Below are 115,343 nucleotides of genomic sequence, written 5' to 3'. Positions count from 1 at the left end.
GCCATGGCGATCATGCTGCGCACGCTCGATGTGCCGACGCGCAACGTGACGGGGTTCGTCGGAGGCACGTACAACCGCTTCGGAAAGTTTTACGCCGTGCGACAAGGTGATGCGCACTCGTGGGTCGAGGCGTACGTCGATGGCTACGGATGGCTCACGTTCGATCCGACGCCGCCTGCCGATGCTGCACCGAAGAGCGAAATCGTGGGCATGTGGGCGTATCTGCGCGACCTCATCGAAGCCACGAGCCAACGCTGGGATCGCCACGTCGTCAGTTACGACCTGAGTCAGCAGCTCAGCTTGTTCAACACGTTCAGAAAGTACCGACGTGGCGAACGCGGCACGGGCAACACGGGCGGCTCGCGCAATCGCCGAGCGTTCATCTTCCTGGCCGTCGCCGCTGTGGCCATCGGCGGCGCCATCTTCTATTTCCGCCGCAAGAAGCTGCACGCGATGGCCGCGATCAAACCGGGTGACGTTCGTTCACCCAGCGCCATCCTCGCGACCGCCCTCTACGAGTCGCTCGATGTCGCCATGGGTGTGCGCGGCATCGGCCGATCCCCAGGCACTCCACCGCTCAAACACGCCGAGACGCTCGCGTCGATGTCGCATCCGCTCGCGACCGAGATACGCGACCTGACGAACATCTACATCGAGTCGCGATTCGGCGGGCGCACACTTGGCGACGACGACAAGAAGAGCTTCGAACGACGCGTGCGAGCGCTGCGTTATCCGAGCTCGCAGAACGCGAGCTGAGCGCTACCAGTTTGCATCCAGGCCAGGATTTGCACGCTCGCTTCGCGCGCGTGGGACGCGCGCTGCGCGAGGCTGGTTCACGATGGGGGGGCCGAGGCTCGCCTCCCGGTGCTTTTGCTGCGCAAAAGCACGGCGAGGCTCGGCCCCCCCATACCCCCCGATTTGACCTCGTTCCAAACATCAACGCGCCGCGCTCGTCCCAGGCCTTCGTGGCGACCGCACGTTCGCGGAGATCTGCATCGCTTTCGCCAAGAACACGTGCTTGATCGAGGGCGACAACATGCCGAGCTCGGCCGTGGGCAAATGGCCGACTTCATCGAGGTACGCCTGCGCCGCATCGTGCTCGCCGAGCAGTGACAACACGCTGCTTTGATCGCGCAGCGCTCCCGATACGATGCCCGCCGTGGCCGCATCCGGAACGAGCGGCGCGGAGATGGCATCCATCACGCGCTTGATCGGCTTGAGTGACGCCGCTGTCGACATTTTCCGGTCCGACTGACCAAGCGGCTGCGGTGCGTACTCGAGCCAGCAACCATCGACGGTCATGTGCGACACGAGTCGTTTGGACCAACGCCTGTCGAATTCGACATGCAAAGGCCGCACGTCTGCAAGCCGTGACAACGCGTATTCGGTTGGTTCGCCCGAGATCGCGTAGTCGCGCAAGAGCGGTTCCACCTCGGGCTCTTCCGCAAGCAGGCTGAACGCCACGCGACCGCGATGAAGCAGCCGTTCCGGGACGATCAGCACGTCCGGCCGTTCACCGCGAAGCACGCGCGCAGCCCACAAGCGAAACGCAATCGCTGGCGAGCGGACGAGCACTGCGCTGCTCGGTTCGAGGTTCCCGATGGCACTGTCGGTCCATTCTTCAGCGGCAGTCTGCTTGCTGCGATCCGCGACGTAGCCGGCTTCTTCCGAGGACAGCGCAACCAGCGTGACGTGGAACGCGACGATGAGTACCGCGCCGCTTTTCGCCATGGGCAGACGCAAATCGATGAGCTTGCGCGTCACCATGGCCACGCCGAGCGCCGAGCTTGCAGCAATCGCGGCGATGGCCAGCGCGCGCAAGGACGTCAGCGCATCCACGTAAAGCGCACCGAACGCGCGGGCCGGCATCAGCGTATCGAGCAGGACGAACGCGACGAGCGGCGCGACGAGTTTCCGTGCGCTCGGCGAAAGGATGGCCGTTGCTGCTCCAACGATCGCGATGCCGAGCGAGACGATGCCCACTTCGCGAATCCAAGCGGCAAGGCTCGTCAGGCGCGGACCGGCAACGTCGAAGCCCGTGAGGTCCGACGCGGAGAGCGCTCGACCTACGTCGGCAAACGCACGCGGAGCAAGGGGACGCACGGCAAGCGGCACGAGCAAGAGGCCGGCGACGAGTACAGCAGAGACAAACCCGACCGCGACGAACCCGCGAGACGGCGTCCATGCGCGGGTCTCCGTGCCGCGGAAGATCGGCAGGCGCTGCGCGAGGAATCCGGCAGCGATGGCAACGAGCGATGCAGCGGCTGCGGGAGGGTTTTCGGCAGCGGTTGCGCCGAGGAGCGCGCCGAGTGCCGCGGCGTCGGCAAGACGTGGGGCGGGGCCATGCGGAGGCACGTCACGAAGCGCGAAGGTCAGCGTCGCAAGCGCGAGAGCGATGGCGATCATGGCGCCGCCGCCGACCGTTGCTTCGCGTTGCCACGTGGGAGAAAGGGTCGCCATGAGCGTGGCGAGCGTGGCGAGCAGGGACGCGAGTGACGGTGATGCGCCTTGGTTGCGCAGGAGCCGCCGCACCATGCTGAACAGCAAGAGCGCCGCGACCGCGAGCATGATGACCGATCCGAGCGCTGCCCGAAAGGTGCGCGGCCCGAGCGGGAGCAAGCTCAGTGCTTGCGTGAGCAGTGTGGACGCACCACCCGAAGCGCCGACGGCGAGCAAGCCCAAATCGCGCAGTGCGGGCAGATCATCGCGCCACTGGCCTCCCCCAGCGGCTCTCGAGAGCGCGAGCCCGAAAGGCAGCGTCACGGCAAGCAGTCGGAGCGCGCGTTCGTGCCATGCGAGCTGCGATGAGGCGGGCGACCGGGATTCAGCCACCGCCTCCCTCTGCCAGGACCTACCGAAATGGGCCAACTTTCCCGAACCGTGTCTTCGTCCGGCCCGCTGTTTTCCCCTGAGGTACGATTTACAGTTTTTCGCTACGCGATCCGTTGGCTCTCCGAGTTAGGCTTGCTCCGCCCATGACGAGCCCGGCGCGTGTCCTGGTCATTGATGACAGTCCGACAATCCTCAAGGTCGTAAGTTCGATCCTGGCACGGCACGGCTATGATCCCGTGACGGCACGTGATGGCGTCGCCGGCCTCGAACTGATCAAGAGGGGGCCTCAGTACGACCTCGTGCTGCTCGACTTCGTCATGCCGCGCATGAACGGCTACCAGTTCTGCCGCGAGCTCCGGTCGAACCCGGCGCACCGCACGCTCCCCGTCGTGCTGATGAGTGCCAAGGGCGACAAGATTCGCGGCACCTTCGTCCAGCAAACCGGCGCGGTCGATGCGATCACCAAACCCTTCGACGCTCGCGCGCTCGTCACCGTCGTCGAAGGAGCGCTGTCGAAGACCGCCGATGGGCGATCACGCCCGACGCCCGAGGGCGAAAAGATGCCCGAGGACCTGCCGCCTGCCGACAGCTTGGTTCGTCCAAGCGTCATGATGCGCCACGCGCGTCAACGCGCGGGGGCCGAGTTCGCGCAACAGGTTTCCAACGCCATCGTTCCTGCAATCCTCGCGCTTTCACCCGAAGATCGCGCCAACGAAGCCGCCGTCATGAGCGCCATCGCTCGTACCATGACGAACGACGTCCTCGCGAGTTTGTCCCTGGTGCTCAAGGACTTCGATCTCTCCGACGGCGTGCGCGAAGCGATGAGTGGTGACTTGGCCGCGGTGCCTTTGGCCGAGATGCTTCAAGTGCTTGCGATGCAGCGACAAACGGGCGTTCTGCACGTCACGAACAACCGCTCCTCCGTCATCATCTCCGTGCGCCAAGGCCAGGTCGATTTCGTGCAAGCGCGCGGTTCGTCCGACGAGTATCGCCTGGGGCGTTACTTCATCGAAAAAGGATCGCTCACGCGCGAACAGCTCGATGACCTGCTCGCCCAGCTTCGTGGCGCCAGCAAGCTTCTCGGCGAGACGCTGGTCGACCGCAACATCATCACGCGTGACGAGCTCGTCGAGTGTCTATCGAAGCAGTGCAGCGAGCTCATCTACGACATGCTCAGGTGGCCTTACGGTCGGTTTTCTTTCACGAAAGAACCGTTTCGGCCCGAAGCCGACATGGCGCGTTTGGCGCTCAACGTCAGCGGTCTGGTGCTCGAAGGCTTCCGTCGTGTCGACGAGTGGCGCTTGATGGAGAACACGATCAACTTCGACCAAGTTCCGGTCATCGATCCGTTGGCGCTCCAAAATCTCGCGCCCGATCAACTGAAGCGCACCGAAAAACTCGTGCTCGACGCCGTCGATGGTAGGCGCACCGTGCGCGACATCATCAAGCTCACGGCGGTCAGTTCGTTCGACTGCGTAAAGATCATCTACTTGTTCCTGCAGTCGATGGTCTTGCGCATTCAGAACTGACGACAGCGGGAGCAGGTAGAGGCTGTCTCAAAACTCGGAACGCGTATCCTCGCCCAGCCCCGCGCGGGGTTGAAACCCCGCGCTACACGACAAGAAGTCCTCGCGCTACCGCGCTCGGACTAACGTCATGGCTGCATGGCGAGGCCTGCAATCTATGCGAAATCGTTGAGGATTCTCGATGACGATCCGAAATTCCACAACGCCAGTCCCGAACGGTAGTGAGGGACTTTTGAATGTGTAGCGCGGGATTTCAATCCCGCGCGGGCGTTCGGTGACACACTACGGCTCGAGTTTTGAGACAGCCTCTTCAACCCGCCGCGTGGGTGCGACGAGCGACCACGGCTCGAATTTCGAGCCAGCCTCCAAAACCCACCCCGAGGCTCCAAAACCCGTTGCGATGTCTTTGCGGAGAGGGAGGGATTCGAACCCTCGGATCAGTTTCCCGATCGCACGCTTAGCAAGCGTGTGCCTTGAGCCACTCGGCCACCTCTCCAGCTCATGTCAGAGCGCCACCCGAGTAGCACGGGATCGCTGCCCAAGCCAACCTCAAACGCGCGTGACACCATGTTTTTCCCAAGACACGCTAAAATCCTTGGTGCGCTGGACTTCCACGCCTCCGCCGAAGACTTCGATTGTACCGTGGGATCGGCTCTACTGGGCTCGGTGATGGGAGGCTACGCGTGAGTGATCGGAAGCACGTGGTGATTGTCGGTGGCGGGTTCGGGGGACTCAACGCGGCCATGTCGCTCCGAAGCACACCCGTACGCGTGACGCTCGTGGACCGCACGAACCACCATCTGTTTCAGCCGCTGCTTTACCAAGTCGCCACGGCGGGATTGTCCCCCGCAGACATCGCAGTCCCGATTCGATCCGTCCTCTCGGCCCAGAAAAACGCTCGCGTGCTCCTGGCCGAAGCGAAAGGCGTCGATTTGCAAGAAAAACGGCTTTTGCTCGACAAAGGCGAGGTCGCTTATGATTATCTCGTCTTGGCCGTCGGAGCCACGCACAACTATTTTGGACACGACGATTGGGCTTCGCATGCGCTCGGCCTGAAAACACTCGACGAAGCATTGTCGATACGCGAGCGAATGCTTTTGGCATTCGAAGCGGCCGAGCGTTCGACGGACCCCGAAGCGCGAAAAAGACTCCTTACGTTCGCAGTGATTGGTGGAGGTCCCACGGGCGTGGAAATGGCGGGGGCTTTTTCGGAGCTCGCCAGGCATGTATTGGCGCGCGATTTCCGCGCCATCGATCCATCGGCCACGCGCGTGGTGCTCGTCGAAGCAGGACCGCGCATCTTATCGGCATTTCCAGAAGCCCTGAGCGATCGAGCCGAAGCGCAGCTCGCTACCTTGGGCGTCGAAGTGCACAAAGGTGACCCCGTCGCGCATATCGATGAATCGGGCATTGCATTCAAGGACGGAACGCGGCTACCCGCAGCAACGGTCGTTTGGGCGGCAGGTATTCGCGGGACGTCATTCGCGAAAAACCTGGGCGTGGATCTCGACCGAGGCGGCCGCGTCGTCGTCGGGACCGATTGCTCGATTCCAGGTCATCCCGAAGTCTTTGCCATTGGAGACATGGCCGCCATGCGTGACGTCCATGGCGTCGACGTGCCAGGCTTATGTCCCGCCGCCATTCAACAAGGCAATTACGTTGCGGCAACGATTCGCGCCGATCTTTCGGGCAAACCTCGCAAGCCTTTCGAATACCTCGACAAAGGCACGATGGCCACCGTAGGACGCCGAAGGGCCATTGCCAAAGTCAAGAGCCTCGAGCTGTCCGGCATGCTCGCTTGGCTTGCATGGATGGCGATTCACGTGTTTTTCTTGATAGGATTCCGCAATCGTTTCGTCGTCATGTTCAATTGGGGCTGGCAATACTTCACGTGGAAACGAGGCGCGCGGCTCATTACGCACACGAATCGCGCTGAACAGACGCTCTTGCTCGCCGCAGCGCCCGACGGCCCCATCCCGTCTGCTCGCAGAATATCGATGCCAACGGGCGATTGAGCATTATTTTCCGGCCGCAAGCGCCACGATACCGAGTTGCGCGACATTGGGTGGACCGCCAATGTCGTCGAAATGGTCGACCCATTTCCACTTTTCGAATTCGTCGTTCGGTCGCACGTCGTCGGTATCGACGTCCACGACGAATACGAAGTTCATGTGCATCCCTTTGCTTCCGGCGATATGTTCTTCATAACCGATGAGCCCGGGTGGAGTGCCATCGATTTCGCTCGTTGTGGGGAAGCGACCTTCGAGGCCCGTTTCTTCGCGCAGTTCGCGCGCCGCAGCTTCGAGAGGCGTTTCGCCTTCGTGAATTTCGCCTCCCGGGGGAAGCCAAATGCCAAGGCGCCGGTGATGAATGAGCAGCACGCGACCCTTGAAGCGAGGATAAACAGCAACGGAGAACGCTCGACGCATGGGCCGCTTCTTAGAACAGCAACCGGCCGATAGCAAGGGCCAACGATGCGCGCCATCGACGTATTGCATTGTGAGACAAACGTGCCATCATACGTGCGCCATCAGCATCTTGCCCATGGTCTCGATAGGCGCTTCCGCCGCCGACAAACCCGCTTCGTACACGCAACGCGGCATTCCATACACGATACACGACGATTCCGCTTCGCTCAGGATGATCCCGCCGGCTTCCCGAATGGCGCGCGCTCCGGCGAGGCCATCGTCGCCCATGCCCGTCAGGACCACTCCGATCACGCCCGAGCCGAATTGCGCCGCCGCGCTCTCGAAAAGAAGGTTTACCGACGGGCAATGGGGGCTATCGAATGTGCCGCGTTGCAATCGTGCAAATGCCCGTGTCCCGCGCCGCTCCACCACGAGGTGCATGCCGCCGGGCGCAATCACCGCATGCCCCGGCGGAATCTCCAAGTCATCCGACGCCTCCACGACGGATATCGCGCTGGCCTGATCGATACGCTTCGCGAGGGATGCGGTATACCCGGCCGGGATGTGCAATGCAGTCGCAATGGGCACCGGAAAATTGGCCGGCAACGAAGTCAATAGACGCGTGAGCGCCTGAGGCCCGCCCGTCGATGTGCCAATGACGACGAGGCTCGTGCGCCCCGAAGGGTTTGCGATTGCATCGCGCAATGATGTTGCCTGCGATGGAGACGGCTCCGAGGGTATACGTTCGGCTCCCCCGGAAAGGACGCGTTGGACGAGCTCGTTCGACAATTCGTAAAGTCGGTCCGTTGCAAGCGCCGTGGGCTTGTGGACCAGCGCGGCGGCTCCGTTTGCCAATGCTTCGCGCCAAAGCTCGCTCTGCTCGTCCAGCGTGCTCACCACGACCACCACGGGCGCGCCAACCGCCGGAAGCGCTCGGAGCACGCCTATACCATCGAGGTTTGGCATCAAAAGGTCGAGCACGACCACGTCGGGCGCGTACTCGGCAATTTTCTCCAATGCATCCAAACCATCCCGCGCGGTGTCGACAACTTCGATGTTCGGATGCTTCTGGAGCACCTCCCGCAGCACTTTCCGCGCGAAAGCCGAATCGTCGACCACGAGCACGCGAATCTTTCGAGTCGCCACCGTCAAGCCACCTGCCGGTATACGAACACGCCCCCGCGCTCCTCGCACGTGAGCGAAGTGCCGAGGCGGTAGAGTGATTCCGCGATACCCACGAGAAGCGTGCCCCCGCGTCGAAGCGCGCGGCCAAGGTTATCGACGACGCGGCGAGCCGTCGCATCCTGAAAATAGATGAGCACATTTCGGCAGAGAATGAGATCGAACGTCCCGAGCGAGCGAATGGCGTCGTCGTCGACGAGATTGATTCGCCGGAAATCAACTGCACTTCGTATTCGATCGCTCACGATGACTCGATCGCCGTCGCGCGTGATCCACGGACGGGCGAAATCGGGAATGGGCGCGTGCTCCCGCAATGCCCGAGAGCCGAATTCGCCCGCCTTCGCTCGTTGGATGGCGCGCGCGCTGATGTCACTGGCGACGATGTCCACCTTGTCGAGCATATCGTGTTCGGCAAGCAATATCGCAACGGTGTAAGGTTCCTCGCCCGTGGAACACGCAGCCGACCAGATCCGAGGCCGATGCTCGGTTTGTCCGTTTCGTATGCGGGTGACGAGATCGCGGATGATCACGACGAGCGGTTCGAGCTCGCGAAAAAAATAGGTTTCGCCGACGACCAGGGCGTCGACCAAGGCGTCGAATTCTTCTGCGCCGGCGGGGTCGTATCGAAGGAAGTAGTAATAATCGAGAAGTGAATCGAATCCGGCGTCTGCGGCGCGTACGGTCACTTTCGAGCCGAATAGGTCCATGTCCCGCGGACCATAATGGATTCCGAGTCGCTCTTCGATGAGCGCGTTGAAGATGGCATACAGTTGAGGGGTCAGGGGCATGGTGCTCATGCGGCCCATTGCGCGACGACGAGCGAGCACACTCGTCGGACCTCCGGATCGGGATCCAGGGCGGACGCTTGCTCGAGCATCGGGAAAGCTTCGCGCATACCGACGGCAGCAAGCGCGGTGGCCACCGCCTTTCTCGCTGCGGCGTTTCGCGAGCCGAGGGCCGCGACCAGCGCAGCGCTCGCGTATTCCTTGCGCATCCGCGCGAGCGCCGTGGCGAGGTGTGCCGAACGCTCGTCATCCGCCGTTTCGAGCGCTTCGACGAGCCCTTCCACGCGCCCCGGCACCGGCGTCGCAAGTGCCAAAAACACGCGCTCGTGCCTTGGTCCACCGAGCCATCCGACGAGCGCCCGTGTTGCTTCGACGCCGGGAATGGCCGCAAGGATACCGAGTGCCGCCGCGGCCACGTTCTCATCTTCGTCACCCACCGCACACGATAGCGCCTGCAATACGCGAGGCCCAGAAAACCCTGCCAGCGCCGAGGTGGCGACGAGCCGGGTCGCTGCGTCGGGTGACGCCATCGCCGCGGTCAGGTACGGGATCGATTCGGCCTGCCCCGCGAGACCGAGGCCAATCAGCGCTGCTCGCTGGACGTCCGGATCCGCTTCTTGCGTGGCTGTCTGCAAGGTTTGCAGCGCAATGTCGCTCTTCAGCAAGCTGAGCGCCTCGACCGCGCCGACCCGGACCTGGCCTGCTTCGTCGCCAAGCCGTTCGGCGATGCGCGCCGCAGCCTCGACGTGCCCCATGCGACCAAGGGACTTGCACGCGTAATAACGCACCCACGCGTCGGTATCGTCGAGCGCTTCGACGAGGCGGTCGAGGACGCGTGGCTCGGGCGTCGCCTGGCCAAGAGCGCGCACCGCCGCAGCTCGGGAGCGCGCATCCTGCGCACGAGTCACCTCGAGGAGCGCTTCGAGCGCTCGGGGATTGTCCACGAACGGCAGCCCGGCGACGGCGAGCTCACGGACGCGGGCATCCGGATCGCGCAATCGTTCGAGAAAGACCGGGAGCGCTGCCTCGAATCCGAAGTAGCCGAGGATGCGGAGAGCTGCGCGACGCACCTCCGGCACCTGGCTCTCTGCCGCGGCGAGCGCGAGCTGCTCGGCGCGGGGGCCGCCGAGCGCCTGGATGGCGGAGATCGCGGCGTGGACGACGCGGCCGTTGGTATCGGCGAGCAGCGGGAAGAGCGCGTCGAGCGCGCGGAAATCGCTGGTCCGCCCGAGGGCGTCGCATGCGGCGGCGCGCACCTCGGGATCGGCGTCCCGCGTGCATTGAATGACCTCGGGGGCCGCTGACTTGCTGGTCACGAGCGGCAGCAAGAGGAGCCGGCGAGGGCTGTCACCGTCACGGAGCGCGTCGAAAATGCGCGCCTGCGTGCCCTGCGTCGTGCGCAAAAGCGCGTCGGCAGCGGCATTTGCCACGGGCGGCGCGTGATCCAGCAGGCCGGTCAACGCCCCGACGGAGATGTCGCAGCCCATCGCGCCGAGGACGGCGGAGAGCGCAACCTGATCCGCCTCGCTCGCGTCCCTCAAACTCTGCACGAGCCGCCGCACGGTGACCGGCATGGGCGCTGCCCGGCGAATCGCATCGTCGATGGGCAGCGTGACCCCGTAAAGCTCCTCGTGCCGCTCTCGCAGCGTAGCGAGCGCTCGCGCCGCGACTCGAACGATGGCGTCACCCGGCTGAGAGATCAAACGGACGAGGGGCGCTACGGCGCTGCGGCTTCCCGTACAGCCGAGCGCTTGTGCGGCTTCCAGCATGTATCGTGGGTCCTCGAGCAGGTTCGCGAGCGGGCCGACTGCGCGCGGGTCGCGACTTCGCCCAAGAACGTCGATGGCTGGAAAGGTGCGGAAGAATTTGTCGGTGGTAACGGCGCGCACGAGCGCGTCCACCACGCCACGGCCGCCAATTCGCCCGAGCGCTTCGATGGCCGCGACCGCGACGTTGTCGTCGTTATGCGCGGCAAGCTCCGCAAGACGCGCAGCAGCGGCGGACGTTCGGCGGCGACCCAAGATTTGGGCGGCATCGGCGACGACCGCGGGGTCGGGCCAGCTCGATAGGGCGAGCACTTCGGAATCGACGTCCCCAACGGATGCGACGAGGGCATCCACGGCCGCGGCGATGCGCGATTCGTTGTCGCGCCGATGGCGGAGTACGTCGCAAAGCGGTCCCACGGCCGCATCTCCAAGGGACGCAAGCGACGCAATCACGCCACGTCGCACCGTCCAGCTCGGATCCGCCAGCATTTCGAGCAGCTCCGGCACTCCCGCATGCCCCATGGCACTGAGTCGATCCACCTCTTCGGCGCGCCGTCGCTCCCCGTCTGAAAGCGGGAACGCTGGCCGTATCATCACGGTAACTCCGTCGGTGTAGTTGATTCGTTGGTCGTTCTGCGGGCCGCCTGGATTTCGGAGAGCGTCGACGACAAACTCGCCAATGTCTCCGCGTGCTCGGCGTTCGCCTGCCGAACCAGCCCAATCTGCTCGACGACGCTTCCCACGTTGCTATCGAAAACCGCTGCCTCGCGGAGCTGCGCCGTCATGAGCGCCCCAAGCTCGCGCGTCCGCGATCGCGCATCGACCAGCGCCGTCACGAAGCTCGCCGCCGCATCGGCTTGCTCCGCCACCGTACGGGCAATCGTGCTCATGCTCGCCGTCTGCCGGGACACCGTTGCAGCGAGCGTCCCCACGGCCTCCGCTTGCTCGGCGACCGCGCGGGCCGTTTGCTTCGCGACGCGCCGAACGGCATCGCTCTCGCGCACCAGTGATCCCGTCGCGTCCGCTTGTTCGCTCGTTGCAGCCGTGAGGTTCGCCGCCAGCGTGGCAACTTGGCGGGCAGCGACGTCCAATTGCTCCCCCGCGCGCGCCCGTTCCGCGATGAGCCGTGCCATCTGCGCCACCTGCTGACGCGTGTCGTCCATGGCTCGCGCAACCTCGGCCGCCCCCGTCGCTTGCTCCGCTGCCACCGAGATCATGCGTTGCGTCGCGCGCACCACCTCTTGCGCCGATGCGCTCACCCCTTCCAGCGCGCGCGTCTGCTCCGCCATCGCAACGCTCGTCTGGTGCGTCAGCGACCGCATTTGCATCGCCGCTTTGGCCAGTTGCGATGCCCCCGTCGCCTGCTCCTCCGTCGCACGTGATACCTTCTCTGCGCTCGCCGTGAGCTGCGTGTTCGCTCGCACCACATCGCGCAACGCCCGCGCCTGATCGCTCGTAGCCTCCCGCGTTTGCCGAGCCATGCGTCGCATCTCGTTGCTGCCCTGCGCCAACGCCTGAATCGCCGTCGTCTGTTCGGCCGCCGCACGCGCAATCGCCTTGCTCTCCTGGTTCACGCTCGCCGCCGTTTGCACCATCGACGCCACCGCTTGCACCTGATCCGCGTTGGCCCGGTCGACATCGCGCACCGCACTGCCCAGCCCTTCGACCCCCTCGAGAATCTCCGACAGCGCTCGTTCCGCGTCGGCAGCCAGTCGAGTCCCCTCTTCGGCAACCTTCACCCCTTCCGTCGATGCCGCAACAGCTTCGCGCGCCGTCGTTTGAAGACCTCGAACAATCTTGCCAATGTCCGAGCTCGCCGCAGCCGCTCGGTCGGAAAGCGCGCGAATTTCCTCTGCGACCACCGCAAACCCCCGCCCGTGTTCACCAGCACGCGCAGCCTCGATGCTCGCATTCAATGACAAAAGGTTCGTCCGATCCGCGATCATGTTGATCGTTTGAACGATGTCCCCAATCTCCTCCGCACGGCGCCCCATTTCCTTCATCACCCCCGCCGAATCCGCCATTGCCTGCCGAATGCTCCCGAGCCCCGCAATCGACTTGCCCACGGTCACCGCTCCTTCACGCGCGACCGTCGTGCTCCGCTCGGCGCTCCTCCGCGCGGCATCCAAAATCGTCACGATCCGTCGCGTGGACGCTTCGACCTGCCCCGCAGCCGTCGCGCTCGTCCCCGCAAGCCCGTTGATTTGCGAAGCGCTTTGCGCCACCGCTTGCGCCGATCGCGCAAGCTCCTCCGCCGCCGCCGCGTTTGCTTCGATGGCCGCAGCGTTCTTCTCCGACGTCGCCGCGACTTGCTCCACCGACGCCGCGATCTCCGTCACCGTGCTCGCCACCTGCCCCGCCGCCGACTCCAGCGACTTCGCATCCTGCGCAACACCCGCCACGTTCCGCGCCATTTGCTCCGCCGTCGCTGCCGTCTCCTCCACCGCGCTCGCCGTATCCGCCGTGTCACGCGCCACCCGATCGAGCGCCGTGCTGCACGTCGTCACGCTTGCAGCCATCGAATCGATCCGCTCGCCAACCCCCTTCGCATCGGTCGACAACCTCCCAATGCCTCGCGCCATCTGCTCGATCGTCGACGCAACCTCCTCCGTCGTCGAAGCCGTCGATTGTCCCCGCTCGGCGAGCTGCCCGATATCCGCAATGGTCGCGCTCGCCGTCGCAAGCAATTCTTCGCTCGTCGCCGCCAAATCCTCGGCCGAAGCCGCCACCACCTTGACCGAACGTGCAAGCTGTTCCAGCCCCGCCGCCGTCGCATCCACCGAATTCGCCAGCGTTTCGCTATCGCCACGCGCGTTCGCGAGCGACGGCGCAAGCTGCTGAAGTGCACCCGCTGCCGACTCGAGCCCCTGCAGCACCTCCGACGTCCCATCCTGGATCCGCTGGAGCGCACGTTCCAGCACGTGCGCCGTCCCCAGCGTTTGCTCCATACCGCTCGTCACGTTGTCGACCAATCCCCGAGCTTGCTCGCTTGCTGCAGCTTGCTCGTCCCTGCTCATTGCAAGACGCGATGCAGCCTGCTCGATCGCTCGCGCCTGCGTCGCAGCGTGTCGCAACGCCCGCTCGGCGGCCGTCGCCCGCGCGAGAGCCTTATCGACTTCAACCTCGCCATCAACTGACATGAGCATTGCCCTCACCAATGATTTTCTTGAAGCTCACGAGCATGACGAAGCGTTTTTCCCCGCCACCCCGCTCCACGTGCGCAACGCTTTTGATGAACCCGGCGCCCTGATCCTGGAAAAAGTCGGGCGGCGCGCGCAATGCCTCGGGTGGAATGTCGATCACCTCACGCGCGCTGTCGACCAGCAACCCCACCGTCCGTTCGCCACTCTCGACCACCACCACCCGCGAATCCATCGTCGGCTCTGCACGCGGCAATCCAAAACGAATGCGCATATCCACGACCGGAACGACGCGACCGCGAATCTGAATGATTCCCGCCACGTAAGCCGGTGACCCCGGCACCTTCGTCGCGCCCAAAAACGACTCCATCTGCAGCACGTCCGCCGCAGGAAGCACGTATTCGCCATCTTCGATTCGAAAAACCACGTAAAGCTCGCTCATGGTGACACCTCGCTCGGGTTCCTGGACAGCGCACCGCTCAATCCGACGAGATCGAGCACCAGCGTCGGACGCCCGTCGCCGAGATCGGTCGCCCCCGATATGCCCACCACCTTCACGAGCGGGTCGTCGAGCGGACGGACGACGACTTCCTCCTGGCCCAGAATCCGGTTCACCGAAAAAGCGAACGGCGCCCCATTACGACGCACCACCAGCGCCTTCGTCCCAGCTCCCACCGACAGCGAAAACACGCTCGCAAGGCTCATCAGCGGAATCACCTCGTCCCGCCGATCCAGAAACGTCACCTCGCCAAACCGCGTCGTGCGTAGTGGCCCCCGCACCATCCGATGCGCCTCCACGTCCACGATTTCATCGATCGCAGCCACCGGCGCCACGAACGCCTGCTCGCCGCACAAAAACGCGAACGCATCGACAATCGTCAGCGTCAGCGGCACGCGCATCGCAAACGACGTTCCTTGCCCGCGCGTCGTGCGCACCGAAAGCTCCCCTCCAAGCTCGGTCACCGCAATGCGCTTCACGATGTCCATGCCAAACCCGCGGCCACTCGTCTTCGTCACCTCATCCAGCGTCGACAGCCCAGGCAGCGTAATCAGCTCGAGCAGCCCCGCGTCGGTCTCCGGCACCGGCCGCCCTGCCCTCTGTGCAACCGCTTCGCGATCGATTCCGCGGCCATCATCCTCAATGCACAATTCGAGCTGCGTGTTCGAGCGCTCGTGGCAAATCACCTTCACGACGCCCTCCTCGGGTTTTCCAGCGCGCCGCCGCTCCTCCGGCGGCTCGATCGCGTGATCCACCGCATTGCGAATCAAATGCACGATCGCCGGGAAAATCCGCTCGGCGACCGCTTTGTCGAGCTCCGCTTTGCCCGCGTCGATCTGCACCCGAACCGGTTTTCCCGTGGACCGCGACAACCCTCGCACGATCAGCGGCACCCGCTCGAGCAGCTCCGCCACCGAAACCATTCGCGCGCGCATGATCGCGCTACGCATGTCCCGCACCTGACGCCCGTAGTCCTCGACGATCGCCGCCAGCCCAGAAACGTTCACCCCACGCTCGGAAAGCTCCGCCGTCGCCCTTTCCAGCCGAAAGCGACTGATCACCAATGCCGAAAGCCGCTCCAGCGCGTCGTCCAATCGACCCACGTCGACCCGCACGATGCTTCGTTTGTGCGCCGTGCTCTCGACCGCCTCTTCGATGAATGGCTCCGCCTTGGGCGCACCTGCCTTCTCGGACCGCCCCACGGAAAGCTCCTGCACGTCTTCCAAAGCGGCATACGCGGCTGCTGCAATCTCTTCGAGCGGCGCATCCGCCAGCACGAGCAGCGCGAACGACAATCCCCCCGGCGATGCCTCGCTCGGTGGAACGGTCACCGGAACCACTTTGACGATTTCCGCGACGGCACCCACCCGTTCGCGTACCGTCGTAATCGTCACCCCTTCCGAAGCGCGGCTCGGCGACGGCCGGAAGTCCACGCGAAGCGCGCGCCGCCCAGTTTCCGTGCCTTGAAGAAGTTGCGCTCTCTCTGCGGCCGATAACTTCGCAATGATTTCTGGCGGCAGATCCACATCGGCCTGGACGGGTCGCGATTCCAGCGCCGGTTCCAGCGACGAAAGCGCATCGAGCAGCTCTTCCGGCGCTGGCGGCACGGGGGCCCGCTGAGCGACGGCACGCACACGCTCGCTGATGGCGCGAAGCCCCGACAGCAGAACTTCGATGGCCGGCAGCGTAAGCGCACCGGCCGCTTGGTCAGCGGCGCGAAGAACCGTCTCCATTGCGTGCGCCACGTCCACGATGGGCTCGATGCCCACCATCGCGCTCAGCCCCTTGATCGTATGAAGCGCCCGAAAAAGCTCCCGCACCGCTTTCGGATTCGTTTCCCCTTTTCGCAGCGACGCTTCCGCGGCGAGCAAGCTCGTCGTCGACGTCGACAAATGCTCTTCGACCTCGCCGAGATACCCTGTCAAAAACTCGCTGGCGTCGAACGAGTTACGCATTGCTGCTGGCGCTGCTCTCTTGCAATAGGTTGCGAACGCTCGTGCGGATATCGTCGGGGGCGAACGGTTTCGTCATGAATTGCGACGCGCCGGCTCCAAGCGCTCGGGCTCGAGAACCCTCATCGCCTCGCGTCGTCACCACGAGGATTGGCAAATGCTGCAGTTTGTCCTGACTCCGGATGAACTCGATCACTTCGAACCCGCCAATATCTGGCATGTTCAGGTCCAGCACGACGAGGTGAAAATTGCGTAATGCCATTTTCTCGATGGCCTCGAGCCCGCTCGCCGCGTGCGTGAAAGCAAAGTTGTCCCCTCGCAGGCATGCCACGATCATCTCGCGCATCACCTTGCTATCGTCCACGACCAGGATTTCGTTCATCCCTGCACCTTGGAACAATCGTCAGCGACTGATCCCTTGATTCCTGGCTTCATGAAGCTGAGTGTCAAGCAGCCGAACACGCCTCGATACCAACCCACCAACCCCATGTACATTATTACCGTCCTAGTTTGACAAGCTGCATTACATCGTTAAGGATGCTCGGATGATTTCCGCCCACGCCACCGACGCGAGCAAAATGATTTGGATTGTCGACGACTCGCCCCTCGATGCCGAACGAGCTCGACGTGCTCTTGCCGATCGTTATGCCGTCAAGGTGTTTTGTGATGGAAGTGCGGCGCTCGAAGCGCTTGCCAACGAGGCCCCGCCCGATGTGCTCGTGCTCGACTGGGTCATGCCTGGTATGTCGGGAATCGACGTTTGTCACTTTCTCCGCAATAGCTCACCGGCGCTCTCCAATATCGGCATCCTGCTCCTCACGGCACGGCAACAAACCACCCAATTGGTCGAAGGCCTTGCCGCCGGCGCGAATGATTACGTAGCCAAGCCGTACGCCGACGAAGAGCTCCTCGCCCGCGTCGGCGCGCTCATCCGTTCCAGCGAATTGCTCAAGCGAACGGAGTCGGCCGAGGCGGCGGTGCGCCACCTTTTGTTGAATCTCCCCGATGCTCTGCTCGTGCTGAATCGCAATGGGCGTCTTCTGTGCGCCAACCCGGAAGCAACACGCGCCCTCGATCAGCCCCTCGATGAGCTGGTTGGGCTGCCCATTGATCAAATCTTGCCAGAAATCCCGCTCGAGCTCCTCACCGCTGCCAGCACTGGCGATCACGCGCTCCCCTTGCCGGACGTCACCATCGGACAGGAGATCTATGCGCCAACAGCGCGCTCCTTCCATTTGCATCACCTCAATGACCGTCACCATGGCGATGAAATCGTCGTCGTGCTTCGATGCGTGACGCACCGGCGGCGAGCCGAGGCTCGAAGGCTCGATTTTTATTCCATCATTGCGCACGACCTGCGCTCGCCGCTCCATGCGATGCTCATGCGGTCCGAGGTCATTCTGCGGGGTAAACGTGGCGAAATTCCTCCCAATGTCGCCCAGGATCTCCTCAAAATGCAATGCTCGATCCGCTCGCTCGTGGCCATGATCAATGACTTTTTGGACCTCGCGAGCCTCGAAGGCGGAGCCTACAAGCTCAAAACGGAGGAAATCGATCTCGTATCGCTCACGCTTGCCGCTGCCGATGACATTCGTCCATTGGCGCATGCCGGCGAGCTCACGCTCGAGGTCGCAAGTGACACGCGTCCCGTCATGGTCGCGGATCGCCGGCGTCTCATGCAGGTTTTGGGAAACCTCTTGTCGAACGCCATCAAGTTCACGCCGCGGCGCGGAGCGGTCACGGTGTCCTTTACCGAGACGGACGAGTTTGTCGAAGTGGGCGTGCAAGACACGGGGATTGGGATTGCCCCGGAGCATTTGACCGAGCTTTTTCAGCGTTATTGGCGTCCGAGCACCATGGGCGGCGTGCTCGGCACGGGCCTCGGGCTGATGATCGTCCGCGAGGTGGTCGAGGCGCATGGCGGCACGGTCGGGGTGGAGAGCACAATCGGCGAAGGGAGTCGGTTTTGGTTTCGATTGCCAAGACCGCGCAGGCGCGTCGAGGGTCGGCCGCTGCTACGAAAAGCGAGCTGAGGGTCGTGCGGGAAAAACCCGTGGATGTGCGCGTCATTGCCGCAACGAACCGGGACCTCGAAGTCGCGCTCCAAGTCACCCAAAAGCGGCGGCGCTGGGCCTCACCGCACGAGACGGCTGGGACAAACGACAAATTCCAAGCCATAGCCTGCGACAAACTTGACAAGCGTTTGTCGGAGTCGGTAAGAGTTTGCCCATGCCGAGCTTGGAACACGATGGCATCGTCGAGTTATTTCGGGACAATCCCGAGCTTGGGCCGCATATTCTCGCGCGGCTCTTCAATCTTCCATTGCCCGCGCACTCGCAAGTTCGCGTAGCAGACTCGTCCCTCGGGCAACTTCTTCCCATCGAATTTCGAGCGGACCTGGTGCTGGAGCTTCTGGACGAAAGCGGCAAGTGCGTCCTGGCCATCGTGCTCGAGTCGCAGCGCGACATTGCGCCGCGCAAACGTTTTTCCTGGCCCGTATACGTAATGGTCGCACGCGCCGAACGGGAGTGCGACGCAGTTTTGTTGGTGGTTGCGGTGGATGCCGAGGTTGCCGCGTGGGCAGCGCAGCCCATTGACTCGGGTTTGGAGAAGGGCTCGGTGAGTCCAATCGTGGTTGGGCCCGAGGTTTTACCGGAAATCACGGACGAACGGGCTGCCCGACAGGACATGGAGCTGGCCGTACTTTCAGCGATGGCGCACGGCAACGGGCCGCATGGGATCGCGGTCGTGTTGGCGGCGCTTCGAGCGCTGGGAGACCTCGACGCCGAGCATTCGGCAGTGTACTTTCACATCATCTGGAACATGTTACGGGAGCCGATGCAACGGGCTCTGGAGGCGTTGGTCGTGCAGAAACGAACGCGAGAAGAAATCAAGTTTCCCCCGTTCATCCAGGTACTCATCGACAAAGCCCTTCACGACGGCGAGCTCAAGGGCTTCCACGACGGCGAGCTCAAGGGCTTCCACGACGGCGAGCTCGAGGGTGAAGTCAAGGGTCAAGTCAAGGCCGTTCGTGAGAAAATCTTGCGTGGCGCGCAGCGTCGGGGTTTGGCCCTGTCCGCCGAACAAGAAGCGTTGATTCGCGGATGCGACGATCGTGCGTTGCTCGATCGCTGGTTCGACAACGTCTTCGATGCCCAGACGGCTGCCGACCTATTTCGGTAAAACGGTCGCCCCACCATCAGCCCATTCTCCACTTCTGCGCCTCTAGCTCGCTCGGCCGCCCTTCGAGCGGCCAGGCGCGCGGCGGCTGCACGCAGCGCCTCCCGACGCGATTGGTACGTCGATTGATGTTGGCCGCTCGTGAGCCCCATACGACCGCCCGCCAAACTCGGCCGAACGACCCCCGCCGCCGTGATCCTCGCCGCCGGACCCAACGGACTCGGCGCCGCGCGGAGCCTTGCACGCGCACGGATTCCCACGATCGCCGTCGCAATCGACCCAGCCGAGCCCATTCTTTGGTCGCGTCTCCCAGCCGAAACGCTGCTCATCGAGACCGATCTCGCCACCGACGACGCCCTCATGCGCTCGCTCGAGTCTCTCGGCGACGCGCGCCACGTGCTCCTTCCAACGTCCGACAAGTTCGTGTCGTTCGTCATGCGTAATGAGGCGACCCTGTCCCAATGGTTCGAGGTCTGCGTCCCGCCCCCACGCCTCGGCGAAGCGCTCATCGACAAAGCCGCCGAAACGAAGCTCATCGCCGACATCGGCCTCCCTCTGCCGAAGACGCTCGCGCCATTGCCCGACGACCCGCGCGATCTCGTGGACGCGCTCGGCCTGCCCATCCTCGTCAAGCCCACCTCGTTCCGAGCCAACCACGTCATCGGCAAAAACCGCCTGCTCCAAAGCGACGCGCACGTCGCCTCGCTCTACGAAGACACGCACGGCCAGCGCGCGCATTTTTTGGCGCAAGAGGTCATTCCCGGCCCCGACGACCATTTGTGGGTTTGCAATTGCACGTTCGACGCGCAGAGCGAGCTCGTCGCCGCATTCACCTTTCGACGGCTCAGGCTCTCGCCATCGCATTTCGGCGTTACGAGCTACGCGATCAGCGAACGCAACCTCGAGGTCGTGCAGCTCGTTCGGCGCCTTGGACGCGAGCTTCGCTATGTGGGCCCCGCCATGGTCGAGTTCAAGCGCGACCCTCGAGACGGCGTTTACAAATACATCGAGCTGAACCCGCGCCTCGGGATGTGCAATGCATTCGACTCGGCCTGCGGCGTGAACAACGCGCTCGCTGCATTTCACGTCGCCCGCGGCGAGGCGCCCCCAGCGCGCGCCATGGGCAGCCAGCGCGAAGGCGTTATCTATGCGTCGCTCTTCGACGACGTTTACCACAGGCTCAAGGATGGCGAGCGCGCCGCCGACGTATTGCGCGACTACGTCGCTGGCGCACGCAGGCCCCACGTTTTTGCGTACTTTGCGTGGCGCGATCCCGCCCCCGGCTTGGTCATGGGTTATCGAAACGCCCGGTCGCTCTCGCGGTCGGTCGCCCTGAGGGCCGGCGGATCGCCATCAAATCCGCCTTGATGCTGTTATCTTGACCCGCAAGTTTTCCACGCCGTAGCCTGCCTGCTGCGTCGATGCGCACGCCGTATCGGGGGAGGCAACTTGTGATGACGGGGTGGCTTCAGTTTCTCTGGGTCGCTTGGTCGCTGGTGGTGCGGCGGGCGGGTGGCGTGCGAAATACTCGAAGGAGCGTTTCGTCGACGACTTCGCCGATCTCTCTTCGGGATGAAGCGCTGCCTAAATCGGACCAGCCCAACGATCAGCGAGTCGGGCGTCCTCCCAGCACACTTCCGCACCCATCCCCAAGTTCCTCACCCTCACAAAAATACTTGCTTTTCATCCACAGCCGCATGACCATGGCCCCCGCCATCGCGCGGAAAGGAAGTTGCCATGGAATTGCCTGACGTCGATGCGGGCACCAGCGTTTACCTCAAACACACCGACCACTTCGCCGGCGCCGTCGAAGGTTGGTCCGATGCCGAAATCATCAGCCAAGAACAACGTCAAGCCATCGGGGAAGCCGGCAGCATCGTCGCCACCTCCGCCGCCTCATTGCAAGGCAGCCTCACGGCTCGCGAGGCTGCCGAACGCCAAGCGACCAAGCTGCGGGCGCGTTTCACCATTCGTGACATCATCCTCGACAAACGCATCATGGGCGCGAGCGATGCATTGCTGAATGGTCCCGCCATGCGCGATCGCGCGCATCCTGTCTATCGCACTGTATTCCAAGGTGGCACGGCAGGCGATATCACGGATATGCGAACGCGCGAAGAGCCCGAAGAAGCCGCGGACATGCGCGACCGGTTCGCCTCCGTGCCCGATTTCGACGGCAAAACGCGCGCCAAAATGGACCTCGACGAAGCCTTGAGCAAAAGTTTCAATGCGCGCGATGACCTCGACAATGCAGAATCCACCGAACGCAAAGCTGGTGATGCCGAATTGCAAGCGCGCCTTGCCGTTCGCGCGGCGATCGAAAAAGCCTACGGCATCCTCCGCGCCGCATTCCCTGGACAACGCAAGCTCGTCGAATCGTTCTTCTACCGCGCAGCAAGGCGCTCCAAGTCGCCAAAAGGCGGCGGCGCAGGACCCCAAACCCCGTAATCACCGCAAGAAATTGCATCCGGATGCGCCGGAACATGCCCGCCGGCAGCGGAGCATGCGTTCTGACATGCGCGGATCGCTAAACCGGCGTCCGCGGAGCGATCCGCGCATTTCCGGATCGGCGCCCTGCCCGCCCTGACGCGATTCCCGTGCGCCGGAACGGCTCCGCCGAATCCCGATCGGCCATCCGCGCACGTCCGGATCGCTGCTCGCCGAAGGGTCGGCGATATCCTGCAATGCGCGGATTCGCGCACCGCTCGAAGCGCGACCGTTCCGGAATGCGCGGATCGCGAAAGGGAAAGCCGCGGAGCCATTGCGGCATGCCCGAATGCGTTTTCCGAAAGGGGTGGTGGCGTTCCGTCGTCGTCGGGGTAGCCGTCGTCGATGAGCCACCTCGCCCGGCTCGCCTCTAGCCCGCTCGTCCGCCCTTCGAGCGGCCAGGCGCGCGGCGGCTGCACGCAGCGCTCCCATCCATCCTGCACGACGCATCCCCTGTGGCGATTCCGCGCCAGGATCCTCGCGCTGCGACGGACGACCCCGAACGAGCGAGCCTCGAACACGCGAAAACCGCGATTGGTACGTCGATTGATGCTAGCCGCTCGTGAGCCCCATACGACCGCCCGCCAAACTCGGCCGAACGCACTTCGCCTGGCGTGATCCCGCCCCTGGTATGGGCCCATCGCATCGAGACACCGTCGAGCGTCCTGCGTGAGCGGCGCGAGCTCCGACCAGGTGCACCCCGCATCGGGCGCGACGTCCGGCGCCAAGCCGACGACCGAGGGCCGACGAATTGCCATCAATTCCGCCCTGATGTTGACCAAGCAAGTCGTCATGGCCGTGCTTGGCATCGTCTTCGTCGGGTACCTCGCACGCACCGTCGGAGTTGCGCATTGGGGCGAGTTTCAGGCTTCCCTTGCCATCGTCAATGTCGTCACGATCGCCGCCGGGATCGGCGTGCGTGGCTACCTCGCGCGCGAAATCGTCCTCAACCCCGAGCTCGGACCGCGCCACCTCGGTTCGGCGCTCGCCATTCGCGGTATCACGGGCACCACGCTGCTTGCCGCCACCGTAATCGTCGGGCTCACGCGGTCTTCGGGCACGGCGTCGACGCTCTTGGTATTGGCAGCCATTGGCCAGCTCGCGACGCTGCTTTATGGCACCCTTTGGTTGAGCTTCGAGGCGCACGAGCGTTTTCAATACATCGTATATGCCGAGCTCGCCGCGCGGCTCTTCGTCATTGTTTTTGCAAGTGCGCTTTTATGGGCGGGGTATGGAGTCGTAGCAGCGGCGTTTGCATTCGCGCTGGGCAACATCATCGAGCTTGCCATGACCGTCGTATGGCTACGCGCGCGCCTCTATCTTCCGCGGTTCGAAGTGGGCATGGGCGGGCTGCTTCGCATTGCGTGGCTCAGCCTTCCGCTCGGCCTTTGCGGCGCCATGAGCGTGGCGCTCAGACAGGCGGACCACGTGGTCCTCCGCTGGTTGTGCAGCGAATCTGCCGTGGGCATTTACGCTGCGGCCCGTGTACTCACGGAAAACTTCGCAATGCTCCAGGACGTGCTCCTCACGTCCGCATTCGCGGCCGGGGTGCGCCAATTCAACCGCGACCCTGCGAAGTTCAAATTGCTATTCGAGCGCTGCATGTTGATATCGGTCTTGCTCGGGCTCCCGATTGCAGCGGGAGGGCTGCTCCTTGCGCCCGACATCATTCAGCTCGTGTATGGCGAACGATTTGCAGCATCGGCGGGTGTTCTGCGAGTGCTCATCTGCCAAGTGCCCATTGCATTTGCTTATCAGGTCGGCATTTTGCCGCTATTGGCGGCCAAGCGCGAGCTTGCCATGGCGAAGCTGCTCGGGTGCATGTTGGTCTCCAATTTGGTCCTCAATGCGCTCCTTGCGCCTCGTTTTGGTCCCTGGGGTTCGGCGTGGACGAGTCTCATCGTCTCCGCGTGTGCATTATTCGGGACGCTGTTCATGAACGCGCGTTGGCTCCGAGGGCTCGATTTTCGCGCATTCGGGGCCGTCGTTCTTTCCACGCTGGTCATGGCCCTTGCGGCCTCTATCGCGCGCGCCGCGAGCGGCATGTTCGTCGCGATCGTCGTGGGCGCGGTGGTGTATTCGATTTTGGTATTGGTGACGGGCGCCGTTCGATGGGGTGATGTGGTGGGGTTGGTTCGCGGAGAGAGGTTTCAGAAGCGCTAACTCGAAACGTTGACTCGGCCGGATTTGTCGCCGAGGCGCAAGTTTCAAATTCCAAGTGGCGCTTCTGGTAGCTATTGCAGAGACCATGCCCTTGCGCCCTTGCACCTTTGCGTTGAATTCTTTCCAAGCCGAGTGCGCTGGTTCGTCGTAGCGAAACTTCTTCCACTTGCCCCATCTTCGTGGTAGGAACGACCGCAGATGAAGCCGAAACACCTGCAAATCCGCATCGAACAGTGTCTTGCGCTCGCCAAGGCGTCCAATTGCCCGCGCCGCAAGTTCGGTGCACTCTTGCTCGATCCCGAACGCAACGTCATTCTCATGGACGGCTACAACGGCGGCCCTCGAGGCGGCGGCGAGCTTTGCGGCGGCCAGGTTTGCCTGCGCGATACGCTCGGCATCCAAAGCGGCACGCGCATGGAAATCGGTTGCCATCACGCGGAAATGAACGTCATTTGCAATGCCGCGGCGAGCGGCGTGGCCACCCGCGGCGCTTGGATCATCGTCACCGGCGAACCTTGCGTCCTTTGCGCCAAACTCATTCATCACGCGGGTATCACCAAAGTCATTGTGGTTACGGAAGGTTATGCCGGTGAAAATGGCATCGAATACCTGATGAAGCACGGAGTTCAGGTCGAAGCGACCGACGGCCCCAAAGATCCGCGCCTCGTCCCGTCAGGGTCCTCGCACATGCGCTGAAGTTCACTTATTGCAAAATTTGTTGTTCCGCCGAGCTCGACTTTTGGTATCCTCGCGGGCGCCATGGCGCTGACCGTCAACGAGCAATCGATCGCGGAGCTGTCACCCAACGATAAAGCAATGCTCGACGCGCGGGCTCTCGTGCGCAGCGGCGCGCTTCGAGACCTCGCCAAAAACGACGACGCAACGCTCGTCTTCGGCCTTTGCCAAGGCTCGGGCAGCACGCCGTACAGCGTTTCGATGGACCTCGCATCGGGCACGGACAAACCCACGCTGCGCTGCTCGTGCCCTTCGCGCCAGCGTCCGTGCAAACATGCGCTCGGACTGATGCTCGCGTTCGTGCAAAAAGGCGCGACGTTTGCCGTGGCCGCGCCGCCGCAAGACTTGCTCGAAAAGCGGGCGAAGCAGGCCGAAAAAGCCGAACCGAAAGCGCGCGCGGCGGCCGATGCTCCGCGGAACGTGAACAAGAGCGCGCTGGCGAAGAAGGCAAAAGAACAAGTCGACACGCTGGAGACGTTGGGCCATTTTCTCGTCGACCTCGTGGGCGCTGGCGTGGGTGGGATCACGCCCAAAATCATTGAAGAAATCGAACAGCAATCGAAGCGAATGGCCGATGCGAACATCACGGCCGCCGCGGGGATTTTGCGACGTTTGGCCGCATCGGTCGCCGAAAGCGCGGATGACGACGACGATGACGAGGACACGAAAAAGGCTGCGCGTGGGTTTTCGGCGGACAAAGAAGCGCGCGTCGCGTGGATGCTCACGCAGCTTCACGCGATCGTTCGTCGCGGAACGAAATTGCTCGATGGGCGGCTCGAATCGGAAGGCGTGAGCGTCGCGGAACGGGACGCTACGTACGAAGCGATTTTGGGGAGACGGTGGCAATTGCCCGATTTGAAGCAAGCCGGGTATTGGGTGACGAATCGACGGCTTCTGGAATTGTCGCATGAACGCGTGGACGACGATGTGACGGAATTCGCGACCGCCACGGGGTTTTTGATTGACCTCGAAGATGGCGCGATCGTTCGAGAATGGACGGCGCTGCCGTACAACACGTTGAAATTCCAGAAGCTACGCGTTTCGCGTCGAGGCACGCTGGTCATTTCGGAGGCGGCTCTTTATCCGGGCGAAATGGTGAATCGGCGGATTCGTTGGGACGAGAAGACCCCCGGCATCATCGAAGAACGATCGCGGGAACCTGCGGACTACGAAAAGCTGCACGGTCACGCGAAGAGCATCGATGCGGCGATCAAGGCGCTGCGCAATCAAATGAAAAACCCGGTCTACCCGCTGGATGCGGTGGTATTGATAGCTGCGGCGCGTTTCGGTACGATAGGTTCGGAATTGGTCGTGCAGGATGCAGCGGGCGATCGAATCGTGATGCGAGATGCGCCGGATGCGCGGCTTCCGGCGACCATTGCATTGCGCCAAGCCGCTGCGGCCCATGGTCCTGGATCGCTCGCGACGCGTCTCTATTTCGATTTGCCGTCGCGTTCCATTTATGGCGAACCCTTGGCGCTCGTCGTGGGCGACGAGCATTTGCGGCTTCGGGCCTGAAAGGACACGGTCATGGCCAAAGATACCCTGAAGCAGCTCGATCTCGACGTCGAAAAAATGTACTTCGCGGGCGCTCAAATAGCCCGGACGAACCCGGAGATCCTTGCCGCCAAAACGAAGCTCGCGCCCATTGCTGCAAAAATTCCGGCCATTCGCCGCGTGACGGAACAAATGGGGAAGCTGGAGCAAGCTGCGGGAAAAGCTGCTGCTGCAGAGCTTCTCGATCAGGGGTTGCTTTTGGCGCAAGTGCGTAGTGCGCAGGCTGCGCCCGCATTGCCGACGGAATCCGGCGAGCTCACAGCGCTTCCTCCGGCCGGTAAGATAGGCTCGCCGCTGCTTCCAAACGAATTGCAATCGCTCGTCGGGGCGCTCATGAATGCTCCCGAGAGCAGGTATCGGGCCGAAACGATTCACGAAGCATGCTTACGAGGTTCGGCGCGCGATTTGCGCATATTGCCTCTGTGCGTGCCCGCGCTGTCGGATTCGCACATTGCGGATGTCGTCGAAAAGAACCTCCTTCCGGCCATGGGCGAGGCCATCGTTCCCGAGCTGCGGCGCTGTCTCGACATCGAAAAAGGTCGCAGCCTCGACCAGCGCATGCTGCGCGCCATTGCGCAAATCGAAGGGCCCAAAGCCATTGACATTTTGCGCGAAGCCATCGAAAAGGGTAGCGCGGACATTCGAGCGGCGGCGATCGCTGAATTGGGTCGCATCGATCCGGTGCAAGCCGAGCCGGTGGCGACGGTGCTCGTCGAGAAAGATCGTTCGAAGGAAGTAAAGCTCGCTGCGATTCGCGCGCTCGCGAATGCGCCTGGGGACGCGGCGCTCGATACGCTCATTCACGCATTCGGAGGCTCGAATGAAATGCGTTCGGCAGCCGAATCGTCGCTCGCAGGCTCGAAGCACCCCCGAGCGACGGAGCGGATCATCGCGCTTTGGACGCCCGAGCTTCAGGAGCTGGGGCATTTCCGCATCAAAAAGGCCAATACCAAGGAAGAAAAGGACGAGGCAGCGAAGGCGCAGAAAGCGCACGCGGCGAAGGTCGATTACATGGTCGACCTCATTGATCTATTGGCGGCACGAAACACGGATCGCACGACGCAACTGGTCGTGGATGCATTTCGGTCGCACAAGATCAAAGAAGTGCGTGACACCGCGGCGCGAGCTCTTTTGCGACTCGGTTATCAGGAGGCTTGGCAAGAACTTTTGCCATCGCTTTACGACGCGCCCGAAGCCACGCAATACCAATTCATCGATGGCACGTTCGAGCTCGATATGGCGAAAGCGTACGACAGGCTCGCGCCTTTTTTCGAAACCAACGCATTGCTTGCCAAAAATGGTGTCGACTTCGCCACGCGCCTGTTCGCCCGCGTGGTTGCGGAATCGGCGCCAGAGGGCGGCCGCTTGGCTTCGCTTTTCGAGCGAGATTTACGTTGGGTCGATCTTGCGATTCGCTTGCTTCCAGCAGAGGCGTTGCGCGGAATTGCCCTGGCGCTGCTCCAACGCTCTCGTTCGCCGAAAGCATTGGAGCCCGCATTGTCGCTCTCCCGCGAGGGAATCGCTGCAGAGCATGCTCTGGCGCTCATCGAATTGCTCGGGTCCTACAGAGATCCTCGCATACTCCCAGCCTTCATTCGACTTTTGAGCTGCTTGAGCGGCGCTTGGCAATACGGCCGCGCATGCCACGTCTTTCACGAATACGACGACCCTGCGCTCGCACCGCTCTTGCGAAGCTGGCTCGACGATCGAAAATCGCGCAGAAAGATGTCCAAGACCGAAGTCGAGCCCTTCGAGAATTGTATGCGTTTTCTTGGACGAGATCGCAGTACTCCTCAGCCGGCGGACAACTGATTCGTCGTTTCTAATGACCCACCACCATCGAGAGTCGGCATGGCTACCAAAAAAGACGCGCAAAAACACGATGATTCCCCGGCAAGCAAGAGCGACGTTTTGCGCGAGCCGGCAGAACGGCTATTCGCGCATGAATTGGCCGCATTGGCAGCCGCGGACAAAGGCGAGCCGCCTCCGGGTTGGCGACTTTCGCCGAAATCCGTACTTACTTATATCCTCGGCGGCAAAGTGGGCGACGTCGTCATCACGCCCAAATACATCGGTTCGCCGCGCCTCGTCGAGATTGCCATTGCAACGCTCGCGACCGATCGCGCTCTGCTTTTGATTGGTGAACCGGGAACCGCAAAGAGCTGGCTCTCCGAGCATCTCGCGGCGGCCATTTGTGGCGATTCGCAATTGCTCGTGCAAGGCACGGCCGGCACGACGGAAGAGCAGATTCGGTACACGTGGAACTATGCGCTTTTGCTCGCGGAAGGACCGAGCCCCAAAGCGCTGGTGCCCTCGCCTATTTACCGAGCGCTCGATGGCGGTAAATTGGTCCGCTTCGAGGAAATTACGCGGTGCCCGTCGGAAGTCCAGGACGCGCTGATTACGCTGCTCAGTGAAAAAGTGCTCACGGTGCCCGAGCTGAGCCATCACGTGCAAGCGAAACGGGGATTCAACGTCATTGCGACGGCAAATACGCGCGATCGCGGCGTGAACGACATGAGCGCGGCGCTCAAACGCCGTTTCAATATCGTGATTTTGCCCGTGCCGACCGACATCGATACCGAAGTGGCCATCGTCGCGCGGCGCGTGCGTGAAATCGGGTCGAGCTTGCGATTGCCCGCGGCTCCTCCGGCGGATGAAGCCGTGCGTCGCGTGGTGCAGGTATTTCAAGAATTGCGCCGAGGACAAACCGCGGACGGCAAGCAAAAGCTCAAGAGCCCGTCGGGCGTGTTGTCGACGGCCGAAGCGATATCGGTGCTCGGCAATGGAATGGCGCTCGCTGGGCATTTCGGCACGGGGCGCGTGAGCGATCGTGACATTGCAGCAGGATTGCTCGGGGCCGTCATCAAAGAAGATTCGCGTGATGAGGCGGTGTTCGTCGAATATTTGGAAAACGTCATGAAAAAGCGCGGTGGTGATTGGGAAGCGCTTTACAAGGCGTGCAAGGAATTGGTCTGAGACGTCATGGCGGCGAAAAAGGGAAAACCGGCCGCCGCGGCAGCCGCTCCGGCCGCGACACCTGCCGCAGTGCCGGCCTCGGGGCCACTCGCGCACATCTTTGGCGTTCGCCATTTGTCGCCGATGGGGGCGTGGCATCTCGAGCGGTTTCTCGATAAGATCAATCCTACCGCGGTGCTCGTCGAAGGGCCGAGCGACGCGACGGACGAAGTCGCGTATTTCGCAGACAAGCGCACGAAACCGCCGGTAGCACTCCTCGCGTTTACCCAAAAACGCCCGGTGCGCTCGATATTGTATCCGCTTGCGACGTATTCGCCGGAATGGGTAGCTCTTCGCTGGGCGCTGCGAAAAGAACGCGTCGCTCGATTCATGGATCTGCCGTCCGAGGTTTTTCTTGGCCAGGGTTCGTCCGAGGACGAGGGATGCACGCACGAAGAAAGCGCTGAAGAAGCGGTCGAGGATGCGCCTGCCGAGGAGGAGACGGACACGCAACGGTATTTGGGCGATCCGTACACGGCCATTGCGGAGCTGTCCGGAGAAACGGATCACGACGCATGGTGGGAGCGGCATTTCGAGCATTCGACGGAGGTCGATTCGTACCGGCTGGCGATCTTCGAATTTGGTAAGCAATTGCGAGCGCTCCGATACGAAAGTCCCGCGCGGCTCGCACATACGCTCCTGCGCGAAGCGTACATGCGGCGCAAAATTCGACAAACCATCGCGGAGGGGCACGATCCCGACAAAATCGTCGTCGTTTGCGGAGCGTATCACGCGCCGGTGCTCACGGTCGAAGAGCCGGCGATGACGGATGACGAAGCATCGAAATTGCCACGCGTTGCGGTGACGCGCACGCTGATGCCATACAGTTATTTTCGCTTGAGCTCGCAATCTGGTTATGGTGCGGGCAACAAGGCGCCGGCGTATTTCCAGGCGCTGTACGACGAAGCGCAAAAGCACGGTTCCACGGCCGGAATTGGAAAGTGGTTTCTGACGGAATTGGCCGGTCGGCTTCGCAAAGCGGGCATGGTGCGGTCGACGGCAGACGTCATCGAAGCCGTGCGTCTGGCGAATGGAGTTGCTGCGCTTCGAGATTCGCATTCGCCGACGATGGGTGATTTCGAGAGCGCTGCGACGGCCTGTTTGGGACACGGTGATCCGGCCATCACGGGGCGATTTTTGCACGATATGGTGGTGGGCGACGCGGTGGGCAAAGTCCCACCGGGCGTATTGCGAACGTCGATACAGGATGATTTTCAAGCTTCCATAAAGGATCTGCGCCTCGAAGAATACCTGAAGGACAAGGAACAAACCATCAAAGGTGCTACGGGTAAGGATTGGCTCGATTTACGCGAGAATCGGCAGGTCAAATCGGCTGATTCCGCCTTCCGTGATCGGAATCGATCCATTTTCTTGCACCGCCTTGTCACGCTGGGTATCGGATTCGCAAGCGATAAAACCGCGGCTGAGGATCGCGCGCTGAGCACGTACAAGGAAGTTTGGTCTGCGCGGTGGACGCCGGAATGCGAAATCAACTTGGTGGACAATGCCTTGCTCGGGGACACCATCGAGCTTGCGGCCGCTCGAAAGCTCGGCGATTCATTGACGGAATGCTCGGACATCCTCAATGCGGCACGGCTCGTCAAAAATGCGGTGCTTTGCGATTTGCACGACGCGACGAATACTGCGTTTTCGCGCGTGCAGGCGCTGGCCGTGACGGACGGTGATTTCGTTGCGCTCGCGACCGCGGCGCTCGAGCTATCGCATTTGGCAGCGTATCGTGACGTCCGTAAATTCGACACGACGCCGCTCGAACCGCTCGTGGCGCAGCTCTTTTTGCGCGGCCTGCTCCTCGCGCCCGAGGCTGCTCGATGCAATGAAGATGCAGCTCGCAAGGTAGGCGAAGCGCTCACGTCGTTGCATCACGTGGCGCATGTATTCCAGGACAAACTCGACGAAGAGCGGTTCGTCCGGACGCTCGATGCCATTGCCGACGATCCCTTCGCAGCGCCGCATGTGGCCGGCGTTGCGTGCGCCATTTTGCTCGAACGCGGCCAATTGCCCGATGCGATCCTCGATCAACGCGTTTCCCGGCGTCTTTCCCCGGGGGTGAGTCCCACCGAAGGTGCCGGCTTTTTCGAGGGGCTCGCAACGCGCAATCGTTATGCGCTGCTCGCACGGAAATCGCTTTGGGCTGCCATGAATGCATTCATCGAAGCGCTCGACGACGAAGCTTTCAAACGAGCCGTCGTGGCATTGCGGCGGGCTTTTGGAAGTTTCGAGACGAGCGAAGCGCGGCGTATTGCAAGCGTGCTGGCCGAAGTCTGGGGCGGCGGGGAAAAGGAGCTCGTGCAAGCGGTCGAAACGAAATTGGACGACACGGAGATCGAATCCCTCCAGACAGACTTCGAAGGACTTGGCGATTTGGATTTTTGATATGGCCAAGAAAAACCCCGCAACAAAAACTGCTGCTCCCGCCCCTGCCCCAGCGCCCGTGCCGGCAGGACCGATGTCGTTCGATCGCGTGCAGCGCTGGCGGCTGATTCTAGGAAAACGCGTCGAAGACCAATTGTCGGGCTTTGGCGGCGGCGGACCAGGCGGAGCCGGCGGCATGCTGAGCCGCGAAATGATGGAAATGGACGGGGCGCTCGGAGCCGTCTACGACATCGAGGAATCCGAGCCCGAAGGAAAGCCGGGCGGGCGTCGAGGAGGACTCGGGAAAAGCCGTCCCAAGCTCGCGGCGTGGCTCGGTGACATACGCAAGTATTTCGAGCAAGACATCGTGGCGGTGATTCAGCAAGACGCGATCGAAAAGCGCGATTGGAAGGAATTGCTTTTCGAGCCGGAATCGCTCGCGCAAATCACGCCAAGCGTGGAGCTCGTCGGTACGCTCCTTTCAATGAAGGACATGATGCCGGATCGGGCGAAAGACGCGGCGCGCGAAATCGTTCATGCCGTCGTCGAGGAAATCAAAAAGCGTATGCAAGGAGCGCTCGAACGGGCCGTCCGCGGAGCGCTCGATCGTTCGAGACACCAACCGATTCCGAGTCTTCCGAACATCGATTGGCGTCGCACGATTGGCAAAAATCTCAAAAATTACGAAAAAACGCGCCGGACCATCATTCCCGAGCGGTTTTTCTTTTTTGCGCGTCAGCATCGGCGCAAGGAATGGAACGTCATCGTCGCCATGGATCAGTCGGGCTCCATGGCGAGCAGCGTCGTGTACGGGGGCGTGATGGGATCGATTCTCGCGAGCCTCCCGGCGCTCGATACGCATGTCATTGCATTCGACACGGAAGTCGTCGATTTGACGCCGCGGCTCGTGGATCCGGTCGATTTGATCTTTGGTATTCAGCTCGGTGGGGGAACCGATATCAATCGCGCCGTCGGGTATTGCCAAGGACTCATTGCCAATCCTCAAAAAACGCTGTTCATTTTGCTCACGGATCTTTATGAAGGCGGCAATCAAGAACAAATGATTCGCCGCATGGAAGACATGGCGCAAAGCGGCGTGCGAGCGATGGTCCTGCTTGCGCTCGACGATTCCGGTGCGCCGTCGTTCGACACGGAGCTTGCGAAGAAGCTGGCGAAGGTTGGTGTACCAAGTTTCGCGTGTACGCCGAACGCGTTGCCGCCCATGCTGGAAGCTGTCCTCAAAGGGCAGAACCTCGACGCCGTGGCGCAACGTTTCGATTCACGAAAAGGCGGTCAATGAGGCGTTTCGGTAGCGCGATCTTCACGCTGCCGATTGTCTTCAAAAACGCTGCACAGTCGCCAGAATTTGTGCTAGAGGGCGTGCGCCACGAGAAACCGGAGCTGCCATGCCCATCTTCCGATTGGAGATCGAAAACCGACCTCATGTGCCGGACGCGCTTGCCGCGATGACCGAACGACAACTCTCGGAGTGGCTCGGTCTGCGGCCCGCTCGCGTGCGCACGCGCAAGCTCTTTCTGTGCGACCTCGACATCGACGCAGCCGAGGCCGCGCGTTTCCTCGAGGCAATTACCGATCCGGTGATCGAAGTGTCCGCGCTAGGGGTTTTGCCGGACGATGCGACGGGCGGCGCGCCGTGGATCTTGACGGTTTCCTTCGCTCCCGGAGTGACGGATACGGTAGGAAAAACCGCAAAAACGGCGTGTGAAGACGTGCTGGGACGGTCGCTCGCCGGGCAAGTTTATTCGGCGACGATGTATTTCTTGTGGGGTTTGTCGAAAAATGACGTCGAAAGAGCCGCAGCCGAAGTTCTTCACAATCCGCTCATCCAAAAAATACGCCTCGACTGTCCACCTCGAACGCCCGACTTGACCATTCCGCGGGCGGGCACGTCGCTCGAGCCGACCGTCGAGCTCGTGCCGCTCGGTTCGCTTGGCGATGCGGAGCTCGAAGCACTATCAAAAAACCGACTTTTGGCATTGTCGCTCGCCGAAATGCAAGCGGTGAAGGCGTATTTCGCGGCCACTGGGCGCGATCCGACGGACGCCGAATTGGAATGCATTGCGCAAACGTGGAGCGAGCATTGTAAACATAAAATATTCAATGCGCCCATCGATTACGTGGGACCCGACGGAACGTCTCGATCTATTGAGCGCGGCATCTTCAAGACGTACATCGTTGGCGCGACGGATGCCGTTCGTCAGGACCGAAAGGCGCAGGGGCTCGATCGGGACGGTGATTTTCTCGTGTCGGTTTTCAGCGACAATGCAGGCGTCGTTCGATTTACCGAACGGGATCATCTCGTCTACAAGGTCGAAACGCACAACTCCCCTTCGGCGCTCGATCCGTACGGTGGAGCGATGACGGGCATCGTCGGCGTGAATCGCGACAGTTTTGGTTGCGGCCTAGGCGCGGATCTTTTGGCCAATGTGTGGGGGTATTGTTTTGGTCCGCCGGACTTTTCGGGCACGTTGCCGAAGGGCCTCATGCATCCGAGGCGCATTCGCGACGGCGTGCATCACGGCGTCATCGATGGTGGCAATCAATCGGGCATTCCGTACATGCGCGGATTCGAGCTCTACGATGATCGATACGTAGGAAAACCGCTCGTGTATTGCGGCACCGTCGCCGCGATGCCCACGACGGTAGCGGGCAAACCGACGCATCAAAAGTATACGCAGCCGGGCGATCGCATCGTGATGATCGGCGGGCGTGTGGGCAAAGACGGCATTCATGGGGCCACGTTTTCGAGCGTCGAATTGAGCGAAAGCTCGCCCGTACAAGCGGTGCAAATTGGCGATCCCATTACGCAAAGGATGATGTTCGACATGCTCGCCGAAGCGCGCGACGCGGGCCTTTACAGCGGCATCACCGACAACGGCGCAGGCGGCCTTTCGAGCAGCGTCGGCGAAATGTCCGAAGCGACGGGCGGCGCCGAAATCGACCTTTCCCGCGTACCGCTCAAGTACCCTGGGCTTTTGCCATGGGAGATCCTCGTGAGCGAAGCGCAGGAACGAATGACCGTCGCCGTTCCCGAAGACAAACTTGCGGCGTTTTTGGCTCTTGCGGCCCGGCGCGAAGTCGAAGCGACGGAAATCGGGCGATTTACGCAAAGTGGGCGACTCGTCGTGATGTACGGCGAAAAGAAGGTTTGCGATTTGTCGCTCGATTTTTTGCACGGGGGATTACCAAAAATCACGCGCAAGGCACGATGGAGCCCGGCCCCTCGCAATGAATTGACCGCGGAAAAACGGGCGGAAGTTCTATCGTCAAAATCGCTCGAAGAATGCATCGTGCAATTGCTCGGGCGTCCGAACATTCGCAGCGATGGGCGGTATGCGAAGCATTACGATCACGAAGTCAAGGGGCTATCGGTCATCAAGCCTCATGTCGGGGTTTTTCGGGACGTACCGGCTGCGGCGACGGTCATGCGCGTGCGCCTTGGTCGCGATGAAGGCGTGGTGCTCGGCGAAGGCATTCATCCGTATTACAGCGACCTCGATGCACGCGAAATGGCTCTCGCGTGCGTGGACGAAGCCGTGCGGCGCGTGCTTTGCGCAGGCGCGCGAATCGATAGGCTCGCAGCGCTCGACAATTTCTGCTGGCCGGATCCCATTGAAAGCAAGTCGACGCCGGATGGAGCGCACAAGCTCGCGCAGCTCGTGCGCACGTGCGAAGGACTCTTCGATGCGTGCAAAGCGTACGGATTGCCGCTCGTATCTGGCAAGGATTCAATGAAAAACGACGCCATTTTGGATGGCGTGAAGATATCCGTGCCGCCCACGCTTTTGGTCAGCGTCATGGGGCAAATGGCCGACGTGAAACAGGCGTTGTCGCTCGTTCCGCGCGCTCCTGGAGACGTTCTCTATTTGCTGGGCGATACGCGTGACGAATGCGGAGGTGCGGAAATCGAACGGCTCGTCGGGCACGCTTTTGCGGGCGTGCCGCGCACGGACGTGCAGCAATTTTCCTTGCGATATCAAGCATTTGCGGACGCGCATGCCGCGGGGCTCGTGCGCTCGGCGCATGTCGTCGCCCGGGGTGGGCTTGCCGTGGCGCTCTCGCACCTTGCAATGGCGAGCGACCTGGGCATTGTGGCGTCGCTGGAAACGCTCGCTCCGGGGCTCGACCCGCCCATTGCAATGTTCAGCGAATCGACGGGGCGCATTCTGTTGACAGCGCGTCCGGATCAATCGGCGGCGCTCGAAGAACGGCTCGGGAAGCATGGGCTCGTTCGAGTGGGAATGATCGAAGCGTCGAATGACGGCCGAGGGTATTTGCGAATCACACAGGGTGGACGACCGGTCGTGGATGTTGGTGCAGCCGTTTTGCGCAATGCATTTCAGGAGGAAAGCCATGGGAGTTGAAACGCGCGATGTGCGGGTCCTCGTCCTGACGGGGTACGGCCTGAATTGCGAAGTCGAAACCGCTGCGGGTTTTTCTCGCGCGGGAGCGACGGTGAAATCGACGCATTTGCACGATCTGCTCGACCGAGCGGGCGACAAGGACGTTTTTTCCGGTTATCACATTCTCGCCTTCGTCGGAGGTTTTTCCTTTGGGGACCACATTCAAAGCGGGCGAGTGTATGCGAATCGGCTTCGTTTCCGCTTGGGCGATGCGCTCGGTCGTTTCGTGGACGATGGGGGCCTTTCGCTCGGCATTTGCAATGGTTTTCAAACGCTGGTTTGTCTTGGGCTATTGCCGGCGCTCGGGCGAACCAAAGGAACGAGTTTGGCGCCGCAATCGGCGGCGCTGGTGCACAACGATCGGCTCGGGTATTTCGACACGTGGGTGAAGCTGCTCGTCGATGCGGAGAGTCCGTGCGTGTGGACGCGGGGTTTGCCGCAAACGATTGAGCTGCCGAGTCGTCATGGCGAAGGAAAGCTCGTGTTTCGCGACGAAGAAACGCGCAATGCGATCATGGCATCGCGGCTCGTGCCCGTGCGTTACGCGGATGCGAGCGGTCGTCCGACGGAGGTTTGGCCGGACAATCCGAACGGCTCACCGGACGGTGCGGCGGGACTGTGCGATGCGACGGGTCGCATTTTTGGCTTGATGCCGCATCCGGATGCGTTCCTCGATCCGGAGAACCACCCGGACTGGATCCGGCGGCGGGATCGCGGTGAACCTGGGTTCAGCGCGAAAGACGCTGGCGTTGGACAGGCGATCTTTGATCGCGGTGTGCGCGCGGTGGCGAGTAGCTAGGTTCGGCGAAGTGCGATCCAGACGAACATACAAGCCTACGATGCGAAAACCTCATCGAGCGAGTTCGCGTAGAGCACTTTCTCCTCCAACTGGTCGAGCAACTGGGCGTCGGCGTTTTCCACACGCGTGACGACGTCTTCCGGAAGCACGCCGAACTTGCGCCGAAGGAGCCGCTGGACGGTTTCTCGTCGTCCCTGCAGCTTTCCCCGTAGTTCCGCGCGGCGTTCGTACATGTCCATGATTTCTTGCGTGTTCATGAGGAACTCCTCGTCTGCGGGCGAAGCCGGCTCGTTGACCGCTTCGATGCGGTAGCGTACCAGAATTGGCAACGCGATGCACTTCTCGAATTCATCGTTGGAGAGGCTTTTGAGCTCTTCAATGGCTCGCTTCAACGTTCGTCCGCGTCCCATCAGGCGCAAAAGCAGCGTCGATCGCTCTTCAGGTAGGTCGCTCAGCACGACGATCGACGTGGCATTCACGGGCGGCTGTTCGTAAACCCCACACGGCCAGGTTTCCGCCACACGTGCCCACGTCGCATCGAAGGCCTTTGACGGTTTGCCCGCAGACAAGATCCATTGATGCGGCAAACCCGGTGCTTCGATTTGTTTGCGAAGGATGTGGCGTAGATTGAGGTGTTTTCGAATGCACCCTTCCACGTCGAGCACATCCGGCGGCGCGGAAAACACCTCGAAGGAGCAAGGTCGTTCGGTCATGCGCCCGAGCAACGTTCCAGCAACAGGAGACGGCCGTTCGAGGTCGGGGACGAAATACCCATCGACCTGCTGCGGATCAGGGCTGACCTCGAGCTCCGAAGTGAACGAACCGCGCTCCTGGAGGCTCGCCCGAAGCATTTGCTTACCAAGCTGGTCGTAACGCGTGACCACGTCCTGCGCATATTACAGGGAATACGGTCTGTCAAGGAAATGGTCGACCAGGACGCACGTTTGTCGCAGGAATGGTTCGCGTAGGACAAACAGAGAGGAGCCTAACGGAGCGAACGAATGCGAGCGGTGGTTCTTCGCCCAAGGTTTGCGACGCCTCTATCCCGGCCGAACGTTAGCAACAACACTCAAAAAATATTTTTCTTCGCCTTGTCGATCTGACGAACCCTCGTTCGTCGTCCTTGCGAAACCGTGGTACGGACCCGGCAAGCGGTCGGGACAGACCACACGAGCCAAGGAAAGAGGCAAAGTCATGCGCGTTATGGTGATCATCAAGGCCAACAAGGATTCCGAAGCCGGCAAAATGCCCAGCGAACAGCTTCTCAAGGACATGGGCGCCTACAACGAAGAGCTCGTGAAGGCCGGGATCATGCTCGCCGGCGACGGGCTTCATCCAAGCTCCAAGGCAAAACGCGTGCGCTTCTCGGGCAGCCAGCGCACCGTCATCGACGGACCGTTTGCCGAAACCAAAGAGCTCATTGCGGGTTTTTGGATCTGGCAGGTCAAGTCCATGGAAGAAGCGGTCGAATGGGTTCGCCGTATTCCCAATACGGACGACAACGGCGAAGAGTCCGATGTAGAAATCCGTCCGATTTTCGAGGCGGCCGACTTTGGTGCGGAATTCACGCCCGAGCTGCGTGAGCAAGAAGATCGCCTGCGCGAGCAAATCGCGCAGCAACAGCAGCAAAAATCCTGATTCCACGAATCGAGGCGCCCATGGCCGATCTCTCGGGGGACATGCGCAAAACAATCGATGCGGTTTGGCGGATCGAATCAGCCAAGCTCATTGGCGGGCTGACGCGTGTCGTTCGAGACGTCGGCCTTGCCGAAGATCTCGCACAAGAGGCGCTCCTCGAAGCAATGGAACGATGGCCCGAGACGGGAATCCCAGACAAACCCGGCGCGTGGCTCATGGCCACCGCGAAAAATCGGGCCATCGACGAATTGCGACGGCGCTCGATGCTCGAGCGTAAGCACCACGAAATTGGGCAATGGTCCGATTCTGAAGCGAAATTCGTCGAGCCTGTCGATATGGACGAAGACGTTGGTGACGACGTTTTGCGGCTCATGCTCGTCGCTTGTCATCCGGTATTGGCCACGGAGGCGCGCGTGGCGCTCACGTTGCGCCTCTTGGGTGGTCTTACCACCGAGGAAATTGCGCGGGCATTTCTCGTTTCGGAACCAACGATTGCCCAACGTATCGTGCGCGCGAAACGTACGCTCACGGAGGCGCGCGTTCCATTTGACGTGCCGCGAGGTGCCGAATTGTCGGCTCGATTGTCGTCGGTGCTCGAAGTGGTGTACCTCATTTTCAACGAGGGGTATTCGGCGACGCGAGGGGACGAGTGGGTGCGGCCCGAGCTTTGTGAAGATGCCCTCCGTCTTGCGCGCATTCTGGCGCATCTCGTGCCAAATGAAGCCGAAGTGCATGGTCTCGTTGCGCTTTTGGAGATTCAAGCGTCACGAAATCGCGCCCGCGTGGGTCCTTCGGGCGAACCCATTTTGCTCATGGATCAAGATCGTTCGCGGTGGGATCACTTGCTGGTGCACCGAGGTCTCGACGCGCTCGATCGGGCCATTTCGCTGGGACGACCGCTGGGCGTGTACGCGCTTCAGGCAGCCATTGCAGCATGTCACGCTCGAGCGCGAAAGGCCGAAGATACCGATTGGGTGCGGATCGTCGCGCTGTATGATGCGCTGGCGCAATTGACGCAATCGCCCGTCGTCGAATTGAACCGCGCGGTCGCCATTGCAATGGCATTCGGCCCGGAAGCGGGCCTGGAATTAGTCGACGAGCTTACCGATGAACCACTTTTGCAATCGTACCACTTGCTCCCATCGGTGCGTGGCGATCTGCTCTTCAAGCTCGGGCGTTTGCGTGAAGCGAGCAATGAATTCGAGCGCGCCGCGTTTCTCACGAAGAACAGCCGGGAACGCGCGCTGCTGCTTGCACGCGTGAAAGCGTGTCGGTGATTGTATCCGGGCCTCGAGTTGAACGCTCGCTTCGCGCGGCCACTTCTGCGGTGCGTGGGTGCCGCAGCAAGAGTGGTCCCAAAAACAAATTGCTCTGCAAGAACATTGCGTTTCGTATAAATACGAACAGGTGGTAAAACCTTCCATCGTTCCGAACAGGCCTTACTGCATTTTTCTTGCGTTTGGTAACATCTTCGTGACTCGTCCAGCGGCGTCGCTCGACAGCCAAACCATGCACGATGAGGTATGAGGTCTGCATGATGCGCTGGCGAGAAGGCGCAGCAATTCACGTTGCTATCGGTAATGCAGCGGCTTCGACGGTGGTACGAAAAAGCCCCTCTGCGGAAAGACGTCCGCTGGTAATGGGGGCGAAAGCTGGCGCAGCAGCAGTTCATATCGTCCCCAAGCATCGCGCAACGCAATAAGTCCCTGCGGTGGAACGAATCCTGGTACGAGGGCCCATCCGCCAGAAACACTAGGATCCTCCCCCACCGTGGCCATTCGCCCCAAAATCTTATAAGGTTCCGGGATTCCAAGACGATCATTCGCGCCACTCCCAGTAGCGTTTCGACAGCGGCAATACGAAACCAGAAGCGTAGGCATTGTTCAGGTGCGGAAACATACACGAGAACCACGTCACCTGCGCGAAGGCCCATGGCCGAACGTCGCAGCTCGATGGTTTTCGAACCGGCTAGAATCTGGTTGGCATAGATGGGCTTGATCGACAGAATGACGGAGGTATTCATGGTTTATCAGGGTACTCCCAGCCCCTCATTACGGAGCAGTTCGAATTCATCGCGCCCGATGGGGTTAAGACCTTGGAGATTTGTTTGGTTGTTCAAGACTTGACGCACGCGCGCCAAGGTAACGGGGCGACTGAATGGCTCGAACAGTTCAAAATGAATGGCCATCCCCGTAGCATGTCTGGAGTCCCAGCGTGACGCCTCCCAATCTGAGTCGCTGTGGCGCTCGATGAGCCCCGTCCCCCCGTCTCCGCCCCCCTATTTTTTGAGTTTCGTAAACAGAACAAGGTCGCCACTGACAACGCGATTTGGAAGCAGTAAAGCGTGTCAACAGAAGTTTGCAGGTGCCCATCTACGGGTCCCGAGGTTGCGAACATCCCTGTCACCCATTCAGAAAAAATGGGTACAATAACGTACCGTTTATGCGGCATGTGCAAGCGAAGTGGATAAAATTCGCGCATGAGCGAGGCATCATCGGTCGAACCCTCCGGCTCGCGACAACGGCAATTCGCGGCGATACAGTATGCGCAGCACGAGCTACGTTCATGCGTACACACGAAAGTGTCCCAGGTACGGATAAGTCGTCTGCCGAGACGCCGAATCGTGCACATGATGACGAATCGCTGACAATGCCCCAGATCTTCGACGCAAGCTCGCTCGTAAAGACATCGAGATCTGCGATTGAGCGAACTGTTTGGCGAACAAAGTGTTTGGCAAGCACGAGTTCCGTGTTACTCGACGTACGCGCATAACGATTTGCCGATATTCCTTCGACACGAAAACCAAACCGACGAAAGTATTCAATGAGCTCTGCTTTGTCTGCCGCAACAGTGACATGTACGCGCTCAATCGCGGGAATCGCCGCCCAAGTCCTGAGTTCATGGTAAAGAAGATGCTGCCCAATCGCCGTCCAAAGGGCCACGTGCAGTTTGATATGCGTCGTCCTTACTGCCCACGATATGCCGCAGTGATCGAACCCACCTCGACAACCTTCTTACTAACGTCCGGCATTGCCCAATTTTTTTCAAGCCAGGCTTGGAAACCTGGATAGTCTGCAGCTATCGGCGCAAGAAGCGCCCTCACGGGCCCTGAATCCCGAGGTTCCCACGACCTAATGAGTAGATTCGGCGTGACGTCGATGCGAGTGGCGGGTGGCCGCGCACGAACAAAGCGTTGTGCAAATGCAGCGAAGGAATCCGCTGAAAACGATTGGGTTGACGGTGCCCGCAATGTGTACGGCCCTGTTTCAATCCTTTCGGGATGTTTTCGCAGGTGCTCCGAAATATTCACCCAACGTGCATCAGACGAACGAGGGTCGTGGATTATACCAACAACGGGAACGCCGTACCGCGCCCACGTTTCAAAATGCGCCTTGTCCGCCGGCAAAACCGAATGGCTCTTGCGTACGAAAGACGCCGACGCCACATAGCCCTACAGCTAGCAACTGTCCCACCTCGCCCCAAACGGAAGCCCGCTCGCACTCGACGCCCCCCTTCCCCCCTCCCCCGCCCTTTACTATGGACGGAGGATCGTCTGTTGGCGCTCCGGTCAAGAGGGGAAAACGCGGCACAAAACTGACACCAAGGCAACCAGGGATCGGAGCAGACTACGAAAACTGGTTACCTGTCGCACATCGTCCAACACCCGCCGCGGCCAGCGAGTAACGCCAACTGACCGACGTCGTGCTGAGGTATAGAAATGGCATACTTCGCTGTCATCAATGATTCCTCCATCGATATTTCAATCGAACGGTGCCATATTAACGTTTGGGTTTTGCCGGGCCTCTCGAAAGTGTTCTATTCGAGTGGGGCTCGGTGAAGGTAAGGGAAGGAAAATCACCATAAAGCAACCCTCCCTGTGTCGTACAAGGGTTCACTCCTGACACGAGACAGCTGCCTGGTTTGACAGCCAAGCAAAAGGAAAACGCAAACCAATTAACGTTCGGCAACCCGTGCCCCCAAAGCAACCTACCCCCCCATCCCTTTGACCTCAACTCCCAGCTCCCAAACCCCCCCCGAACCCCCGACAACACCCAAACTCCCTGACTATCGGGGCCCAACGTCCGCAGGACCACACCCCAGAGCCTTAAAACGCAACCTGCCCACTCACTCCTCACCCTCCACCCCCTCTCAGAAATTGGCGACCTTCTCGAAAAGCTCCTGTCGGCACAGCCACTCTGAGCACCCCCCTCCTTCCAGGCCCTCCCCCCCCCCCCAACACTATCACAAGCCAAAACCAACACCCCTGCACGCCTTACGCATCTGACCGGCAAAAAAGCCTCCCTTCGCCATATTCTCTCCTGCACCATCCAAATTCTCCCCCGCATACCCCATCGACGAATACTGAATCTCGTCGCATCACCACCCAAGCAGTGCATCGACAAGGGCCAACGACTCCAACAGTTTGACAAAATGCGGCTCACACAATTGCCTGTTAACTCCACGCTCTCCACACGAAGCACGTTCCAACAAACACAGAACGTCCATGCGCCGCCAAGGCCTCGGAACGGTCCCCTTCGCCCCCCACCCCCCCGCCACTCAACGCGGTCCCCACGCCACCCCCACCATGCCCGTTCCGAGGAATGCGACCAGCCGCCTTCCACTTTCTCCAACTTTGCGATAACGTCCTCGCATGCGCAGGTGGCCATGACCCAAAGGCACGACCCGGCATTCGCAGCACCGCAAAACCCAGCGGCAACCGAGCCTTCCGCGGAAACGTTGTCGCTCGAAGACATCGCCGCCGGTGAGCTGACCGAAGTGCCTGTCCCGACAAACCTCGCCTCAACATCGGGCATGCGCTCGGCAAGACTCATTTCGGTGGACGGTCGCCAGGCAACCATAACCTTGCGCGGCGGAGCCGATCCAACCGTTGCCGATGTCGCGGACGAAGTCGAGACGGAGCTGCTCGGGCTAGCGTTGAAAAATGGTGACAGCGTTCTCGTGGAGCTTGCGCCGAACGCTCGGCCCCTCGTCGTAGGGATGCTTCAAACGCGCGTGCCTCGAGAAGTGCATGTTGCGGCCGATGAAGTGCATTTGCAGGCAGCGAAAGTGCTCGTGCTCAAAGCAGGACGCGCGGCGCTGAAGCTTCACGAGGATGGTGAAGTGGAGCTTCTCGGGACGAAGATCAATGCCGTCTCGCGGGGATTGTTCAAAATCGTGGGACGCGTCTTGCGACTCAACTGAGCTTGCGAGGTCATTCTCATGGACGTGTGGTCTCCGAGTGCCGTACCCGTAGGAATTCTTTGGTGGAATGGGCCCACGCGTCGCCTCACGATCATCGCGAAGATGACCTTGATGCCAAAGGCCGGGGCGCTCGTGCTGGCGGACGAGCAAGAGCCGCTTCGGCTTTCGGCCCCGAGCTCGTTCGACGTTCCCGAGGAGCTTCATTATTCGAGTGATTTCGTTCCTTTCAAACCACGATGCGACGTGCTCGTCGTCGGTTCGGCATATTCGCCGACGGAAGCGTCGATCATTCCCGTGCACGTGCGTGTCGGAGCTTGCGATAGGCGCGTGTATGCGCTCGCGGGCCAGCCGTCGACCAGCATTCCCTTGTCGTCATTGTATCTGCGACGCGAGCCTGTTTCGAGCGCTGAGGAGGTTGCGGTAGGACCACTGTCGCCGCATCACCCTCATCGCGCTCGTTTTGCCGATGCGCGCATTCCGCCTCGAGCATCGGGGTTCGAGCGGACAAACTTACCTGCCGATTTCGACGGGCGATATTTTAACACTGGTCCGATCGAGCAACAGACCGATCCCATCACACCCGGCATGGCGCTCGTCGTTCCTTCGCGCGGCGCCCAAGATCAAACGTTTTGGATTCCGCCACTGACGCCGCGGATTTTTTTATTCGATCAGACGACCGAAAGCGGATTGCGCGAGGTCGCCATGACGTGTGACACGATATGGATCGACACCGATCGCGAGCGCTACGTGCTCACCTTTCGCGGTGTGATCGATCCAGCGTATGGAGGACAATTCCCCTCGGCCGTCGTCGCCGTGTTTGCGTCGATCTACGACGCCGTGCTTGCAGGCGCGGCACGGATGATCTGCTCTCAGGCAACGGTTCGCAAAGCGACGGAACCTCAATCGCTCGAAGAGGAAATTGCCGAGCCCGCTTTGCCGGATCCGACGATCACACCGTCCCGTGCAGCATCGTTCCAGGATGAAGAAGGCACGAGCCTCTACACGATCAGCAGCTCCAAAGCGTCCACGCTGCCGTTTGCCTCGACTTCAATACCGCGGAGCGAAGAGGCAGCATCCATGTTGCCGGACGCCGCCACGCGCCCGCCCGTGCTCCCGTTTGTCGGAGGAGCGAGCGCACTGTCCGCGATGTCCGACAGCACGCCCGCGCAGCAGCTTGCGAATGTTTTGCCGTTTGTCCAGGCACATCCAGCGCCCACGCCGGCGATGTCACGACCAGCGACGACCACTGCGCCAAGACCACGAACGCTCGTGCCTGGAGTGACTGTTTCAGGCCCCGCGTTACCGTTTGTCCAAGCATCACATTCGCTCGATGCCCGGCCCGAAAGCCCACCGTTCGATACGACATCACGGTCCGTTTTGCCGTTTGTCTCGAACGAGCCTCGCAAGCGGCCATCGACGATGCCGCCGGCGGAATCGATTGTCTCGACCGAATACGACCGGCCCTCCGCACCGCCGCCCCAAGCTTTGCCGTTTGTCTCGACCGAACACGACCGGCCCTCCGCGCCTCCGCCCCAAGCTTTGCACGCATTGCCGTTTGTCTCGAATGACCCGAAGCCGTCGGTGCTCGGGCGTTTCGATGCGCAGCCATTGGCAGGGGCTCCACTTGGCACCGCGGCAGCGCCGAGCGTTTCGGAGCCAGCGCCGGCGCTCGACACGTCGGCGCTCATGCGTCTATCGCTCGATACCTTCGCGGAAATCAAAGTGGACTTGTGGAGCGGTGTGGGGCTTCGCGAAGCGCTCGCGAAACATGGAATCGATCAGCGGTCGTATCATTTGTACGAGCGACGGCAGACCGAAGAGCTTGGGGACGACGTGCGTCAAGGCGCGCTGGATCGCACGCGTGCGCTACGTGCCGCACTGCGTCGTGCGCGCGAGCGTCGAGGGCCGATTTCCACGGACGACGGGATTTTGTAATCGCTGAAGAAGCGTGCGGATGCGTTGGATTTCGATTGACGCGGCGCCTTTGCTGCGATGTACTTTCGACTTGTCATTGCTTGCCGGTAGCTCGAAGTCATGAATCTAGAACGCGTCGTGGATAACCGAACGCCGATGGCCCATTGGTGCGCCGTCGTGACGGATCGGCACGGCCACGATGTGATTTTGGTGATAACGAAAATGACGTGGGCCGTATCGGCAACGGGCGCCGTGACGATTGCGTCGCCGCAATCTCCCGTGCGCCTGGATGACGAGCCGATTTCGGATGCGCCGAATGCGAGTATTCGATATCCAAGTGATTTGTGTGAAGAAAAAGCGGGGACGGATGTGCTGCTCGTGGGTAGTGCGCAGCCGCCATCGGGGCGTAAAGTGACGGAAATGGATGTGGGGCTGCGAATCGAGGCAGGTCACCGCTCCATTCAAAAAGTCGTCAAAGTGCATGGTCCGCGCGTTTTTCAAAAAGCGATGATGGGCGTCGCTCCGGGGCCTGCGGCCGAGCTTCGGACGACGCCGCTCGTGTACGAAAACACCTATGGCGGAACGGATACGACGGAGCCGAATCGACCGGTGTCGGAGCCACGGAATCCCATTGGTAAAGGGTTTGCCAAGAATCGCGCGGCGCTCGTGGGTCAACCAGCGCCGCCCATCGAGGATCCGCGGGCGCCGCTATCGTCGAAGAATCCTGCGCCGGCTTGTTTTGGTGCCGTGCGCAGCGAATGGGCGCCTCGATTGCAATATGCAGGAACGTACGACGATACGTGGCGCAAAAAGCGAGCGCCTCTGCGTCCGCTCGATTTCGATCCGCGTTTTTATCACCTCGCGCCGCCTGATTTGTGGTCCGAAGTGCCGCTCGGGGGAGACGAGCCGGTGGAAGTGACGGGAACGACCGCCGGACCGGCTTGGCGATTTCGATTGCCTCGTTATGCTCCCCTCTTCAGCATTTCGGTGCGTGGAACGAAGCACGAGCCCAAAACGCACCTCGACACGTATCTCATCGACGCCGACGAGCGGCAGGTGGAAATCACTTTTCGAGCGACGGCGCCCATGCCACGGAAGCTCGAGCATATCGACAAGGTTTTGATCATGGGGGCGCCCAGCCTACCGGATGCATTGATTGAAGAACTAGCGGAGCGGGTCCGCGCGCGAAGGAGTGTCGATTCATGAGCACGCGCAAGGTATCAGTGAACCTCTCCATGGGGGTGGATGAATCATCGTATCGCATCGTATCGGTGCGAATTGCGGAGGAATTGGCCACGCCCACGCACGCGCGGATCGAGATTGCGACGATGGAGGACATCGATTTCGGCGATGTCATCCACGGCGACGCAACGCTCGAAATTCACCTCGATGGCTTGCCGTCGCGGCTTTGGTCTTGGAAGGTCGCCTCGGTCAAGTATTTGGGGGTCGAAGCTGGAGCGTATCGACACGAAATCGAATTACGTCCGCGTTTTTCATTTCTCGTGCATACTTTGTCCACGCGGAAATTCCGCAACCTTTCGTCGAAGGACGTCATCACGAAGGTGCTCGACGAAATGGGCATCAAGCATTCATTTTGGACCGTACGCACGCCGCCGGTACGGAAGTATTGCATGCAATATCGTGAATCGACGTTTGCCTTCGTGAGCCGGCTGCTCGAATTCGAAGGAATGTATTATACGTTCGATCACGATGATCTTCTCATTTTTGAAGACAATTCGCCCGCTGCAGCACCCGTCGATGGACCGACGGATCAATTCGATTTGCTGGATGCTGCCGGGGCGCTCGATCGAGACGTACTCGGAATTCATGCTGCACGCCGCGTCGCACGCGTGGCTTCCGGAAAAGCATCCGTGAATGATTTCAATTGGAAAAAACCCAAGCTGGCCTTGCTTCAATCGGCTGCTTTTGCGAAAGATGCCGAGCTCGAAACGTACGATTACCCGGCAGGTTATCGAAAGCCGGGGGATGGCGCGTACATTGCAAAAATTCGTCTCGAAGCGCACCGCGTCGCGAGTCAAGCATTCGAGGGACGCGGAAATATCGTCACGTTTGCGCCCGGCAAGAAATTTTCTTTTGGTGGTGCGGCCGGTGAAGCGTTCGTCGGAGACTACTTGATCGTTGGCATCGAACACGTGATCGAAGACGGGCGGTTTTCCTCGACGACCAAGCAAGTCACGTATGAAAATCGTTTCAAAGCGATACCTCTATCCTCTGCATTCCGCCCCAAACTGAGCACGCCGAGACCCACGGTCGAAGGTTGTCATACCGCCATGGTGCGCGGACCTGCAGGATCGGAAATTCATACCGACAAATATGGTCGATTCCGAGCGCAATTCCATTGGGATCGCGAAGCCGTGAGCACGGACGAGGATTCTCGGTGGCTCAGAGCATTGCAAGAGCCCGAAACGTCGATGGTCATTTCGCGCGTCGGCTGGGAAAACACCGTTGCCTATATCGACGGCGATCCGGACAGACCCGTCGGCGTGGCCAGAAACATCAATGGCGTGATGACCCCGACCTACAATCAACCGGGCAATAAAAACGTCATGACCATCAAAACCCCGTCTTCACCGGCGACGGGTGGTTTCAACGAAATAAAACTCGACGACAGCGCCGGGTCGATGCTGTTTTTCGTGAAAGCCGAAAAGGATCACATCGGTGTCGTGCGCAATGACCGCACCGAGCGCGTGGGAAATGACGAGACGCATTCGGTGGGCGTCAATTTCATGCACGCCGTCACGAACGACCAAGCCGTCGCGATCGGCGCCAATTCGCTCACGACCGTCGGCGAATTCACGCAGCTCGAAGTGCGCGCCAATCGCAAAAAGAGCGTCGGTGGCAATGAGAAGATCGACGCTGGCAATCAAATCATGGCCAGCACGCAAGGCAATGAAACGGAAACGGTCGGGTCGACACGCGTGACCATCACGGGCAGCGTTTCCTTGCCCAAAGTTTCACCACCCAAACTTCCGACGCTACAGGACGCCGCTTCGACGCTGGCCAAAGGCGAAAGCCTGAAGACGCTCATTCCGTCGCCCAAGAGCTTGCTTCCCGGCGGAGGCACCCTTTCCGGCCTCGTGAATGACATGCTCAATGGGTCGATCGCGCGTCAAGCGGTCAAGCGGATGAGCCGTACGATTGGCGGCGCATTCATTTCGACATCCGTGGGCAATTTCCAAACGATTGCGGGCACTTACGCCGAAACGGTGGGCGGCGTCAAATTGATGGTCGCAGCCGAAGGCGAAGTGCGGAAAACCGTAACCGGCCCGCTGAAGGTCTTGGTCGGCGGCGCCATTCTTCGAACGTCCGGTGAAGACATGGGCACCGGCGCAGAAAACACGAAAGTGACGGTGGGGGCCACTGCCGACTTTTCCGCGGGCAAACTATTCGAGGTCCGAGGAAACGTCATCGAAGTCGAGGGGCTCGCGGGCGTGAAATTCGTCTCCGGTGGGCTCACGATCGACATGTCGCCCGGCTCGATTACGATGAAGGGCAAAATGAAAATGGAATCCTCGAGCGGCGTCAAGGTGACCGGCTCGGACGACAACATCACGGGCTGAGGAGGATTTGACCATGGCACTGCAATCCGTCTTGGGCCTCGAGCAAGAGCACGCGCAGATTGAAATTGGCGGCTTGCCATATGAAGTCGTCGGCCTTTCGGGCGCAGAAGGCATCATGCGGCTGTTTCGTTACGAAGTCACGTGTGCCGCACGTGCAGCGAATGAACCGCCGCGAGCGCTTTTGGGCAAGCCCGCGGTCATTACACTCTTCAGTCATGGCGGGACGCGACAAGTGCGCGGAATCGTTGCCGAAGCAGCGCGATCGGTTTCGGACGATGGTAAAGCGATCGTCACCGTGATCGTTCGTCCGGATGCGTATCTGCTCACGCTCGGACGCAATTGCCGCGTCTTTCAGCACATGACGGTGGTCGATATCGTCAAAGCCGTGCTCGCATCGAATGCGCAGCCCTCGCGCTGGGAGGTCACGGAATCCTACGAGGAGCACATTTATTGTGCGCAATATCGTGAAGACGATTGGACGTTCGTTTCGCGATTGCTCGAAGAAGAGGGCATTTATTGTTGGTTCGACCATAGCGGTGAAGTGTCGACGCTGGTCTTTTCCGACCTTTCGACGGGCGCTCCCGAATTGCCTGGCGGGGCGTATATCACGTTTGCCCACGAAAGCGGCGCTCACGCGGATCGAGAAGTCGTATTCGAGCTTGGCGAACACGTCGCGGCACGCACGACGAAGTTCACTGCGGGTTCGTTCGATCCTGCGCGTCCGAGGCTCAAGATTGAAGCCGTCGAAGGCGGCGGGCCATTCGAAGCGTACGATGCGCCCGGTGGAGGACCGGAGAGTCCGCAAACGGTCGTGCGGCAAGCGAGAAATCGCCTGCAGGCGGCCATTGCTGCATCACGCGGCGTATTTGGCAAATCGACGAGCATTCGGCTCACGCCCGGAATGGTCTTGGAAGTCGGCGGATGTTCTGCTGCGCGTCTCGATGACCGTTATGTGCTGACGGACGTGACCATCGATATCGTGCAGCGGCGGCGCGGGCCTTCAGGCGGCGCTGGCGCGGAGAAACAAATCATCACCAAGTTTTCGGCCATTCGGAACGCCGTTCCTTATCGCCCTCTCGAAAAAACAAAACCCGCAAAACAAGCGGGGCTTCAAACGGGCCAAGTCGTCGGTGCACAAGGCGCGGAAGTGCAGCCGGATGCGCGTGGTTGCGTGCGCGTGAAATTGCGCTGGGATCGAGATCCCAAAAATGACGATACCGCCGGTAAATGGATGCGCGTGGCGCAACGAGGTACCGCCGAATCGATGCTTTTGCCGCGCATTGGCTGGAACGTTCTCACGATGAACGACGAGGGCACGGTGGACGCGCCGTGGGTGCTTTCGCGTATTCACGATGCCGAACATCCGCCGGCATATCCTCTGCCTGCAAACAAGACGCGCGTCGTTTGGAAAACAGCCACGACGCCGGGCGGCGGATCGTTCAATGAAATCTATTTCGAGGACAAACAAGGCCGCGAGGAAATGTTCATCAATGCCTCGAAAGACATGACCATCCTCACGCAGCACGTGAAAAAAGACGAAGTCATTCACGACCAATTGCGCATCGTCGGGAACAACCACACGATGTCGGTCGGCCTGAACCATAACGAAAATATCGGGCACGATCAGACAGTAGCCATTGGTGGCAATGAAACCATCATCGTCGCCAAAGGTTCGGAAAAGACCGTAGGCGGCAATGAAACGGCCACCATTGGTGGATCGCGCAACGTGACCACGGGCGGACAACATACGACGAACGTGACGCTCGATCGTAAATTGTCGGTCGGTTCGGCGCTCATCGACATCACGATTGGACAAATCTCGGCGTCGTCGAAATGGTCGACGGTGCTCGTCGGAGCCGTACGAGTGGCCGCGTCGGGCGGGACCATTTCAGAAGACGTGTCCAAAGTCACGGTGCAAACGATTGGCGGCGCAAAAATCGAAATCGCTGGGACAAACTGTCCGGTCGACGTCAAGAAGAGTTACACGGAGACCGTGGGCGGTGCGATGGTCCTCAAGGCTGGAGGCAATTATGCAGACACGGCCGACGTGAAATCCTTCTGGACGGTGGGAGCAAAACTATCGGCCAAGGCGCCGAAAGTGTTTTTCGAGGCCAAGGACAAAATCGAAATCAAGTGCGGCGGAAGCTCGCTCGTGATCACCAAAGACACGATTGAGATCGTGTCACCGAGTTACGATTTGTCGGGGGCTTTCCTCGATGTCAACACATCCATCGTGAACCATAACTAATAGAGGTGCCCCGTGAACGACAGTCGCCCGCTCAGGTATTTCGTCGAAGTCGCCGGCCACCGTTATGAAGTGCGGGAAATCGAAGGGCGCGAAGCCATATCGAAACCATTCCGCTTCGAGCTTGGTTTCGCACTCATGGACACGATGCAATTCGGCGCAGACCTGCCCATTGCGCCCATCGAACCCGACGATATCGTCAAGACCGATGTGACGCTCCACCTCGAACGTGACGGCATCGTCGATCGCGTGATTCACGGTCTCGTCTTCGAGGCATCCCTCGGAGCGACGTTGACAGGCGTACCCGACATGCATCTCGTCATCGAGCCGCGGCTATCGCTTTTGCAATATCGCACGGATATTCGCGTATTCCGCAACAAGACGGCGCCGGAAATCGTCGTCGAAGTGCTCTCCGCGTTCGGAATCACGCCCGAGCTGCGACTCCGCGCGTCGTACGAGAGCCGGCCCTATTGCGTACAATTCCGCGAATCGGACTTCAGCTTCGTGAGCCGTCTCTTGGAAGACGAGGGCATTTTTTATTATTTCAACAAAGACGGTGTCATGATCCTCGGCGATTCGGCTGCTGCATACGATCCGATTCCCGGCAATCCAGTTTTGCCTTATCGAGCGGGCTATGGCATGGATCAAAAGGAGGATGCCATCGTATCGATTGGAAGTCGAGCTTCGGCCACAGTTGGAAAAGTCACGCTGCGCGATTTCAATCCGGACCATCCGAGCCTCGATATGGATGTCGATGCTTCGGGACCCAGCGCTTTTGGGCCTGAGTGGTACGATTATCCGGGTGAATATGCGGAGCCGTCCGAGGGCAAACGCAAGGTGGCATTACGCAGCGAAGCATTTGCTTGCGCGTCGGAAGCGGTTCAGGGCCGGAGCATTTGTGCGCGAATCCTTCCAGGTCATACGATGGACGTATTCGACGTGCCGGAAGGTGCGCCGGGTGGAGAATTCGTCGTAACGGTCGTCGATCATGCGTACAGGCGCGCTGATTCGGGGTTTTCCGCAAAATTCGAGGCGCTCGATGGCAAGACGACTTTCCGCCCGCTGCTCGAAACGCCCATTCCGCAGATGACGAGCCCGCTCACGGGAATCGTGACCTGTCCTCCGGGCGAAGACGATATTTATACCGAGGAAGCAGGTCGCGTCAAAATACATTTTCATTGGGACAGGTTGCAGCCATACGATGGCGAGTGTTCGCATTGGGTGCCGGTCGTTCAGGACAATACGGGCCATTCCGTGGCGATTCCGCGCCGCGGCTGGGAAATGCTCGTGCACTTCTTGGAGGGCGATCCGGATAGACCCGTCGTAATCGGACGCGTGTACAATGCCGAGGATCGATTCCCCGTGCCGCTTCCGGAGGGTAAAACCAAAACGAGCCTCAAATCATTGGTTACGCCGAGCCGCGACGGAACGAACGAAATCCAATTCGAGGATTATGCCGGACGCGAGCACATTTACATTCACGCCGAAAAAGACCAAAACATCGTCGTCGGGAACGACAAGAGCGAAACGACCCTCGTCAACGAGCTCAGCGCGGTCTACCACGACGAACGCATCGCCATTGGCATAAATCACACCGAGGCTGTCGGAAAAAACCATTCGATGGTGGTGGTGAACAACCAAAGCCATTCGGTTGGAGGCAATCGCGAGCGGCAGATTGGCGAAAGCGACATGGGCAATGTGACGGGAAATCGATCCGTCACGATTGGTGGGTCGCACATACGCCGCATTCACACGGACGATTCGGTCGTGGCCAAGAATTTGACGGAAACGGTGGGTGCCGTGGACCTCGAAGTGGCCATCAAGACGAATTCGACGGAAGCGAATACGGCGCTGGCCGTGACGGTGGGCGGAGCCATCATCAACGTCGCGCGACAGAGCGTCACGGAGGCTGCGTCGAAGGGGCGACTGGAAACGATTGGCGGCGCGGTATTCTCGAAGGCGAAGGCGGAAATGAAGGCACGCGCCGACAAGAATCGAGTGCTCACCGTGGGCGGTACGTTTTCGGCGACCGTGGGCAAAGAAGCATCGCTCACGGGCGCGGAAAAGATACGCATCGTCGCAGCGAACGAGGTATTCGATGGTTCGGACGAGGTCATGCTGAAGGTCGGAGATACGACGGTGGTCATGAAGGAAGGGACGATTGCAGTAAATGCGCCGTCGAAGATTTCATTGAAGATTACGGGCTCGAACAAGCAAGGTGCGAGCAAGTCGACGCAGATATAGTCCATGAAGCAGGAAAACTTTCTCTTCTATTCCGTCAACGTCAAGGCAGCGTCCTGGGCACGCGTGTATCTCAATGATTTGCCGCTCCATGCCCAGAGCGCGCCGGGCGTGGATTCGCATTCGACCAGCATCAATCAAATGCTGATGAATGGCGAAAATACGCTGACGGTCGAAGTGTTGGCCGCGCCCGAGGAACGGGGGCCGGGCTCGGTGAGCGTCCATTTTTACACCGTGATCGATCCCATGACCAAGCCCATGAAGATCGCTACGGTGCATCAATTCTCATTTCCCGAAGTGCTCGACACGGCCGCAAAACCCAAAGATCGGCGTGTGCCGTATCATCATGAATCTCGGTTCACGTTCGACAACGGGGGGTTTTCCCCAATATGGGCATCGGCCCCCGCGGAAGAAGAAGTCGATTGTCGGGGCACACCTGAATTACGTGCTGCCGTAACCGAGCTTTGGGAATCCATCGAGCGGCTCGACGCGGACAAGTTTCTCGATTTGTGCGAGCTGCGCCTTTCGGAATACGAGCGCGCGCATCCGGGCGTGTCGCAAGCGCGCGCGGATACGCGGCGCGATGCATTGCGGGAATTGTTTTCGTACAAGCCGCGATTGCCGCCGCTCGACATGTCGGCGCTGCATTTTGCGTCGCGCGCGAATGGGCGCGTCGTGCATGTGTCTCGTGAAGGTGGCGGGCATGTCTTGAATGCGCCTGCAGAGCGCGATCCGCGGCGGCGTCTGAAAGCAGATTTGTTGTACACGCGGCAGTTGGGTGCCTGGAGAATTTGGGGTTAAGGAAAGAGGAAACCATGGCCGACACAGCCTCGAACCAAGGAAAAGCCATTGCAACGAAGGGAACGGCCCACATTCCTCGCACTGCTGGGCCCACGGACGTGTGCATCAATCCCGCGGTGCCCGTCACGGCCCCATTTCCTAATTTTGTCCCCACCACGCGCCTAGGGGCAGGACAAACCATTCGCACGAAAATCGACAACAAGCCCATCTGGACGATGAAAGGGGTCGTCGGGCCGCCCTCCAATGCGCCCCATCCTCCCTTCGTGATTGGAGCGGTTTCGGGCAAGCCTTATCAGATGGAGGCGAAGCCGATCATGGGATCGACGAACGTCTTCGCCGAAGGTGGGGCGCTCATTCGTACGAATGATCCGACGTTCCAGAATGCCATGAATACGGTGGGATTCGTGGATGGGTCGCGGGTTGCGGGCAATGCCACGAACGAACAAGGGTTTTTGCAAAAAATCTGCACGCTCGTCGTATTCGAGGGGGCATGCGAGCACGGACGCAAATTGGGGTTTCCCGCTCCCGGTGGCAAAGGCGAACCGAGTTACCTCGAAGTGCTTTCGGGGGATACCATCAAGTTCAAGGCCGAACGGCAGGACACGACGAAATCGCCGCCTGAAAAAGAACCCAAGTGCAGGCTCGGTGGTAATCACACGAAATGGATTGCAAAGCGCGTTGGCAGCGTCCCCGCCGTGACGCCAAAAACGAAAGAAGGAACGGGCACTGAATTCGAAGTCGGCCCGGACTTCACCGATCTTTCGCTCAATACGTTGCTCGGAATTCCGATACCGGGCACGGTGAGCGACGGCGCCGCGCATACGCCGGTGGACCATTCGGACACGGGTGGCGCCAAGGTCAAAATATCCACGAATACCTGGGTCAGCCCGGTCAAGTGGTTTTTGATGTGGAAGATCCGGGAAAACCCGCCCGTCATTACGGTGCAAGCGCTTGCGTGTGCGGGTAGCAAGACGGCGACGATCAAAGTATTCCCGACCCAAGGCATCAAAGCGAGCCTATTTGCCGAGCAAACGGACGACATTACGAAGGGGTTCTTGGCGAAAATCGAAAAATGTAAGAAGATCGCCGAGATCGTCCAAAAGATTACGCGTATTGCCGGGCACGAGATCAAAGTCGAGTTTTTGATTTCGCCGAAGGTAGAGTTCGAGCTGCAATACGTCGAATGCAAGCAGGAAAAAGGGTATTACTCGACAATCTATACGCCCGCGCGAGTCAATCGGAAGTGGTCGCTCACGATTGGCTTCGATCCGCTCATCGGCGTACAAGGCAGCATCAAGATACCGCTTCTGACATTTCTGCCGGGCCTCGGCCCCATGATGGCAAAAATCATCAATTACATCAATCGCAAGTACCCGACGTTCGCGGCCGATATCGTCTTCGGGTTCAAGATTGGGTTTTCGTGCTTGTACACCGTCGGACAGGACGAATACGATGCTCCGTCGAATACGGGCGGCAAGGGCAAAGTTGCCATCGAGCTCAGCATGGCGCTCGAATTGGGGCTCGCAGGGTTCAAGATTCAATTCAAGGCCGCATTCCCGGCCGAAGTCTCGCTGGGGCTCTTCTTGGGTGATACGCCGAAGGTGCTTTTGCAGCTCGTGATCGAGGGTTCCATCAAGAGCGCATTTACCATCATTCTTTTCCCGGACTCGTGGTACGAATGGGAAGTGGCCAAAGCCGAACCGGATTGGCTCAAGTGGGAACCGGATGCCAAACGAGTCGACCTCATTGCAGCTCCCTGATATGCTTCTTCGTAGACCCGTTTATGCACAGCCAGCGCCCGCGGACGGAGCGGCGCCGTTGCCCGTGGGAATCGTCCCCTTTCGCGCGCCCGAACCGCGTTTGGCCGTCATCGTCAAGGTTTCGTGTTCGCTCCGCGAAAATCAAGATGGCTCGCGTTCGTTCGTTCGCAGTGACAAACAGGAGCCGCTTTCGCTAGCCATTCCCTCGACACTCGTGGGCGCAGCTCCGGACGACCTTGCATACCCTGGGGATTTCATTCCTCGCAAAACGGCGATTGACGTTTTGGTATCGGGTCATGCCTACTCCGCACATCCTACCGGTCAAATCAACGCGGAGTTTCACGTGGGATCGGTTTCCAGAACGTTTTGTGTAGCAACGTCTGGCGCCGCGACGATGTTGCCGCTCACGGCCCCCTATTTGCGTGGGCCAGACGGGTTTTCGCCCACGGAACCGATCGCCGCGCGAGCCGCAGCAGCGCTCGAGGAGCAGCACCCGGCGGACTTCGATTACAGCGTTTACAATGCTGCACCCATGAGCCAGCGCGCGACCGAATTGCCCAAAAATGGCAAAATGTTCCTCCGCGGGCTCGTTCCGGGATGTGAATACGTCGAGGCCATTTTTCCGACGATTACGCCGCACGCGGTCCTGGTATCCGCACACGACAATCGGATCGATGTGCCGCTGCGCTGCGATACCATCTTTTTCGATTCGGATCGCTCGATTGCCGCGTTCGTGTTTCGCGGCGATGTGCAATTGATTCCGCCGGACATTTTCGATTTGCGGCATATCATCGTTTGGACAGACGAACCTCACGCGCACCGCTCGGTGGACGACGTGTGCAAAGACCTGCCGCGTGGCGCGTTTGGCTTTACGGTTGCCGCCGAAGATCTGGCGGGGGGTGAACCTCCAGGGGAGCCCGCAGAAATTGATTTGGTCCGTTATTCGACGTTCGATGTTTCGCCCGAACCAACGTTGAGCTTGGAACAGTACGCCACCATTTCGGCAGAGCTTGCCGAGGGAAAACCAAAACGCGACGAAGTGCTTCGCCGTCATCTTTTCGATGAAGACCGATGGCTGCTCGAGGAACGCGCCATTTTGGGAAACATGGCGGAAGCTGCGGTCAAGCAAGACACGGCAATGGCCGTGCGTTATGGCGAGCTTTTCATGACGGCTCAAGATGCGCTGGCCGAACCGTGGGAAAAGGACCAATCCGTCGACGATTACATCGAAATGAAGGCGGAGATGGAAGCAAAGGGAGATCCGGCCCGAGTGCTTGGCGAGCGGCAAATGCGACTTGCGCCATGGCTGCGGCTCGAACGGCGATTCACGCGTCAAGCGCTCGAAGATCCGTCTTTTGCAGCGATGCTCGAAGAACGGCTCGCAGTAGCCATGCGTCGATATGCAGCGGAGCCCGACGAGCCTGCGGCGGAAGAGGAGATTGATCTGTGACGAGCGACGGGCGAGGCATTGCGACGATTCTGCGTGCCGGCGCACGAGCACCAATTGGTTTGTCTCGACTGCAAGTTGCCATGAACGTGCGGGCAGAACGATTGGATCCTCGGCCTTGCACATTCAAAGACAAACGAGGACAAATCATCGGGTCTTGTCGCGTCGGGGGTTTGCCATTAGACGTCGTCGGGCACGATCGATTGCTGGGGCTCGCTGCGCCTGCATTACGTGAAGCGTGGCCAGCAGAATATACGTCGAGCCTTCCCCTCGTGCTCGCATTGCCAGAAGCCGGGCGACCGGATGACGACGCTCGGTATGGTCCGGCCTTCATCGACGCATTGCGAGCGAAAAGCCGTTGTCCCATCGATTTACAGCGTTCGACCGTGGTGCGCGCGGGGCATGCGGGGTTTGTCGTAGCGCTTGAAATGGCGGCAGACATGCTTCACAAAGCGGGGCTCGGACAAACTCCACCCGCTGTCGTCGTGGGAGGCGTGGATAGTTATCATCACGAGGGTGTTTTGCAATGGCTCGATGCGGATCATCGGTTGCATGCCGCAGGCACGGAAAACGGCATGGTGCCGAGTGAAGGCGCCGGATTCGCCGTTCTTTTACGCGCAGGAACGAAATTGCAGGGCGCATCATCCGACGAGCAGCCGCTCGGGCGAATCACGACAATTCGTACGGGGCGTGAAGAATCGGCTTTGATGGGCCGGCCGAATCTAGCCGAAGCACTGACACAAATCGTGCAGGATATCGCTGTGCAAGGCGGTCCACTGTCATGGGTACTGACCGATTTGAATGGCGAGCGGAATCGGAACAAAGAATGGGCGCAAGTGGCCCTGCGAGGCGTGCTCGCAGAGAACGCCATTCAATCGACACCGGCGCAAATGCTGGGAGATACGGGAGCTGCAACAGGCGCGCTTTTGCTTGCAATTGCTTGCACTTATTTCGCGACAGGTGCAGCTCCGGTGACGAGGGCAGCGGTGGTGCTTCAATCCGAAGGGCCCGAGCGTGGGGCATTTTTGCTCGAGGAGGCGTCATGAGCGCACTTCTTTCGCCGATGTCGATTGAAGACAAACCTTCATCGCCGGCTCATGCAGAAGCGGCGATTGCTCGCGACGTGCTCGAAAGAGTGCTTTTCGACGTACAACGGTCGACAGCACGCATGGATCGCGCGCAGGTGACGGAAGCGTTTGCAAAGGCGCTCGATGCGCTTGCCGCGCTCACCAAGAGCCACATCGAAGATGGCGAGCATCTGAGCAAATTGGAAGCGGCCAAGAGCGCCATGCAATCGGCGCAATCGGCGCTCGTGGCGCAAAAGCAACCGGCGCTCGATGCGCTGGCAACGGATGTCGTCGTCGTTCACGATGCCCTGGCGGCGACTGTAAAGCGTGTCGTCGATGCGCAGGGGCATTGGCGGTCGCCGAATTGGCGAGCAAGGGCGACGCAGCCGAGTTTGTCGCCGCCATTTCGTGCAAGCTCGGGCTCGGCTGCATTTTTGCGCATCGAGCGCGAGCCGATCGTTGCTTCGGTAAAACTGCTCGTCGCCGAGGAAGACCTCATCGAGGTCGACGAAATACCGCTGGACGATGATTCCGACCAGGAAGAGGTCATCCCAGACAAACCGAAAGTAACAGCTCCATTGCCAATCCCGATCGACGATCCGGATCGTGCAGGTGCCGCGGGTGAAGAAGCGACGCTTCGCCGGCTTGCTCGTGAATTGATCGAAGAGGTCGGAACGCTGGGCGCCCTTTGCACACCGAACCCCGCGCAGGTATGGACACGTGGAGTCGTAGCGTTCGAGGAGCGGCTTTTGGCTGCATTCGACGCGCTCATGACGCTTGGGCATCCGGTCATGTCGATTGACGGGACCGAATTGCGATTCGATGTGCTGGGTGAATTATTGGCGCATTCGAATGCGGCCGAGGTTCCGGATCCTGCGAGGGCGTTTGCCCGGACGTTCGTGCTTTCGTGTGTGGAGGGCGAAGATCGGGTGCGGGCGGCGGTCGTTGCAATGGAACAGGCGCATCCGGCAACGTATCCGGCGCATCGCGATGCATTCATTCTCGGTTCGAGTCCCTCGATTGGGCCGGCAATGCGACGGCTTTGCGAGGATGCGCCGGCGCCCATTTTGCGCGTGGCGCTCGATGTGCTCACGGCTCGGCGTGAAGCTATGACGGCGGTCGTCGCACCGCTGCTCGAGCATCCGGATCCGGGGGTTCGCGTGCGCGCGGTGCGGTGTCTCGGGGTGGCCGCCGAACGTAATGCGGCGATATCGATGCTCGCGCAAGTGATTGGCGAAGAAACGGATACGCGTGTCGCAGCAGCGGCGATGCGTGCATTGGTGCGTCGGGGCGAACCTTACGGGCTCGAATCGGCGCGGCAGGCATTGCGTAACAATCGAACGGATCAAGGCGAGCTGCATACCGACGCGCGGCTCGATTTGTTGGAGCTGCTCGGTGTGACCGGGAATGCGGCCGATGGATCCGTATTACAATCGTCACTCGCGTATCGACCGCGTGAAGCCGAGGCGCTGGGATGGCATGGGAGCCCAGGTCATGTGGAAGCCCTTTTGGCGGCACTGCAGAATGCCGTATCGACTCCAGGAAAAAAGCTGTTTTGCGCGGGCATCGCGCGGGCGCTCGTACGGATCACGGGGGCAAACATCGTAGATGAATCGGGCGATGCGTTGCCGGATCCAAATGCGTGGAAAACGTATTGGGCAGAAAACCGAGCGCGATTCACGGCGACGTTGCGTTATCGGTTTGGCCGACCGTACTTGCCCATGGCGACATTGGATGAATTGTCGACGGACGGAGCGATGATGTCGGATCGCGAGCTCTGCGTATTGGAGCTGGACGCCATCACGGCGGGCGGCGCAGAGCTGGACTTGCGGCGCTGGACGGCGCTTCTGGATGCGGGCGTTTCGCGATTGCGGAATTCGTTCGGCGACAAACCGCGACATGCGGATGGGTCTGGGTTTTCTGCGGGTGAATGGGTGTCTTCGCGGTGGCTGAGGCGAGGGGTTCTGTAAGAGTCTCAGGGGACCACGTCGGGCGTTTCGACCATTTTGCGCACGCGCATCGGCTGCGGCTTGCCGTACGTCAATGACCGCGATACCCATTCCACCGGTCCGAATCGGAAATATCGTAGCCAAAGCCAACTGCATACCATCTGCACGGTGAACATCACCATCGGCATGACAATGGTAAAGCGCGGGCGGAGATCACCCATGTGCCCGAGGCCGATGCCGCAAAAGACGAATACGCCAATCGCGCTCTGGGCATAGTAGTTGGTCATGGCCATTCGGCCAGCCGGGGCGAAGATCGACAAGACCCGCCGAAAAAAGCCTCGTTGGTAGAGCAATGCGATGGCTGCAACGTAGAAAAGAGCTATGGACAGTGTCCATACGTTGCGAAGCACCGGCATCACGATGGGCAAAGCGATGGGACCCGGCTGGGGGCTTTTTTCTCCAAGCAGAAATCGCAAGCCAACCATCACGCCGAGCAATAGTAGGCTCACGAGCGCGCTCCATCCAAGCATGCGCCGAAAGGCTCGCCGATGCGCTGCAACGTCCTGAAACCACCCAAGCCGCCCAACGGCAAGGCCAAGCAAGAAATTCCCCAAGGTGCCCACATGATACGATGCAATGATGACGTTCACGAATTGACGCCAATACATGGTCACATTTGCACGCACGATGGCCATGTACGAATCGCTTTGAAATGCTTCGAGCAGCGCACGATTACCTTCCTCGTAACTTGCCCTCTTCGCAGCCATTGCGGCTTGCGCTGCTTCCGGTGACGTCAACAATCGCGGCAGAACGAATTGACTCCACATCCCTACGGGTACGGCCACCAGCGTCAAAATGAGGCCCCATATCACCAATGTCTTCGTCGATCGCTTGTAAAACAACAGAACCACGAGCCCAATCAGTGCATATTGATGGGTAATGTCTCCATACCACAAGAGGGTCAGGTGCAACATGCCCAGGAAAAGGAATGCCGCACATCGGCGTACGTATCGCTTGGGCACAGAGTCATTTCGTTCCGCAGCTCGAGAAAATTGCATCGCGAGCCCGAACCCGAACAGAAACGTGAATATCGTCATGAACTTGCCCGCAACGAGAATGTTGTAAAGGGCGTCGATGACTTTGTGCACGGTGCTCGACGTCGCAGCCTCGAGCTGTGCGTGTGGCAAAAACACCGCCCCGCTCATCCATGCGTACACGTTGGACAAGAACACGCCGCTCAAGGCAAACCCTCGAATCACGTCGAGAAGTGCATTGCGCTCGGTGGCGTCGATGGGCGAGGGAGCTCGAGGTTGGTCCACGTTGTCCATACAGGTGCATGGTAGACACCTGTTCGGCGACTTTGTGTGTTCATTTTTTGACGAAGCCGGTTTTTGTCGGTCAGGCAAAGCCGATCAGGGACTCCTCCGAAGTCGTCGCATCCCGTCGATCACGTCCGGCGGAATTTCCTGCGGGCCCAAATGCAATGGCGCCGCTCGCATCCCGAGGCTCTGAAGAGCGCCAAGCACCTCGCGCGCTCGAGTTTCGTCAACCATTCCCCGCGTAGGACCAAGCTCGGGGCGCTCCGCCAAAAGCACGGCTTCCGCGTGACATCCGGGGAGCCACAGAATGGGCAGCCGCGCTCGTACTGCAGCCGCTTGGGCAAATGGGGACGTGCGCAAGAGAGGCCCCGCGTCGATCATCCCTCCACCCACGAGCAATACGTCGCGACGCTCGCGCATTCGCTTCCAAGCCTGTTCGTCGGAGAACGCGCGCGGAAACGAATCGTCGATGACGATGGTGCCTGGCTCGAGTTTGTCCACTTCAATGACCGCACCGCCGCTCGTCGCGCCCAAAATGAGATGGGCATTTTCGAGCGAAGGCGAACTGCCCGAAACGCGCGGATCGACGAATCGGAACGAAGCTGGTTCACCGAGCAGTGTGCGGCAAAGCGTCCATGTCGCGCGTCCGATCGAACCAAAACCGAGCGCCCCGACGTGCATGTCGGCGAAGGTTTTTCCCAGCGTATCGAGCACGAGTTTTACGGTGAGGAACATTGCGGCAACCGTGGCCGCATGGCCCGTGGTCAATTGCTTTTCTTCGAGCGGCAATCCAGCAAGCGGGCGCATTCCGAGTCCCGTCAATGCCGGTAGCATTCCTGCGAGCGCAACCACGGGCGCCTTCGTTGCGAGCACGGCCACGCGCACGCGATGTTCCAGATCGGTCGACTCCGTGAGTTTGTCGGCGCTCATTGGCAAAAGCACGACATCGGACGTGCCAAATCGGGATGTCACTCGTTCGACCACGATCGGGTCGGTGATCGGAATGGGCGTATTGGGCGGCGCATACACCACGAGCGCCGACGATGAAGGGAGCAATGCTTTGGCACGTAGCTCGAATGCCTGCGCTACTCGTTCGGCAATCGGCGCGCCGTGGACATGCAATGTCATGCCGCCATGATGCGGCATGATGCCCATCATTACTTCGGTGCGAGTCGACCCCGTCGCAAAGTGAAAGCGGCTGCCGGCGAAATGCGGCACGATCGACGATTGCATCGTGCTTCGTATTGCGGACGGATCGAGCCACGACATAAAATATCGGCCGAGCGTATCGATTGCGGAGGGGCCGAGGAGCGTCACGATGGCATGAGGCGGCACGTCCGCGTGCGCCATTGCATCGTCGAGCGCACGCATGACGTCCGCAAGCTGCAATGGAGCACGAATACGCACGGGAAGCGCTCGAGCAAAAGGACCGACGACACGCGATAGATCACCCGTCGTCGAATCACGACCCGATATTGCGGTGGAAATGACGAGGTCAGACGAGCTCGTGACGTCTGCCAATGACTCCGCAAAGAGATGGAGCGCAACGACATATGCCGACGTGCGCCCTTCGCGCGCTTTGGCAAAAATGGCGTCGCGCACTTGCAATGGTAGTTGCACGATATATGAAACTTGCTGCTGCGCCAGCGAAGCTGGCCCTTGTTCCAGGCCGTCGAGCGTTTTGCGCCAAAATGAAAGCTCGTCGGATGTCGGGGTTTGTCTCTCATGATGAACGACATCGGCGAGCGTCAATGGTAATGCAGGGAGCATCGGGGGTTGTCCCAATCGAATGGCATCATGCGCTGCGCACAACTCATTGAGCAGCGAAAAACAGCTCCACGCATCACTGATGATGTGGTGCGAACAAAGCACGAGGACGTGCTCATTCGCCGCTCGACGCACGAGCCACCACGCAAAAAGTGGAGGTCGTTCTGGATCGAACGATTGCGATGACGCGTCCTCCAAAACAACGTCGATACGGCGTCGAGCTTCCTGTTCGTCAAGAGAAACCACATCGACGACTTCGAGGTTTGGCGCGGTGTAATTTGTGAGCACTTCTTGCTCGACGCCACGCGAAGAACGCGAGAACTTCGTGCGCAAGACGCTGTGTCGTTCGACCAGCCATGAGAGCGCACTGCGAAGCGCGTCGATGTCGATATCGCCTTCGAGTGGAATGGCGGCCGACCATGTTGGGCATTTGCCGCTCGTTTGCTGCGCCAGCCAGAACCCTCGTTGAACAGAGGTCAAGCCAAAGCGGACGCTTTGCACGGCGCGAGACGTCGAGGCACCAGCAATGATTGACGTCGTCTTGTCGATGGCCATTCGCAAAGCGTCCTCGAGCGCGGAAAAGCGTCTGTGCCGATATAGCTCGAGTGGGCGGAGGTTTTTCGCTATGGAACCAAGACGGACGCGGATGTGATCGAGCACTTCGAGGGCTCGGATGGAATCGCCGCCGAGAGCGAAAAAGTCGTCTTCTGGACGCGGATCGGCATCGAGCGCGAGGACGTCGCGCCACGCCGATACGAGCGCGGCATGCACGTCCGTTTCACCAACCTCTTTCGGTTCCGTACGAAGTTTGATGCGATCCGCTTTTCCCGCCGGAGTCCGCGGGAGTTTGTCATGGATATCGAAGCGATTGGGGACCATGAATGCGGGCAGCCTTGCTTCGACAAACTCGCGCAAATCAGGTGCTGCCGCCCCTTCGACGAGCTCGATTGCTGCCACGAGGCGGCCGTCATTCCACGTGACGACAGCATGGCGAACGGCCGGATGCATAACAATCGTGTGCTCGATTTCGACAAGCTCGACGCGATTGCCTCGAACTTGGACTTGATTGTCTTTGCGACCCATGTGGACGAGCGATCCGTCTGGCAAGCGCTTGGCGAGGTCGCCCGTGTGGTATGCGCGCGCCGCGCCGCTTCCGATGAAGCTCGACATGGTGCTCGCATGATCGAGCAAATAGCCATCGGCAATGGCACCAGCAACGGCAATTTCACCGACGCCATTTTGGTTGACATCGTCGAGCGTGGTGGGCGTGCCAAAACGTGGCCATCCGATGGGGGTGTGCACATCTTCGGGAGCCGGATCGCGAACGATTTCGTACCATGTCGCATTCACGATGGTCTCCACGCTGCCGTAAAGGTTGAATAGCCGGCATGAATGCGTATTGCCGACGGCGCGAGGCAATAACGCGCGCCAGCGCCTCACGAGTGCGGCGGGAACGGGTTCGCCGCCAATGAGAATGGCCCGAACGGCTGCGAATGGAACATGGATGTCGCTTCGTTCAACGGCGTCCATGAGGTGTACCCAAAGCGATGGGACCGAATTCCAAATGGTGATGCGCTCGTCGTGCAAAAAACGCACGAGCGCATCGGGATCACGAAGCGTATGATGATCGACGGGGTAGATGGAAGCTCCAGCAAGGAGCGCAGAAAATATTTGTCGAATGCTGCCACCAAATGCAAGGGACGACGTTTGCGCAAAACGATCGGCATCCGTGACGGCAAATGCACGGTGCACCCAGTCTTGAAACACGAGGCACGCTCGATGAGATACGACGACTCCCTTGGGTTTGCCCGTGCTACCCGATGTGTACATGACATAGGCCGCAGTTACGTCGGATTCGTTGGGACCAGACAAACTTTCGCGCTCATCGATGATCTGGACGGGAATGGAATCATGGAAGCTGCGAGCGCGTTCGGCGAGATCAGCGGTGGTGACGAGGCAACTTGCAGCCGACGATTCGAGAATTTGCGTAATGCGCGCGTCGGGCCAATGGGGATCGAGGGGAACATAGGCATTGCCTGTTCGCAATATCGCCAAAATCGCAACGACGGCATCTTTGCTTGGTAACGCAAGGACGGCAATGCGCCCGGACGAATTTTTATATTCGCACAGTCGGCCGGCAAGCGACGCGGAACGTCGTGCAAGTACACCATAGCTGAGCCCTTGGATTGCATGTCGATCAGGATGCAGCGCGCACCGATCGAGAATTCGACCATGCAGCGTGTTCGGCATGGCGGCGCGCGGAGCATCGACGAGGTGTGTCGCGCATGCATCGACGAGCGCTTGCATTTGAGAAGCCGAAAGATGACTGCGGGCGGCATTGAGGCACAAATGGAGTTTGTCGTTTGCAACGAATGCGACCAGGGTTGCGCGCGTAAAACCTGCGGCTGCACGACCCACGACGTCATCGATTGCAAAGGAACCAATGCGCGAGCTTTGCGGCAAGAGCGGAAAGCTGAATCCGACGGGCGTAATGCCGACTGGGCCGGCCAATGATCGCTCGACGACATCGGCAATATCGAATGCGGAAGCAGCTTCGTGTTTTTGCGCTTCGTGAAGATACGCTTGCACGCGTTTTGCAACGGCGGCGGTATCCTCGTTTATGCCCACCTCGGCACGCACCACGAGCGCATCTGCAAATGCACCGACCAATCGGTCGAAATTGGGCAATCGTGCTGAACGCTTGCCATGCGCAACGCGCACGACGACGTCGTGCTGCCCGGACGCATCGAACAATGCGCGAATCCATGCGGCCAATGCCCACGCGGGCAATGTGACGCCGCTCGATGCCGCTTTGGCTCGCACATCGGTAGTCGCCGCCATGTCGAGCACTTTCCTCACGAGGGCTCCACCGCCGGACGATGGCGCATCGATTGGGCTCGTCCACGGCAAATGCAATGGAGGCGCCCCTTCGAGCCGTGCACGAAACCAGGCGACATCCGCAGCAGGAGAGGGTTTTCTCGAGACGTCCATTGCTTCGGCAAGAGACGAACGTAATGGTTCGAGGGACGGGGTTTTTCCGGACCGTTGCGCGCTTAAAACTTCGAGCAATTCGAGCCACACGTTACGAACGCTCCACGCGTCGACGACGGCATGATGACCATTGACGAGAAGCCTTCGACCATCGGTCACGAAACGCACGAGAGGACCTCGCTTCAGGTCAAATGGTTCGTCCGCAATGGCGTCCTCAGCCGCAGCATCGAGCTCGCTCACGATGCGAATTTCGGGTCCAGGACCCGGGACTTGCACATAATGCGCTCCATGACGTGTTATGACCGCCGCAAGCGCAGGATGCCGAGCCACGAGAATTGCGACGGCATTTTGAAGTTCTTCACGCTCGAGCCTTGGGCCGCCATCGTCGACTCGCGCAGCCAGCAATACATTGCCGGGCATGTCCGGGAAAAACGATCGTTGGGCCACGAACGAAAGCTGCGACGGCAAGAGGGCCTCGCCCCCTAACCCCCTCTCCACAAGTGGAGAGGGGGAATAGTCCTCACCCCCCCGCCCCCTCTCCCTATGAGGGAGAGGGGGAGAAAGAGCGCTCGGCATGAGAGCATCAATGGCCAAAGCCGCTTTCGCAATGGTGTCGTGCTCGTAAAGGAGTGTCGACGGGAGGGTTTGTCCGATTTTTGCTTCGACGAATTTGATGATATCGAGCGCCGTGAGTGAATCGAGTCCAAGCGCTGGAAACGACACGTCAACGTCAACTTCGAGCGGCGGCTTCTCGAGCGCTTTCGCGACAAACTCGCGAAGCATGTCCAACGTGGTCGGCACCTCCGCATCCACAAATTTCGTTGGCAGCTTCGACGGAGACGCAAACGAAAATGCCGCGGTCGCTCCTTCGGGAAGCGCAACGACATGCCCTGCATTCACGCCCCGCGCGGCCAAGAGCGCATTCGCCGCGCTCTTCATGTCGAGCGTGGGCAATTTGTTCTTTTCAATGACGGCGCGAAAAGGTTCGGCCAAACCTCCCCCAGTGAGAGGCGGCAATGCAACACTGACGAATGGTGCGCCCTGAGCACGCGCATTTTTCGTGTATTCGTCGAGCGCCCGATTTGCCGCAGCGTACGCTTCGAGCCCCCGGTCGAGACCCGGAAAACATGCAGAAATGGATGATGCACACACGAGCTCTTTGAATTCAATCGATTCCAGACGCAAAAGGGCGTCGCGTTTCGCGGCAACGCACAGGTCGGCGTCGAGATTGCCCGCAACATGAAAAAGCACGTCCACGGGCGGCAAGAGCGCTGCCGCAGCCCGGACAGCTCGACAACCTGAAGACGTCGTGAGGTCGGCCGAACAATACGTCATTGCAGCACCCAACGAACGCGCTCGATGAAGCAATGCCTCCACATCGGAATCGAGAGGCCTTTTTCCCACGATCAGCATGTGTGCAACGTGAGGCGCAAGCTCGTCCACGAGCGCACGACCCAGGGCACCCGTCCCACCCGTGACAATGACCGATGAACCTCGAAGCGATGGCGGATGGTTTGTCTGGGCCAGTTCGAGCCGACCTTCACCATTCAAAACAAACAATTGAAATATTGGGTTGCGACGATCGCCTCGAGGGATTTCGCGAAGCCAATGCCTCTGCCCCGCACGAGGACCATCGGCAAGACCGGCATTCGACACGCGACGTTTTGCGCCTTCGACGATTACGTGAGCGTTCGTTCCGCCAAACCCGAAGCTGGAGACGGCACCAAATTCGCCCGATTGCAATTGGAGAGTGAGACGCGCAAGACCTGCGATACCTGCGGCCGCCATGAGATGCCCGATGATTCCTTTGACGGCGATAACCTTGGGACCGTGCGGGTAGACGCGGCGAAGCACGGCGCGTTCGACTTCGTCGCCCACGCGCGTCGCCGTGCCGTGAGCTTCGACGATCGATATGCGCGCAGCATCGATTCCCGATGTTTCGAGCGCTCGACGAATGACGGATTCTTGACCTGCAGGATTCGGCGCCATGACACCAAGCGACGCGCCGTCGTTGTTGATGGCTGATCCATGAATGACCGCAATCACGGGCAAACCATTTTGCTCGGCAACCTCGAACGGCACGAGCACGGTCGCCAGCACACCTTCGCCGGGCACGGTACCGTCCGCGTCCGGCTCGAATGGTCGACATCGGCCCGACGGCGAAAGAGCCCCCGCGCGCGCGAAAAGCAGGCCAAGCGTGGGCGTGAGGTTCAAATGAACACCGCCCACGATTGCAGCGGCGCATTCGCCAGCTCGAATGGATTGACAGGCAACGTGCAGTGCAACGAGGGACGACGAGCAGGCGGTATCGACGGTAAGCGCGGGGCCACGCAAATCGAATGAATGCGCAATGCGAGCCGCGAGCATGGAAAGCAAATTGCCGGCAAGCGTACCCGGAGGCAACGCGGAAACATCGTTTTCAACGTGCGCGAGAACGTGTTCGAGGTACGCCGGATGCCCCGCTCCAATGAAAACGCCAATATCCCGCCCAAACGTATGCAAGTCCAAACCCGCGCGCGACAAAGCCTCGTCCGCTATGGTAAGCATCAACCGCTGCTGCGGATCCATGGCGGCCGCTTCATCGGGCGGAACACGAAATCGCTGCGCATCGAAAAAGTCGACGTCGTCGATGTAGCCCCCAGGGCCCCCCTTGCGCCCCGCTTTGGGCAAACCAATTTGCGTTTGCTCACTCTTTGCTACTTCGAGAAACGTTGCCGGTCCACGAGCCCCAGGCACGCGACACGCAAGCGCGACGATGGCAATCCTTTTGTCTTGGTGATTGGTTTGTCTTGACGATGTATGCTTATCCGGATCAACGTCTTGTTCGAGTATTCGAGCAAGCCGATGCACCGTGTCGCCGCGCATGAGCAAACGGTGGTCGGGCGCGATTCCAATGCTCATTTCAAGCGAATCGATGACCTTCACAGCCATGAGGCTCGTGCCACCAAGCAGCGCAAATGGCACGTCGAGCTCATGATCACCAAGCGATCGACCGAGAGCTTGGGCAAACGATTGTCGCACCAAACTTACGGTCGTGGGGTGTACCGCGTGATCGTAAACTCCGCTTTCGACGTCGACACGAACTTGGGCACGTCGTTTTTTGCCGCTCGTCGTCCGTGGGATTTTTGGTAGAGGAAAAACCCGAGGCACAGCTCCGATTTCAGCGGTGAGTCGTTTGCGTATTTCGGGAATGACGCGAAAACCTTCGGCTCCCTCGGCAAGCATGACGCCAATCGTCGGTCGTTCGGGGATTTCTCGAGCATCTGCAACGAATACTGCAGCCCCGATTCGGACGCCAGGTATGCTTTCTGCAGCAAATTCGATATCATGGGCGTGAAGGTTGCGACCATCGACGATGACGACATCCTTTTGACGTCCAACGATGACGATTTCACCGTCCACGACACGCGCAATGTCACCCGTCCGGACAAACTCGTTGTGCTTGATCTCCTTCGTGGCGGGTTCGTCCAAGTAATACCCACGCGTGACGTTGGGTCCCGCAATTTCGAGCTCGCCTTCGGATCCTTCAGGCAGCTCGTGGCCTTTTTCATCGACGATTCTCACGCGCATATCGTGCACGGGAGGCCCAAGAAGCAATCGCTTTCGGCCATCGATATCGACCGTACGAATGCCACCTCGCGTCGGTGCAGATACGCAAACGGTGGCTTCGGCGAGGCCGTACATGGGCCTGTGCGCCTCTTCGGGAATGCCCGTAACGCGGGAAAAATCGCAAAGCACGTTTGGATCGAGCGGCTCGGCGCCCGTCGCGACGATCCGCACGGACGAGAGATCATATGCGCTGGGCGCGCGCGTGCGAAGCGCACGGGTTGCTCGGGACAAACCAAGGCACGTCGACGTGAGAACGGTTGCGCGATGCTTCGCAGCAGCTTCGAGCCATTGCAGCGGATCGGCCATGGCGTGCACAGGATCCATTCGCACTTGGCGAGCTCCCACAAAAAGTGGCCCGAGGTGTCCGCCGATGAGCCCCATGTCATGATGATGCGGCATCCATGTAAGAGCGATGTCCGATGAATCGAAATGAACAGCGGAGGTGAATTGCCGAAGGTTTGCCAGTATATTGGCGTTATCGAGCATGACGCCTCGTGGGTCACGCGTACTACCCGAAGAAAATTGAATGAGCGCGAGCGGATTTTTGTTATCTGCGACGACGCCAGGGCCTGCACGACGCAATTCACCAATATCGAGAAATTCGAGGCCCGGAGGCGCAAGGGTCGTGAGATTTCGGTCCACGACGATCAGCGGATCCGCGAGGACTCGAACGACCTTGAGAATACGCTCCAGTTCGCGTTCCGAGGCATCTCGAGGGCCGGCGAGCGGCGCGGGAACGAGACCCGCGAACAATGCGCCCCAAAACGCAACGAGAAAATCTTCAATGTCGCGAATCAAGAGCAATACGGGTTGGCCAATGCGTGCTTTTGCCTGACAAAACCCTCGTGCAGTGAGCATTGCCTGTCCGGCAAGGTCAGCTGGGCATAATGAACGGCCTCCTTCGATGACGACGGTGGCGCGAGATTGATCGGCGTCGTCCGCACGCGAAAGCAATAATTCTGGCAAACTTCGGGGCTCATTACGAGAAATCACCAGGGCCTCCGCGTTCCATCTGATTCGAGGAAAAAACCATGATTGGCTGGGGTCAGACGATCGATCAATTCAATCAGCCGGCTCGCCGCTTCGGCTGGTGATGTGCGAGCGTCGGGCTGTGCCATCGAAGTACGCACGGCGCCCGGATGGACGGCGACGACCACGATGCCCATGGGCTCGAGATCCGCTGCAAGAGCTCGGGTTGCCATATTGAGTGCGGCTTTGGAGATGCAATATCCATAATTGCCGCCCGTCGTTTTTTCTTCGAGGGAACCTCGGCGCGAAGAAAGATTGACGACAATCGGTATATGGTGCGTGAGTCCGGTCATGGATCGATTGTTTTCGTTTGTTTTTTGAAAACTACGCGCAAGAAATGGCAAGAGCGCGCGTGTAACGAATATGGGGCCGAACGCATTGGTGTGCATCATGCGATCGAGGGCTGCGGTCGTAATGCTCCCGAGGTCGTATGCCGTACGAGGATCGGCGATGTCGCGGCTCGTGGAATTGATACCGGCATTGTTGACGAGAACGTCGATGTGGTCGATCGAGGAAGGCAGGCGCTTGACCAAAGTGGCGCACGAGTATTCATCTGCAACGTCGAGCTGCACGACGTGCAGGTTTCGTTCATTTTGTCGAGCAAGGTTGAAAAGGTCTTTCGCGCGAGTTTCGTCGCGGAAGGTGCCGATTACGCTGTCGCCAAGAGCGAGAGCCCGTTCTACGAGGGCAAACCCAAGGCCGCGGGTGGCGCCCGTGATGCATAGGATGCGAGGATGATGCACACGGGAGAAATACAGGAATGCGTGGGGCGTGGGAAGGGCGGATTCACGAGAGCATGCTAAAATCACACTCTCGCGAAAACCGCTGATTGCAAGGCTTCACTGAATGTCGATGACTTCGAGGCCGTACGGACCCATGGCGCAGAGAGCGCTATTGCCATCGAGCGTGACGTTTTGCACGTAGTTCGTAACGTCGCCTTTCTTTGCGAGCGTCATGTCAGCCAAATCCGTCGCATCGAGCACATGAATGCCGGGTTTCGAGCCGCTCGCGAGCACCAATCGATCGTCTTGAGCCGCAACGGCCCACATGTAATCCTGCTGAGGCAGGTCGTGCCACGCGGATTGAATGGAGTTGCCGCTGATGTCGCCAATGACGAAGACCGAATATTCGGAGCTGTTGGCGGTGTATCGGTACGATTGCGAAAACACGCGGCTCTCGGTCACTCGAGTGCCATAGAAGCTGACGTTGTTATCGAGCGTATCGGTATCGAGCACGGTGACGTTGTTTGCATTGACATCGATGAGCTTTAGCGTTTGCTCCATGTACGAGCAGGTGTACGAGCCACCTGATTCTTCGAGCCACGTATTCCAGCCATACGTCTGATAACAGGTGTCCGGATTCTGGACGGGGACGCTGATGCGCTTGTAATCGATGGTGAGCGCATGCGTGGAAGCCGCATCGTACGCGAGCAATGCGCCTGGCACGTTTTTGGACGAAACCGCACCGGGCTGACCCGACGCATACGAAACGCTGTCCAGATAAAACTTTACCTTGTTTCCTTGACCAGGAACGGGCTCCCAATGCGACGTGAGCACATGGGAACCATTCTTGATGAGCAGCGAATGCCCTGTGCCATCAGGGAGCTTGCGCGAAGCCAATTGCACGGGCATTGCCGGATTCGACAAATCCACCGTTTCGAGCCACGCCTGTTCTTCGGCACCATTTGCCGAACGCTGGATGCGCCGGAAGACGAGCTTGTTTCCGATTTGCACAATGGCTTGTCCGCCATCGAGCGAGCCCCATTGACTCCACATTTCGGTCGAGAACGGCATCGAAACGCGTCCTTCGACGATGGGTGCGGCCGGATTGGCGATGTTCACGACGACGACGTGCGTCTTGGCGACACTGCTTCCGCCGCCACCCGCTTCGTCCCAATAGTAATAGGGATACGTGGACCACGCAATGGCAACTCGGCTTTGATCGAGCGAATAAAGCTGTGCGCCATAGAAGTAGCCCCAGCCATAACAGTCGTTATCGTCTTCCGAGCCGACGACGTCTTTGAGATCCAGACGGCCAAGCGCTTCGACGCGGCTCGGATCATTCGCGGGAACGACGTCGAGCGTCGCAGCGCTGGTCCACCAATCTGCGGAAACGCGGACGATGTGCGAGCCGACGAGAGCGGATTGGTTGACCCACGCCGACAAACCAATCCGATCGAGGCGCGAAGGATTGTCACGGTTCGTGATGTCGTACGAGCTGACTTCGGAATCGGATACGCTGAAGAGTTTGCCCTGGTGAATGAGAGCTCGACGGGCAAAACCATCGAGCGGCGCCATGCCACGCTTGGTGAGCGAATTCAGCGTGAAGTCGACGATCTGAATGCCGCTTTCGACCTGCGAGCAGCCATAATATCCATTTTCTTCGTTCCAGGAATAGGCACCGTACGGGACGAAGATCGCGCCGAGCGTCATGTCGATCTTGAACGCCTTGTGGATACGATCCTGATCTTCGGGAGCCCACGACCAATCGCCGCCGAATGCAACGCGATTGATGAGCGTGGGGTTTGCAAAGTTCGAGACGTCGAAGAGCGACACGTTCATCGAACCTTCGGGATTCGCGTTGTCGTAGCCAAGCGCGAAAAGGCGATCGCCTCGCGGTTCCAAGTGGTAAATCCAGCCGGGCAATTCGAGCTCACCCATTTGAACGGGCTGCGCCGGATTCGAGACGTCGATCGTGAAGAGCGGATCGGTTTGCTCGGCGGTGATGGCATAAAGTTTCGTGCCGTCGAATCGCGCCGATCGAAGTCGCTCGGGCTTGGGCAACGTGAGGTCGAGCGAAGCCATCGGGGAAATGGAGTCCGATGAATTGATTTGGAAGGTTTGCACCGTGGGAACGCCATTTTCCCAAAGACCAGGCTGACTGATGACGCGCAGGACACCTTGGTGTTCGTCCATTTGCCAGCGACTTTCGATCATGCCTTTCGCTTCGACGGATGCGCCCACGTGCAAGACCCCACCGGGATCTGCAATATCGACGATTTGAATGGTGGAATGTCCCTGGCTATTTCCGTCCCATTCGATGCCCGCAATGAACATGCGATCGGGCGTGACGGTGACGCTGCGCCTGCCCCAGCCATAACCATTGGGATCGGAGCTATCGAAACCGACGCTGTCGACGACGGCAATGTCCGCAGGATTCGCGACGTTGATGGAAGTGACCGTCGTGGTGGGCGTATCGGCGCAGTTCCAGCAATAACCATTTTCGTAGGAAACCGCATAAAGCACGTCCCCGACGATGCGCGAATCCGAGATTTCGCCGGGCAAGTCGAAGGTGCCGATTTGCACGATGTTTGCCGGGTTTTGGACGTTGAGCGCTTCGATGTGGCTCGATTGGATGTAGTTGCAGTTGATGTAATTCGCGTCGCATTCCCATTGGCCAAACGACGAGAACATGGCGTAAACGACGCCGCCTTGCAGGTACATCTCGAAGGGCGTGCCCTGAATCGGGTAATGGCCGAGCATCGAGAGATTCGAGGGATTCGACATGTCGATGATCGACAGGCCGCCGTATTGGGAGAGGGCATAAAGCTTGTTGCCCTCGACCTGGATGATATCCGCTTCTTGAATGGCCTTTTGCGCGCCACCGTCGCCCGAGTTGTTATCGTTTCCCGGGCTCATTTCACCGCCGCCGGTGCCCGCGGATGCATCCTCGCCGCCTCGACCAATGCCGCCAAAGGGTGAATCGGAAATGAATCCATCAGCGCCCTCGTCGGAGGGGGTCGAGCTGCAACCGATGGCTGCGGCGCCGAGGGTAATTGCAATGAGTGACCAAGCCGAATACTTTTTCGTGCGTGTAAACATGTTGCTTCCTCCGGTAAAAGCGGGGGCGGAATCACAAGCCGTCATCATGTGCCATGTCCAAGAGTTGTGCCAACGCGCCATCGGCATCTGGGCTGCACGTAAATGACGCAGTTGTCAGGCGTTTCCACGTCGACCAATGACGGTGGCAGCAGCGTTGGCACGACTTGGCACACGTCTGTGCGGCACGATTTGCGGGCGGCCGCGAAGCGTTTGCGGGATTTGTGTTTCGAGCCGTGAAGCGCAAAAAGTGCATGACAAGTCGCACGTGAATGAAGTACGGTCATACAAAGGATCGAATTGAATGATGAGGATTTCGCAACTGGCATGCTCGATTGGTGTCTTCTTTTATGCCTCCGTGGCACACGCGGATCTCATGCCGCCCGGCGGGGAAGGCGTCAGCGAATGCCGCAACAAAAAAGCGGGCGACGCTTGCGAGCGCATGTCCATCGACGACGGTGGATGGCGTCGCGAAGCTGGCACATGTGTCAAAGAAAATCTCGATCACTTGCCATTGAAATTCAAAGCTCACCTGCGCTGCATACCCGCGCCGTCGCCGTCTGCATCGGCATCCGCAGCGGCGCCGCCCGCGTCGGTCGTCCCAACGGCGCCAGTCGTCTCGTCGGCCGTCGTAGCCCCAAAAGCGCCCACGCCAGCGCCTTCCGTAGCGGCTGACACGCCGAAAAGCAGCGGTGGATGCTCGTTCGCGCACGAACCTGCCAAGGGCGCTGCATTCGCCTTCGTGGTGCTCGCGCTGGGATTGCTATTGCGGAAACGAGAACGAGTCCGATTTTGATCAAGGCGCAACGCACGTGCCGGCGATTGCATTGTCAATGGGCGGCAATGCGAGAATGTAATCGGCCAAATCGCTCATGTCGGCATCGGTAAGACCCTGGTACGCCCCTTTGATGGGCATGGGAGGACAAACGTTGCCCCCGGTTTTGTCTTTTGCGGTCTCGAGCAAATTGATCAATTGCTCCTTCGTATAGCCCAGACCCGTGGTCGGATGCGGCGTGAGATTCGTCGAATGGATGACCTGCGGAAACGGAGGGCTCGGGTATCCGAGGACCGCGGAGGCAAACATGTTGTTCCCCGCAAATAATTTCGTCTTGTCGAGGGTGCGGAAATCCGTCGGTTCGACAAGCGGTGTGTGACACGTAATGCACGCGGCGGTCGCAAGATAACGACCGCGCATGGTTGCATCACTTTCGACGGTTGGCATGGGCATTTCGTCCGCTTGCAGTGGCGGAGCTGGTGCAGAAATGGGAACGTCGAACGGGGGCTGATTCGGTGCGGTCTTTCGGTCGACGGGTTGCGTCGTGCGCAAATACATGATGACGGAATCGACGTCGTTCGGCGTGAATGTCGCAATGAGGAAGTACGGCATGATGGGGAACATAGCCGATCCATCAGGACGAATGCCCTTGGTGATCATGTCTTTGATTTCGTCGTCCGAACGATTGGCGAGGCCGGCTGCATGATTGGTGATGTTTGGCGCGGAAATACAACCGATATTGGGATCCATCGGATCGACGTCGATGAAACAGTCGTCACCACCCAGGAATGCGTTGGGGTCGGGCATTCCGTCGGGCAGCTTGGGCGTATGGCATTGACCACAAGGACCAAGGTGATCCACGATGTATTTGCCTCGCTCGACGCTGGCCTTTTCCGTAGGCGTGGGCGTCGGCGTCGGCGTTTCGTCGCCACAACCGATAAAGAGAACGAACGACGCGAGGGCGAATCGGGAAAGGTTCATACGTCAAAACTCCTTTTGTTCATGGGGGCATGGTAGAGGGTGCAAGGACTTCGTCGCCGAGCGGCGCTCCACGGAGAGCTCGGAGAAATTCAATGATATCCGCTATTTCCGCGTCGGAAAGCTTTACGGAAGGATCGAGCAAGGGATCATGTAAAGGATCGGCGAGCGCTGCCTCGGACGTGAAATGAGCAATGACGTCACGCAAAAAGGCCCCGCTGCCATCGTGAAAATAGGGCTGGGTGTCGATGACGCTCCGGAGTGTGGGCGTCAAAAATGCGCCTCGATCTTTTTCGTCGCCCGTCACGGCAAACCGCCCTTCGTCGTCGCGCTTTCCGTCGGCGCCCGGAATGGCCGTGGAAACATTGTGAAATGCAAAATCGGTAAAGAAAGGGCCCGAATGACAAGAGCTGCATCGAGCGCGTCCGCTGAACAATTCGAAGCCTCGGACGGCAGCGTCATTCATCGCTCCATCATCGCCCGCATTCCACTTGTCGAATGCAGAATCGCGGGACACCATTCGACGCGAAAATGCGGCAAGCGCACGCCCCGTGCGACGGAAAACTTCGGAGGGCGCGAGCGTCTTGGGGTTTTCTCCAAATGCCTGTTCGAAAAGTGGCATATATTCGGGAATCGATTCCGTGATTTTGCCGTAGAGCGCCAATTGCGCGGCAGGTACGTCCTGCCCAAGGTTCATGTTGGCTTCGGCAAAGGGAAATACCATAACGTCGACCAAATCGGTGCTCGAACCGTCCCAGCGAAAAATGGGCGCATAGACGATGTTGAGCATCGAGGTCGTGTTGCGATCGGTGCGAGGAAATGCTTCGGGATACGAACGGTCGGGAACCGCCGTGATGAGATTGTCTTGAAACCGCGTCGCGGCGACATGGCAAATGTCACAATTCGTATTTCCGCTGGCCGATAAGCGAGGGTCGAAAAACAAGAATCGTCCGAGCTCTTCTTTGGCTTTCGTGGGAGGATCATCGTTCCATTCGGGCAGCAGGGGGACCGGGCCGAATGCCGGAGCACGCAATGCCGGCGTTGAAGTGACAGCAGAGTCGGGTGCGCAACCGAAGGCGAATAACGAAATGGCAAGGAGGCTCGGAATGCGCATGGTCAATACTGAATGAAGTGTTGATTCCCAAGCGACACTTCGGCATCGGCACCATTTACAGTCATGCGTACGGACACGCCCGTCACGGGGGGTTGCCCCGCAGGCGGAGGAGAATTGTCGAAGGCCGCCAGATCGCCCGGCTGAGGCCCTTGAAGTGGGCTTGCTCCGGCAATCGACACGAAGGCCGCCATTTCCCAGGCACCATTTCCGTAACGCGGAGACGATTGAAATTCCGCAGTAAGGTCGTCCTGCACGAGCGTTTTCCCGTTTTCCATCTGAGCATTCATCGCATCTAGGTTTTTCCTGGGAATTTATAGCTCCTTTCGACTGCTCTCACCGGCGATGATCATCGCAAGTCGGCAAGAGACACGGGAATGGGCGCACGAGGAATTCGGTCACGCGCAGCTTGGCGACGCACGGCGCACGCTTCGTCTGGTTCGGATGGCAGCGGAGGCTGCGAGGCATCCCGGCGGGACGGTCTTGGACGTTTTTCGTTCGCACGCCGAGCGGCAAGGAGCATATGATTTCCTGGCGAATCCGCATATTCGAGAGAGTGATATCCTCGACGCAATCGCCATGGCGACCGCTGGCCGATGCGAGGGCAGCCGTTCGTTTTCGTCACCGTTGATGGCACGAGCCTTCGGCTGACCGATCGAAAATACACGAAAGACTTCGGTGCCATCGGCACCACGAAGCTTGGCGCTCGCGGGCTCAAGGTCATCCATTCCTATGCGGTTTCCTCTGATGGTGTGCCGCTCGGGATCGTCGACCAGCAATGGTGGAACCGTGTGCCACAGAAAAAACGCAATGACTGCCGTCGTCGTGTGGTTGCAGAGAAAGAGACACGCCATTGGCTCCGCACGATCGAGGCGAGCAACGAGCGGCTGGCGGCATCGAAAACGCGATTATGGTTCCAAATAGACCGCGAAGGCGACCGCTATGCGACACTCAAATCGCTCCATGACACCGGGCAATGGTTTACGGCCCGTTCGACCTATGGATCTCGTTTCGTTCGGAATGGCAGGCGCAAGGAGCGCCTTGCCGAAGTCCTCGCACGAACGCCACCACGTGGGACCTATCGGCTATTCGTACGATCGCGGGATGACCGAAAAGGAAGAATGGCCACGCTGCGCATTCACACGACATCGGTGGTGCTCGATATGTTCGAGCGAGCCACCCGTGAGCGATACCTCCTGCCGGTGAATATCGTTGACGTGCACGAAATGGGCACGATACCTGATGGCGAAGAGCCGATTCATTGGCGGCTCGTGACGAATCACTCAATCGATACGGATGAGGACGTGGCGCTCGTGTTGTACGGGTATACGCAGCGCTGGCGAATCGAGGATCTGCACAAACGTGGAAGTCAGGGGCCTGCCGAGTGGAAGATACGCAGCTACGTTCGACCCGGCGTGTTATAAAGTGGGCGATGATCATGGCCGCAACTGCCGCCCGTATTGAGCGTATCAAGCTGCTCGCCCGCACCGACCCATTACAGCCCGCGTCTATCGAGTTTGGACCTCACGAAATCGCGGCGACTCTTCTCATGAAGCGAAAATACAAAAAACAAACCGAGACGATCCTCGAATCAATGCCCACCATTGGCCAATTCACGATATGGCTGGCGGAACTCGGCGGGTACATGGGCAAGTCTTCCGGCGGGCCACCAGGCTCCATCACGATCCAGCGGGGTTTGGATTTCATCCTGCCGATCGCCGCGGCACTGGCTGCGATCGAGGACGAACGGAAGATGCGATGAATGCTCAGCGTTTTCCATGGGAAGCACATTAAAAATGTTTTCGCCACTGGTCGTCGTCGCCCAAACGAGGTTCTTGCCGATGACATCGCCGGGAGGCACATGCACGATGGCGCCATTTTGCGCCCCAATCGGGACGCCTTGCCCGTCGGCCACGAATACAACGCGAACTCGAAGCGCATACACCGCATCATCAACAACGGGCGGATCCGAAGTGGTCCCAGCGGCAGGCGTGGAATCGCCACATCCGAGCAGCAAAACGGCTGCTGCGAACAGAAATGCTTTCATGCGCGTCACCCCAGTGGATCGACGCTTGCAAAGATCATTCCGTTTGTCAAGCAGGTGTTTTCACGACACGACGCATATCGCGCATGCTGCCATTGCAGTGCGGATTCTGCACTCAACGCAGTTTTCGCAGTGCGGAAATCAAGGCGTCAGAATCACAATGACTTCGACGGTGCCGTCCGGGGTTTTACGAATGACGCGAATGTCCGCGGATGCTTCGCTGGCCACATGCCGCGACGGAACGACGACTTGCTCGCAATTTTGATGGTCCTTTTTGCACGTATTCAGCGCCATGTCTTCGGCCATGGTCACGGGCCTCAGCGGAACGGCCGATTTGCCTTTCAATCGTGGAAACGATGTGCCAGCAAACGTAGCGCCCGATGGATCACGCGGGTCGGGCCACGAGCACGTTACGAGCACGTCGGCGACTTGGGCATGCGAAGCAAGCGCCGATCCCGTGGCGGGCGAAGGAGGGGGCGGTGGTGCTGCCATTGGATTGGGCTGGAATGGGGCGCCCGCTTTCAGCGACGGACAGAGCTTTGCCGTATCGGCCGCTACTTGAATGGCAACGGGCAAATTGGCATCGACCGCCGGCGCGACTTCATTGGGAATGCGTTTGCTGCACCCGATGACGACGAACGAGCATGCGACCAGAAGACTTGGCAAAATGGACGGCGTCGCGCGGGCGAGAAAGGTCGACATGCGCCGACGATATCACGGCAGCGCCCTCGAGGAAACATTCGTCCGAACGGCTCGGCTGAAGCTCATTTGGTGCGTCGAAGAGCATCATCGGTCATGCGGGCAGCATCGACCGCGGCCCGAGCCGTCGTCACTCGAGCCTCCGCACGCGCCTGTTCGACGGCGATTTGTGCATCGGTCACAATGCGGCTTGCCTCTTGTCGGGCGTCCAAAACGACTTTGGCGGAATCCGCTTCCGCTTGGTGTCGATGCTTTGCAGCCCATATTTCCGCATCTGCTTTCGTCCTCGACGCGGCAGCTTCGGACTCGAACTTCAATCGAGACGCCTCGGCGGCGGCATCGGCCCGCATCGTCTCCGCTTCCACGCGAATGGATGCGGCGACTTTTTCGGCGTCTTCGACGCACTGGTAGCGGCTCAGGCGATGCACGTCTTTCTGCAACGCGGATACTTGCTCATCGAGGGTCGCCATTTGCTTCGCGAGGTCGGCATTGGCAGCGTTGGCTCGCCCCAGGGCAGCCTCGGCGTTGCGGGCCTTCACGGCAAAGAAGGCCATGGCGACAAGGGCAGCGAGGGACAGAATGATGAGGAAAGGTTCCACGTGGTGTTACCACTGCGTCAGACGGTCCAGTCCTCTACAGGCAGCCGAGCCCGACGTAAATCCAGCGGAGGAGAAGGGATTCGAACCCCTGGTACAGTTCCCCGTACGACGGTTTTCAAAACCGTTGCCTTCGACCACTCGGCCACTCCTCCCAGAGCGCGACCCCTTGTTGCCACTTCCGTCCCCTCCTGTCAATCCCGCAACGTCGTCCCACGATGCTCGCGCATCCACCCACCAGCACTCGCGCCGCCCCGCAGCATGCTCACCGGGCGAGCCGGACGAGGCGAAAAAATGAGTGCCGCTTAAGGTTTTCGTAACATCTGCATGGGAGACGAGCATCGAGCGCGGCGAACGCCGCCCCGAACGGCCAGGAGGATCCGATATGTCGAACCAAAAAACAACGTCCCGACGTGACATGCTCCGATTGGTGAGTGGACTCGGAGCAGCAGCTTTGCTCGTCAACTGCGGCGACAACACGAACACCAACGCCACCGCGGGGAGCGGAGGGGCTGGCGGCAGTGGTAGCGGCGGTGCAGGCGCCGGGGGCGAAGGCGGTGCGGGTGGGTCGTCGTCCGGCGGGTGGGCATCCGGCGGCACGTCGGTGCTCGAAGGCAAGGATTACGGCAATCCATTCGAATCGGGCATCGGCCCAACGTGCAACGTGTACAAGTCCTCGACAGAAGGGCCCTGCCACGCGACAAGCGACAAACTCTTCCGCAAAGACGTGAGCGAAGGATACCCCGGCCTTCCAACTCGACTCGAATTCCTGATCGTCGACGTCAATTGCAACCCCGTACCAGGCGCCACGCTCGAAATCTGGCATTGCGATACTCACGGCCTTTATTCAGGCGACATCGACGGAAACAACGACGCATTTTGCACAGGCGGCGACGCCGAAGCCGCAGGAGCGTATTGGTACCGCGGCATCCAGACGGCCGGCGCCGACGGCCGCGTGACGTTCGACACGAACTTCCCGGGCTGGTACGGAGGAAGGGCAAACCATATCCACTTCAAAGTCTCGGTCGGAAACTCCCAATACCTCACGTCACAGGTGTTTTTCGCCGAAGAACTGAACCAAGAGATTTACAACTCGCAACCGAACTACGAACCGACGAGCAAAATGGGATATCAACCGATTGCCAGCGACAAGGTGATCCAAGAGGCTGGCCTTTCCCTGGACGAAGTCGTCATGCAAACCGAAAAGCAAAGCGACGGCGCGCTACTGGCGTGGAAAGCCATCACCATCAACGCTTGATCTCGAACATCACCTCGAGCCCACCATGCTCCGACGGCCCGAGCTTCATCGAATAACCGTGCAGCTCGGCCGCCCGAAACGCAATGTGCAGCCCGAGCCCCTGCCCGTCCGGCGCGCGCGTCCGAGCCTCGTTCCCTCGATAACCACGCTCCACGAGCCGCGATAACACCTCCGGCGCAATGCCAGGCCCATCGTCGATCACCCGCAATGAAAAACCACCCCCCCTCCTCCAACACAATCGCCACATGACCTCCGGGCCGATTGTATCGCACGGCGTTGTACGTGACATTGCTGACGGCTTGTTCGAGCAAGGTCATGTCCGCAAGAACGATGACCGGCTCGGCGGGTACCGCGCGCTCGAGCGAGATTTCGAGCTGCGTTGCAATGGGCCGATGCCGGCCTACGACGCGTTCCACCAATGCGCAAAGATCCACGGAGCTGTTCTGAAGAGACACCTCGGCCGCCTCGAGCCGCGCCGCGACAGTAAGATTGTGCACGAGCGAAGCCATGTAATGAGCCTCGTTCATGGCCGAGACCACGGTGGACGCTTCGGGCGCGAGCCCCGTTGCCGCGCGCTCGCGCAACGTGGTGAGGTGATCCTGGAGCACGGCGAGCGGCACCATGACGTCGTGCGCCGTCTTCGCCACGAAGTCGCGCAGCGCCCGCTCGCGCCGCTCCTTCTCGGCAAGTTGCGCGCGGATGTCGCGCCCCGCTGCGTCGAATGCCGCCGCAAGCTCGGCAATCTCGTCATCGCCACCCATGGCCACGTCATTCGCATACGATGCCTGAGCGGTACGCTTCACGGCTTCGGTGAGCCTACGAATTCTCGCAACCACGGGCCCCACCGCGGCGAGCACTGCAACGACGACGGCCATGACCGGCAAGAGCCACAACGGACTTTCGGGCAGAATGGCTCCCCATGCCGGATCGGTCGTTCCACGCGCGTGCACGAATGCACACGGACCCGCACGCCAAGACATGCGCACAAGCACCTCGACCTCCGACGTCGGCCACGAATACGGCATGGCCACGACGTCACGGACTGCCGCCGCGCGGACGAATGCCGCCGGGAGAGCAGGCGCGGCGACGTTTTTCGATTGAAACGCCTCATCGTATGCATAGAGGACCGCGGGCCGAGCGTGCGGCCGATGCCCATCGTCGGGCGGCGGAGGCGGCGGCTCGCCATGGGGCGGCGGCTTTCCCATGGGTTTGTCCCATGGAGGCGGCCCCATCGGCGGACCACCCGGGTGGTGCCCTGCCCTGGGTGCGCTCGTGCCTCCCCAATGCGCCGGATCCGCCTCGCACGCAGCACGCTCAGACGACATGCGCATGAAAGCATGGTCGACGAGGCGCTGCTCGGCGGCCCGATGCTTGGCCGCAGCGTCGTAATAAAACAAGGCAAGCACGACGGGGAGCATCGACGCGCCCGCCGCAAGCACGAGGCGGCTTCGGAGTCTCATCGCGGCGGCCCGGCACCAAGGCGATAGCCAATTCCCCAAACCGTCTCGATGAGCTCGGCGCCGAGTTTTTGCGCAGCCGCGAGACGTGGACGTCGAGCGTGCGCTCGACGCCTTCACGCGGCCCGTCGAGCACACGCTCACACAGCGCGCGCCGCGTGACGGGCATCCCTGGCCGCTCGGCCAACGAAAGAAGCAGCTCGAACTCGACGCGCGTGAGCGCAACGCGCTCGCCACATTGCGTCACATCACGGCTGTCGCGATCGATGCGCAATGGGCCGATCTCCACGACGTCTTTGCACCGCATCGTGGGTCTGCGCAGGCGAGCGGCCACGCGCTCGAGCAGCTCCTCGGGCCAGAACGGCTTGGTCAGGTAGTCATCGGCGCCAAGCTTGAGCGCGCGGACTTTGTCCGAGGTATCATTGCGGGCACTGAGCACGAGCACGGGGACCTCGGAGAATGCGCGTAGGTCCTTGAGGACGTCCAGGCCATACACGCCGGGGAGCATGAGGTCGAGGATGACGAGCTCGACGTCCGACAAAGCGCTCTGCGAAAGCCGGCGACCTTCTTTGCACCATGTGGGCTCGTACCCGGCGTCTTTCAATCGTTTGACGATTTGCGTGCCGAGCTCTCGATCGTCCTCGATCACCAGAATGCGCGCTGACACTGGGGCTCTTTCGAGGATAGACGAGCTCGTCGCCCGAATGCCACTACCTCAACCACTCCCGCGAAAAATACCGATCCCAGCTATCCGGCAATACCGCGACCACAGGCTTGGTCACCTCGCCCGATGCCGCCACCCGCACCGCCGCACATACCGCCGTCCCCGCCGACCCGCCTACGAACAGCCCCTCGTCGCGAATCAGCCGCCGCGTCATCAAAAAGCTGTCCTCGTCGCTGATCGTCATCGTCGCATCAATCACGGAACGGTCCACCAAATCGAGCGGCGCACTTCCACCAATCCCCTCCACCTTGTACGCCGCATCCGGTCCCATTTCCCCCGTTTCCACCCATTGCGCAAGCCCCGATCCCACCGGATCGGCGAGTACGATCTTCACCCCTTTGGCCACGCGTTTCAAATACCGACCCACCCCCGTGATCGTCCCGCCCGTCCCCGCTCCCGCCACGAATGCCCCAATCTTGCGTCCCAGGGAAACCACGATCTCCGGGCCCGTCGTTTCTTCATGAATGCGTACATTGGCCGGATTCTTGAATTGATCGGCCAAAAACCAACCCTCTTCTTTTGCCAATCGCTCCGCAACCCGTCGAAAATTGCGCGGATGATTCGGCCCCACGTTCGGCGTCACCAGCACCCGCGCCCCCACGCGCGCCAATGCGTGCCGCTTGTCGACGCTCATCTTTTTTCGGCATCACGCAAACCAATTTGTACCCACGTGCCGCCGCCACGAGCGCCAAACCCATGCCCGTATTGCCCGCCGTCGCCTCGATGATCGTCATCCCAGGCTTCAACGTGCCCCGCTTCTCCGCATCCTCGACGATGGCCAATGCAATTCGATCCTTGACACTGCCACCAGGATTCAAATGCTCGCACTTGACATAAATCGGAACCGGCAACCCTCGGCCAATTTGTTGCAGCGGCACGATCGGCGTCTGGCCAATTTCGTCGAGTATGTTCCGTGTCATCGCTCCGCTCGCTGCCCCACGACATCACTCGCAGGCGCCGCTTTCCACGCCGCAGAAAGCCACGCCTTCAGAGCCGCCACACGATCAATCGACCGCGATTCCTTATTTTGCCTCTCGTAAGGCCCCGCCACAAGCAAAATGTCGCGCCCCTTCATCTCCCACGCCACAGGCCCAAGGCTCTCCCGCTCGCGACACGTCTTCCCATACTTGCGCGCAGATTGTACCGCCACCTCCGCCGCATCGAACGCCGTGTCCATCCGCAATCGATACGCCACCGCCACCTGCCGCTTGCCCTGATACGTACGCTCGGCAACGACCACTTTGTCACCCCCCAACCCAGCCGCCGCCTCCGTCGCCACCTTTCGCACCGCAACGTCCTCGAGCAATATCCGCAAACCCTGCTCGCCCATCACGTCTTCGACCACCGGACGATAACCGTCCTTTTCGAGCGCCCCGAGCGACGGCGTCGTTATGACCTCCGCCGGCTCGCGCGCCAATAACTTGTCAATGTGCAAGAGCTGCTCCGTCGTCTCCGGCAAACGACGCCATACCTCGTCCACCGCCGGCCAATCCCCTCGCCGCCGTAATGCTTGCACGCACACGAAACCATCCACGTACGGCGCAACCAACGACGAATTGCTCGCCCGCGGCGTCCTCGCGCCCACCTCCGATAGTAACGTCGATGCCACGAATGCCACGCGAAGCGCATCCTCGTTCATCTCGAACGCCGAACCAAGCGTCACGTCGAGCATCGTGCTCGTCGCATCCCCCTCGATGAATGCATGCACCGCCGAGCTGCGATCACCCTCCCCCGGCTTGTATTTGATATGCGGCGCCAAAGGAAAACTTTGATCCGCCAATGCATGCGCAAGCTCGTGCGCCAACGTCTCCGTCGCTTCTGCTTCGCCAAGATCCCCGGCGAGCACCATCATCGCTTCTTTCGGATCGTAAAACCCCGCCACGCGTCCACCCAAAAGCGCCAATGCCCCACTCAAAAAATCGTATTCGGGCGGCACGAGCTCCAATGCGGCAAGCAGTTCACCTTGCGCTACGAGCACTTCTTTCGGCGTCTCCTCCCCGACCATGTCGCGAATTCGCTGCCCAAGCGCCTCCCGCGTGAGCACCTTGCTCGGCACCGGCCGCTTGATGGGTAGCCCCCGAGCCCGCGCCACTTTGTCGAGCATCTCTGCAATGAGTCGCTTGCTACGGACTTCTTCGGCAGACTCTTCGACCTCGGCCGGCTCGGTCGCCTGCTCGACCGGATCGACCATTGCCGTTTTCGCCGGCGCGTTCGTCACCGGCGCTGGCGCCGAACCACACCCCAAAACCAAAGTCAATGCAGTTACGCCAAGCCAAACGTTTTTCACGCCATTACCCGATCGCTCGTGCCTGCGTCATTACGAATCGCAGATATCGCCGCAGAATACCGCGCCACTCGATCATCGAAAGAAACGTCCTTCACGCCGCTCGCAGCTCCAAACACCGCCGATCCCGCCACGAGCACCCCAGCTCCCGCCCGAACGACCCGTCCCGCAGTTCCCACGGCAACTCCACCGTCCACTTCGATGTCGATCGCCAATCGTTGCGTTTCGATCATGTCGCGAATCGCCGCAATCTTGGGCAGCACGTTCGGAATGAACTTTTGCCCGCCAAATCCAGGATTGACGCTCATCACCAACACGAAATCACATTCCGGAAGCACGTACCGAATCGTCTCCTCGGACGTGTGCGGATTGAGCACCACGCCGGCTTTCTTCCCGAGCGATCGGATTTGTTGCAGCGTCCGATGCAAGTGCGGAGATGCTTCCACGTGCACGCTGATGTAATCCGCTCCAGCCTTTGCAAAATCGGCCACGTACTTTTCCGGCTCCACGATCATCAAGTGCACGTCGACCGGTAGCGTCGTGGCAGATCGAACAGCTTCGACCACGAGTGGCCCGATCGTGATGTTGGGTACGAACCGACCATCCATCACATCCACGTGGATCCAATCGGCACCGGCAGCGGTGACGGCGCGGACTTCTTCGGCGAGGCGTCCGAAGTCGGCGGAAAGAATGGAAGGGGCGATGCGAATCGGGGCAGAGCTCACGGGCGTACCGCTAGCATGTTTTGCACGAGCGGTGGGGAAAGCTATAGGGCTTTCGCGAAGTCGCGGGAAGCAGTTAGGCTGAAGTGAACCCGCGTGAGCGTAGAGCGGAGGCGCTGTGAACGATTTGACCACAGACCCCTCGAAAGGCCGATTTCGACCACATCGTGAGCGTGATCGATAGATGGTGGGGCGGGCCGACGAGCGCTTTGGCGCACCCGATTTTTTCTACGAGCTTGGGCAACTCGCGCGTGTCGTCGAGGTTCGAGCGGCACATGGTCGGGTTTTGTTCGGGTTCATCGCGCCAGACGGCCCAGCGGGATACGTGCATCTGGTGGGAATCCACCCTGATTTTCGCCGGCGCGGGGTCGCACGACTCTTGTACACGGCGTTCGAAGCCGACTGCAAAACAGCGGGAGCCAAGCGGATGAAGGCCATCACGACGATGGGCAACGAAGGCTCGGTGCGCTTTCATGCAGCGCTTGGATGGACCGTGGCCGAAGTTGAAGATTATGCAGGTCGTGGAAGGCAGCGCATCGTGTTTACCAAGTCTCTCGACGAAAATTGAAATTTCTCCCAGCCGCGCGTAAGGTTTCCGGGCTTTGTCCTTGTGCCGTTTGGTCCTCTTGCTCGAGGTAAAACGATGAAAGCTCGGTGGCTTTTCGATCTCTCAGTCACGTCGCTCGGAATCTTGGCGCTCGCGGCGTGCGCCACGGGTAGCTCGCCCATCGGAACCGGCAGTGGCGGCGACGGTGGCGAAGATTGGACCGGCCCGAGCTCGTCGAGCTCGTCGTCGGGCATGGGCGGTGCTGGAGGCGGAGGTTCGTCCTCGGGTGGTGCTGGAGGCGGTGCTTCTTCGTCTTCTGCATCTTCCGCATCTTCTGCATCTTCCGCATCGAGCTCCAGCGGTGGCCCATGTCCCGACATGCCGTGCAAGCTCGTGTCGCCGCAGTGCGGATGCGCTGCGGGGCAGATGTGCACGGTGGATGGAACCGGCACGCGTTCGTGCATCGCTGCGGGCAGCACGCCCATCGGAAACGCATGCACGGGCGACGAGTGCGCGGCTGGAAGCCTTTGTGTGGGCACCACGGCAGCGATCGACACGTGCATGAAGTTTTGCAACTCGGACTCGGACTGCACGGCGCCCGGCGGCTTGTGCTTGATCACGCTGAACAACGGTTCGAGCGGTTCGATCCCCGGCGTCACGTTGTGCACGGAAAACTGTGATCCCTCGACGAACGTCGGTTGTCCGGTCGCGGGCACGGCGTGCGGCGTCGCGCAGGAATCCATGGGTCAGATGAGGCTTCTGACTCGTTGCTCCGAGTCGGGATCCGGCACGCAGGGTGCGTCTTGCACGGACGATGCCGACTGCGCTCCGACGTATGGCTGCTTCAACGCTGGCACGACGCAGTGCTTGAAGTATTGCAAGGTCGGCGGCGCAGCGTGCCCCGGCGGCGCCCTCTGCAACTCGCTTGGCACCATCGGGAGCACCGAGTACGGCGCATGTCTGTAAAGCTGGGTCCTAACGGGAAAGAACGTCTACGTGACATCGGCCTCTTCGGAGGCCTTGGCGACGAAGTGCTCGAACAGCTCGCAGCGAGCCTCGATGTCGTCGTGTTGCAACCAGGTGCGGTCGTGTTCAGGGAAGGGGACAGCGGCCGCGAGATGTTTGTCCTGCTCGAGGGCGAGATCGAGGTCTTGAAACATTCGAAGAGCATGCGCGAGACACGTGTCGCGCTCTTGGGTCCTGGCGACTGGTTCGGCGAGATGTCGATCTTGGATGTGATGCCTCGATCGGCGACCGTGCGAAGTTTGTCGCCTTCGCGCGTGCTGCGCGTCACGGCACATGATCTCGATGCGCTCTATCGGCGCGACTTGCGCTCGTATTCGCTGGTCGTGCTGAACATTGCTCGCGAGATGTCGCGACGGTTGCGCGTCGTCGATGGGCTGCTCGCCGAGTTTGTCGCAACCGTCGTCGACGAGTACACGAAGACGCACCGTACGTCGTAGGAACTGCGTACGGTTCGGCTCGACGAACCCTCGTCAGGAGCCGCCAGCGCCGCCGCTTCCGCCGGCGCCGCCGCTTCCGCCAGCGCCGCCGCTTCCACCGGCGCCGCCGCTTCCACCAGCGCCACCGCTTCCACCAGCGCCACCGCTTCCGCCCGCGCCGCCGATCCCGCCGGCACCGCCGCTTCCACTGACGTCACCCCAGCGCCGCCGTTGCTCGTGCTGGCAGCTCCGCCACCACCGCCGCCGCCCATTTCTTCCTTGCCGCCGGTGCCGCTGGCGCTGCTGCTGGCGTTGTCGTCAATCGTCGTGCCAGGAGGATCCGGCTGCGGATTGAACGTGCACGCAGATACGCCAAGGATGAAGGCAAAGGCGAGGAGGTAGGGCTTTCGCATGACGACGGCCGGTAGGGCAACCATCATGCCACAACGTGGGCTTATTTATTCAAGGAAAACGAGCACGAATCGGCACGCCTTGGCACAAGGTGAGACGCGCACACCTCACCCCCTAACCCCCTCTCCCCGTCGCAGCTTCGCTGCTCGCGGAGAGGGGGAACATGCCTCACCCCCTGGCCCCCTCTCCAACACAGTTGGAGAGGGGGGAAAGACGCACCAGATCTGCTACCTGTTCGCAGGATGGGAACGGTTTTGCGTATTGCACGAGCCCTGTCGGACGCTCTTCCTCCCCCTCTCCCTCCTGGGGAGAGGGGGACGGGGGGTGAGGTTATGCTCCCCCTCTCCGCCGCGCCGAAGGCGCGTGGGGAGAGGGGGTTGGGGGGTGAGGCGTGACCGACCTCGACCTCATCCCCGAACGCCTCGCCGCCGTACGCGCCCTCATCGACGACGCCACCAAGCGCGCTGGCAAGCCCGCAGGCTCGGTCCGCCTCGTCGCCGTCTCCAAGACCAAACCCGCCGAGGCCATTCGCATCGCCTACGCCGCCGGACAACGCGACTTCGGCGAAAACTACGTCCAAGAGCTCGCCGACAAAGCCTCCGAGCTCGCCGACTTGCCCGATATTCGATGGCACTTCATCGGCGCACTCCAGCGCAACAAAGCCAAAAAAGCCTCGAGCGTCGCCCACATCATCCACACCGTCGATCGACCCGACCTCGCAGACGAGCTCGATCGACGCGCAGCCGCCTCCGGTAAACAGCTCGACGTCCTCATCGAAGTCAACGTCGCCGGCGAAGCATCCAAGGCAGGCTCCTCCATCGATGCATTCCCCCTGCTCCTCGAACAAGCCCGCCGCGCCTCCCACCTGCGCGTCCTGGGCCTCATGGCCATCCCTCCCATGCTCGACGACCCCGAAGCCGTTCGCCCCTACTTCGCGCGCCTCAGACAGCTCCGCGATGCCCACGGCGGCCCAGCAGCCCTCCCCGAGCTCTCCATGGGCATGTCCCACGACTTCCCCGTCGCCATCGAAGAAGGCGCCACCCTCGTCCGCGTCGGCACCGCCATCTTCGGCTCACGCTGACGCCCGACTCGGCCCATCGCTCATGTTGCCCCGACAAACTCCCCGCCGCAAAAAAGTTCATCGAGCCAAACCAAAGGTTTGACGTTGCTCATGCAGCGTCGTACCACTGCCTCGCGCACAGCAAACCTTGCTACAGTCCTCGTCTATGCGCTTGCTGCCTCGACCTTTCGCTCGCTTCGCACACCTCTTCGCCATGGCCTCCGCGATCGTACTTTCGAGCTGCGCAACGACGCCCCTGCCCCCGTCCATGCAGCATCCGCTGCTCAATCAACCAGGCCCCGCGTTCGAGGCCACTTCGCTCGACAATCGCTCCATCACCGTCCCCAGCTACGGCACGGCGCGCGTCACCGTCATCGATTTTTGGGCATCGTGGTGCGGATCGTGCCGCTATACCATGCCGACACTCGAAAGGCTCTGGCGCACCCAGCGTTCCGCCGGCCTCATGGTCGTCGGCATGAACCTCGACGAGGACGCACAACAAGCCCTCGAAGGCGCCTACAGCTTCGGCATCACCTTTCCCGTCGTGCACGACCGAGGTCAGGAATTGCAGGCAGCTTTCGGCGTCTACCAAATCCCCACCACGTTCGTCCTCGATGCCGCTGGTCGAGTAAGGTTTGTCGGGCGCGACCCGGAGAGCATCAAACGCGCGGTCAGTGCGCTCATGGATAGATGAATGATCCCCAAAGGACGAGGCGGTCGTAATCCAGGCAATTTGCCCACGCTTTTTTCTGCAGCGGCAAAGAAAAACAACAAAATCCTCGTCCCGCTCGCCGAGCGCATGCGACCTCGTTCCATCGCCGACGTCCTCGGGCAAACCCACATCGTCGGCGAAGGAAAACTTCTCACGAACGCGATCGTCGCCGACGAGATCCCCTCGATGATCATGTGGGGACCACCCGGCTCGGGAAAAACATCCATCGCGCGCGTCATCGCCGCCGTCTCCAAGTCGCGTTTCGTTCCCTTCAGCGCCGTTTTGGGAGGCGTCCCCGAGCTGCGTCAGATCCTCGCCAAAGCCCAGGAAAACAAGGACTTCGAGGGCGGAACGACCATCCTCTTCGTCGACGAACTGCATCGCTTCAACCGAGCGCAGCAGGATGCGTTTTTGCCTCACGTCGAAGACGGCACCATCGTCTTGATCGGCGCGACCACGGAAAACCCTTCGTTTTCGGTCAACGCCCCGCTGCTCTCACGATGTCGCGTCGTTCGCCTGAATGCCCTCACGGACGACGCCTTGCGCGTTCTTTTGAAGCGCGCCCTCGTCGACTCCGAGGGCCTTGCGGATGCCTTTCAGATCGACGACGACACGCTCTCGCTCGTCATCACCGCCGCTTCCGGCGATGCACGCAGAGCGCTCAACACGCTCGAGATCGCGGCGCTCGAAGCCAAGCGCGTGGGGCGCACCAAGATCACGCAGCAAGACGTCGCCCAGTCGAACGCGCAAGCCACGCTGCGCTACGACAAGGCCGGCGAAGAGCACTACAACATCGTCAGCGCGTTCATCAAGTCGATGCGCGGATCCGATCCCGATGCTGCCGTCTACTGGCTCATGCGCATGATCGAATCCGGTGACGATCCCGTTTTTTTGCTTCGCCGCATGATGATCTTCGCCAGCGAAGACATCGGCAACGCCGACCCGCGAGCGCTCGATGTCGCCGTCGCAGCCGATGCGGCGTTTCAGCGCATCGGCATGCCCGAGGGCATCTACGCGATCGCGCAAGCAGCCATCTACTTGGCGTGTGCACCGAAGTCGAATGCGGTCACGACGGCGTTTCGTGCAGCACAATCCGACGTGTACAAGCGAGGCAGTTTGCCGGTCCCGCTGCACCTTCGCAACGCCGTCACGGGCCTCATGCGCTCCGATGGTTACGGCAGTGGATATCGCTATCCGCACGACGAACAAGGAGGCGTCGCATTGGGCGAGACGTACCTCCCGGACGGGCTTGTTGGCACCGAGTATTATTCGCCGACCGAGCGCGGGTTTGAAAAGACAATCGCCGAGCGATTGCGATGGATTCGCGCGCAGCGGCAAAACGCTCCGGCAAAGCCCGACGTGCCCATCGAAGCTCCCGTGCCGCCAGGGTTGATCAGCGCCGACACGGTGCCCGCCGACGAACCAGCGCGCTCGGACGAGGCAAGCTCGAGCGACGTATCCGCGCCAACTCCGAGCGAACAGGTTTGACTGCAAACGGTCAAGGCGACACGGGGTGCCTGGTTGTTGCCATCAGGTCGCCCAACGAGCGGCCTTGATGCAACCCTCGAGGGTGTTTGTTGCAACGTCGAAGATGCCCGTGGCGCATGCGGCGTGGCGGTCGAGCATGCTGGCAGTGTGAGATCCCTTTGGGGTCGGTAGGTTCCTACATCGGACATTTCCCGTCCGACCGTCGCGGCACCGACCTTGAAGCTCATTTTCGCGTGGTGTAGTGATGGCTGCGGGTCGGTTGTCCGGCCAGCATATTACAACCATGCATGTGCAATGAGCGTTCGTTCATCAAGGGGCGAGCTTCTCTTGCTCCGGGGGACGTGTCTGCATGAATTCTCGCACCAATGGCTTTTCTGCGTCTTGGATGCTGCTTTCATTTCTTTTGGCGTGTCTCGCCACGCATGCGGGGTGCTCGTGCGACGCGCTCAGTCGACCTGCGAATCCCCGAATCCATGCCTGTATCCCACAGCATGCATCGCTGCCGGTAGCTGCGCCGCTCGTGTCGAAAACGACCGTACCTGGAGCGATACCGGTATCGTTCAACGTGAGCGACACAGGTGACGCAACGTTATCGCTGCCGCTGGTTTCGGTGCCCGGCCGAGCAGGTATCGAGCCGGACCTAAACCTCACGTATAGCGGTTCGGGGGTCGACGGCATATTGGGTGCCGGTTTTTCCTTCTCGGGCGCCAGCGCAATTACGCGCTGTCCGAAGACGATGGCCATCGACAGCGAAGTTCGCGCGGTGCAATACGACACGGATGATGCGTTGTGCATGGATGGCAAGCGGCTCGTCGTCGTTTCGCAACGTGCAAATGCCATCGAATACCGCACGTGGCCTGATACGCACGTCAAAGTCATTGGCCATCAAACCGAGGAGGGCTCGCGTTATTTCGAGGCGTTTTTGCCATCGGGGCATGTCGTCGAGTATGGCAAAACCAAAGGAAGCCGGCCGCGTGCGCTCGGGGCGCCGTGCGTGCGTGGCTCGCGAATGAAATGCGCGATGCTCGCGGGAATGCAATGACGTACGGGTATTGCTTTGCAGAAGCAGACGGCTACACCGCGGAGTATGCGCTCGACGAAATACGCTACACCTCATTTGACGGCATGGAGCCGACACGTGCAGTTGCGCTCGTGTATGCCGCCAAGGAAGACGCACGCTCGGTGTATTCGGGCGGAATGGAGTTTCAGCAATCGCTACAGCTCGAGGAAGCGCAGATGCTGCTGAACGACGAGCTGGTGCGTCGATATGCTTTCGAGTATGAGCAAAGCGAAACGACGGGTCGGACGCTGCTTACGTCGGTCGAAGAATGCGGTGCGAATGGAGCGTGCAAACCGCCGACGAGGTTTCAATATGCGAAGGTTGAAACGGGGTTCGAGGAGGTTGCGACGACGATAGCGGTGCCGCTGTCGCGGCGCGCGAGTTATATGCTGGCTGATTTCACGGGCGATGGGATTGGCGATTTTCTCGTGCCCGATACAACGACGCTGTCGACGCCGACGAATCCGATCACGGAATGGCGAATCGCGCGCAATCATGGAAGCGGATTTGGGGCGCCCAAGGTTGCCTTTTTGCAGGAATGGTCGTTCCAGCAGGATCCCACGGAGCCAGTTGATCCGGGAATCCTTCAACCGGAGCTCGGCACGGCGATCGATTACAATGGCGATGGGAAAGCGGATGTCCTTTTGCACGATGTGTACGGCAATCGGAACAACCACATCGTCTTGTTATCGAAATCGACCGACACATTCGAAGAAGTCGACACGGGCATTCAAAGACCGTTTCCATTGGGTCCTGCGCCAAAGCAATTGCGTGGCGCTTCAGGAGCGGTGCATTTGGCCGATGTCGACGGCGACGGCGTATCGGATCTGATTCAATGCACGGATCATGGGAATAACGCGCCTCAATCCGTGTGGAATGTGCACGCATGGCGCCCTGGTGGGTTTGCACAAATCGGCACGGCAATCGACGAGCTGAATGGATACCCGTGCAACCTCGAAATGCACACGGTCGATATCGACAGAAGCGGGACCGTGGATTTGGTCATCCCCGGAATGATTGAACAAGGCGGTGTGGCATTTCAACGAGCACCGAACTATTACGTGTTTCGCCGTAACAGTGATGGGACGTGGGAATCGCACGATACGAGTTTGCGCATACCTCCGAATGGTGGTCGCACGTTGTTCGTTGACGTCAATGGAGATGCGTTGCCCGATGCCATAACGTCCGGCGATCCTTCCGGGACGACTGTGGACGTGGATCAACACGGGCAAAGGTTTTGCGGACAAGGCGGCAAATACTCTGGAATGGGATGGGCTCATTCCGCAGACCACCTACTTCCATTTGGCGGCTGTCGCCGATTTCGATCAGGATGGGCAAGGCGATCTCTTGATGCCGCTCGTCGATGCCATCAGCCCCGACATTCCGCGCTGGGTGATTCTCCGTGCAACGCGCGGATCGAATGGGTTCACCTTTGAGCGCATCGACGCGGGCATTCCATTCGAGCCGGTGCTCGGCGATGCGATTACGCTGGCGGACCCGCGAGGTCCACGCATTGCCGATGTAAATGGCGACGGCGCGCCGGATGTGGCGATATTTCTGGGCAACGAGCTCCACGTTTTCAAGAATCGTGCAGCCGACCCGGATGTGCTCGTGGGGTTTTCTGATGGCATGAACGAGCATGACGCCGAGGATCCGGGCTTCATTCCGAATGTGTCCATCAAGTATGGGCACTTGACGGACGAATGGAAGACGAACGGCGCGCAGGCGAACGATCCGAAGAAGGAGTCGTATCTGTATTTGTCACGTGCCAACGCGGCGAATGACTGCGCATACCCGCGTCATTGCGCGGTGGGCTCCAAGCGTGTCGTGCGCGACTATGCACTCAACGACGGACAAGGTGGGCAGCGTCGATTTGGCTTGCGTTATCGCGATGGTCGATACGATCGTCGAGGGTATGGCTTCCTTGGATTCGGCGCGCGCATCCTGACGGACCTGGACACTGGCGCGACGACGGCGACATTTTACGACAACGAAACGTTTGTTGCTATCGGCCAGCGCAAGGTATATCCGTTTGCGGGGCAGGTGAAATCACAATGGCGATGGGCTCCAGCGTTGCCGAGCGAGCCGAATCCGAGCCGCGTCGAGCTTTCATTTGTCGACATTACGCTTGAAGATGTGCCCACGAATAACGGCAAAACGTATTTCGCGCTGCCCACGAAACGCCACACGCGCCGCATGCAAGGCGCTTTTTCTGGAGCAGGTTCGCTCGAAGAATATGCTGCGGGCGTGGCCGCCAATGAAAACGCGACGATGCTGCGCGATACGATGGTGGATGTAGCGGCCTTCGACGAATTCGGCAACGTGCTCGAGGTTGACGTATCCACAGTGGGCGTCGACCTGACGACGCATATCACGCGCACCGTCAAGAATGACGTCGGCAGGTGGATACTCGGGCAGCCGCAATGGCAAGAGGAATGCAGCTCGGCTGCGGGCTTGACGCAATGCCGGACCACCCAACGCACAACGAATGCATTCGGCGAAGTGGAAACGGAGTCCACGTCAAGCAGCGATAACATCGACGATACGAAGCTGACTGTAGTGTACGAGCGCGACAAATTCGGCAACGTCACGAGCGTAAAGGCAGACGATGCATTCGGTCATCGACGCGAATCAATGACCGTTTACGATGACGAAGGCGTGTTCCCGGTCAAGCACATCAATGGATTGGCGCACGAGACGCTCGTCGAATACGATCCCGCTCTGGGTGTGCTGAGAAAGGAGACGGATCCGAATCAATTGGCGACCGAGTGGCAATACGACAGCCTCGGAAGGTTGGAGAACGAGAAACGCCCCGACGGATCGCAAACGACGATCACGCGCACGCGCGAGCGGATCGATGGTCAATGGCGATTGAAGGAGCGCACGACGACGGCGGGTGGTTCGGACGATGAAACGGTGTTCGATAGTCTGGGGCGGCCCATGCGCACGTATACGCACGGCCCCGCGCCAAAGCCGAATACGCCTCGGTTGATGCAGCTCATCGAATACGATCCGCTGAGTGGAAACGTTGCCAGAGGGTCTGTGCCGACTGCGGAAGGTACGCCCGATGCGCAGCTCGTCTTCGACGAATACGAATTCGATACGTTGGGGCGCGAGATTCGGCACACCACACCGTGGAACGCAACAACCACGACCTCGTATGATGGTTTCTTCATCGAGATGACCGATCCGCTGTTGAAGCATACATTGACCGAGCTCGATGCATTGGGTCGACCCGTAACAATCACGGATGCAGCGAATGGCAAAACGAAATATGCCTATGGCCCATTCGATGCGCTTCGCACGGTGACCGATCCTGGCGGGGCCGTAACAAATGGACGCGCGATGCATTCGGGCGTGTGCGGCAATTGGAAGAGCCAGATCGCGGCACGACGATGTTCGTCAACGATGGATTCGGTGACGTGCTTGCATCGACGGATGCGCTCGGGCGCGTGATCGCGTTTGGCGTGGACGCACTCGGGCGCGTGAAAACGCGCACGGATACGCACGCGGGAAAGAGCTTGACGACGACGTGGACGTGGGATACAGCGCCGAATGGAATTGGCCGGTTGCACATGCTCGAAAGTCCCGACGGAATCAAGACGTATGCGTATTCGCAGCGAGGGCAGCTCGAAGGGACGACGCTCTCCGTTGCGGGAGAGTCGTTTACGGCGCGAATGACGTACGATGACATGGGTCGTGTCGCGTCGGTGGACTACCCGCAGCCACTCGGCGAACTGCCGTTCGGTGTAACGTACGAGCATGACAACCACGGTCATCGCATTGGCGTGCGCGATACGTATACGAACGATGCGTATTGGCAATTGACGGACGTCGACCAAGCAGGCCGGTACAAGGGTGAGATGTTTGGTAATGGCGTGACGACGGCTCGTGGATACGACCATGAGAAAGGCGCCCTGAAGAGCATCACCACGACGAAGGGTGCAGCGACCATTCAGCAATTGTCGTACGACTGGGACGAGCGACTCAATTTGAAGAGCCGCACGGATGCACGACAACCGGTCAACAAAACGGAGCGTTTTCGTTATGACGCATTGAATCGGCTCACGTGTGCGTACTTTGGGCTCGTCGAGAATCCGAATGCACCGTGCGACACGTCGTACGGCTATGCGCCCAATGGAAACATCGTATCAAAGAGCGACGTGGGCATCTTGTCGTATACCGATCCCACGCATCCGCATGCCGTTACGAATGCGGCAGGCGATAGCTTCTACCATGATGCGGTCGGCAATCAAATTACGCGGCCAGGAGGCGTCATCATCACTTATACGCCGTTCGACTTGCCGAAGACGATTACGCAAGGCGCGAAGGTGACGACGTTTGGATACGACGGTGATCAGCAACGAATCCGCAAAACGACGTCGACCACGGAGACCATTTACTTCGACGACCTTTACGAGCAGGTGAAAACCACCAGCGGCATCGAGCATCGTTACCACGTGCATTCACCCGAGCGAGTGGTTGCCATTGTGACGCGTGATGGCCAAGAACCGGGGACGCGCTACCTGCATGTCGATCACGTTGGGTCGATCGAGACGACCACGAAGGAGAATGGCACCATCGATGAGCGGCGCAGCTACGATGCATTCGGCGCGCGCAGGAATCCAGAATGGGGCGGTTCGGCGATAGCATTCACGAGCAAAACGAAAAAAGGATTTACGGGGCACGAAGAAGCTGACGAATATGGCCTCGTCAACATGAAGGGACGAGTCTACGACCCACGCATTGGGCGATTCACGACGACGGACCCGATCATTGCGAACGTGTACAATGGGCAAAGCTTGGGAGCGTATGCATACGTGCGCAACAATCCGCTTGCATTCGTGGATCCAAGTGGGTTTACTGAGGAAGAAGCGCGGCGGTTGTGGCGCGTCGAAGAAACGCCCGGACAGCTCGGCATTCACATCACGTTCGACCCATTGCCGCCACCGACGCCGCGACCTACGCCACCGCCACATGCGGCTGACGTGGGCGCTCAAGCGGCGACAACCGATGTAGGAACGACGGGAAATGGCGCAGCAGCACCGCCGCAGGGTGCAACGGTGGTCGAAAAAGGAAGCGTTGGCGATGCCGTATGGGATGGCGTTGGCGATGCGGCGCGCGGTTTGTGGGACGATTGGACGTCGACGCCATTGCCGACAATCGAGCGCATGTACGACGCATACGACAAGGGCGATGCGGTCGATGCATTCAATGTCGTCAATCCGCTGATTGCATTCGCCAACGTGTCACTTGCAAACGACGACGGCGACACGTACAGCGTCACACGGCAATCAACCGCGATAGGCGTGACGGTCATTGTGGGCGTCGTCATCGGAAAAGTCATAGGCGGACAAACGGGCGCGGGAAAGGGTGGGAAGACGACGAGGGGGCCGCCGGATGACGCTGCCGCGCTCAATGCCGCTCGGGCGGCTCGCGATGCCAAGGCTGCTGAGGTCGGTGGACTTCGGCCACCAGCACGCCCCGCAACGGTGACCGCTGGTTATCATATCGAAACGCGTCAGATTGCTGTCGGTTGCTCTGGTGGTGGCTGTGCAGAAGGAAAAGTTGTGCAACAACTCGGCGGCGATGCGAGCAAAGTGAAGTTTACCGAAGCGGTTCGACCTCGACCAGACGGGCCACCATTCAAACAGGTTCCAGTCTGTCAAAATTGCGAAACTCAGTATGGTCGTGAACCATTCCCTTCGGGCACTCAATTCAAAGGCGATTAAGGTGAATGACATGAGCTGGGAACTGGAGTGCTACGACTGGTCGCGCCTCGAAGCCGACGGGGGAGCTTCGGGCGTCCCGAGTGCCATAAAGGCTCTTGAGTCGGCGACAACGAACGAGGTTGCACTTGCAGCCTACTGGAAAATCGATAATACGGTGGTCGTTCAGGGAGCTGTCTATCCGGCAGCTCTTCCCACCGTACGCTGCCTTCTCGTCAGTCTGTTGAGAAGCACGGCCATAGCGCGGCCTCACATTTTGGAGCTGCTGGTTCAGATTGGGGCCGGCGAAGCCGCGATTGTCGAGGCAAGTAATTCCGATATCGTACAACGATGCCTCGTCGAAATCGCTCGTGGGCTGCCCATTTACATGGACATCCTCGAGCGAAGCGTCAACTCCGACGAGAGAGCATTCTGTGTGGACTTGATTGGCCTCTGTTGCAGGGTGGACCCCAGCCTTCGCGAGAGAGTCGGCTGGTACTTCAACAAGGTCAAGTCAAGTCATCCTTCGAATGGCCTGCTTCGACTGATTTCAAGCTGGGAAGAGGAGGTCGGTACTCCGGGAGGTTGATCAATCCGCTTCGTCGACACACTCGTCGCCGGCACACTGCTTTGGCAGCGCATTGGACCACCTGGAGGGTAGGTAGCTACGTCATCACCCAACCTACCCCGAGTCGCCTCGCTACAGTCTTGGCGCCTCGATGGCGTCCTGGTTGACAAACTTTTTCGGTGAGATCCCTGCGGGCAAGCCCGGCGCCATGATCGCATGCCCTTTGGCTTCTTTCATCGCACAATCACGATTCAATTCGAGTAAGTACACAAGTGTACTCTTGCGTGGCCCAATACCATATGCGGCGCGCACAGCAGCATCGAGCACGGAATGTGCCTCCTTCAGTGGATGCTTGCCCAGGTCCTCCATGGATGCATACATTGCGCGCAAGCTCATTTCGTGCTTGGCAGCGATTTCGCGACGTAGTGCGCGGAGGGCGACTCCGGCACTTGCTACTGCGGCACATTGTTTTTCGCTTGGTGATTGGGGCCAAGGAAAACTGTCGTAAACCGTATTCGACGTGTAGCGCCAATCGCCTTTCAGAGTCGAACAGCGTGCCTTGAACCATTCCCAATGAATGCCGGATTGAAGAATACCGAAAGAGTAGTCATCCTCGAACGGGAACACCATGAGCGCATCGTTGGGATGAATGCGACTCGATACGAATTCGAAAATGGGCCGTTTCGTGACCCGCGAACATGCAATCCAGCGCGTAATGCCCTCGAGTTTGGCTAGCATTTCGCCCCGCCCTCGCCAATGCCGCCACCAGCGTTGCGCGTGCGCCTGGCGTGGCCCCTTTGCTCTTCCTGTTTCCTCACGCTCGGATGCTGCAGCCGCTTCGATGTCTGGCAGTACGACGCGCTTCAGGCGCTCGAAAACCGCTCTGTATTGTCGCGCATCGATAATCGTCTCGCAATGGTTGAGGTCGATCACCCAGCGACTGGGCTCCGAACCATACCGTCCCACTAGATCGTCTCCCGTGAGGTAAGGATGGATGACTTTTCGCAATGTTTTGTCTGCTCGAAAAGCGCGTGCTTCATCGGGTGATAGCAGAAATCCCTCGTGTCCGTGAGTTTGCCCCTGATAACACGTGCCCGATTCCGCATTTGCACGCAAAACTTTTGCGCCCGTCACGTCCACGAGTGGTGATAGAGACGCCGGGATTCTATCGAGCAGAACCTCCTTCCACGGACTGTCGTGATCGTCGCCTTCCTGCCATGAAAGCTTCTTCGGTCCCTCGACCAGGCCCTTCGTCCAATTGACGACAGATACATGAACGACCGCTTCTCCAGGCCATACCATGGTCGACACTGCTTCCGTAATCGTTCCACCGTTTGCAACGATATGGTCGAGGCCGCCTTCTCGTGAATAATTTTGTCGAATCGTATTGGTACCGACGAGCCCAGCACAAGCTCCAGGGGCAAGTTCGTCATGCGCCCGGCGAAACCAGTACACGCAGTAATCTGCTCGACCTGGTACGTCAGGATAGCGACTGCGAACGCGCTGTACATAATGAGCACCAAGTTCTTGCTGCATCTTGTTCTTCGATTGAAACGGTGGATTTCCGATGATCACATCAGCTTTGGGCCAGGCGCAGAACAGCGCATCGTCACAACGTACGTTGTCGTCGAGATTCTCGAGCGGAAGTGGCTGATCGATATCGAGCCCGAGCTCAACTTGGGCCATCTCGAGTGCATGGTGCGCTTCGTCGAGCGCCAGTTTTTTACCGAGCATCAGCGTGACTTTTGCAAGCTCGACCGCGAAACGATCCGTGTCGATGCCGAAAAACTGTCGCGATTGAATCGATGCCTTCGCTCCAACTTCGAGTCGCGTTTTGGCAGAGAACCGCTCGTGGACTTTCTCCAACAGCTCGAGCTCCAAACGCTTCAATTCTCGATACGCAACATAAAGAAAGTTGCCGCTACCGCATGCTGGATCGAGCACTCGAACCTTGGTAAGTCCATCGCGCAATGCGAGTAGTTCTTTCAATGTCGATGCCTCACGAATGCGCGAACGCCACGGCTGTATCAAACTCGGACGCACGACATGCTCGAAAATTGCAACCTCGGGCGTATAATGGGCCCCCCGCTCGTGCCTTTCATCCTCATCCATCGTTGCCTGAAAAAGTGTACCAAAGATGCCGGGATGAATCCGCGACCAATTCTCGTCCGTAGCACGAGCGAGCAGAGACAATTCATGCGGCGTCAGGTCGATTGGATCGATCGTGCCGAACAGTCCACCATTGAAATAACGAACGTTCTTGTATCGCCCCCCGCGAGCAGGTCGGTCCGTGTTCATCTGCCGAAAGAGCCCACCCAGCAAATCGTACGAGCTCTGGCCATGCAAGCAATCGTTGACGAGCTCGGTGAATAGTCCGCGCGGAAGCAGATCCGTATCTTCCGCAAACATCGCGACGATGCATTGGAGCGTAAAGCGCTGAGCCCGCTCCGGCGTTTCACCGCGCGCAACCATTGCGCGGAAAACTTCGCCAAGCTTGCTTGCCGTCGCGTCGCTGACTTCTTTTCGGTTGTTCTCGAAAAGCGGCTTCTTGGGCTGTAGCAGGAGAAAATTGAGCGCCGGCCATCGACTCGGAAGGTCGGTCAACTTGATGCGATCCATCGGCTCATCAAGCTGCTCATCAAATTCGTAAATCCAAAGATCATCAAAATTGCAGAGGACGACGTATTGTGGCTTGTTCGGAACCAAGCGCTGCCAATATTCGTATACTTGGTTGTACACCCGCGGGCTACCGAGTCGCTCACCCCGCTTTTTCATCTCGATGAGCACTCGTTTGCCCCACCGCAGATCGGCAAACTTGGTGCGGCCATCCGCAAGCTTCACCCGCTCTTCGAGTGTTGCGCCAGCTTCCTTGTATCCTTCGTGTCCAAATGCGCGAAAGAGACGGTCGCAAAAGACTTGTGCTTCGCCTTTCTCGTCACCCTTCAGTGTGCGGACATAGGACACGAAAGCCGTCATCAATGCAGAGACATCTTGCATGGGACGCAGCATAACCGATATTGCGCAGCCGGGCGAGTAAAGTGCCGAGCAAACATGCGTGCTACGGTCAACCGCAGAGTTGGCAGCGTTCTCTTCGAACTGGCACGGCGTGCTGCAACCGCAGGTCCGACGAAACGCGGCATGCGCGCATCAAGCTTTGGCAAAGCGCAAGCACAACGGGCGAGAGAATACAAGGGAATCTGGCGTCGAGGTGAGCCAACCTTGCTTCGACACCGATGGGTGCCGCGCGTCGTTTACTCGTTGCCTGACTTCTTTCGTTTCGGCCCCACGTCCAAGAAAAACGCACGCACATACGGCTTGTCGCGAGGGAATCGTTCCAGCAATCGTTTTTCCAGGCCATACAATGCATCCGCGGCCTTGGAAATGGCTTGCTCGAGATCCGCTTCGAGGCTCGATTCGATGCGTTCTGCCGCTTCGCGAGCTTGGAAGTTATCCGCTTGTCGCTGCGCACGTCCGGTCAAGTCGGTAACGAGGTCGCTCTTGCCATTAAAATCCACATCTTTTGTCAAGCGACCCACGCAATCGAGCACGAGGCCTGGTTCGAGGTGTCGTTCAGCGTCGACGAGCTCGGAAATGTCTTCGGCGAAAACACGGTCGGCCGTCTCGACATTGGTTTCGAGCGCGACGCGTTTCTTCCCGCGCCGAACGCCTCGATCGAGCACGGCATCGCCGACGACGATACGCGCCTGATGCTTTCGTTTTTCGCGCAGGTCGTGCAAATACACGGCGCGCTCGGCGGCGTCGACCTTTTCGAAGTGCGCATCGATGAGCGCCTTTTCCGTCGCGAAGAAGTCCCGATCGGCGTTCGATCGGTCGACATCGAGCTCACTGGCGGCATCGAGCGCATTGCGCGTTCGGGCAAGCGCGCGGAGCATGGTGTTGCTGGTGCTGTCTTTCGTGGCAAGCATGAGAGCGATGTTACTTGGGTAGCGCGCAAACTTCAAGGACATCGTGGTTTCGAATGTTGAAAATGCCCGTGGTGCGTGCGGTGCGGCGCTCGTGCATGCTGGCGGTGCGGGATCCCATTGGGGTTGGCTCGATCCTGCGTGTTGCACATGCGGGATCCCATGGGGGACGGCGCTTCGCTGAGCGGCTTTACGCGCGGCATTTTCGGGAGGCGGATGCATTTGCGCAAGCTGGGGATGCGGGTGCCCAATGGGGTTGGGCGTGTCGAGCGTGCTGGGCGAGCGGCACGTCATTGGGTGCGGGGGCATCGAGCGTGCAGGCTTCGTGCATCCGTCGCGCGAGCCGCAGATGTGTGCGCGCACGGCGAGAGGATTCGACGATAACCACGAGCGCAGCATCAATCCCTGCCCTGCCCACATGTGCACAATATTGGCCCACCGCTATCGATTCCGATAACCTCGCACGCGCTTGGACGACCACCTTTTGGCCAACCGATACAAACTCGTCCGCCTTCTCGGCCAAGCTGTGCATGGCATCGCAAGATGCTGCGCCGCGAAATCGAAAAGTGGAGGCTTTGTGCAAAGCCGTGGGAATCGATAACTTCATTCCGCCGGAGATTGGGGAAGATCAACGTTGAGGTGTGCGCTCGAATGAGTCCCTCAATCCTCGAGCTCCCCCAGCGCCGATTCAATCTCCGACAGCGCATGCGTATTGCCCGCTGCGCGCGCCGCCACGACGCCCGCTTCGAGCCATTCGCGACCGTCGTCCTTGCGACCCGCCTTCACCAGCATCTGCCCGCATATCAAATACATCGGCACGTACGACGGCGCCTCTGCCCGCAATTTCGTAAATGTCGACAATGCGTCGTCCATGCGACCCGCATTCGAGTATTCCATCGCGAGCGCATACCACGCAAATGGATCCGTCGACCCCTTGGCGACCATGCCCTCGAGCATCGCGAGGCGCTTGCTCATGTCGACTCCACCACCCCGATGAACGGCATGTTGCGGTATCGCTCGGCCCAGTCGAGGCCGTACCCGACGACGAACTTGTCCTCGATCGTGAAGCCCAAGTAGTCGATCGGCACGGTGATGCGCGTACGCGCAGGCTTGTGCAAGAGCGAGCACACCTTCACGCTCGCGGGCTTGCGCGTACGCATGAGCTCGAGCAAGTGCGCAATGGTCAGGCCGGTGTCGACGATGTCCTCGACGATGAGCAGATCGGCGCCTTCGACGGGCCGCGTGAGGTCGTGCGTGATTTGCACGATACCGCTGGACTTCGTGCCTTCGCCGTAACTGCGCACGCCGAGGAATTCGACACGCAGCGGCAAGTCGATGTGGCGGCACAGATCGGCGGTGAAGAGGAAACTTCCCTTGAGCACGCAGACGAGCACGAGCGTGCGGCCAGCGTAATCACGCGTGATTTGTTCACCAAGCTCGCGGACTCGGCTCGCGATCCGATCCGCTTCGATCATCGTGATGACATTCGCTTCGGGCATCTTGGGCGCCGAATTAGCACCGTCATCGCGAGCCGACTAGAGTATTGATGCCAGGCCAGAGTTTGTACGCTCGCTTCGCGCGCGTGGGACGCGCGCTGCGCGAGGCCAGTTTACGATGGAGGGTCTACGACCCAAAAGACGAGCCGACTGCTCTGCCCCCCATACCCCCCGGAAGAACCCTTCCATCAAACCAAAGTTCATGCGCTCTCCCCTCTACTGCGAACAACCTCGACCCGAGCTCGCGACGAGTCGGATGCCGCTGACCGTGCGGTTTTGCGAGACAGACCTGATGGGCATCGTCCATCACTCGAACTACCTCGTGTACTTCGAAGCGGGACGTGTCGACTGGCTGCGCCGTCGCGACGTACGGTACGAAAAGTGGGTCGAGATGGACGTGCACTTGCCCGTCGTCGACGCGAAGTTGCGTTACCGCAAGGCCGCCAAGTTCGACGAATCGTTGGAAGTCGAAACGACGTGCGCGGACGTTTCGGTCGTCACGGTGCTGTTCAAGTACCGGATCTTGCGCGCTTCCGACGTGCTCTGCGAAGGTGAAACGACGCTCGCGTGCATCGGGCAGAACATGCGCCCGAAGCGTTTCCCCAAAGAAGTGATGGATGCGTTCTTGCGCGGCGAGTCTCACCCTCCATCCGGCGCGCCCGCGTCTTGATCGCGGCTCTCGCCAAACGAAAGCCGAGCCGGGAGCGCCACCGTCTTCGACGGGCCGATGCGATCTCCCAAGAACGTTCGCCACTGGATCACGTAGCGCCCTCGCGCCGTGCCGATCACGTAACGCTGCTCGGTCGGAGGCACCGCGACGACCGGCACTCCATCCAGGAAGAAGTACGCGAGCGCATCCGATTCGTTGACCGCGACAAACCCTTCGCCCGGCGCGCGTGGATCGTCGACCGGAGGCAGCGCGAGCGGCGCTGAACGAAACGCGACGACCTCGTCCCGCGTGAGAAACACACCCGCAGGCGACTGCGGCAAACCGCTTGGTTGGTACGTCGCTCCCGGAGGCGGAACGAGCACTTCGTTGGTCGGGATGTCCGTACGCTTGGACAAACTCGTCACTTCAAAGTCGATGCCCCCGCCGTCTTGCCACGCGTACGATGCGCTGAGCGGCACTTCGCCCGAGGCGCACACCTTCGTGCGTGGATCGACTCCAACGATCTCGACGAGCGTGCGACACAAGAGCGCGCCGCCTTCGCCCACGTCGTTTGTCTTGCCAAGCTCCATGCGCACCGAACCGAGCGCCGACGTCACCTCGACCTTGCGCGTGGCAAGCCCCAAACGCTTGCCTTCCCCTTGCTGTTTGACCGTCCCCGGCGACATGGGCGTCACGTCCACGCGCCGCTCACCAAGCACCGTGCGGATCGCTCCCGGCGGCACGACCCGATAATCCGTTGCGTTCGGCCAAAGCACCACATGGCCGTACCGATCGGTTCGCGCGCGCAGCTCCGAGTTCATCGGTAGCGGCATCGCGCGCGACATGAACACGATCCGCATGCGCCCCGTCTCGGTCAGATCGATCTTCCACTTCGGCGCCGTCAGCGCCGCAGCAGCCTTGATGCCCTCCTGCGACACCTCCGGTGCCTTCGGTGGCGCAGGTACGTCACGCAGCCGAAACACAGCTTCGAGCGACGCGCCCGCGACGTCTTTGAGCAGCGGCGACTCCGCCGTCATCGGCTGATCCCCACGAAGCATTTCCGGCGGCGGAGCAGCCGCATCGGGCAAGATCAAACGGCCAGTGGAATCCGCGAGAAGCCCGTACGCACCGTCGGGCACGCCTGCATCGGGAGGCTCGGGAGGCGCTTCGGCTGCGAGCGGCGCAGGCAAAATGCTCGCGTTGGGACTGGTTCCCGCATCGACGGCACCTGCCGGAGCCTTCGTCGGCGCTTCACAGCCAAGCGCCGCGAGCATCACGAGACAAGCGGATCGAGCGGCGCGGGTGGTATTTCCTGGACATACTCGCATGGATCGACCCGAAGAATGCCTCACGACCGCTCCCGAACGCCACCCAAAGGCCAGGTAGCGCCCAGAACGCTCGCAGGTCGAACGCATCACACATGTGCGCCTAAAGACCTCATCGATCTACATGCACCTTCATGCACCTACATTTCTTGGCCCAGGGTGGAAGAGTCATCTAACGTTGGATCCAGCCTGTAGACGACGTGTCTTCTGCGGGTTGGAGGCCCATGCGAATTTCCACGAAAACGGCGCTAGCGCTGCTGCTTGTCGTCCCGGCGGCGGCTGGTTGTAGTCGGACGCCGAAAGATCGGCTTCAGGGGCGGTGGCTTGGAGAAACGATAGAGAACGTGTCGGTGCCGCACCTTACGAAGGCGATGGGGTGGGTCAAGGGCACGGCGCTCGAATTCAGTGGCAGCAAGGCCACGGTGATGATTCCGGCGGAGAGTCCGCGAACGGGAACGTTTCGCGTGACGGAGGCCGAAGGGGATCGGGTCACGGTGAGCTTTTTGCGCGAAGAAGGTGGACGGGACGAGGCGGAGTTTCAGTTTGTCGGAGACGGTCAGCTCCGCTGGCATATTGGCGACGGCCGACAAATCGTGCTCGTCAAAGCACAGAATTGACCTGGCATTACGTCCACACGGGCATTCGTCGCCTGACGGCTCGCCCAAATTCCTACAAAATACCCATCCCATCGATCGTCAACCCATTGACGCCGTGGTCGTTGTTTCCATTTGCGCCAAGTCTTGTCTCGTCACCTACAAGACGGCTTGACGGCGGGCCCGAATTTCCGTGATTCTGCGTCTACGATGAGCCTGCACAAGCTGCCCTCGAACGAAGCGGGGGACCAGGAGAGTTTGTCCAACCGTGCCGACGAAGGGGTCATGCGCGTTCGTGCCGAGCTCGAGGCACGCGTCCATGAGCTCGATGCAGCCAATGAGCAGCTCCGACTGATTTTCGAGAACGCGCCGAATGGTATCTTGACGGTCGACTCCAACGGAATCGTGCACATGGTCAATGCGCAAACCGAGCGGATGTTCGGTTATCGCGCGGACGAGCTCATTGGCAAGAATATCGATATGTTGGTGCCCATGACGGCTCGTCACAATCACGAGCATCATCGGCGAGACTTTTTTTCGAATCCCGGAGCTCGTCAAATGGGGCACCTTCGCTGGCTCGAAGGCCGGCGCAAAGACGGTTCGCACATCACCATTCAAGTGACGCTCACGCCGCTTCCTTTCCGTCACTCGTCGCAAGTCATGGCTTTCGTCACCGACATGACGCGCGCCAGGCAGCTCGAAACGGAGCGCGATCAAATCGCGCAAAAAATGGTGGAAACGCAGAAGCTCGAGAGCCTCGGCATCCTCGCAGGCGGCATTGCGCACGACTTCAACAATCTCCTCACGGGCATCATGGCCACCGCAGGGATGCTGGTCGATACGGCTCGCAATCCGGACGAGCTGCACGAATCGGCCAACATGATCCTCGCATCGAGCCGTCGAGCAGCGGAGTTGTGCCAGCAGCTTTTGGCGTATGCGGGACGCAGCAAGTTCGTATTTCAGGCGCAAGACGTGAGTGCGCTCGTCGAGACGACATCGAAACTGGCCCTCACGTCTTTCGTGCGAAAAGGACCGCAAATCACGTTCGATCTCGCGCCGAATCTACCGCTCGTATTCATGGACGAGACGCAAATTCGGCAGGTCGTCATGAACCTGGTGATCAACGCGTCCGAAGCCGTGGACCCGCATGGCGGGGTCATCGCGGTACGCACGGGTCGAATGGAAGTGACGCCCGAGGTTTTGCACACGGCGATCGTGCTCGAGAATTTCGACTGCGGCGAATGCGTTTTCATCGAGGTGACCGACAATGGCTGCGGGATCAAAAGGGAGGATGTGCGGCGCATTTTCGAACCATTTTACTCGACGAAATTCACCGGTCGGGGGCTCGGGCTTTCTGCCGTTTTGGGGATCGTGCGCGGGCATCGTGGTGCATTGACGGTCACTTCGGAGGTCGAGCGAGGGACGACGTTTCGAGTGCTCTTGCCTCGAGCGGCCGAGCAAAAACACGTCACGACCATCGCGCCAATGCCGACCCTTGCGCAGCAAAGCTTTACCGGGAAAGTGCTCGTCGCGGATGACGAGTTCGCCATTCGCAATGCTTGCCGCCGGCTGCTCACGCGTATGGGATTCGAGGTCGAAGTGGTGAGCGATGGGCTGGAAGGACTCGAGCGATTCAAGCAAAATCCGGGGGAATTTACGTTGGTGATGCTCGATCTCACGATGCCTCGAATGGGTGGGGCCGAAGCCTTCACGGAAATGAAACGGCTCTATCCGGAAGGCCGCTTCATGCTCATGAGCGGGTTTTCCGTGGACGATGCGCACGCGAGCGTGGGAGGTCATGCGCTGCCGGATGCATTTCTTCCAAAACCTTTCGATCACGTCGCGCTGACGGCAGCGCTTGCGCAAGCGCTGGGCTAGAGGCGGGTCAATCAGCGGCGCACGCGTTCCCGGCGAACGCGTAACCTACGCGGTTTTGCGCCCTCTTCGTCCGCCACGACCGTCACCACGACGTCTTCGCTGAGCGGCCCCGACAAACGCTTTCGCGCCGCTTCGATCGACCGCACTTCGTGCCCCGATACCGCCAAAAGCCGCTCGCCCGGCTCGATCCCCGCTATTTCCGCCTCGCCATTCGGCGGCACCATCACCACCACGACCGCCTTGCCGCCCTTGTCCGAACGCTCGCCCAGCGTCATCGCCACGCTCCCGGCACCTTTGGCATCCTTTTTCGCCCCGCCCTCGCCCGGCAGCGTGATCACGACCCGCGACGTCGTGTCCCCCGCGCGCACCTTCACGTCCACCGCAGCTCGCCCCATTTCGAGCGAATACGCCTCGATGACCGCATCTCCCTCGGGCACGTTTTTCAAAATGAAACGCCCCTCCTTATCGGTCGACGTAATCCCCGGCGGCAAAGGCCCGAGCGGCAAGTACGTCGGTACCATGCCAAACCCGACCCGTGCTCCGGCAATCGGCTCCTCGTTCGGATCGACGACCGTTCCTTCGACCGCGCCAGCTTGCGACAAATCAATCGCACCCAAGTCCGCTCTACGTTGCGAATCGGGCTTTACGTCCACCACCTTTTCCTCGGTCGCCCACGATGAATGCGATGCCACGATACGCACGCGACCCGGTGCCAAGTCGGGCACTTCAAAATCCCCGTCCGCATTCGCGACCGCCCGGCGCACGCCTTGTGGCGTGTACAATACGACCTCCGCGTCCCCTACCCGATCGCGCCCTTCTCGCCCGGTCACCTTGCCATGCCCGACGATGCCTTCAGCCAATTCGAACGATATCTCCGACGGCGCAGGATCCGCCTCTTCGACGCGCGGTGACTTTCCCGGCCGGTGCAGCGAAAATCGCAGGGGCAAACCCGCCGCATCCGGCACTTCCACCTCGCCATCGTCGTCCGTGAAGAACGTTCGTCGCAATGGAACCGCCGGATCGAGCGACACGGCGCGCACTTCCACGCGGTCGAGCGCGTAGCCGCGATCATCGCTCACGTGCACGGTAATGGAATCGCGTTCTTTGGGTAAAACGATTTCAATCTCTTTGCGTTCGCGATCCGGTATGTCGACGACGACCCGCGCCACCACGTCACTCGGCGAATCCGGCCGCGCCACGCTCACGAGCACTTCGTTCGGTACGGCCGGAAATACGAACATGCCCGAATCGTCCGCGTAGGTCACCCGTTCGAGCGATCCCGTGGTGGCGGCCAATTCCACGCGCGCTCCGGCCACCGGACGCCGATCCGCATCGAACACGCGGCCTTCCAAATACCCACCTTGTCGCAACACCACGCGCACATGCGCTTCGCCGCCCGAACGAAGCGTCACCATTTCGCTCACGGCCTCCACATAATCCGGATGCCGGACGATCACTTGCACGCGTCCCGGTGGAATGGGTTCGGCGCGAAAAACACCATCGCTGTTCGTCACCCACGGATCGTATTCGGGCCCCTGAACGCTCACCGCCCCTTCTTCGTGCGGCAAATCCGGAATGGGACCCAGCATCACGCCAAGCTCACCGGCCGGAATGAGCGGCATCGACGCCGGCAAGGACGCATCGAAATGGTCTTCGCGAAACGCCGTCATCGCTCGCGTCACCGCAATCGGCATTCCTTCCGTGTCCGTACCAATCACCTCGACCGAAGCGCCGCCCACCGGGAACCCTCGATCATCGACGACTTCGCCAATGATGACCCCACCTCGCACGAGCGGCACACGCACTTCGGTGACATCGGCCTCCACGATCACGGCACTCGTCGGGACAAACCCATCCGCAGATGCAGAAACCATCATGTCATTCGGCGGGACCGGGCCGAGCACCACGACGCCCTGCTCATCCGTTCGACCGAAAATAGGAAATGGACTGAGCCCCTCTTCGGCCAATACGACGTTTGCATTCGGTATTCGCCGTGCATCTTCGGCATCACCGTCCGTCACGGTGACGGCAATACGCCTGCCGAGGTCCACGATGAGCGTCACTTTCGTCGTTTGCGCTCGTTCAATGGATAAGCCGAGCTCGGTTGCACTGACGCGATCACCAAGCTCGGCCTTCAGGCTATAGGCGCCCGAACGCAGCCCGGCGATTTTCGCCATACCGTGCGCATCGGCGACCACTTCTTTTGCTGGCCACAGCCCGCCGCCACCGCAAAAAACACGCGCATACGGCACTTCGGCGCCGTCCTGCGCCTGCACTACCTTGACCTCGAACGCCCCCAGCTTTTCGAGTTTGATGCGTAATGGCACGGCCCCCACGATCACACCCGTGCGCACGACATCGTCGTATCCGCGCGCCACGACGCGCACCGAAAATGGCCCGCCCGCGAGACGATCCACGCGCGCTCGCCCGTCCGATCCCGTCTTGGCCACGTACGGCAATGGATCGGACCCCGACACCGATACTTCCGCCCCGACAAACGGCTGTTCAGCCTCGTCCACGACGACCACATCGAGCGCTTGGGCAGGTTCCAGCACCAATCGCAAAGGTCGTTCGCCCGAGCCGAGCATGACCCGCTTGGAAGCGCGCACTCGACCATCGGCATAGGCAAGGAGCCACGATTCACCGCGCGGCATGTTTTCCAAAAGCGCCACACCTTCATCATTCGTGCGGGCTTCTCCTGCGAAGTAAGAAATTCCGGATCGCACGGAGAACAGCCGTACCAGCGCATTGGGAAGCGGCTTGTCGTGTTCGTCGACGACGAATGCTCGAACGGTTGCATCTCGTTCGGCGAAGAATGCGGGAAGAACGGATCCTGTGGGCGCAAAGAGCAGCGGCGAGAGGCGCGTGTCGTAGAGGCCAATGACCTGCAAGAGCGCCACGAGAGCGCCGAAAAGCGCCACCCACCGAGCGAAGCGGTCTGAGCGAGGAGCCGTCACGAGGAGCAGACTCGTGTTACCGCTCGGGGAGTCGATCGACAACCGCGAAAGGGTGCCCTTACCTTCCCCGTACCTGCTCGATCACCGCCATGATCTCTTCGTCCTTCAAGATGTGACTCGACGCTTTCGCCCGCTGCATGATCGCTTCGACCAAGTCCTTCGACGGTTCGATGCGCCGCTCGCGCAGCCAATGATTCACGTTCGAAGCGCCCGACATGTAGCCCACGCAGATCTCTTGCTTCCGTCCAAACATGCCCGCCGGTACGCCCGAGTAGATCCGATCGGCCAGCCACGCATCGCCCTTGCTCTGCGCCTTGATGATCGCCGCAGCATGCACACCGGTCGCCGTGCGAAACGCATCTCGACCCACGAGCGGATAGTTGATGGGAATGTCCCACCCGACAGCCTGCGCCGCCGTGTTGCAGTAGTCGAGCATGTGCGTGAGATCCTGATGATCCAAGAGCCCCAAAAGCTTCAGGTTCAAAAGAATCAGCTCCATCGCCGCGTTGCCAACGCGCTCGCCGATGCCCAGCGCCGTTCCGTGCACTCGGTCCGCGCCAAACTCGAGCGCCCACAAGGCGTTTTCGAGCGCCAAACCGCGATCGTTGTGCCCGTGCCAGTCGATGCCGACCTTCGCTCCAGAGCCCGCCACGATCGACTTCGTGAACGAGATCAAGTTCGCCACACCATCCGGCGTCGCGTGACCCACCGTGTCGCACAAACACAGCCTCGCAGCGCCATGATCAATCGCCATCTTGAAGAGTGTCGCGAGCATCTCCGGCCGTGAACGCGTCGTGTCTTCCGTGACGTATGCGACCGAGAGCCCCGCCTTCACCGCCACGTCGATCGCATCGGCGCTGCGCTTGACGATCATGTCGAGGTCCCACTCTTCGGCGAATTGCCGAATCGGACTCGAGCCGATGAAGCAGTACACCTCGACCGGAATCCCTGCCCGCTGCGAGATCTCGATCATGGGCGTGATGTCCGCGACCACCGTGCGCCCAGCACACGCGACGCCCAGAGGCAAGCGGTTGTCGGTGATCTCCCGGCACATCCGCAAGACGTCTTTGAAGGCTCGTTCGGAGCTCCCCGGGAGACCAATGTCGGCCACGTGGATGCCGATCTTCGACATCAAGTGGATGAGCTTCAGCTTTTGCTCGATGTTCGGATCCTGAACGGATGGATTTTGCAAGCCATCGCGCAACGTTTCGTCGAAAAACGTCACGTCTTTCGGGATGAGTCGGCCTTTTCGGCCAACTTCGTTCCAGTCGTAGATGAGCTCGTCGGAGCGGAGTTCGGGCTGGGCGCTCATGAGGAGAAGTATAGTCGACGATCGGTGTTTGGTGCTTGCTCGAGAGCCGTTATGGCTTCTCGGCAGGGCCACTGTAGTGACTCCGGCGAGAATGAAAAGCCCGCCGAACGAGGACTCGAACGCCGACGCGTGCGACGCGAAGCGCCATGTGCGATCGCGAGACTAATCGGCGAGGTATTTCAGGCATTTCAAGGCGTGCTCGAAGCGGGTACTCCGGGAAAGCAGTCCATGGACGGCGCGATGCACGCGATTTGCCGTAGGGGGACGGCGCGATGCACGCCATTTGCCGTAGGGGGACGGCGCGCTGCACGCCGAGAGCGGCACATCGACCGTTGCGGAACGGAATTCCCGTCCATGTGATG

General features: G+C 60.2%; 78 protein-coding genes, 2 tRNA genes and 3 pseudogenes (1 of these 83 only partly in view). 47 read left to right on the top strand and 36 right to left on the bottom strand.

Annotated features, from left to right (window positions below; genetic code table 11):
- Positions 1-756: the 3' portion of a DUF3488 domain-containing protein gene (locus IPM54_16200; protein MBK9261331.1), read on the top strand. The gene continues 1,398 nt to the left of window position 1, outside the view; 756 of the gene's 2,154 nt are visible here — the last part of the coding sequence; its start codon lies off the left edge, out of view; the stop codon is at positions 754-756.
- Positions 757-936: 180 nt separating this feature from the next.
- Here IPM54_16200 and IPM54_16195 read toward each other — a convergent pair whose 3' ends face one another.
- The gene (locus IPM54_16195) at positions 937-2,763 is read right to left on the bottom strand and encodes a hypothetical protein (protein MBK9261330.1); all 1,827 of its coding nucleotides are present in this window, start codon (positions 2,761-2,763) and stop codon (positions 937-939) included.
- A 212-nt stretch (positions 2,764-2,975) separates the two neighbouring features.
- Between IPM54_16195 and IPM54_16190 the strand changes: the two genes are divergently transcribed.
- Positions 2,976-4,361, top strand: a complete 1,386-nt coding sequence (locus tag IPM54_16190; GenBank protein MBK9261329.1) for a response regulator — start codon at positions 2,976-2,978, stop codon at positions 4,359-4,361.
- Positions 4,362-4,767: 406 nt separating this feature from the next.
- Here the strand turns inward: IPM54_16190 and IPM54_16185 are convergent.
- A tRNA-Ser gene (locus tag IPM54_16185) sits at positions 4,768-4,854 on the bottom strand.
- Between the two features lie 211 nt (positions 4,855-5,065).
- On the opposite strand from IPM54_16185, the gene IPM54_16180 reads away from it, so the two are divergent.
- Positions 5,066-6,373, top strand: coding sequence for an NAD(P)/FAD-dependent oxidoreductase (locus IPM54_16180; GenBank protein MBK9261328.1), 1,308 nt, complete (start codon positions 5,066-5,068; stop codon positions 6,371-6,373).
- A gap of 3 nt (positions 6,374-6,376) precedes the next feature.
- On the opposite strand, the gene IPM54_16175 is transcribed toward IPM54_16180, so the two are convergent.
- The 8 genes from IPM54_16175 to IPM54_16140 form a co-directional block, all read right to left on the bottom strand.
- On the bottom strand, positions 6,377-6,787 hold the full coding sequence (locus tag IPM54_16175; GenBank protein ID MBK9261327.1) for an NUDIX domain-containing protein: 411 nt from the start codon (positions 6,785-6,787) through the stop codon (positions 6,377-6,379).
- A gap of 87 nt (positions 6,788-6,874) precedes the next feature.
- Positions 6,875-7,918 carry a chemotaxis-specific protein-glutamate methyltransferase CheB gene (gene cheB, locus IPM54_16170; GenBank protein MBK9261326.1) on the bottom strand — a complete coding sequence of 348 codons (1,044 nt, stop codon included), beginning with the start codon at positions 7,916-7,918 and terminating at the stop codon, positions 6,875-6,877.
- Positions 7,915-8,745: a protein-glutamate O-methyltransferase CheR gene (locus IPM54_16165; protein ID MBK9261325.1), complete on the bottom strand. Its 831-nt coding sequence runs from the start codon at positions 8,743-8,745 to the stop codon at positions 7,915-7,917. Before IPM54_16165 ends, cheB begins: the two co-directional genes overlap by 4 nt.
- Complete coding sequence (locus tag IPM54_16160; protein MBK9261324.1) at positions 8,742-11,093, bottom strand: HEAT repeat domain-containing protein; 2,352 nt, start codon at positions 11,091-11,093, stop codon at positions 8,742-8,744. The genes IPM54_16165 and IPM54_16160 overlap by 4 nt, the downstream gene beginning before the upstream one ends.
- Positions 11,093-13,639, bottom strand: coding sequence for a chemotaxis protein (locus IPM54_16155; GenBank protein ID MBK9261323.1), 2,547 nt, complete (start codon positions 13,637-13,639; stop codon positions 11,093-11,095). Before IPM54_16155 ends, IPM54_16160 begins: the two co-directional genes overlap by 1 nt.
- Positions 13,629-14,081, bottom strand: coding sequence for a purine-binding chemotaxis protein CheW (locus tag IPM54_16150; protein MBK9261322.1), 453 nt, complete (start codon positions 14,079-14,081; stop codon positions 13,629-13,631). Before IPM54_16150 ends, IPM54_16155 begins: the two co-directional genes overlap by 11 nt.
- Positions 14,078-16,093: a chemotaxis protein CheW gene (locus IPM54_16145; GenBank protein MBK9261321.1), complete on the bottom strand. Its 2,016-nt coding sequence runs from the start codon at positions 16,091-16,093 to the stop codon at positions 14,078-14,080. Before IPM54_16145 ends, IPM54_16150 begins: the two co-directional genes overlap by 4 nt.
- Positions 16,086-16,472, bottom strand: a complete 387-nt coding sequence (locus tag IPM54_16140) for a response regulator (protein ID MBK9261320.1) — start codon at positions 16,470-16,472, stop codon at positions 16,086-16,088. The genes IPM54_16145 and IPM54_16140 overlap by 8 nt, the downstream gene beginning before the upstream one ends.
- A gap of 163 nt (positions 16,473-16,635) precedes the next feature.
- Here IPM54_16140 and IPM54_16135 point away from each other — a divergent pair, with 163 nt between their 5' ends.
- The 4 genes from IPM54_16135 to IPM54_16120 all read left to right on the top strand — a co-directional run bounded on the left by IPM54_16135 (position 16,636) and on the right by IPM54_16120 (position 21,718).
- A complete protein-coding gene (locus IPM54_16135) occupies positions 16,636-18,123 on the top strand; it encodes a response regulator (protein ID MBK9261319.1) in 1,488 nt (495 codons plus the stop codon).
- Between the two features lie 196 nt (positions 18,124-18,319).
- Positions 18,320-19,273 carry a hypothetical protein gene (locus tag IPM54_16130; protein MBK9261318.1) on the top strand — a complete coding sequence of 318 codons (954 nt, stop codon included), beginning with the start codon at positions 18,320-18,322 and terminating at the stop codon, positions 19,271-19,273.
- Between the two features lie 138 nt (positions 19,274-19,411).
- Complete coding sequence (locus IPM54_16125) at positions 19,412-20,638, top strand: hypothetical protein (protein ID MBK9261317.1); 1,227 nt, start codon at positions 19,412-19,414, stop codon at positions 20,636-20,638.
- A 369-nt stretch (positions 20,639-21,007) separates the two neighbouring features.
- Positions 21,008-21,718, top strand: coding sequence for a hypothetical protein (locus IPM54_16120; protein MBK9261316.1), 711 nt, complete (start codon positions 21,008-21,010; stop codon positions 21,716-21,718).
- Here the strand turns inward: IPM54_16120 and IPM54_16115 are convergent.
- Positions 21,655-22,176, bottom strand: coding sequence for a hypothetical protein (locus tag IPM54_16115; GenBank protein MBK9261315.1), 522 nt, complete (start codon positions 22,174-22,176; stop codon positions 21,655-21,657). The genes IPM54_16120 and IPM54_16115 overlap by 64 nt on opposite strands.
- 352 nt (positions 22,177-22,528) lie before the next feature.
- On the opposite strand from IPM54_16115, the gene IPM54_16110 reads away from it, so the two are divergent.
- The 9 genes from IPM54_16110 (at position 22,529) to IPM54_16070 (ending at position 36,826) form a co-directional block, all read left to right on the top strand.
- Positions 22,529-23,920 (top strand): flippase, encoded by a 1,392-nt coding sequence (locus IPM54_16110; protein ID MBK9261314.1) that lies wholly within the window; start codon positions 22,529-22,531, stop codon positions 23,918-23,920.
- 198 nt (positions 23,921-24,118) lie between these two features.
- Complete coding sequence (locus tag IPM54_16105) at positions 24,119-24,616, top strand: cytidine deaminase (GenBank protein MBK9261313.1); 498 nt, start codon at positions 24,119-24,121, stop codon at positions 24,614-24,616.
- 63 nt (positions 24,617-24,679) lie between these two features.
- A complete protein-coding gene (locus IPM54_16100) occupies positions 24,680-26,173 on the top strand; it encodes an SWIM zinc finger family protein (protein MBK9261312.1) in 1,494 nt (497 codons plus the stop codon).
- Between the two features lie 12 nt (positions 26,174-26,185).
- Positions 26,186-28,024: a HEAT repeat domain-containing protein gene (locus tag IPM54_16095; protein MBK9261311.1), complete on the top strand. Its 1,839-nt coding sequence runs from the start codon at positions 26,186-26,188 to the stop codon at positions 28,022-28,024.
- A 39-nt stretch (positions 28,025-28,063) separates the two neighbouring features.
- The gene (locus tag IPM54_16090; protein ID MBK9261310.1) at positions 28,064-29,191 is read left to right on the top strand and encodes an AAA family ATPase; all 1,128 of its coding nucleotides are present in this window, start codon (positions 28,064-28,066) and stop codon (positions 29,189-29,191) included.
- Between the two features lie 6 nt (positions 29,192-29,197).
- On the top strand, positions 29,198-31,624 hold the full coding sequence (locus IPM54_16085) for a hypothetical protein (GenBank protein ID MBK9261309.1): 2,427 nt from the start codon (positions 29,198-29,200) through the stop codon (positions 31,622-31,624).
- A gap of 73 nt (positions 31,625-31,697) precedes the next feature.
- Positions 31,698-32,903, top strand: a complete 1,206-nt coding sequence (locus IPM54_16080; GenBank protein ID MBK9261308.1) for a VWA domain-containing protein — start codon at positions 31,698-31,700, stop codon at positions 32,901-32,903.
- 106 nt (positions 32,904-33,009) lie between these two features.
- Positions 33,010-35,988, top strand: coding sequence for a phosphoribosylformylglycinamidine synthase (locus IPM54_16075; protein MBK9261307.1), 2,979 nt, complete (start codon positions 33,010-33,012; stop codon positions 35,986-35,988).
- Entirely contained in the window at positions 35,978-36,826 is an 849-nt protein-coding gene (locus tag IPM54_16070; GenBank protein MBK9261306.1) for a phosphoribosylformylglycinamidine synthase subunit PurQ, read from the top strand. The genes IPM54_16075 and IPM54_16070 overlap by 11 nt, the downstream gene beginning before the upstream one ends.
- Positions 36,827-36,861: 35 nt before the next feature.
- On the opposite strand, the gene IPM54_16065 is transcribed toward IPM54_16070, so the two are convergent.
- Entirely contained in the window at positions 36,862-37,710 is an 849-nt protein-coding gene (locus IPM54_16065; protein ID MBK9261305.1) for a DUF4351 domain-containing protein, read from the bottom strand.
- A gap of 310 nt (positions 37,711-38,020) precedes the next feature.
- On the opposite strand from IPM54_16065, the gene IPM54_16060 reads away from it, so the two are divergent.
- The gene (locus IPM54_16060; protein ID MBK9261304.1) at positions 38,021-38,464 is read left to right on the top strand and encodes a YciI family protein; all 444 of its coding nucleotides are present in this window, start codon (positions 38,021-38,023) and stop codon (positions 38,462-38,464) included.
- A gap of 41 nt (positions 38,465-38,505) precedes the next feature.
- Positions 38,506-39,741: an RNA polymerase sigma factor gene (locus IPM54_16055; GenBank protein ID MBK9261303.1), complete on the top strand. Its 1,236-nt coding sequence runs from the start codon at positions 38,506-38,508 to the stop codon at positions 39,739-39,741.
- 1,688 nt (positions 39,742-41,429) lie between these two features.
- Here IPM54_16055 and IPM54_16050 read toward each other — a convergent pair.
- Positions 41,430-41,870, bottom strand: a complete 441-nt coding sequence (locus IPM54_16050) for a DUF4365 domain-containing protein (GenBank protein MBK9261302.1) — start codon at positions 41,868-41,870, stop codon at positions 41,430-41,432.
- A 1,259-nt stretch (positions 41,871-43,129) separates the two neighbouring features.
- Between IPM54_16050 and IPM54_16045 the strand changes: the two genes are divergently transcribed.
- The 11 genes from IPM54_16045 to IPM54_15995 all read left to right on the top strand — a co-directional run bounded on the left by IPM54_16045 (position 43,130) and on the right by IPM54_15995 (position 60,692).
- On the top strand, positions 43,130-43,666 hold the full coding sequence (locus IPM54_16045; protein MBK9261301.1) for a hypothetical protein: 537 nt from the start codon (positions 43,130-43,132) through the stop codon (positions 43,664-43,666).
- An 18-nt stretch (positions 43,667-43,684) separates the two neighbouring features.
- On the top strand, positions 43,685-45,601 hold the full coding sequence (locus IPM54_16040) for a DUF2169 domain-containing protein (protein MBK9261300.1): 1,917 nt from the start codon (positions 43,685-43,687) through the stop codon (positions 45,599-45,601).
- Positions 45,602-45,700: 99 nt separating this feature from the next.
- On the top strand, positions 45,701-46,786 hold the full coding sequence (locus IPM54_16035) for a DUF2169 domain-containing protein (protein MBK9261299.1): 1,086 nt from the start codon (positions 45,701-45,703) through the stop codon (positions 46,784-46,786).
- Positions 46,783-49,161 (top strand): type VI secretion system tip protein VgrG, encoded by a 2,379-nt coding sequence (gene tssI / locus IPM54_16030; protein ID MBK9261298.1) that lies wholly within the window; start codon positions 46,783-46,785, stop codon positions 49,159-49,161. The genes IPM54_16035 and tssI (IPM54_16030) overlap by 4 nt, the downstream gene beginning before the upstream one ends.
- A 13-nt stretch (positions 49,162-49,174) precedes the next feature.
- Positions 49,175-51,409 (top strand): type VI secretion system tip protein VgrG, encoded by a 2,235-nt coding sequence (gene tssI, locus IPM54_16025; GenBank protein MBK9261297.1) that lies wholly within the window; start codon positions 49,175-49,177, stop codon positions 51,407-51,409.
- 12 nt (positions 51,410-51,421) lie between these two features.
- Positions 51,422-53,650 (top strand): type VI secretion system tip protein VgrG, encoded by a 2,229-nt coding sequence (tssI, locus tag IPM54_16020; protein MBK9261296.1) that lies wholly within the window; start codon positions 51,422-51,424, stop codon positions 53,648-53,650.
- Positions 53,651-53,653: 3 nt separating this feature from the next.
- Positions 53,654-54,448 (top strand): hypothetical protein, encoded by a 795-nt coding sequence (locus IPM54_16015; GenBank protein ID MBK9261295.1) that lies wholly within the window; start codon positions 53,654-53,656, stop codon positions 54,446-54,448.
- 14 nt (positions 54,449-54,462) lie between these two features.
- Positions 54,463-56,208: a DUF4150 domain-containing protein gene (locus tag IPM54_16010; protein ID MBK9261294.1), complete on the top strand. Its 1,746-nt coding sequence runs from the start codon at positions 54,463-54,465 to the stop codon at positions 56,206-56,208.
- A gap of 1 nt (position 56,209) precedes the next feature.
- The gene (locus IPM54_16005) at positions 56,210-57,658 is read left to right on the top strand and encodes a DUF2169 domain-containing protein (GenBank protein ID MBK9261293.1); all 1,449 of its coding nucleotides are present in this window, start codon (positions 56,210-56,212) and stop codon (positions 57,656-57,658) included.
- On the top strand, positions 57,655-58,701 hold the full coding sequence (locus tag IPM54_16000; protein ID MBK9261292.1) for a hypothetical protein: 1,047 nt from the start codon (positions 57,655-57,657) through the stop codon (positions 58,699-58,701). The genes IPM54_16005 and IPM54_16000 overlap by 4 nt, the downstream gene beginning before the upstream one ends.
- Positions 58,698-60,692: a HEAT repeat domain-containing protein gene (locus IPM54_15995; GenBank protein ID MBK9261291.1), complete on the top strand. Its 1,995-nt coding sequence runs from the start codon at positions 58,698-58,700 to the stop codon at positions 60,690-60,692. The genes IPM54_16000 and IPM54_15995 overlap by 4 nt, the downstream gene beginning before the upstream one ends.
- Before the next feature lie 5 nt (positions 60,693-60,697).
- Here the strand turns inward: IPM54_15995 and IPM54_15990 are convergent, their stop codons facing one another.
- From IPM54_15990 to IPM54_15975, 4 genes are all read right to left on the bottom strand, one after another.
- Complete coding sequence (locus IPM54_15990; protein ID MBK9261290.1) at positions 60,698-61,999, bottom strand: DUF418 domain-containing protein; 1,302 nt, start codon at positions 61,997-61,999, stop codon at positions 60,698-60,700.
- A gap of 84 nt (positions 62,000-62,083) precedes the next feature.
- Entirely contained in the window at positions 62,084-71,350 is a 9,267-nt protein-coding gene (locus IPM54_15985; protein MBK9261289.1) for an SDR family NAD(P)-dependent oxidoreductase, read from the bottom strand.
- Positions 71,347-72,129, bottom strand: coding sequence for an SDR family oxidoreductase (locus IPM54_15980; GenBank protein MBK9261288.1), 783 nt, complete (start codon positions 72,127-72,129; stop codon positions 71,347-71,349). Before IPM54_15980 ends, IPM54_15985 begins: the two co-directional genes overlap by 4 nt.
- 96 nt (positions 72,130-72,225) lie before the next feature.
- Positions 72,226-75,207, bottom strand: a complete 2,982-nt coding sequence (locus IPM54_15975) for a beta-propeller domain-containing protein (GenBank protein ID MBK9261287.1) — start codon at positions 75,205-75,207, stop codon at positions 72,226-72,228.
- A 301-nt stretch (positions 75,208-75,508) separates the two neighbouring features.
- Here IPM54_15975 and IPM54_15970 point away from each other — a divergent pair, with 301 nt between their 5' ends.
- Positions 75,509-76,000 (top strand): hypothetical protein, encoded by a 492-nt coding sequence (locus tag IPM54_15970; GenBank protein ID MBK9261286.1) that lies wholly within the window; start codon positions 75,509-75,511, stop codon positions 75,998-76,000.
- Here the strand turns inward: IPM54_15970 and IPM54_15965 are convergent, their stop codons facing one another.
- Genes IPM54_15965 through IPM54_15955 form a run of 3 tightly spaced genes read right to left on the bottom strand, consistent with a single transcriptional unit; the run spans position 76,001 to position 78,358 of the window.
- A complete protein-coding gene (locus IPM54_15965; protein ID MBK9261285.1) occupies positions 76,001-76,960 on the bottom strand; it encodes a hypothetical protein in 960 nt (319 codons plus the stop codon).
- Positions 76,961-76,979: 19 nt separating this feature from the next.
- A complete protein-coding gene (locus tag IPM54_15960) occupies positions 76,980-78,071 on the bottom strand; it encodes a hypothetical protein (protein ID MBK9261284.1) in 1,092 nt (363 codons plus the stop codon).
- Positions 78,072-78,073: 2 nt separating this feature from the next.
- Positions 78,074-78,358 carry a hypothetical protein gene (locus tag IPM54_15955; protein ID MBK9261283.1) on the bottom strand — a complete coding sequence of 95 codons (285 nt, stop codon included), beginning with the start codon at positions 78,356-78,358 and terminating at the stop codon, positions 78,074-78,076.
- 55 nt (positions 78,359-78,413) lie between these two features.
- Between IPM54_15955 and IPM54_15950 the strand changes: the two genes are divergently transcribed.
- The 3 genes from IPM54_15950 to IPM54_15940 are packed head-to-tail and all read left to right on the top strand — an operon-like array spanning position 78,414 to position 79,830.
- A complete protein-coding gene (locus tag IPM54_15950; GenBank protein MBK9261282.1) occupies positions 78,414-78,719 on the top strand; it encodes a hypothetical protein in 306 nt (101 codons plus the stop codon).
- Positions 78,665-79,492 (top strand): hypothetical protein, encoded by an 828-nt coding sequence (locus IPM54_15945; protein ID MBK9261281.1) that lies wholly within the window; start codon positions 78,665-78,667, stop codon positions 79,490-79,492. The genes IPM54_15950 and IPM54_15945 overlap by 55 nt, the downstream gene beginning before the upstream one ends.
- 8 nt (positions 79,493-79,500) lie before the next feature.
- On the top strand, positions 79,501-79,830 hold the full coding sequence (locus IPM54_15940) for a hypothetical protein (GenBank protein MBK9261280.1): 330 nt from the start codon (positions 79,501-79,503) through the stop codon (positions 79,828-79,830).
- 423 nt (positions 79,831-80,253) lie between these two features.
- On the opposite strand, the gene IPM54_15935 is transcribed toward IPM54_15940, so the two are convergent.
- The 3 genes from IPM54_15935 to IPM54_15925 form a co-directional block, all read right to left on the bottom strand.
- Positions 80,254-80,814, bottom strand: a complete 561-nt coding sequence (locus IPM54_15935) for a hypothetical protein (protein MBK9261279.1) — start codon at positions 80,812-80,814, stop codon at positions 80,254-80,256.
- A 62-nt stretch (positions 80,815-80,876) separates the two neighbouring features.
- Positions 80,877-81,410, bottom strand: coding sequence for a hypothetical protein (locus IPM54_15930; protein ID MBK9261278.1), 534 nt, complete (start codon positions 81,408-81,410; stop codon positions 80,877-80,879).
- 65 nt (positions 81,411-81,475) lie between these two features.
- Positions 81,476-81,562 (bottom strand) — tRNA-Ser (locus IPM54_15925).
- Between the two features lie 263 nt (positions 81,563-81,825).
- Between IPM54_15925 and IPM54_15920 the strand changes: the two genes are divergently transcribed.
- Positions 81,826-82,665, top strand: coding sequence for a protocatechuate 3,4-dioxygenase (locus IPM54_15920; protein MBK9261277.1), 840 nt, complete (start codon positions 81,826-81,828; stop codon positions 82,663-82,665).
- Here IPM54_15920 and IPM54_15915 read toward each other — a convergent pair.
- The 6 genes and pseudogenes from IPM54_15915 to IPM54_15890 all read right to left on the bottom strand — a co-directional run bounded on the left by IPM54_15915 (position 82,655) and on the right by IPM54_15890 (position 87,855).
- The gene (locus tag IPM54_15915; GenBank protein MBK9261276.1) at positions 82,655-82,954 is read right to left on the bottom strand and encodes an ATP-binding protein; all 300 of its coding nucleotides are present in this window, start codon (positions 82,952-82,954) and stop codon (positions 82,655-82,657) included. The two genes, IPM54_15920 and IPM54_15915, sit on opposite strands and share 11 nt — an antisense overlap.
- 1,167 nt (positions 82,955-84,121) lie before the next feature.
- Positions 84,122-84,789: pseudogene (locus tag IPM54_15910) on the bottom strand (response regulator transcription factor).
- A 43-nt stretch (positions 84,790-84,832) separates the two neighbouring features.
- Positions 84,833-85,372: a pyridoxal-phosphate dependent enzyme gene (locus IPM54_15905; GenBank protein MBK9261275.1), complete on the bottom strand. Its 540-nt coding sequence runs from the start codon at positions 85,370-85,372 to the stop codon at positions 84,833-84,835.
- A complete protein-coding gene (locus IPM54_15900) occupies positions 85,305-85,766 on the bottom strand; it encodes a pyridoxal-phosphate dependent enzyme (GenBank protein ID MBK9261274.1) in 462 nt (153 codons plus the stop codon). The genes IPM54_15905 and IPM54_15900 overlap by 68 nt, the downstream gene beginning before the upstream one ends.
- On the bottom strand, positions 85,763-87,133 hold the full coding sequence (locus IPM54_15895; GenBank protein ID MBK9261273.1) for a hypothetical protein: 1,371 nt from the start codon (positions 87,131-87,133) through the stop codon (positions 85,763-85,765). The genes IPM54_15900 and IPM54_15895 overlap by 4 nt, the downstream gene beginning before the upstream one ends.
- Positions 87,130-87,855: a ribulose-phosphate 3-epimerase gene (locus IPM54_15890; GenBank protein ID MBK9261272.1), complete on the bottom strand. Its 726-nt coding sequence runs from the start codon at positions 87,853-87,855 to the stop codon at positions 87,130-87,132. The genes IPM54_15895 and IPM54_15890 overlap by 4 nt, the downstream gene beginning before the upstream one ends.
- Positions 87,856-88,016: 161 nt before the next feature.
- On the opposite strand from IPM54_15890, the pseudogene IPM54_15885 reads away from it, so the two are divergent.
- The 10 genes and pseudogenes from IPM54_15885 to IPM54_15840 all read left to right on the top strand — a co-directional run bounded on the left by IPM54_15885 (position 88,017) and on the right by IPM54_15840 (position 100,869).
- A pseudogene (locus IPM54_15885) lies at positions 88,017-88,420 on the top strand (GNAT family N-acetyltransferase).
- Positions 88,421-88,495: 75 nt separating this feature from the next.
- On the top strand, positions 88,496-89,365 hold the full coding sequence (locus tag IPM54_15880) for a hypothetical protein (protein MBK9261271.1): 870 nt from the start codon (positions 88,496-88,498) through the stop codon (positions 89,363-89,365).
- Positions 89,356-89,862: a cyclic nucleotide-binding domain-containing protein gene (locus IPM54_15875; protein MBK9261270.1), complete on the top strand. Its 507-nt coding sequence runs from the start codon at positions 89,356-89,358 to the stop codon at positions 89,860-89,862. The genes IPM54_15880 and IPM54_15875 overlap by 10 nt, the downstream gene beginning before the upstream one ends.
- A gap of 781 nt (positions 89,863-90,643) precedes the next feature.
- A complete protein-coding gene (locus IPM54_15870; protein ID MBK9261269.1) occupies positions 90,644-91,333 on the top strand; it encodes a YggS family pyridoxal phosphate-dependent enzyme in 690 nt (229 codons plus the stop codon).
- 193 nt (positions 91,334-91,526) lie between these two features.
- On the top strand, positions 91,527-92,006 hold the full coding sequence (locus tag IPM54_15865; GenBank protein ID MBK9261268.1) for a TlpA family protein disulfide reductase: 480 nt from the start codon (positions 91,527-91,529) through the stop codon (positions 92,004-92,006).
- Positions 92,007-93,512 (top strand): replication-associated recombination protein A, encoded by a 1,506-nt coding sequence (locus IPM54_15860; protein MBK9261267.1) that lies wholly within the window; start codon positions 92,007-92,009, stop codon positions 93,510-93,512. It abuts the gene before it with no gap.
- A 349-nt stretch (positions 93,513-93,861) separates the two neighbouring features.
- Entirely contained in the window at positions 93,862-94,554 is a 693-nt protein-coding gene (locus IPM54_15855; GenBank protein MBK9261266.1) for a hypothetical protein, read from the top strand.
- Positions 94,551-97,254, top strand: a pseudogene (locus tag IPM54_15850) (VCBS repeat-containing protein). The gene IPM54_15855 and the pseudogene IPM54_15850 overlap by 4 nt, the downstream one beginning before the upstream one ends.
- Before the next feature lie 713 nt (positions 97,255-97,967).
- Complete coding sequence (locus IPM54_15845) at positions 97,968-100,304, top strand: RHS repeat-associated core domain-containing protein (GenBank protein ID MBK9261265.1); 2,337 nt, start codon at positions 97,968-97,970, stop codon at positions 100,302-100,304.
- 10 nt (positions 100,305-100,314) lie between these two features.
- Entirely contained in the window at positions 100,315-100,869 is a 555-nt protein-coding gene (locus IPM54_15840; protein MBK9261264.1) for a hypothetical protein, read from the top strand.
- 111 nt (positions 100,870-100,980) lie between these two features.
- Here IPM54_15840 and IPM54_15835 read toward each other — a convergent pair whose 3' ends face one another.
- From IPM54_15835 to hpt, 4 genes are all read right to left on the bottom strand, one after another.
- On the bottom strand, positions 100,981-103,845 hold the full coding sequence (locus tag IPM54_15835; protein ID MBK9261263.1) for a class I SAM-dependent DNA methyltransferase: 2,865 nt from the start codon (positions 103,843-103,845) through the stop codon (positions 100,981-100,983).
- A gap of 254 nt (positions 103,846-104,099) precedes the next feature.
- Positions 104,100-104,774 (bottom strand): hypothetical protein, encoded by a 675-nt coding sequence (locus IPM54_15830; protein MBK9261262.1) that lies wholly within the window; start codon positions 104,772-104,774, stop codon positions 104,100-104,102.
- Positions 104,775-105,431: 657 nt separating this feature from the next.
- Positions 105,432-105,746, bottom strand: coding sequence for a tetratricopeptide repeat protein (locus tag IPM54_15825; protein ID MBK9261261.1), 315 nt, complete (start codon positions 105,744-105,746; stop codon positions 105,432-105,434).
- Positions 105,743-106,270 carry a hypoxanthine phosphoribosyltransferase gene (hpt, locus tag IPM54_15820; protein MBK9261260.1) on the bottom strand — a complete coding sequence of 176 codons (528 nt, stop codon included), beginning with the start codon at positions 106,268-106,270 and terminating at the stop codon, positions 105,743-105,745. Before hpt ends, IPM54_15825 begins: the two co-directional genes overlap by 4 nt.
- A gap of 199 nt (positions 106,271-106,469) precedes the next feature.
- On the opposite strand from hpt, the gene IPM54_15815 reads away from it, so the two are divergent.
- On the top strand, positions 106,470-106,937 hold the full coding sequence (locus tag IPM54_15815; GenBank protein MBK9261259.1) for an acyl-CoA thioesterase: 468 nt from the start codon (positions 106,470-106,472) through the stop codon (positions 106,935-106,937).
- Here IPM54_15815 and IPM54_15810 read toward each other — a convergent pair.
- Complete coding sequence (locus IPM54_15810; protein MBK9261258.1) at positions 106,907-108,244, bottom strand: hypothetical protein; 1,338 nt, start codon at positions 108,242-108,244, stop codon at positions 106,907-106,909. The genes IPM54_15815 and IPM54_15810 overlap by 31 nt on opposite strands.
- 221 nt (positions 108,245-108,465) lie before the next feature.
- On the opposite strand from IPM54_15810, the gene IPM54_15805 reads away from it, so the two are divergent.
- Together IPM54_15805 and IPM54_15800 are read left to right on the top strand one after the other, a co-directional pair.
- Positions 108,466-108,858 carry a hypothetical protein gene (locus tag IPM54_15805; GenBank protein ID MBK9261257.1) on the top strand — a complete coding sequence of 131 codons (393 nt, stop codon included), beginning with the start codon at positions 108,466-108,468 and terminating at the stop codon, positions 108,856-108,858.
- A 186-nt stretch (positions 108,859-109,044) separates the two neighbouring features.
- Entirely contained in the window at positions 109,045-110,712 is a 1,668-nt protein-coding gene (locus tag IPM54_15800; GenBank protein MBK9261256.1) for a PAS domain S-box protein, read from the top strand.
- Between the two features lie 11 nt (positions 110,713-110,723).
- On the opposite strand, the gene IPM54_15795 is transcribed toward IPM54_15800, so the two are convergent.
- Complete coding sequence (locus tag IPM54_15795) at positions 110,724-113,669, bottom strand: carboxypeptidase regulatory-like domain-containing protein (protein ID MBK9261255.1); 2,946 nt, start codon at positions 113,667-113,669, stop codon at positions 110,724-110,726.
- A gap of 58 nt (positions 113,670-113,727) precedes the next feature.
- Positions 113,728-114,981 carry a 2-isopropylmalate synthase gene (locus tag IPM54_15790; GenBank protein ID MBK9261254.1) on the bottom strand — a complete coding sequence of 418 codons (1,254 nt, stop codon included), beginning with the start codon at positions 114,979-114,981 and terminating at the stop codon, positions 113,728-113,730.
- Positions 114,982-115,343: the final 362 nt, after the last annotated feature.

This window comes from Polyangiaceae bacterium (assembly GCA_016715885.1).
Lineage (GTDB): Bacteria > Myxococcota_A > Polyangia > Polyangiales > Polyangiaceae > Polyangium.
This window is presented reverse-complemented; position numbering and strand designations above follow the sequence as displayed.

Excerpts from the sequence above, each read along its gene's own strand:
- IPM54_16190 (MBK9261329.1), top strand. The coding sequence starts at position 2,976 with ATGACGAGCCCGGCGCGTGTCCTGGTCATTGATGACAGTCCGACAATC.
- IPM54_16175 (MBK9261327.1), bottom strand. The coding sequence starts at position 6,787 with ATGCGTCGAGCGTTCTCCGTTGCTGTTTATCCTCGCTTCAAGGGTCGC.
- IPM54_16165 (MBK9261325.1), bottom strand. The coding sequence starts at position 8,745 with ATGAGCACCATGCCCCTGACCCCTCAACTGTATGCCATCTTCAACGCG.
- IPM54_16160 (MBK9261324.1), bottom strand. The coding sequence starts at position 11,093 with ATGATACGGCCAGCGTTCCCGCTTTCAGACGGGGAGCGACGGCGCGCC.
- IPM54_16155 (MBK9261323.1), bottom strand. The coding sequence starts at position 13,639 with ATGTCAGTTGATGGCGAGGTTGAAGTCGATAAGGCTCTCGCGCGGGCG.
- IPM54_16150 (MBK9261322.1), bottom strand. The coding sequence starts at position 14,081 with ATGAGCGAGCTTTACGTGGTTTTTCGAATCGAAGATGGCGAATACGTG.
- IPM54_16145 (MBK9261321.1), bottom strand. The coding sequence starts at position 16,093 with ATGCGTAACTCGTTCGACGCCAGCGAGTTTTTGACAGGGTATCTCGGC.
- IPM54_16140 (MBK9261320.1), bottom strand. The coding sequence starts at position 16,472 with ATGAACGAAATCCTGGTCGTGGACGATAGCAAGGTGATGCGCGAGATG.
- IPM54_16135 (MBK9261319.1), top strand. The coding sequence starts at position 16,636 with ATGATTTCCGCCCACGCCACCGACGCGAGCAAAATGATTTGGATTGTC.
- IPM54_16130 (MBK9261318.1), top strand. The coding sequence starts at position 18,320 with ATGCCGAGCTTGGAACACGATGGCATCGTCGAGTTATTTCGGGACAAT.
- IPM54_16120 (MBK9261316.1), top strand. The coding sequence starts at position 21,008 with ATGGAATTGCCTGACGTCGATGCGGGCACCAGCGTTTACCTCAAACAC.
- IPM54_16110 (MBK9261314.1), top strand. The coding sequence starts at position 22,529 with ATGTTGACCAAGCAAGTCGTCATGGCCGTGCTTGGCATCGTCTTCGTC.
- IPM54_16105 (MBK9261313.1), top strand. The coding sequence starts at position 24,119 with ATGAAGCCGAAACACCTGCAAATCCGCATCGAACAGTGTCTTGCGCTC.
- IPM54_16100 (MBK9261312.1), top strand. The coding sequence starts at position 24,680 with ATGGCGCTGACCGTCAACGAGCAATCGATCGCGGAGCTGTCACCCAAC.
- IPM54_16095 (MBK9261311.1), top strand. The coding sequence starts at position 26,186 with ATGGCCAAAGATACCCTGAAGCAGCTCGATCTCGACGTCGAAAAAATG.
- IPM54_16090 (MBK9261310.1), top strand. The coding sequence starts at position 28,064 with ATGGCTACCAAAAAAGACGCGCAAAAACACGATGATTCCCCGGCAAGC.
- IPM54_16085 (MBK9261309.1), top strand. The coding sequence starts at position 29,198 with ATGGCGGCGAAAAAGGGAAAACCGGCCGCCGCGGCAGCCGCTCCGGCC.
- IPM54_16080 (MBK9261308.1), top strand. The coding sequence starts at position 31,698 with ATGTCGTTCGATCGCGTGCAGCGCTGGCGGCTGATTCTAGGAAAACGC.
- IPM54_16075 (MBK9261307.1), top strand. The coding sequence starts at position 33,010 with ATGCCCATCTTCCGATTGGAGATCGAAAACCGACCTCATGTGCCGGAC.
- IPM54_16070 (MBK9261306.1), top strand. The coding sequence starts at position 35,978 with ATGGGAGTTGAAACGCGCGATGTGCGGGTCCTCGTCCTGACGGGGTAC.
- IPM54_16060 (MBK9261304.1), top strand. The coding sequence starts at position 38,021 with ATGCGCGTTATGGTGATCATCAAGGCCAACAAGGATTCCGAAGCCGGC.
- IPM54_16055 (MBK9261303.1), top strand. The coding sequence starts at position 38,506 with ATGCGCAAAACAATCGATGCGGTTTGGCGGATCGAATCAGCCAAGCTC.
- IPM54_16045 (MBK9261301.1), top strand. The coding sequence starts at position 43,130 with ATGACCCAAAGGCACGACCCGGCATTCGCAGCACCGCAAAACCCAGCG.
- IPM54_16040 (MBK9261300.1), top strand. The coding sequence starts at position 43,685 with ATGGACGTGTGGTCTCCGAGTGCCGTACCCGTAGGAATTCTTTGGTGG.
- IPM54_16035 (MBK9261299.1), top strand. The coding sequence starts at position 45,701 with ATGAATCTAGAACGCGTCGTGGATAACCGAACGCCGATGGCCCATTGG.
- tssI (MBK9261298.1), top strand. The coding sequence starts at position 46,783 with ATGAGCACGCGCAAGGTATCAGTGAACCTCTCCATGGGGGTGGATGAA.
- tssI (MBK9261297.1), top strand. The coding sequence starts at position 49,175 with ATGGCACTGCAATCCGTCTTGGGCCTCGAGCAAGAGCACGCGCAGATT.
- IPM54_16015 (MBK9261295.1), top strand. The coding sequence starts at position 53,654 with ATGAAGCAGGAAAACTTTCTCTTCTATTCCGTCAACGTCAAGGCAGCG.
- IPM54_16010 (MBK9261294.1), top strand. The coding sequence starts at position 54,463 with ATGGCCGACACAGCCTCGAACCAAGGAAAAGCCATTGCAACGAAGGGA.
- IPM54_16005 (MBK9261293.1), top strand. The coding sequence starts at position 56,210 with ATGCTTCTTCGTAGACCCGTTTATGCACAGCCAGCGCCCGCGGACGGA.
- IPM54_15995 (MBK9261291.1), top strand. The coding sequence starts at position 58,698 with ATGAGCGCACTTCTTTCGCCGATGTCGATTGAAGACAAACCTTCATCG.
- IPM54_15990 (MBK9261290.1), bottom strand. The coding sequence starts at position 61,999 with ATGGACAACGTGGACCAACCTCGAGCTCCCTCGCCCATCGACGCCACC.
- IPM54_15975 (MBK9261287.1), bottom strand. The coding sequence starts at position 75,207 with ATGTTTACACGCACGAAAAAGTATTCGGCTTGGTCACTCATTGCAATT.
- IPM54_15970 (MBK9261286.1), top strand. The coding sequence starts at position 75,509 with ATGATGAGGATTTCGCAACTGGCATGCTCGATTGGTGTCTTCTTTTAT.
- IPM54_15965 (MBK9261285.1), bottom strand. The coding sequence starts at position 76,960 with ATGAACCTTTCCCGATTCGCCCTCGCGTCGTTCGTTCTCTTTATCGGT.
- IPM54_15960 (MBK9261284.1), bottom strand. The coding sequence starts at position 78,071 with ATGCGCATTCCGAGCCTCCTTGCCATTTCGTTATTCGCCTTCGGTTGC.
- IPM54_15955 (MBK9261283.1), bottom strand. The coding sequence starts at position 78,358 with ATGAATGCTCAGATGGAAAACGGGAAAACGCTCGTGCAGGACGACCTT.
- IPM54_15950 (MBK9261282.1), top strand. The coding sequence starts at position 78,414 with ATGATCATCGCAAGTCGGCAAGAGACACGGGAATGGGCGCACGAGGAA.
- IPM54_15945 (MBK9261281.1), top strand. The coding sequence starts at position 78,665 with ATGCGAGGGCAGCCGTTCGTTTTCGTCACCGTTGATGGCACGAGCCTT.
- IPM54_15940 (MBK9261280.1), top strand. The coding sequence starts at position 79,501 with ATGATCATGGCCGCAACTGCCGCCCGTATTGAGCGTATCAAGCTGCTC.
- IPM54_15935 (MBK9261279.1), bottom strand. The coding sequence starts at position 80,814 with ATGTCGACCTTTCTCGCCCGCGCGACGCCGTCCATTTTGCCAAGTCTT.
- IPM54_15920 (MBK9261277.1), top strand. The coding sequence starts at position 81,826 with ATGCTCCGATTGGTGAGTGGACTCGGAGCAGCAGCTTTGCTCGTCAAC.
- IPM54_15915 (MBK9261276.1), bottom strand. The coding sequence starts at position 82,954 with ATGTCACGTACAACGCCGTGCGATACAATCGGCCCGGAGGTCATGTGG.
- IPM54_15900 (MBK9261274.1), bottom strand. The coding sequence starts at position 85,766 with ATGACACGGAACATACTCGACGAAATTGGCCAGACGCCGATCGTGCCG.
- IPM54_15880 (MBK9261271.1), top strand. The coding sequence starts at position 88,496 with ATGAAAGCTCGGTGGCTTTTCGATCTCTCAGTCACGTCGCTCGGAATC.
- IPM54_15875 (MBK9261270.1), top strand. The coding sequence starts at position 89,356 with ATGTCTGTAAAGCTGGGTCCTAACGGGAAAGAACGTCTACGTGACATC.
- IPM54_15865 (MBK9261268.1), top strand. The coding sequence starts at position 91,527 with ATGGCCTCCGCGATCGTACTTTCGAGCTGCGCAACGACGCCCCTGCCC.
- IPM54_15860 (MBK9261267.1), top strand. The coding sequence starts at position 92,007 with ATGATCCCCAAAGGACGAGGCGGTCGTAATCCAGGCAATTTGCCCACG.
- IPM54_15855 (MBK9261266.1), top strand. The coding sequence starts at position 93,862 with ATGAATTCTCGCACCAATGGCTTTTCTGCGTCTTGGATGCTGCTTTCA.
- IPM54_15845 (MBK9261265.1), top strand. The coding sequence starts at position 97,968 with ATGTTCGTCAACGATGGATTCGGTGACGTGCTTGCATCGACGGATGCG.
- IPM54_15840 (MBK9261264.1), top strand. The coding sequence starts at position 100,315 with ATGAGCTGGGAACTGGAGTGCTACGACTGGTCGCGCCTCGAAGCCGAC.
- IPM54_15835 (MBK9261263.1), bottom strand. The coding sequence starts at position 103,845 with ATGCAAGATGTCTCTGCATTGATGACGGCTTTCGTGTCCTATGTCCGC.
- IPM54_15830 (MBK9261262.1), bottom strand. The coding sequence starts at position 104,774 with ATGCTTGCCACGAAAGACAGCACCAGCAACACCATGCTCCGCGCGCTT.
- IPM54_15825 (MBK9261261.1), bottom strand. The coding sequence starts at position 105,746 with ATGAGCAAGCGCCTCGCGATGCTCGAGGGCATGGTCGCCAAGGGGTCG.
- hpt (MBK9261260.1), bottom strand. The coding sequence starts at position 106,270 with ATGCCCGAAGCGAATGTCATCACGATGATCGAAGCGGATCGGATCGCG.
- IPM54_15815 (MBK9261259.1), top strand. The coding sequence starts at position 106,470 with ATGCGCTCTCCCCTCTACTGCGAACAACCTCGACCCGAGCTCGCGACG.
- IPM54_15810 (MBK9261258.1), bottom strand. The coding sequence starts at position 108,244 with ATGCGAGTATGTCCAGGAAATACCACCCGCGCCGCTCGATCCGCTTGT.
- IPM54_15805 (MBK9261257.1), top strand. The coding sequence starts at position 108,466 with ATGCGAATTTCCACGAAAACGGCGCTAGCGCTGCTGCTTGTCGTCCCG.
- IPM54_15800 (MBK9261256.1), top strand. The coding sequence starts at position 109,045 with ATGAGCCTGCACAAGCTGCCCTCGAACGAAGCGGGGGACCAGGAGAGT.
- IPM54_15790 (MBK9261254.1), bottom strand. The coding sequence starts at position 114,981 with ATGAGCGCCCAGCCCGAACTCCGCTCCGACGAGCTCATCTACGACTGG.